We start from the raw sequence: 113,659 nt of genomic DNA, 5'->3' as shown, positions 1-113,659 counted from the left end.
TGTAGCAGAGAAAAAGTAGCCTAAAACATTATACTTTAAAAATTTAAAAATACTCTAGGTTTATAGGGGTCAAAACACCTAACGTGGTCAGTAATATTCAAAAAGTTATAGAATTAGAAGAATGTATTTTATGTAATGAGAAAAATTTTAAAAATATTTTACAGAAAGCTTTAAGGGAAATTAAAATATCAGATAAGTTAAATGTTGACAAATGGAATGAAAGTAGATATAAACCAACACCAACTATTATAGAAGCTGCCCAAGCTTTATATAAAGGGCATAATGTTAAAGATATTTCTCGAAGTGATGCAGGAGCAATTAATTTATATCAAACTAGCTTGGTTATAAATAAAATTATAGATGATGCCAAGATTAAAAAACAAAAGTCTATATGTTTTTTAACTGGTGTGCCTGGCGCAGGTAAAACATTGGCAGGATTAAATATAGCAAATGAGAGATTAAAATCTGATGAGTCAGAACATGCGGTGTTTTTATCAGGTAATGGTCCTTTGGTTGACGTATTAAGGGAAGCATTAATAAGAGATTCGATTAAAGTAGCAAAATTCAGTAGTAAAAAATTGACACGCACAGATGCTACTAGAGAAGCAAAAGCATTTATTCAAAATATACATCATTTTAGAGATGATAATTTAGAAACATATAAAGCACCTATTGAAAAAGTTGTCATTTTCGACGAAGCTCAAAGAGCTTGGAAGAAAGAACAAGTTTCAAAATTTATGAAAACAAAAAAAGGTATAGAGAATTTTGAAATGTCAGAACCAGAGTATTTAATTAGTGTAATGAATAGACACGAGGATTGGTGTACAATAATCTGTTTAATAGGAGGAGGACAGGAGATTAATACTGGAGAAGCTGGAATATCAGAATGGTTATACTCTTTGAAAAATAGCTTTAATGATTGGAATATCTATTACTCTAATAAGATTTTAAGTGACAGTAGTACTTATTTAGATAATATAGAATTAATAAATTGGTTAAAAGGAAAAGGAAAAATGGAAGTAGGTCTTCATTTAGAAGTATCACTCCGATCATTTAGAAGTGAACAGGTTTCTTTATTTGTACAATATGTTTTGGCTAATCAAAGTAAAAAAGCAATAGAGGTTTATACTCTATTAAAAGACAATTATCCTATTGTTCTTACTCGTAATTTGTCATTAGCAAAAGACTGGTTAAAAAAGAAGTCAAAGGGATCAGAGAGAATAGGTTTAATAGCTAGTTCAGGAGCAAGGAGATTAAAAAACGAAGGCATAAATGTCAAAAATGAGATAAAACCTGCAGATTGGTTTCTAAATGATATGAATGATGTACGTTCATCTTATTATTTAGAAGATATTGCGACAGAGTTTGATATTCAAGGTTTAGAAATAGATTATACTTGTGTGGCATGGGATATTAATCTGTATTATACTGGCAATAGCTGGAATTATCAAAGTTTTAAGGGGGCGAAATGGCAGAAGATTAATAAGGAAGATAATAAAGATTATTTATTAAATTCTTATCGAGTACTTTTAACCAGAGCAAGACAAGGAATGGTGATATTTGTCCCAAATGTTGATGATACTGACCATACACGACCTAAAGTGTATTATGATCAGACTTTTGAATATTTAAAGGAGTGTGGAATAAAAATTCTTTAAAAGTAAGTGAAGGAGTAAGTGTACTGGTTTACCGTTAAGAATTTAAAGCTTATTTTTCTCAGAATATTATCTAAATAGTATACTACATGATTTTTTAGGATGAGGGATAATTCTTACCTTCGCCTGCCGAAAAGGAGCAGTTTATAAGAAGGTTGTTTTTGTAGTAAACAATAGGACTTAGAGGGCTGTTTAGCTATTTGTATTTTGTGCTAAATAACGAGTGTGAGATTAGAAATAGCGAGGTTATATACATTGTTTTTATAAGGATAATAGAATGAGGTATATAGATTTAAATTAATCAGTGAAGATGACTTATACAGAAGTAAAAATAAAGATAGATAACTTACAACAGGAGGTAGAAGCTCAAGGTGGATTAAATAGTGAACAGTTCTCGGTATTGTCTAAAAAGTATCGTTTGGAGTGTAATTATTATTCTACAAGTGCTGAGGGAAATACATTGACAAAGGAAGAGATACGCAGTATGCTAGATGGGATAGTTAAGGTAGATAATAAACCTTTAAGTGATTTGATGGAAGTCAAGAAGCACGATGAGGTTTTAAAAGATATCTTAGGAGGTAGTGTAGTAGAGGTACATCTGTCAGAAAAGTATATTAAAGAGCTTCATTCAAAATTGATGTATGAAGAGAATAGTGAGAAGAGAGTAGCATTAGGGCAGTGGAAACAAGAGCCAAATGAAATGCTGACTTATAAGGGGGATAGGTATGCGTATGTAGGTGTAGCTGATGTTAAATCAGAAATGAAAGAACTAATCAATCGTACAAATGAAGCTATTGATTATATACTGAAAGGAAAGAAATATGCACCTCACCCTATTGATGTGGCATTAAACTTTCATATTGATTTCTTGAAGATTAGTCCTTTTGAGAAAGGAAATGGGCTTATTGCTCGTATGCTGAGTAATCAGATTTTGATTGCGTTTGTCTATATGCCATTTTGGATTACCGATAAAGAACTTGATGCTTATCATCAGTATATCGCTGATGTACTGTGTTATGAAGGAGCAAAAGACGATTTGTTTGGATTGATAGGTCAGCAAATTCTTCGATCACAACAGATGGTTGTAGATATACAAGAGGGTAAATCTATTGAAGAGTCTGAAAAGTTCTACAATCAAATAGAAATGCTTAAGCGCCAACTAAAAGCAAAAGAGGAGGAGCAGAGTAAAGTAAGATCAGTGGCATGGCTAGACTCTATATTTACTCATTCGATACGCCCTTTATTTACAGAAGTCGAGAATAAGGTAACAGAGAGTTTTGGAGACCTATTTGAAGAGATTATAGGACAGTATACTTTAGATGTTTCAGAACAGGAGATAGAAGAGTTAACTGAAGAAGAACTACTTTCTGAAACAATAGAGCACCAAGAAGAGGAGTCTATTGCTGGTGAAGAGGAAGTAGTAGTAGAAGAGCCTATGACTATTGAGGAGGAAGAGGCAGTAGAGGAAGAAAGTGTTGTAGCTGAAGATGAGAGTGGTGAGGACGAGATAGTTATAGAAGAGGATGTGGTATTAGAAGAGATTTCTAATGAAATAGATTTAAGTAATCCAAGTATTGTATGGGATAGAGTAGAAGGTATACAATCTGTTATCCGTTTAGTTGGATTCAAACTAATAGAAGGAGCAGAAGCTATAGAAGTAGGTTTAACTTGTGTGTTTACTGAAGTGACTTATGTGATAGACTTAGGCAATGGTACTGTATTCGAGAAAGAATATGATCAGCAATTAGAAGCTCAGGATATAAAAGCTATTAGTGATTATACTTGCGAATTGATTGTCAAAAAAATTAATGAGATATAAGTATATTTAGAAGATATACCCATAAAAAAAGCACTGTCATAAACAGTGCTTTTTTTATGGGTATAGGATGATAATTCTTCTATTACTCATTAATTTGGAATGTTATTTGATGTTGATTAAGTGTTTAATTATAAAATACTTAGTTATGGATATAGAAGCTTATTTACATCCTAATTATAGGATTTGTGGTATGTCTCCAGTAGAGATTAATGAGGAGTTATCTACTTGGACACGAGATGAAATGATAGCATGGCTGTGTTGGAGCAATCCTACAGGGATTTTTATAGATAGTGAAGCTATTGTAGAGTATGGGGATATTATTTGGAGAAATGAAGCAATAGATTTAATTATGTATAAGATAGAACTAATGCAGAAAAATGAATAAGTAGTTTAACGTAAGATACGTATTAGTCCAATGTTACAAAGCAACTTTATTTCATAGCTCTTTTATTAGTTGTACTACAATATATTTTTGTTACTAATTCAGGCTTGTTTTGTATAGTTACTGTCTATTGTTGATTCTGGGTTTAGAGAAAGTATTCAAATTAGTTGTTTTTAGGGGTACTGTTTAGTTGTAATAATATCTACATTTGCTGAAAATATAGAAGGTATGAAAAGAGCATTAATGCTGATATGTATAGTAGCTATAACGATGAGCTGCAAGGAGAATAATACAACTGAGAAGAAAGCTGTAGAACAGACTGGTATGGAGACGACAGTGTCTGTTTCTGAGAGTGAGCAAGTAAAGCAGTTACAAAGTGAGTTATTGGTTCCAATGGAGATTAGTGATAAAGAGGCTAAAGAAGTGACTAAGAAGTATGGATTAGAGTTTGGAGGAAGTTGCTACGCTTGTGATGTTGCTAATATTATTATAGATGGAGAGATGATAAACTTAATGAATGCATGTGATATTCAAACACAAATCTCTTATAAGATTACTAAAATAGAGGAGAAGGATAAGACGATAACCATACATACACCATTAAATGAGTTCGTTTTTGAAAGAGTAGATGATTATCCTGTGTATCAATTAACTGTAAAAGGACAAGTAATCGATCAAGAACTGTATAGACCTGCAGCCTTTTATACTTTAAAGAGCTTATTAGAGTCTTTTGATGTTCACGATTGTGGTGATTTTGAGGGATAGGAGTTGGTTTACGGTTAACAGAGGATTATTTAAATAATATATAGAAGTCGAAGCATATGCTTTGACTTTTTTGTTTTTGTTCGTAACGAATAGATTATTTTTAATACCTATCTTGTGGTATAAATTAAAAGATATGCTAACTCTCTTGAAGTATTTAATAGAAATACGATTTAGGAAATATGTGTCTAAAGGAGATTACGTAGCGATGATGCTAATCTGTGGACTCTATATAGGTACTGCTGTATTAGCCTATTTTAATTACAGCATAGTAAAAGGTATGTTTTATTTTGTATTTATAGATGCTATTCTATATCACTTGGGTAGATTAGATATAGAGTTATTAAAAGTATATAAACATTATCGTGTAGTGCTATGGCTAGAGTATTTGGTTTATGGTTTACCTTTTCTACTCGTGTTGGTAGTAAAACAAGAGTATGTAGGATTAGGGAGTGTAGTTGTGTTATACTACCTCTTATCTTTTATCCCAAAGAAACAATCAGCAGTGGTTAAGTATCCTTTTTCTTTAGTAGATCTCTTTTGGAGGATTAGTTTTAGGAAGTTTAAATTGTTGTGGATATTGCCTATAGTGATTTTGTTTAGTGTAATGGGAGTGAAACACAGTAATGAAAACTTGGTTATAGGGAGTTTTATCTTAGCAGGAATCTTAACAATGGTGCCAACTTTTGAAAGAGAAAGGGAAATAGAGATTATGACAAGTGTACTAAGTGGGGGAGAGTATTTAGAGCAACAGGTAAAAGTTCAGATGTTTAATTCTTTACTAGTTATAATGCCCATTTTACTATTGGTTTTAGTATTGTCATTTGATTGGAATTATGTGTTTTGGGGAGTACTAGTTCTAGTTTTACCAATGTGCAATACGGTATTAAAGTATAGTTTTTATAAAAGTGAATTAAAACATCAATTGTTTATAGCAAGTTGCTTTATAGGAATAGGTTTACCGCTATTAGCAATGCCTTTTTTATATAAACGAGCAATTCGTCAATTAAATCAGATAAAGAATGTTGAAAGTAAATATTAAAGAAAAGAGCTATGGTAATCATCTTGTTCTAAAAGACATTCAATTTACTATAGATAAACCTGGTATCTATGGGGTAATGGGGAAAAATGGAGAGGGAAAGACTACGCTGTTTAAATGTATGCTTGGTTTAGAAAAATATAAAGGAACTGCTGAATTAAATGACAAGATTCTTTTTCTGCAAGAAGTAGGGTGGTGTGGTGCCGAACCTGCTGTATATGATGAGTTAACAGCAGAGGAGTTTTATACTTTTTACCAACATTTAACAAGACAAAAGGGAGAGGACAAGAAGTTATTATTTGATTTGCCTTCAGATAAGTTAATCAAGGAATTCTCTACAGGAATGAAGAAAAAAGTCTATCTCAATGCTGTACTTCAGAAAGAGTATAAGATGTATATACTAGACGAACCTTTTAATGGGCTAGATATAGAGGCGAATTATTATTTGATAAAGTATTTAGAACATTTGTCTCAAGATAGTATCGTATTTATCTCTTCACATATAGCGGATGTTTTATACAAATATTGTGAAGCTATTTTTATGATAAAGGATCAAAGTATTAAATGCTACCAACAAGAGGATTTTAAAGAAATAGAAGAAGAATTTTTTAAATAGAAAGAAATGATAAAATATAGTTATACCATCATGTATGTGGTAGATGTGGAGACTACTGTAAGGTTTTATGAAGAGGCATTTGGATTTGTACGTAAGTTCGTTACTCCGGAGGCTGATTATGGAGAGTTGGTATCAGGAGATACTACGATTGCTTTTGCACAAGTAGAGTTGGCAAGTAGTAATTTGAGTAGAGGATATCAACAGGTGAATCTAGAGAAACCTTTTGGGATAGAGTTGGGCTTTGTAGTAGAAGATGTAGCTAAAGCAATGCAGCAAGTAGAGCAGGCTGGTGGTGTAATGTACGAGTCGATTAAAGTTAAACCTTGGGGACAAACGGTAGGGTATGTATTGGATAATAATGGCTTCTTAATAGAATTGTGTACTGCTATGTAAAGTATCCAAAAGAGATAAACCTAATTTAAGAAATTGATTTAATTTTGTTTTAATTAGTTGGTATTTTAAGTAATACGTATTATAGATGTTAGTATGGTCAGGTAGAGGGATAGTTGGAATAGTTATTTTTGGTATTTCTATAGTGATAGGGGAAAGTGTTTTTCCTAGAGATATGGGGAATGAATATCGGTTTGTACTTGCTTTAAGTATTGCTGGTATAGTAAACTGGCTTCTTGGTTCTATCTGGAATAAAGAGAAGTTCATTTTTAATGAAGAGGAACAACAGTACTATATTCAAAAGAATAACCATACTCTTTTTTGGATACCTATGCAGTATATGGGAATGATTATGTTAGGTGGTTCCGTATATGTTATGGGAAAAAGCTCTATCCTGTGGGCTATAGTTCTAGCAATAGGTTTTTTACTGTTATTTTTTCTTAGATTTTGTTGGAATGAAGGTGTTTTTGTGAGAGAAAAACAATATGAGGAAGAACCACAAAGAAAGCCTTTAGATCATATCAAGCCTAAAACTAAAAAATCTGGTGGTTGGGAAAGCCGTCATAGTAAATAGTAGGATTAGACTGTTACAAGTATTGGTTTGCCTTTTTAGTTTTTTTTTATTGTTCGAATTTTAAATTGCTATGATTTATAAGGGTATTTATACACATAAGAATAAGAGTATTCCTATAGAAATACATAATGATGGAGAATATCTCTCTGTAGAAATAGAAGGATTACTTTTTAAAGGAAGAGAGTTTACTGATTTGGGTTATCAAGGGGATTTAGGAGAGGAAACTATTGATAGTACATGGATAACTATCGCCTCAGATTTAGATAATTGTTTGACAGATTGTCAATTTGAATTTACGGTATCTCAATACTTATTGTCAGCAAATGGGCCTACAGAACCTGTAGAGTTAATGATGTGCTTTAGTCATGGTAGCAATATAGAATCCAATACTACAAGTTTTCATGAAGAAGTTAGGATTGAATTGACGTGGAAGGAAGAGATTTTTGTAGGGAAGAGTGGATCAGTTGAGATAGCGTTTGATCAATTAAAGAAACAATTGCCTCAGGGATATTCATTAATGAATTGTTATGGTTGCTTATATGGAGATTATAGTATTTATGGAAATAGTTCTTTTGGGACAATGATGTGCTTTAAACATATGAAGCAAAAGTATACTGAAGTAGGTAATAAGGAAGATTATGGTGATTTATGTGTAGATGAAAGCGATCTTATTGAATGGGTACAAGAGATAAATTGTTGTGAAGAGTTTGAGGTAAGAGGAAATGGTGGAGCTTATAGATAGATGAGGTGATTTGAATAGAAATGATTATTACAATAGATACTACAGAATGAAAAAAAAGTAGGAGTAAATAGGTGATAGTTTTTTATTGTTATATGTTAAGTTAGAGGAACAAGTTTAAGTTTTGGGTAATGATGTATCTGTTGTTGATTATTTTAATTATAGGAGGTGTAGTTTTTTATAAGAAAAACGCAGATAAGAAGCGTAGACCTATCAATGAGTATACTTTAGTTGCGGAAGAATTAATTACTGCTTCTTTAAATGATGCAGAAGTAAGACAACATCGTTATCATTATGACTCTGCTAAAGATAAAATTGCTTTTTTAAATAAAGACTTTAGATATAGTCTTGATGAACAACGTGCTGGAATCGATAATTTTTGGTTTCAAAAGAAACATACTACGAAGTATGACTTGAGTCAAAATAGAATAAACTATATTGAAAGTTTAGAATTAAATGAAGTACGTATACCGCTGTTGTTTGATGGTAAAGAGATGCAAGCTGTTGCTGCAATGGATATAGATCGATCTACTCTAGAGATACATTTATTTAATGAGAAAGAAGTAACAGTTTTGGCTCAGAAATATGAAGCAAAATCAGGAGAAGTTAAGTATGATTGTATTTTTGGTTTTGATTTTTTGCTAAGTGATAGTAAGTACGGAGAGATGTACTATAATACATATATGCTTTATAGTAATATAAGGTAAGTAAGAGATTAATAATCTTTATCTATCTAGAAATAAATAAATGTTGAGGAATTAATATGTAAGTATGAGTCTATTTAAGGATATTTGTTTATAAAAAAGAATAGAAGATGTATATAGTAAATTTAGATATAGAAACAAATCAATTAAAAGAAACAAGAGCGTTTTATACAGAAGTATTAGGCTTTGATATTATTGAAGAGGAGGAAGGGAGCTTCGCTGTACAAGCAGGAGAAACTATTCTTACGTTTAAAGAGGTGGATACTCCTGTCAATGTATATCACTTTGCTTTTAATATTCCTTCTAATCAGATAGAAGAAGCATTAATCTGGTCAAGAGAGCATGTTGATTTAATAGAGAACATAGAAGGGAATTTGGTTACTAATTTTGAAACATGGAAGGCGAAGTCTATTTATTTTACAGATAATAACGGGAATATCTTAGAGTTTATAGCGAGAGAGGATATTTTGCTTTCATTGAATGGGCCTTTTGATCCTGTACAGATTACGTGTATTAGCGAGATAGGTGTAGTGGTAGAGAAGCCAATGGAGTCGGCAGAGAAGTTAATTCAAGAATACAATTTAAGTTATTTCAAAAAAGCAGAACCTACAGAACAGTTCTTGGCACTGGGAGATGATCAAGGTTTGATTATTATGGTGACACCTGATCGCAACTGGTATCCTACGAACATCCCTGCTAAGTTTACTAACACTGAGATGATCGTAGAGGATAATGAAATGATGATTGCTTTAAAGAGTAAAGAGCTATATTAATAAAAAATATAAAAGAGACTATTCAGTAGTCTCTTTTTCTTTTAATAAGGTCTCTCCCCAGGCATTTAATTTCCATAAGACTTCTACTAATTGTTCTCCTAGTGGAGTAAGGAGGTACTCTACTCTTGGAGGAAGTTCATTATAGCTTATTTTATACAGAACTCCATCTTGTTCTAATTCTTTTAGTTGTTGATTAAGCACGCGGCGGTCTACTTTCATAATTCCTTTAAGCATTTCGCTTGGGCGTTTATGCCCTTGGTTAATCTGCCAAACGATGGGGATTTTCCACTTCCCACTGATGGCATTCACTGCAAATTCAAGTGGACAAATTTTTTCTTCTATTGCTCGTGCCTTTGTATTCATAAAAGTGACTTTTTTATCCCTATGGGGTGAATATATGCGGTATTGTATGATAATAAAGTGATTATCATCTTTGCAAAAATAAGACTTTAATATGAAAGAAATAAAACAAGCTTTAGATACAATAACTCAAGGTATGCAGTCTCAAGTGCCTGTAGAAACTATGAATGCTTTTGGTAATTCTATTATGGATTTACAAACAAAAAGTTTTGGAACAACATCAGAAGTAGGAATGATGTTTCCTTCAGTAGAGGTAGTGACAGAAAGTAATCAGCAGACTCCTATTGTTGATTTGTTTAAAGGTAAGAAGACCTTAGTTAGTTTTGTAAGAGGAAATTGGTGTCCTTTTTGTAATATAGAGATAGCTCATTTAATGAGTTATTATCCAACGTTACAAAATAAAGGAGTTGAGGTGATCGTAGTGTCTCCAATGAGTATAGAGCTACTTAAAGATTGGAAGAGCGAGGTTAAGATGTCTTTTCCAATTGTTCAAGATAAAAACTTAGTATTAGGTAATGCCTTAGATATCAAATTTGAACTACAAGATTTTGTACAGTCTCATTATGAGATGCTTGGAATAGATCTAAAACATTTGAATCAAACAGAAAAGACAGAATTAAATATACCAGCTGTTTATTTAATAGATAATGAGGGAAGAATTAGTTTTAGATATATGGATGTAAATTATGGTAATCGTTTAGATTTGAGTGAAATAGTGAGTAGTTTATAATACTTAGTTAGTATATTTATCTTAGGATAGTTTATTAGTAAATTTAAAAAGTACATTATATAAAGAATAAAGCTCTTCTGAGCTTTATTTTGTTTTAAGAATCATTCATTATGGAAAATAGAAAAGGAGCAAGATTAATCAAAGACATTCCTGAAGATGTCTTAGTATTGTTAAATAAAGGAGAGTTATCAAGTGTGAATTTGACAGAGTGGTTAGCAATTGATCAGAGGCAACTCGTCCAATATGTATTGTTAGATTTAAAAAAAGATGTGTACATAAGCATCGTATTAGATGCAATAGAAAGCATAAAAAAGCCAACAGTAAATTCTATTAATCAGTGTATAGGTTATACTTTGTACTGTTTAGCAAAGGAAAATGATGATAGAGAATTGTTTGAATTATTAAAAAAGCATAAAAGTGATTTAGTACGATGTTGGGCGACTTATTTTATAGGTTATAATGATACATTAAATATAAATGAGAAACTAGAAGAAATTAAATACTTTGCTGCGGATGGACATTTTGGGGTTAGAGAGATCTGTTGGATGGCTGTGCGTGCTGATATTATAGATAAGTTAGAAGAGAGTATAACAATATTACTTACCTGGACTAAGGATGAGAATGAATATATAAGAAGATTTGTAACTGAGTCTACACGTCCTAGAGGAGTATGGTGTAAGCATATTGATAAATTAAAAGAAAATCCAGAAATAGGCCTTCCTTTATTAGAAGCCTTAAAAGAGGATTCGTCTAAGTATGTGATGGATAGTGTAGGTAATTGGCTAAATGATGCTGCTAAAACGCAACCTGTTTTTGTGTTAGAAGTCTGTGATAAATGGGAAACTCACTATAATTCTAAGAGTATTCAATACATAATAAAGAAGGCTAAGCGAAGTCTGTAGATTACAAATAAATATATTTTTTAAATAAAAATTCATGGTCTTGCTCTTTTATAAGATTTCTTTAATGTCAATAATTGACGTTATGTGAATTGTTAATGTTGTTTTTTACTTTTTTGTTATTGTATTTTAATACTTTTTATTCAGATATAAATTTAAAAATGAAATTATACTGACTTATTAATTTTGTTATTGTTTGAAAATAAATTATTGTTTACGATTTATGTTTAATTTTTATGTTTTTGATAAAAATAAGGGTTTGACTTTTTTAAACTATGTTGTTGAGTATTAATAAAATGTATATAATTACGTTTATTTAAGATATAATTGATTTTAATGTTATTATTTATCTAAATAAATAACTTATAAAGTCTCAAACTTTCTTAAAAGTAAAAAGTAATTTAAAAATAATATATAATGTTGTGATAACTAATGTTTTACTATCTTTATCAGTGAAAAGAAAATTAAATTTTGTTGTTTTATGAAAGCAGAAGTACAATTCAATGACTTCACAGGAAGTATCGCGGCTGATATATCAGATATCATCGCAGCAAAAAAAGGGAATTACATCAGTAGTATTGGGGAGTACTTTGATGTAGATCAAGAGAGATTTAAAGTTGTAGGATTATCTTTAACAGGTATCAGTGACTTTAAAGTAACTCTAATCTGTGTAGATAAAGAAAAAAGCACAGAGAGTAAAGAGCATATTGTAAAATTGACCTTAGAGTTGGACGAAGAAGGGCAAAAAGAAATGTTGCATTTATTGTTTAAACGTTTAAATCTAGTTTTGTTTGATGCTGGTGAAAAGCATTATTCAACTTTAGAATGTGATGAAGAAGTTGCATTCAATGAATATCATGTATATGACTATTATGATGTAAACTAACTCTTTTAGTCTATTAAAAACTTAATGAACCTCTAGTTTATACTAGAGGTTTTTTTATTAATATTGTTTCGTGATAATTAATTGTTTAGCTATAGTGAGATATTTAAAAGCGCTAGTATTCTTTCTTTTTTCAATCTCTGTGTTTGCACAAGTTGATTCTACTTATGTGAAAGATCATATAAAGCCTTATGGTGTTAAGTTCGCAATTGGTAAAGATGTATTGGCACTAGATTATACTCTAGAAGATAAAAAGAGTACACAGACATTTGAGTCTAATAAACCGGTGAGCATTGGTGTAGGCTTTTTATGGGGAAGTTCTTCTTTTAGTTTTAGTCATGGTTTTTCTTTTATGAGAGAGAAGGAAAAGGGAAAGACAAAAGCAACAGATTTTCAATACCATCATTATGGAGATAAATTTCTGATAGACTTATATTATAAACGAAATAAGGGATTTTATAGATATAAAGAAAATAATAAGGATGATACTCCTACAGCAGAAGATATTTTTCCGGATTTTAAGATTCATATGTATGGGGCTTTATTTCAATATGTATGGAATAATGAGAAGTACTCATTAGGTGCAGCCTACGATTTAAGCAAAGTACAAATGAAGTCGGCTGGTTCTCTATTATTAGGGGGTGGAATGTTTTATTCATCGCTTCGAAATATTCCGGTTCTTTCAGAAAAGTTAAATGATTATGACAAGCGTACTTATCATTTTGGTCCTAATATAGGGTATGGGTATAACTGGGTGCCTTATAAAAAAGTATTGGTAGCAGGCGCATTTACATTTGGTGTGAATGGAGCCATAGAAGAGAATTTATTAACGAACAAGACTATTTTTACAGTTAACCCTTCTGTGGTAGGCCGATTCTCTCTTGGTTATATAGGGGAAGAGTGGATTGTTAGTGCATCTGCAGTAGCCAATGGATTGTTCTTAAACATGAAGAAGGATTATCAAACAGGGTTGTTAACAAGTACATTTAACTTTACTGTTATCAAGAGATTTAATTTAAAAAGAGAAATTAAATTTCTTCAGAAAGATTACAATTGGAAAGAAGCAATATTTGGAAATAAAATAAAAGATGTGAACAATACTTTAAATGAAGAATAACATCAATACACTTCTGAAAAAAAACTTTCTGGGAGAAGTTTAGATATTCTGAAGAAAGTAGACTATGGTTTAAGATGTTTTTTATATCTTGAATCTCTAACTTTAGATGAGTAAATATGGATTTTAATAGTAATGATTTTAGGTTTTTTCATCCTTTAGAGATTAGATGGAGTGATATGGATGCATTAGGACATGTTAATAATGTGATGTATATCGACTATTTTCAGATCGGTAGAGGGTATTATATGAATGCAGCCAGTAAGACATGGGATTGGTTTAAACACATGTTTGTGATAGCTAATATCTCTTGTAACTATATTAAGGAGATTAAGCTAAATGTAAAACATCCTAGAGTAGGCGTGAGAATATCAAAAATGGGAGGAAAGAGTTTTGAGATTGAATATGCTATTGTGAGTGAAGGAGAGAATAGAGATTTAATCTTACATGCTATAGGTAGAAGCACGCAGGTGATGATAGATATCAAAGAGAAAAAAACAATAGAGATTCCGACTTGGTTAAGAGAAGAAATAGAAAATTATGAACCAGGACTATAAGAAAAAAGCAACTATATATGGAACTATAGTTGCTTTTTTATAAATAAATATCATTAGTATCTGTCATTTCTCCATAAAGCGATATCCGCTAGTATTCGTTGCGTATCAGCATTAACTTCTTTTAGATGCTCCGATGTATAGAGTGTGTATCTGGCTTTGTCTAGTTGTAGCCTCACTTCATAATCGCTAATTATTTTAACTGTGATTTGTTTAGTCTTATCTGTGAACTCTTGAAACCTCGTATTTTCTTTATTTTCTCTTAGGGTCAAGTATACAGGCTCTGTTTTTTCATTTAGTTTAGCATCTTGTTGATATACTAAAGTAGCTTCACCGTTCTCATAGGTGAAAAAGTAATTTTTAAACATAAAGGTTTTAGCGGAATAGACTACTGTTTTTTCATTTTTTAGTTTGTAAGGTGTAGATACTATTGTTTCTGTGGTGTGACAACTCGTGCAAATTATCGCTAAAGAGAAAGGGATAAGAAGAGAATAAATTGTTTTCATAGTATTTTATCGTTGTTGGTTATAGCCAAAATAAAGTAAATATTTAATAAAACAAAATGTTAATTGGTTAATATTTGTTTTTTGAAGCTGTTTTATAGGTTTATGATTGTTATTAAGGAGGAAAGTTGATAAAATGCTAAAACGGGAAGTGGTGATGTAAGGTGATATATGTCATTCTTCTTGCTCTTTATACTAAGTAACTTGATATCATAAATCAAAGAAGTGTAAAATATGAAAAAACATCTAGTTTTATTGACTGTTTTGTTGGCATTGGTAAGTTGTAAAAAAGACCAAACAAGTAGTTCTGAAGATAAAGGAGAAGTAAAATCAGAACTGTTGACAAAAGCCTCAGCTTACTTTCAACCAATCTCTTCTGTAGAGAATGCAAATTTGGATCCAGAGAAAGTAGAGTTAGGAAAATATTTATATTTTGATACGAATTTATCTAAAGATGGAAATATCAGTTGTAACTCATGTCATAATCTAAATACGTATGGGGTAGATAATTTAGCATTTTCACCAGGAGATGACGGATCTTTAGGAGGGCGTAATTCACCTACAGTATTTCACGCAGCTTTACACAGTATGCAATTTTGGGATGGTAGAGCAAAAGATGTAGAGGAACAAGCTGGCGGGCCAATTCTAAATCCTGTAGAACACAATATTAAAGATGAAAAGGAATTAGAAGACAGGTTACGCAAAATCGATATGTATAAGGAGAAATTTGCTATAGTATATAAATCGGATAAAGAACCTATTACATTTAAGAATATTACGAATGCGATTGGTGCATTTGAGCGTACATTAATGCCTGAAAGTAGGTTTGACAAATTCTTAGATGGGGATGTAACGGCTTTAACAGCACAAGAGCAAAAGGGATTAGAGACTTTTATTTCTGTAGGATGTATTACTTGTCATAATGGAGTAGCATTAGGAGGGCAAATGTTTCAGAAATTTGGAGTGTATGGTGATTATTGGCAAGAAACTAAATCAGATAAGATAGATAATGGATTAGCTGATTTAAGTAAAAAAGATACAGAGAAGTATTTGTTTAAAGTACCTGGATTAAGAAATATAGAGCATACATGGCCATACTTTCACGATGGCTCTGTCAAAGATTTAAAAGAAGCTGTTCGCATTATGGCTAGTTTGCAGACTAATGTAAAGTTGAGTCAAGAACAAATAGATGATATTACAATTTTCTTAGGAAGTTTGTCTAGTGATATAAAAGATGAGGTAAAAAAATCACCTTTCGAATCATAGGTTTGGTTAGATAAGTTATTTTTAATGTTTGGATAAAGGCTATTCTATTTAGGAATAGCCTTTATTATTTGTGATAAGTATTGTAAAATTATAATTATACTAAAAAGTAAATATATCAATAGTAGTTATTAATGTTAAAAAAGTTAGCATTGGTTTTTAATTTGCTAAAGTTTACATTTATTATATTTGTAATTAAATAAAAATAGAATAATGGAGTTGAAATTACATAGACCAATTTGTTTCTTTGATTTAGAAACAACTGGTATAGACGTAGCGAGAGACAGAGTTGTAGAGATATCGATATTAAAAGTGTTTCCTAACGGAAATAAAGAGAGTAAAACATGGTTAGTTAATCCAGAGAGAGCTATACCTGCACAATCTACAGCTATACATGGTATTACAGATGAGAAGGTAGCAAACGAGCCAACGTTCAAAGAATTAGCTCCGCTAGTATATAATATGATTAAAGACTCTGATTTGGCTGGGTTTAATTCAGATCGTTTTGATATTCCGTTATTAGCAGAAGAATTGTTGAGAGCAGGAGTAGATTTTGAAACGGGAAATAGAGTATCTGTAGATATCCAAACAATTTTCCACAAAAAAGAAGAGCGTACTTTAAGTGCTGCTTATCGTTTCTATTGTAATAAGAGTTTAGATAACGCTCACTCTGCAGCTGCTGATACGAATGCTACTTATGAAATATTAAAAGCACAATTAGATAGATATGAAGATTTAGAGAACGATATGAAGTCATTATCTGAGTTTACTACTCGTAAGAAAAGTGTTGATTTCGCTGGATTCATAGCATTAAATGAAGAAGGTAAAGAAATTTTCACTTTTGGAAAGCACAAAGGGGCTTTAGTAGAGGATGTTTTAGAAAATGAACCAGGGTATTATGGTTGGATTCAGAATGCTGATTTTCCATTGTATACTAAGAAAGTATTGACTGGTCTAAAATTGCGAAAATTAAATAATAAGTTGTAATAACATCTTTATGAAGATAGTTTGTATAGGAAGAAATTATGTAGAGCATATTGAGGAGCTTAATAATGAAAGACCTTCAGAGCCTGTATTATTTATTAAACCTGATTCTGCATTATTGGGTAGAGAGTGTCCATTTTCTATTCCTGAGTTTTCAGATGATATTCATTATGAAATAGAAGTAGTTGTTAAGATTACTAAAGTAGGTAAATATATAGAGCCCAAATTTGCTCATAAGTATTATGACGAGGTGACTGTAGGAATTGATTTTACCGCTAGAGATATGCAGAGTAAATTAAAAGAAAAAGGGTTGCCTTGGGAGAAGGCAAAAGCTTTTGATGGATCTGCAATGTTAGGCGAGTTTATTGACAAGCGAGAATTAGAAAATCTTTATGACACTACATTCTCATTAATACAAAACGGTGATACAGTTCAGGAAGCTAGTACTGCACAGATGATCTGGAATATAGATGAAACTATAGCAGAAGTATCTAAATATTTTACTTTGAAGAAAGGAGACTTAATCTTCACAGGTACTCCAAAAGGAGTGGGTAAAGTAAATGAGGGGGATGTGTTAGAAGGAACTCTAGCAGGTAAAAAGTTGTTTCGTTTAAATGTAAAATAAGCGTATGGCACTTCATTATGATTTAGGACCTATATTACAGACTTATAATGATGATCAAGAGCTAGTGAAGGCTGGCTTAATCGTTTTTGTTGAAGAGTCTAAAGAATTGGTCAAAAAAATAAAGACAGGAATCAATGAAAAGAACTATGGTGATGTAGCAGAAAGTATGAATATACTAATGCCTTCATTAGAGTTTTTAGGAATGGAACAGGCTATTGAAGAAGCTTCTTTAATAGAAGAATGGACCCAGGAAAAAGGTAAGACTAAGGCTGTGAAGGAGACTTTTAAAATATTTAAAGAAAGAGTAAAGAAAGCTCGCAAAGAAATACAGAAAGACTTTAGTTTGTAAAAAAAGAGTATGAAAGCAAGTATAATCACTATAGGAGATGAGATTCTCATCGGCCAGATTGTAGATACTAATTCTACGTATTTAGCTAAAGAACTTGATTTATTAGGGTTTGAAGTGACGGAAATTATAACTATTTCTGATAAAAGAGAATCAATAGAGCAAGCTATGTCTTCTCAAATGGGACAGGTAGACTTAGTTTTAATGACAGGAGGATTAGGACCAACTAAGGACGATGTGACTAAAAAAGTGTTTTGTGACTTTTTTGAGGATCATTTAATTGTGGATGAGAAAGTTTTAGCTCATGTTACGATACTTATAGAAGATTATTATAAAAGGCCTATTTCAGAGGTTAATAAGCAACAAGCTTTAGTACCTTCTACTTCTACTGTTTTATTTAATGCAGTAGGTACGGCTCCAGGTATGTTAATGCAAAAAGATAATACGGCTTTTGTTTCTTTTCCAGGAGTTCCTTTTGAGATGAAAACAATATTTAGTGAGCAACTAGTTCCCTATATTAAGGATCACTTTAAAGGGATATTTAATATCCATAAAACGATAATTACATATGGTATTGGAGAAAGTTTGTTAGCAGAATATCTTGAAGATTGGGAGAATAACTTACCGTCAGATATAAAGTTAGCTTATTTGCCGAGCCCTGGAAAAGTTAGATTACGTCTGTCGAGTAGAGGTGCTAATCAAGATTTTTTGTTTCAAAGTATTGAAATGCAGATTGATAGGATGCCTGAGTCTGTGAAGGCGTATATTAGAGCTTATGAGGATATTGACTTTCCTGAAATTATCACAAAAGAGTTGCAAATTAGAAATAAAACTATTTCTTTTGCAGAAAGTTGTACAGGTGGACAGTTAGCTGTTATGTTTAATGCTAAACCTGGCTCTTCTGCTTACTTTAAAGGAGGAATGGTATGTTATGCGACCGAGAGTAAAGTGAATATACTAGGAGTTAATCAAGATACAATAAATAAATATACGGTAGTAAGTGAAGAAGTGGCTATGGAAATGGCTGAGCAAGCACGATTAAAATTTAATAGTGACTATGCAATCGCTACTACTGGAAATGCTGGACCATCTAAGGGAGATTCTGATGTTGAGGTAGGAACTGTATGTGTGGGAATCGCGACGCCGACAAGAGTGTTTGCAAAAAAATACGAATTAGGCCAACCGAGAGAAAAGGTTATAAATAGCACTATAGCAAAGGGTTTAGAATTGATATATAATGAAATATTAAAAAAATAACCTAAAAGAATTTGTAAGATAATTTTCTTTTTCGTTACTTTGCACCCTGATTTTGAATATTGAAATAAAAGATAAGAAATAATGTCAAGAGTTTGTGAAATTACTGGTAAAAGAGCAATGGTTGGAAACAACGTTTCTCACGCGATGAATAAAACTAAGAGAAAGTTTTCTGTGAACTTAGTTAAAAAACGTTTCTACATTGCTGAAGAAGACAGATGGGTAACATTGAAATTATCAACGTCTGCATTAAAAACAATTAACAAAAAAGGTATTACTGCTGTATTGAAAGATGCAAAAGCAAAAGGATTAGTAAAATAATTCATACCATTAAAAAATAGAATACGATGGCAAAGAAAGGGAACAGAATTCAAGTAATCTTAGAATGTACTGAACACAAAGCATCTGGTTTACCAGGAACTTCAAGATACATCACGACTAAGAATAAGAAAAACACACCTGATAGATTAGAGATTAAAAAATTTAATCCTATCATGAAGAAAGTAACAGTTCACAAAGAAATTAAATAATTATTAGTCATGGCAAAGAAAACCGTAGCGACTTTAAGAACATCTTCTAAAAAGTTGACGAAAGCAATTAAAATGGTTAAATCTCCTAAAACTGGAGCTTACACATTCGTTGAAGCTGTTATGGCTCCTGACTTTGTGGATGATTTCTTAAACAAGAAGTAATTTTACCATTATAAAGATCTTGAAAAGCTGTCTATTATAGACAGCTTTTTTTGTATATATTTACAATACCGAAGTTTTATTAAAAGCACCTTTTATGGATGCTTTTTTTATTTATAATAAAAAGAGTAAAAGTTGTTTATTTATTTATCCTGTAATTTGGGTAAATTGATTCACTTTTTATTCTTTATATTTGCAGTAGTTAATAAAAGTAATATGAGTTTTTTTAAGAAGTTATTTTCTTCAGAAAAGAAGGAAACTTTAGATAAAGGTTTAGAAAAGTCTAAATCTTCTTTTTTCTCCAAACTGACTAAAGCAGTTGCTGGTAAGTCAAAAGTAGATGATGATGTACTTGATAATCTAGAAGAAATACTTGTGTCATCTGATGTAGGTGTTAATACTACATTGAAAATTATTGAGCGTATAGAGAAACGTGTTTCAAGAGATAAATATGTAGGAACAGATGAGTTAAATCAGATTCTAAGAGATGAGATAGCAGGGTTGTTATCAGAGACTCAATCTGGTGAAGCTACTGAGTTTGAAATTCCGAAAGATAAAAAACCTTATGTGTTGATGGTGGTAGGTGTAAATGGTGCTGGAAAAACAACAACGATAGGTAAATTAGCTTATCAATTTAAAAAAGCAGGATTAAATGTTGTGTTAGGAGCAGCTGATACATTTAGAGCAGCAGCTATTGACCAGTTACAAGTTTGGGCAGATAGAGTAGGAGTGCCTATTGTAAGACAACAAATGGGAAGTGATCCAGCTTCTGTTGCTTTTGATACTTTGCAATCAGCAGTAACTCAGAATGCAGATGTTGTGATTATTGATACAGCAGGTCGTTTGCATAATAAAGTGAATTTGATGAATGAGCTTACTAAAGTTAAACGTGTTATGCAGAAAGTTATCCCAGATGCTCCTCATGATGTAATGTTGGTGTTAGATGGTTCTACAGGACAAAATGCCTTTGAACAAGCTAAGCAATTCACAGCTGCAACAGAAGTAAACTGTTTGGCTGTAACTAAATTAGACGGAACTGCTAAAGGTGGGGTTGTTATAGGTATATCTGATCAATTCCAAATACCAGTTAAATATATTGGTGTAGGAGAGGGTATAGAAGATCTACAGGTATTTAATAAATATGAGTTCGTTGATTCTTTTTTTAAATAGAAGTAATAGTTATGTATAGATTATATAAAGTGCTTTTCATTAGTGTACTCTTTTTAATGGCAAGTTGTGGAAAAGAATTTACATCTGAAGATTTAAAAGAAATTAATGGTTATTGGGAAATAGAGAAAGCAAAATTGCCAGATGGCGAAGAGAAAGATTACACCATTAACTCTTCTATTGATTTCTTCGAAATCAATGATAAAGGAGTTGGTTTTCGCCAGAAAGTAATGCCACAGGTAAATGGTGAATATTTAACTAATGAGGTGCAAGAAAATCTTACTATAGTTAAGGAGTCTGGAAAAACTTGGTTAATGTATAAGACTGAGTTCTCTGAGTGGAAGGAAGAATTGATAAAATTAGATGAAGATGAATTCGTTGTAAAAAATGAAAATGATATCATCTATTATTATAAAAAGGCAGTACCTTTTACCTTAAAATAGTATAAGCATTGAAAAAGTATGATGTAAATAAACGATTAAGAGAAGAGAGCAGTATTCAGGATCTTTTAAAGATTTTTATAAAGGAGAATAACTTAGATAAAGGAATTGATAATCTTGATGTTCGCGCCGCTTGGAAGAATCTGTTAGGACCAGGAATAGCTAATTATACATTAGATATACTCTTAAAACGTGATGTACTTTATGTAGCTTTGTCTTCTCCTATTGTACGCGAGGAATTAACTTATGGAAAGAGTAAGATAATTAGAATGATAAATGAAGAGTTAGGGAGAGAGGTAATAAAAGAAATAATTTTTAGATAAGTAATAACGTATAGTTATCTATATAAGAAGCAATATTAGTCTATTGGATTAATATTGCTTTTTTTATTTCATATATAAAGGACTTTATTGTCTTTTATATGTAGAATTGTTTTATATTTGTACTATTAAAATAAATGATATGTTTTCTAAAGCTTGTGAATACGCTATTCGTTCAGTTGTTTTTATCTCAGTATCTTCACTGAAAGGGGAGCGTGTAGGCTTTAAAGAAATAGCAAAAGAAATAGATGCTCCAGAAGCTTTTACAGCTAAGATACTTCAAAAGCTTTCTAAAAGCGGAGTGATTGAATCGGTTAAGGGAGTAGGAGGAGGATTTGAAATTCCGATAGCAAGCTTAGATAATATTAAGTTATGTGAGGTAGTGAATGTGATCGATGGTGATTCTATCTACAAGGGATGTGGATTAGGGTTGGCTCAGTGTTCTGAAACACACCCTTGTCCTGTTCACTTTAAATTTAAAGCAATCCGAGAAGGATTGAGAAATATGTTAGAAACTACTACTTTGCGAGAGTTAGCCAATGGTACCAAGTCTGGTGATACTTTTTTGAAGTTGTAATTATACGCGGGGAGTAACTTCCCTTTTTTTACAAAGCAATAAAGGATAAAAAAGTCTTCTATTTAAAAGGTATGAAAAATAAACAAAGAAAGTTATGGATAGCATTTGCGATAGTGATGTTATTCTCGTTTGGGGTACTGGGTTATTATGGTATAGAAATTTACCAAGAAGCTCCTCCTGTACCAACTGAAGTCAAGACGACTACTGGTGAAGTAATCTTATCTGATAAAGATATCAAAGACGGTCAAAATGTTTGGCAGAGTATCGGTGGTCAGGAGGTTGGATCTGTATGGGGACATGGTGCTTACGTTGCCCCTGATTGGACTGCAGACTATTTACATCGCGAAGCTTTGTATTTATTAGATTATTACGCAAAGGAAAAGTATCATAAAACTTATGCTGAAAGTTCTTTAGAAGAACAAGCTTATTTAAAAGCACACTTACAAGCTAATATCAGACCTAATACGTATGATAAAGCAACAGGGATATTAACGATAACACCTGAACGCAATATGGCAAGGCTGTATTTACAGGAGTATTATAGCAAGTTATTTACTGATGACCCTGAATTTGCACAATTGCGCAAAGACTATGCTATTCCCAATAATTCAATTACTGACCCAGTGAGATTACAGCAAATGAATGCTTTCTTCTTTTGGGCAACATGGGCTACGGTAACGAATAGACCTGATAGCGATATCAGTTACACGCACAACTGGCCTGCAGAGGACTTGGTTGGAAATGTTGCTACTACACCTCTGTTAGCCTGGTCAGGTGTGAGTATTATCTTATTGATTTTTGCTGTTGGGGTATTGGTGTATTATCACGTAGCCTCTAAACAGGAAGAAGAAGAAATGGTACCAGTCAAAGACCCAGTATCAAATGGAACAGTGACTAAAAGTATGACAATTCTGAAGAAGTATTTCTGGGTTGTTTGCTTATTGATGTTGTTACAGGTGGGATTAGGTATTATTACGGCTCACTATGGTGTAGAAGGGCAAGGGTTATACGGTATTCCATTAGATAAGATTTTACCTTATTCTGTTACTCGTACATGGCATACTCAATTAGCTATTTTTTGGATTGCAACTGCTTGGTTAGGAACAGGACTTTATATTTCTCCGGCTGTCGGTGGAAAAGATCCAAAGTTTCAGGTATTCGGAGTAAACTTCCTATTTGTTGCTTTGCTAATTATTGTATTGGGATCAATGATAGGACAGTGGTTTGGGATTATGCAAAAGCTCGACTTGGTACAAAACTTTTGGTTTGGACATCAAGGATATGAGTACGTAGACTTAGGTCGCTTTTGGCAAATATTCTTATTCGTGGGATTATTTGTTTGGTTAGCTTTAATGATAAGACCTCTTATCCCCGTATTGAAAGAAAAGGGCAGTCAACACCGCAATTTGATAATCTTATTCTTAATTTCTTGTGGAGCCATTGCCTTATTTTATGGTGCTGGATTAATGTGGGGAAGACAAACAAACTTAGCCATTGCAGAATATTGGAGATGGTGGGTAGTGCATTTATGGGTTGAAGGTTTCTTTGAAGTATTTGCAACTGTAGTATTGGCGTTTTTATTTGTTCGAATGGGATTGATTAAAACGAAAACAGCGACTAATGGAGCCTTATTCTCAACCATTGTATTTATGTCAGGTGGTATTATCGGTACTTTCCATCACTTGTATTTTTCTGGTACGCCTACGGCAGTAATGGCTTTAGGAGCAACATTTAGTGCATTAGAAGTTGTGCCATTAACTTTAATAGGGTACGAGGCTTATGAGAACTATAAAATATCTACACATAAAGGTTGGTTACAAGACTATAAATGGCCGATATACTTTATGGTTGCTGTCGCTTTTTGGAACTTCTTAGGAGCTGGTGTATTTGGTTTTATTATTAATCCACCCATAGCACTGTATTATGTACAAGGGTTAAATACAACCCCTCTTCACGGTCATACTGCTTTGTTTGGTGTGTATGGAATGTTGGGGATTGGACTAATGCTTTTCGTATTAAGAAGTATCTACAGGAATGTACAATGGAATGAGAAGTTATTAAAAATAGGCTTTTGGGGATTGAACTTAGGTTTGCTACTAATGGCACTTTTAAGTTTGTTGCCAATCGGTATATGGCAAGCTATTGAAAGTATTCAACATGGTATGTGGTACGCTCGCTCAAGTGAGTTAATGCAATTACCGGCAATGAATACGCTGAAATGGCTACGTACAATAGGGGATGTAATCTTTACAGTCGGAATATTTGCAATCGTATTATTTGTATTCAAATTAACATTAAAAAAAGACAATCATGAAAAATAGAACAGTGGGCTCATTTGTAGCAGAAGATTTTAGAACAGCAGCAGTATTTAATAAATATGGAATTGATTTCTGCTGTAAAGGAGGACGTACTATTGATGAAGTATGTGAGAGAAAATCAGTAGATCAAGAGGAACTTATTAACGAGTTAGAAAAGTTGTTAATGCATCAAGCTGAAAACAATATTGACTTTAGACACTGGCCTTTGGATTTGTTAGCTGATTATATTGAGAAGACTCACCATCGCTATGTGGAGGAGAAGATACCAGTATTGTTACAGTTCTTGAATAAGCTTAGTCGCGTACATGGAGATAGACATCCTGAATTAATAGAAATTAATGAACTGTTTATCGGATGTGCTGGTGAATTAAGTCAACACTTGAAGAAAGAAGAATTAGTACTTTTCCCATTTATTCGCAAAATGGTATCTGCTACTATTTCTGGACAACCTTTAGAAACACCTCATTTTGGTACAGTACAAAATCCAGTTGCCATGATGATGCATGAACATGATGGGGAAGGTGAGCGTTTCCGAAAAATAGCAGAGTTGTCTAATAATTATACACCACCAGCAGATGGATGTAATACATATAAGGTTACTTACGCTATGCTAAAAGAGTTCGAAGATGACCTACATAAACACATTCACTTAGAAAATAATATTTTGTTTCCAAGTGCAATAGTATTAGAACAAAAATTCGAGTAATCTTTTTCAAATTTCATAGAAGTGCCTTACCTTTAAGTTTAAGGCACTTCTTGTATAACAGTTTATGAAACCAGTCTATTACATCATTCCTTTGGTCAACTTTCTTGCAGCAGCCCTATTAGGACTTTTGTTGAGAAGTATTTTCGTTTATCCGATAGAAGGAGTGACGTTTTTATATGTTTTACATACGCACTCTCATATTGCTTTATTAGGTTGGTTGTATTTACTGGTTTACGTATTGTTTGTGCAACAGTTTGGATTAAAAAACGATAAGGAAAATACATTTTACACGCGACTATTTTGGGTAACCCAATTGGCTGTGCTTGGAATGGGGGTGACTTTTCCCTTTATGGGATATGCCGCTGCTTCTATTAGCTTTTCTACATTGCACATTATCTGTTCTTATGTATTTGTCGTGCATCTGTGGAAGAACAACACTGTCTCAGGAACGCAGCAAGGTGTTTTATTAAAAACGTCCTTGTTCTTTATGGCATCTTCTACTTTAGGTGTTTGGTGTTTGGGACCAGCAGTTGGCATGATGGGTAAAGCAAGTGCTTTTTATCAAATTTGCATACAGTTCTTTTTGCACTTCCAGTTTGACGGTTGGTTCTTAACTGCTTTTTTGACGTTGTTGTTTGCTATTGTATTTAAAGGATACTCTTTATCTAAGTTTAAGCCTTTTTATTACACTTGGATAGTATCTGTAATACTCACTTATGCTCTACCCGTGAGTTGGTATGTAGAATTACCTATACTTCATTACTTAAATACAGTAGGCGTTTTATTGCAATTTTATTCTGTGGGGTATTTATTAAATCCCGTTTATAAGATGTTTAAGCAACGAGATAATAACGAAGCTAACTTTGCGTGGCTTTTATTAATATTAGCAGGAATATGCTTTACAATGCGTATAGGGACACAGTTGTTAGTAATATCAGAATCTATAGCCAACGAATTGCAAGCATTGCGCAGTTGGATTGTGGGGTTTATCCATTTGAATATGTTAGGAGTCTTGAGTGGGTTTGGCTTATGGTTGATGATACAACAGAAAAAAATGTATGTTAATATTTTTACTAAAATAGGGATACTCAGCTTACTATTTGGGTTTGTCCTTACTGAATTTCTATTGTTTGTTCAGGGCTTACAAGGTTTTATGCATATTGTTTGGATAGAGAATACTCCTTTATCCTTGTTTTGGGCTTCAGTACTTTTGCCTATTAGTGTCTTGAGCTTTCTTATATCATATTTAAAAAAATAGCATGTTATGAATGAATTACACCTTTTATTAATACTTCACTTATTAGGCGCGACTATTTGGGTAGGAGGGCATATTTTATTAAGTGTTGTGATACTACCTCAAGTTTGGAAAGAGAAGTCAGTTGCGAAGTTGTTTAACTTTGAGAGTAGATATGAGTGGTTTGGTACGCCTGCGTTATTTGTAATGTTGTTGACAGGTGTACGCATGGCCTATATCTACAATGTAAAGTTGGCAAACTGGTTTACTTTTGAAACACCCATAGAACGTGTAGTATCACTAAAATTAGCTTGCCTGATCACGATTGCTTTATTTGCATTAAGTGCTCAGTTTTATGTATTACCACGCCTAAAGACTGATATTCAAAAGTTGCCTTTAATGACTTTTCACATCTTGTCTGTGACGACCATTAGCATTGTGATGTTGATACTTGGTAGTTTTGTCAGATATGGCGGTATATAACGTTATATTTCCCTCAAGGCTATTTTAATCTTCTTGTTTTACAGCACTTAAAGCACGGTGTTTTGCTCCCCAATCTTCTAATGCTGGCCAAATAGGCAAAAGGTCTTTAGCTATATTCGTTAAGGAGTACTCTACTCGTGGAGGGACTTCCGCATATACTTGTCTTGTAACTAAGTTGTCGGCTTCTAACTCCTTTAATTGTAGCGAAAACATGCGATCAGTAATCCCAACAGTTTTCTCTTTTAGTTCGTTAAAGCGCAGTGTGCCATATTCCTCAAGGTAAAATAAGATCATCATCTTCCATCTTCCACCTATTTTGCAGATTGTATAGATTGCATCACAATTAGTTGTGATGTACTCCCTATTGATATTATTGGTTGAATTTTCTTTTCTTTTTGCCATTACTTACAAAATTGTTAGTTACTCACAAAAATCGCTTGTATAGTTTACTCTAAACTCGCTCTTTACTTTTGCCTTAGTATTTACAGAATACAATGAGATGTATAACTGCTTTTGATTAAGCAAAAGTATGGATTAAATTTTTATGAAGAAATATGCCTACGTAGGAGCCTTAGGACTGCTGAGTATTATTACAACAGAGTTTGGTGTTATTGGAGTACTGCCACAGATAGCTTCACATTATAGAATTTCAATAGATCAAGCAAGTTGGCTTTTAAGTGGATTTGCTTTAGTGATTGCCTTCTTAGATCCTTTGATGACTGTTTTAACGGTTCGAATGGACAAAAAGAAAGTAATGCTATTAGTCTTAGCTTTATTTGTAATTTCAAGTTTTATCTCAGTGAGTTTACCTCCTTTTTGGTTGTTGTTTACTCTGAGGCTTATCTCTGCTTTACTACAGCCAGTCTATATTGCCAATGCGCTTTCTATAGCGGTTCGCTTTTCACCAAAAGATAAGCACAGTCAGATGATGAGTATTGTATTTAGCGGTATTACTATTGCGTCTTTTACTACTATTCCCTTGGCTACATACTTGACAAATGGCTATGGGTTAGAAGCCATTTTTTTAATTCAAGGAATTGTGAGTAGTATTGCCTTTATGGCTATTTATATCTTTTTACCTTGTGTTCCAGGTGACACAAAAGTGTTTAACACTAAAGAACTAGTAGTTTTTAGAGATCTCTCTTTTATAAGAAGTGCATTAGTTAATTTATTTATTTTAGCGATGTGGTTTAGCGTTTACAGCTATTTTGCAGACTATTTGAGTAAAGAGAAGAATATGTCTGGTCTGATGGTTGGGAATATGGTGCTTTTATTTGGATTGATAGGTGTTGTAGCCATGTACATAGGAGGGAAGGTATTGTCTAAAGGTGTGGTTTACAGCAATGTGTTTTACATTATGGGAGCAGCTCTAATAGCTTTACTTCTTTATATTTCGGGAAGTGAATCTATCTTGACGGTTTTAGTTGTATCCATGTGGAGCCTATTTTATACTCCTGTATATTTGAATGCAACAGCATTCTTACAGAAGACAACCAAGCTGCCTTTTGAATTAGGCAGTAGTCTTTCTACTTCTTTTGGTAACTTGGGAATTGCTGTTGGAACTTTTGTTGGAGGAAAGGTAATAGCTTATTATGGCTTACAATTTTTGCCCTTAGCGATGTTGATTTTTGCCTTGCTAAGCTTGGTGTTGATTTATTTTGTTGTCAAGTTTAACAAGGTGGATTAAAACAAAAATACTGCTCAACTTCAGTACAGAAGCAGAGCAGTATATTATCAAACTAATAACTAACTTTCTTATTTAATTAAAGCGAGTTGTTGCTCTATTTCTTTTACAGTAGGAGCATAGTCTATACCAAGTCCCTCTTGTTGATAATCTAATTCTCCTTTGGTATTAAATACACTAATGATATTAGAGTGAGAGAAGTCTATTGGAGAGATCTTTTTATAATTCACAGCTAGAGTAGCAGCAAACTCTCTTGTGTCTTCTTCAGTAGAACGCAAGAATATCCATTGTGGACCATCCATTAAGTTCTCTTTAGCAAATGCTTTTAGACGTTCAGGAGTATCTACTTGTGGATCAATGCTGACTAACACATATTTTACCTTATCTGCGTTTTTACCTTTTACTCTTTCCTCGATATTACGCATATCAGCTACTAATCGAGGACATGCAGCTTTACAAGAGGTATAAATCATCACCATGACTAGTACATTACCCTGTAAGTCTTTTAGCTCAATGTCTTTGCCGTCTTGTGTAGTCCAGGTAGAAGGTAGATTGTAAATAGACAAATCAGAAATCTCTTGTGACTCTGTAGTTTGTTCTGTAGCTTGAGATTGCTCTTCTGTAGCTTTAGTCTCTTTACAACTAGTTAGTAGTAAAGTAGAGCAGCTTAGTAATGCTATCAATGTCTTTTTCATAATGATGTTCTTTTTTTTAAGGGTTTTGTGCGCATCTAAAACCTAAGTTTTTTGTTGTAAAGTTAGCTCTAAGACTACCTCTAAAACCGTATCTCATAAAGGCAGCATAGTCCATCAGGTCAGAAGCATTAATAGAAGCACTTCCACAGAATAAGTTCTCGTCGTTGCCCTTGTCTTTGCGGCTTTCTCCAGACAAGAAGATTGAATTATAGTCTGCTACCCACTCCCATATTAAGCCATGCATATCATATACACCCCAGTAATTTTTAAAGGTGCTCCCTACAGGATTGACATAAGTCTTAGGAGTCTCGTACCAAGCGAGGATATACTTATTGTATTCTTCTTTTTGGCGAGCATCCATATTCTTTGCGTCTGCCATAGCTACATACTCCCATTCATCCATAGTAGGCAATCTTTTGTCTTGTAACTCACAGTATTTTTTAGCTGCAAACCAAGATACATTGGTTACAGGAGCATCAGGTTTTAAATCGCCATAGTCTAAATCACTTTTCCAATGAGATAAGTAACTTTTATTAGCGAATAACGCTTTGATTTGTGAGCGTTGGTAATTTGGGTTTTTCTTTAAGAACTCTACATACTGTTCATTGGTCACAGCGTATTGATCCATTTTGAAAGAAGCTACTTTTACATAGCCTTCTTCTGTACTACCGTAAAGTGGAACAAAAGTTCCACTTTTGATAGTGACCATCGGTGTCGCTTTCTGAGCATATATTCCTGTTAAGGATACTATGCTCAGAAGACACACAATGAAGTTTGATTTATCAAGAAAAAACATTTTATCTATTTTTTTGAACCATTTGAGGGCTCACTACAGTTTTATTATTTCCCCAACTATTGTACACATAAGTCAATACGTCAGCAATCTCTTGGTCACTTAAGTTCTGACTCGTCATGATAGAGTTATATTTTACTTTATTAACTGTAATCTCTCCTTGTAGTCCGTTTATAACTGTTTTTATAGCTCTATTCACATCTGCATTTAAGTAATCAGATTTTGCTAGAGGAGGGAATATCTTCTCTATACCTTGTCCTTCAGATTGGTGACAAGCAAAACATGTTCTAGTAAATACGCTCTTACCATCTGCTATTTGTTGCGCTAGAGTTTTGTTTTCTATTACTTCTTTTTTAGCAGGTTCTTTAGGCATATTTTGTATAGTACCTCCTTCAGGTAGGTATATTCCTTCTTTTATCTTACCTGCAAATACTTTCTGGTTTTCGTCTCCTTCTACTTTTAGCATTCCTAGTGCTCCTTTATTAAAGGCTCTGAAGATAGAGTGGTCTACTAATACAAATGTACCAGGTGTATTTACTTTAAATTCTACTATTGCAGCACCTCCTGCTGGTATAAGTGTAGTCTGTACGTTTTCGTTGATTAGATCAGCTCCTTCTACATGTACTCTATCGAAAATCTCTCCGATTACGTGGAAAGAACTCACTAAGTTTGGTCCACCATTACCTACGTATAACCTTACTGTTTCTCCTACTTTAGCAGTGATTGCATTTTCATTGACTAATCCGTTTACATGCCCATTGAATACTACATAATCAGGTTGTTCTTTTAATGCTTTATTCATGTCGAATGGTTGTAGTCCTTTCTCTCCATAGTTTCCTTTCGTATAAAAGTCCCCTTGCATCACATAGTATTCTTTGTCTACAGGAGGTAGTCCACCTTCAGGCTCTACTAAGATCAGACCATACATTCCATTAGCGATATGCATCCCTACAGGAGCAGTAGCACAGTGGTATACATATAGACCAGGATGTAGTGTTTTAAAAGAGAACGTTACCTCATGTCCTGGTGCTACTAGTGATGATGCAGCTCCACCTCCAGGACCTGTCACAGCGTGAAGGTCAATATTGTGAGGAAGTTTATTGTCAGGGTGATTTTTAAGTGTGAACTCTACTTCATCACCAACACGGGTACGGATAAAGCTACCTGGTACAGTACCACCGAAGGTCCAATACATATATTTTACCCCATCTACCATTTCGCCTTCTTGTTCTAAAATCTCTAGATTAACAATTAGTTTCGTTGCATCCCTTTTGCCTACAGGTTTAGGTACTAGGGGAGGTGCAGTTAGTTCAGCTTCAGCTTCTCCTTTGACTACTATTTGTTCAGCCATCTCTGGAGTCATCTTTGTAGGAGTTTTGTCTTTCTGTTGACAGCCTCCGATTGTTAGTAAACCTAGAGATAATAGTAGTACTCCAAGTTTAGTTTTTAGTGTTTGTACCTTTGTATTCATAACTGTGTTCTTTTGTTCATTTTTGTATATCAAAGATAAAAGACCTTATTGTCTTTTATTGTGATAAATATCAGTTTTTAAAAATTGAATGAACTTTTTTTACTCGTTATGAAATAATTATAGGATTCTAATTATTTTAGCTAAATAGCTGGTTGTTATATGGGTGTGTTGCTAATCTTGCGTGTAAAATAAAGGAATATAAATAAAAACAATATGAATTCTTTTGAGGCGACATCACAATATGTGAATATAAGAAGTCGTATTTAATACCAAATTATAGGGTATTATAGTTTGTGAAGACTAGATAGAGAAATTTTGATCTATTTGTTTCAGAATGATTTCTGCTAATAGTTTTTTAGCACGCATAATCTTGACCTTGACATTGTTTAAAGGCTCATTTAAGGCTTCGGCAATTTCGTTATAAGACATTTCTTGGAAGAAACGCATATCTATTACCTCTTGGTAGTGCGGTTTAAGTAAGTTGATATAACTTTTAAAGATCACTAGATTTTGTTCTTGTATCAGTTCATCCTCTTTGTTCATCGTATCATCTATGATATCGTGATACTGTTGATTCTCCTCGTCATTGATATCTAAGAAAGACATATTTTTGCGCTTTCTGATCATATCGATATGCACATTCTTAGCAATGCTAATCAGCCAAGTATTAAAGGCGTAAGTAGGGTCATACTTACTAATATTAGTAAACGCCTTCGAAAAAGTTTCAATAGTAATATCTTCAGCATCCACTTCATTAGCTGTTCTTTTTAGCATAAAGTTATATACTTCAGACCAATAATGGTTTAGCAAGAAGGTAAATGCTATCTGATCTCCCTTTTGAGCTGCTAGGATATTTTCTTGAACTAAGTTTTTCAAATTTTTTTACGTGTAATAAAATGTAGTATTGAGTAATACGTAGTGATAAAAATATGAATAATTTCTAAGAATGGCAGTGTCCACAACAAATCTTTATCATCAAATACTTTAAATAACTTGTAGTTATAAATGTATATAATCAAATAACGGAATACAAATAGACCTAATACAATCTCCCAGTTAAATAGAAAGCTGATCAGTGTAGTAAATAATCCGAAGAACAGAAGGTGAGATAGACTAAAGAATCTAAGCTTAAACTGATTGAAGATAGATGAAGTCCTAAGGAGTAAGTCATACTTCTTTATATTATCTGTCCATGTAGCTGTCTTGCTCTCCACTTGTAAGCATACGAAGCTGTCGCGGTCATGTGCAGTCGTTGTATTACTGCTTGTCCCTATTTGATTGATGAAGGCATATTCATCACCATAAGGAGTCTTCATATGATCGATAAAGCCGTTTACCTTAAAGAACAACTCTTTATTATATCCTTGGTTATAAGCATTTCCATGGATAGGTCTACCATAAGATACCCATGAGAATAGGTTTATTGTCTTATACGTATTTTGGAAACGGATCAATTGATTGATAAAAGACCTTTTCTTTTTTTCGATTTTAGTATGGCCCAGTATCACTTTCTTAGTAGAAGAGAATCCTTTGCTTATGGCTAGTAACCATTTATCAGATATAGGAGTAACTGCAGGTTCTGTAAAGATAAAGCGCTCATACTTAGCTACCTTCATACCTAGAGTCAAGGCATACTTCTTATTGCCCCAGAAAGCCTCTATATTTTCTACATTAACTAATCTAGTATTAGGATAAGTCAAACAGAATTTCTCTAATATTTCTAAGCTTTCGTCATCAGATGCACTATAGACTAGTATGACTTCATATTCGGGATAATCTTGTTGTATAAGAACAGAAAGGAAGTTCTCTAACTTCTCTTGTTGATCTTTTACATAAGCAATGACAGAAATAGGTTCTAGATCAGCGTATCGTTTAGTCGGTAGACTACTAGACATAGCTAGTGGTCCATAGATGATAATATACTGTAATATTTCTATAACTATAACAGCAATGAAAATGTAAAATAAAAGTGTTAGCATAGTGAATATCTATTCCCGTAAGGTCTGCAAATGTACGATTAATCTGTTAAAAGAATATAGATGCCTGTTTAAAAATAGTTTATATATTTTGAATATACTACTTTTTAGGTTATCATTATATTGTGTTTTTTTAGATAGATATATTTATCCAAAAGAAATTCTACATCAATTCACTTAAAAGTAGTATATATCTTTAAACATACAGGTATTTTAAACAAGCTAAATATATTTTTTAAAAGATATTAACTTCTGCATGAATAGAAATACCAAATAGATTAAAAACTTCTCGTTGAACAGTTTCTGCTAATTTCTTGATTTGCTCACCTTCTGCTTTTCCATAATTGACTAGCACTAGAGCTTGTTTCTCATGTACACCAGCATCACCTAGTCTGTATCCCTTAAAGCCACTAGTCTCTATCAGCCACCCTGCAGGTATTTTTACCTCTTGTTCATTGATGGTATAGTGAGGCATGCTAGGATATACTCTATACAGTCTCTCAAAGGTGTCTCTGTCTACGATAGGATTTTTAAAGAAGCTACCACTATTGCCGATTTCTTTAGGATCAGGCAACTTACTCTGTCTGATAGAGATCACAGCATTACTAATATCTCTGATAGTAGGAGAGGTAATATTATCAGCGTCTAATTGACTTTTTATAGCGCCGTATTCCACCTTTAGATTGTGATTTTGTTTAGTTAATTTATATGTTGCAGATAGAATGATATATTGATTCTTTAGTGCATTTTTAAACACACTTTCTCTATAGTCAAACTCACATTCAGCATTCTTGAAATCTCTTATTTCTAATGTCTCCATGTTAAGAGCCTTGCAGCTGTATAGCACATCTTTAATCTCTACTCCATAAGCGCCAATGTTCTGGATAGGTGTAGTGCCTACATTACCTGGTATAAGAGATAAGTTCTCTATGCCTCCATAGTTGTGCTCGATACACCATAAGACGAACTCATGCCAATTCTCTCCAGCTTCAGCCTCTACATATACATAGTCGTCATCTTCATTGATGATATTGATTCCTTTTAGATCTAGCTTGATGACGATCTTATTGATGTCTTGTGTTAGTAGCATATTACTACCTCCTCCTAAGATGAACAGTTTGTCACTTTTATTAGCTTTGACTATTTCTTTTAGATCATTTATCTGTTTTATTTCAATAAAATATTTAGCCTTTACATCTAATCCAAACGTATTATATGGTTTTAGCGATACATTCTCGTGAATATTCATTGTCTTAGGGGTATTATTAGTTTATTCTTCGTTTTGTTGAATTTTAAAAATCTCGTAACCTTGGTTTACGCTATTTAGTAAGCTTTCTGTACGATCAGCGTGTGTGTCCGAAATAAAGAGCTGACCAAAGGTATCTAAATTAACTAACTCTAAAATCTTGCGGACTCTATTCTCGTCTAATTTGTCAAATATATCGTCAAATAAGAGGATAGGAGCCACGCCTCGTTGAGTTTTTAAAAACTCAAATTGAGCTAATTTTAGTGCGATTAAGAATGACTTTTGCTGTCCTTGTGAACCAAATTTTTTAATAGGGTGTCCTGTCAGTTCGAACGCCAAGTCATCTTTATGTATCCCGACAGAAGTGTACTGTAGCATACGGTCTTTGGCTAGATTCTCTGCGAATAGATCTAACATAGATTTCTCATCTAGCTGCGTCTCATATTTTAGAGATACATCATCTTTATTCTCTGTGATCAGACTGTGATAATGAGAGAATATAGGAGTGAATTCTTTGATGAAATCTCTTCTTTTTTCGTGAATAGGGTGTGCCAATTCTGCAATCTGCTCATTATAGACTGCCAACGTCTCTCCGTCGAAATAGTGATTTTGAGCGAAGCTCTTAAGAAGGGCATTACGCTGGCTGATTAGCTTCTGGTATTGTATAAGTAGCTGTAGATAGTTGCTGTCCATCTGAGAGATCACACTATCGATAAACTTACGTCTAGTCTCACTTCCTTCTGTAATTAAGTCGCTGTCAGAAGGAGAGATAATCACTAGGGGAATAAAGCCAAAGTGATCAGAGAATCGTTCGTAATTTTTATTGTTTCTCTTCAGGATTTTTTTCTGTCCTTTTTTTAGGCTACATACGATGTGTTCTTCTTTTTCATCTCTAATGAATGTACCATCGATTACAAAAAAATCTTCGTTGTGTTTGATATTTTGCACAGCTATAGGGTTGAAGTAACTCTTCCCATAAGCCATGTAATATATAGCGTCTAAGATATTAGTTTTACCAACTCCATTTAACCCAATAAAACAGTTTATTTTCTGGTCAAAAGAGAAAGTATTATCGCTAATATTCTTGAAATTTAATATGTTTAATTTTTTTAAATACACGTGGTTACTAGTTATTTTAACGTTTTAGAGAGTGCTTTATCAAATTTTGGTGCAAATTATCAAAAATATAGATAGAAAGCACTTTTATATTACAATAAAAATCCTATTTTTGCGACTCATTAAACTTTGTATAAATGGCAACTTATAATAAAAGAGGTTATAAAGCCCCTAAACCTGAACAAGAAAAAGAAGATAATGAGTTTGAACAATATAACAATATTGATTCATCTAACAGTAAGACAGCTGAGGTATTTAACTCTTTAGATCAAGGAGCAAATAGAATGGAAAGCTGGGTAGTGCGCAACCAAAAAGTAATCTTTGGTATCGTAGGTGCTGTTGCTTTGGCTACTTTGGGGTATGTTGGTTATGACAAATTTGTTGTTGAGCCAAAAAATGATGACGCTGCGAACGAAATGTTTCAGGCACAGAGTTATTATAACGATGCTTTAATGAATGGTACTGCTAAAGACTCTTTATTTAACTTAGCACTTAATGGTGGAGAAGGTAAACTAGGATTCTTAGGAATTATAGAAAATTACGGTGGTACACAGTCTGCAGATTTAGCAAACTACTACGCAGGTACAGCATATTTACATAAAGGTGATTTCCCTAAAGCAATCGAGCATTTAGAGAAATTCAAAGGAAATGATGCAGTATTAGCACCATTAGCTTTAGGAGCTATTGGAGATGCTTTCTCTGAATTAGGGCAACCAGAACAAGCTTTAGAATATTATCAAAAAGCGGCTGCTAAACAGAAGAACGATTTTACTACACCGAGATATTTAAATAAAGCAGGTTTAGTTGCTTTAGAATTAGGTAAAAAAGATGAAGCGCTTAAGAACTTCAACGAGATTAAAAATAACTATCAAGGGTCTGTAGAATACAGAGGAGTAGATGCCTTGATAGGTTTAGCACAATAAGTATGGCAACAGCAAATAAAAACTTATCTGAGTACGATAAAACTACACTTCCTGACGGGAAGGATTTTAGAGTAGGTATCGTAGTATCAGAGTGGAATGACCAAATCACTAATGGACTGTATTCTGGTGCAGAAGCAGCCTTATTAGACTGTGGTCTATTAGCTGAAAACATAGTTCGCTGGAATGTACCAGGTAGCTTTGAATTAATCTTCGGAGCAAAAAAAATGATAGAAGTAGATGATACCTTAGATGCAGTTATTGTAGTAGGGTGTGTGATTAAGGGAGAGACGATGCATTTTGACTTCGTATGCGAAGGAGTGACACATGGTATTAAAGACCTTAACTTAATCTCTGATATCCCTGTGATCTTCTGTCTACTGACAGATAACCATATCGAACAATCTATTGCTCGTAGTGGTGGAGAACACGGAAACAAAGGTACAGAAGCAGCTATTGCAGCTTTAAAAATGATAGATTTAAATAGAAAAGCGTAAGCACAATCTATTTATAGTATATAAGATAGAGGATTTCTAAAAATAGAAATCCTCTTTTTTTGTTTTATGTTTTTCAAGAAGAGGGAATGTCATGTTTTCAATACTGTTTAGTCAGTACTGCTTTCCTCTATATTTTTTCTTTTCTAAAATAATCCTTCTTGTTTTTTTAATAAGTAGCTGTATTTTGATTCTATTTTTAGGGATTTAAGGAGAACTTCTTCCTCTTTTTTACTCAATATCCTCTGTTTTCCTTGTTTTTGGGCTTTAAATTAAAAAAAGTATATACTTTTTTTTAGTCTTGATTTTTAATTAAATGACTGATTTTTAGTTGATTATTTAGTTTTTGGTCAGAATTGTATTTTACTTATATGGACTTTAAACCCGTGTAAATAGGGGATTCAATTAAAGCTCTTCGACAATAGATGGACAATACTCCGTATTTAGTCAAGCAGAGAGCGTGTTAGTCCAAGAATGCTCCTTTTATTCATACAGTATTCTCCTCTAAGGATAAGGTAGGAATGTTATAACTATGAATTTAAAATGAATAATAAAGAATGTGTACCTAAGGTATAGTAGAGTTGGGGCAATTACATCAGTTTAAGGTTAGATTCTTAGCGTGTGTAGAATGATAAAGATAGTGAATGTGTTATCATTGTAATCGTTTTTAGAACTTATCTTCTGATGTTATTTATTAGGTGATTTTTTTTAAAAGGGTATTAGAGGGTGAGATGTGTAGTGTTTAATTCTATGATTCAGAAAGTGTCCTCTATATTTTAGAAATAAATTACAATACAGAAATAGTAAAGGAATTTTTAATTCTTTAAATTTGTCCTTTAAGTGGAATTTATCTAAACAATTAGATTAATAATAGAGGAGCAAATAGATGTCAGATATTATTCGTTTACTACCAGATCACGTAGCGAATCAGATAGCAGCAGGGGAAGTAGTACAACGCCCTTCGTCTGTGGTTAAGGAATTGATAGAGAACTCTGTCGATGCTGGAGCTACAGAGATTAAGTTGATTCTAAAAGAAGCTGGTAAAACTTTAATACAGGTTATTGATAATGGAAAGGGTATGACTGATGTCGATGCACGTATGTCATTCGAGCGTCATGCTACTTCTAAGATTTCCAAAGCAGAAGATTTATTTGCGCTAAGTACTAAAGGATTTAGAGGAGAGGCTTTGGCTTCTATCGCGGCTATTGCCCATGTGGAGTTAAAGACTCGTACACATGAGGCAGAGCTAGGTACCCATATCATCATAGAAGGGACTAAACTAGTGAGTCAGGAAGTAGCTGTTACTCCTGCGGGGACTTCATTTTCAGTGAAGAATTTGTTTTTTAATATACCTGCACGACGCAATTTTTTAAAGTCAGATAATGTAGAGTTTAGAAATATTATTGACGAATTTGAGAGAATCGTGTTAGTGCATCACAATATACACTTTTCTTTAATTCACAATGGGAGTGAAGTGTTTAACCTATTGCCTACAAATGCTCGTCAGCGTATAGTCAATGTATTCGGTACAAGAACAAACGAAAAGTTAGTACCTATTAAAGAGAATACAGAGATCGTAGAGGTGACAGGATTTGTAGGGAAACCTGAGTTTGCTAAAAAGAGTAGAGGAGAACAATTCTTCTTTGTGAATGATCGCTTTGTTAAAAGTGGTTATTTACACCATGCTATTATGGCGGCCTATGAAGGACTTTTAAAAGAGGGAACACATCCTAGTTATTTCATTTACTTTAATGTACCACCGGATAGTATAGATATAAATATACATCCGACAAAAACAGAGGTAAAGTTTGACGATGAACAAGCTTTATACAGTATTCTTCGTTCTATCATTAAGCATAGTCTAGGACAGTTTAATGTAGCGCCAGTATTAGATTTTCAGAGAGATGCTAGTCTAGACACTCCGTATGATTTTGAGGGAAAAGAAGCATCGACTCCTACTATAGAAGTGGATAGAAACTTTAATCCTTTTCACAGAGAGTTACTTACAGAGTCTGATAAGTTTGAATATAATCCATTTGACAATAATGCGGCTATGTTTATCGGAGCTACGGATAGTAGTATAGAGAATAACCGCTTTATAGATGATCTGGAGAATAACGAGACGTATGTATCCATGAATCCCTTTGGAGATAAGGTGACGAATAAGGGTAATGATATAGAGAATAACCGCTTTATAGATATACTAGAAAGTAAAAGTAATACAGAAGAAAATATTTCTTTAGGTGAGACGTTAGAGAGTAAAAGTAATCATAACTTTTTAGATGATAGTGATACTCTAGGTGAAGTGCTAGAGAGCAAAGGCAATAGCTCAATAGAGAATGAATATAAAGAAGAAATCACATTAGGGTCTAAAGTAAATAGAGAGTCTGATGTTATAGAATCTAAGTTTAATAAGCCTTCTGTGAAGAAGAGTTCATCATCTTCATTTGCTAAAGGAGCGTTGTCTTCTAAGAGTAATATAGAAGGGTGGGAGAATCTCTATGAAGGACTTCGTTCGTCAGGAGAAGATTTAGATGTTTCTGGCATAAAATTAGAGAGTGATTTTGTGACAGGTAATCTGTTTGAAAATAAACAGGAGGAAATCACAGGAGTGAAACGCTTCCAGATTAATAGAAAGTACATTGTAAGCCCGATAAAATCAGGAATGGTAATCATCGATCAAGGAAGAGCACATCAGCGTATACTGTACGAGAAGTTTATGGAAAGTATACAGAACCATACCGCTTCTTCTCAGCAATTATTGTTTCCATTGACATTGTATTACTCTCCTTATGAGGTAGAAATATTGAGGGAGTTATATCCAATGTTACAACAGACTGGTTTTGGATTTGAACACATGACACAAGATTATGTGGTTATCTCGGGACTACCTGTAAATATATCAGAGAGTGAGGCTTCTATCGTATTAGAAGATTTGATTAGTGATTTCCAAGATGGAGTACCTAAGACGGCAATGGGACAAAGTGACCGCATTGCCAAATCATTAGCACATAGCTTATCTGTGAAGACAGGAACTGTGCTAAATGATGAAGAACAAGAGAATATTGTGAACTCATTATTCGCTTGTCAAGAACCAAGTGTATCACCTTTTATGAAACCTACTTTTGTGACTATGAAAGTAGAAGATATAGAAAAAAAATTCGCATTATAATGAGAATATCAGAGACCGTAAAGCATTTAATTATAGTGAATATAATCTTTTTTGGGGCTAGTATGTTTATACCAGCTATCAAAGAATTATTTGCTATGTATTATTTTGAAAGCCCATCATTCTATGTATGGCAACCTTTAACTCATATGTTTATGCATGGGAGTTTAATGCATATTCTGTTTAATATGTTTGCTCTGTTCTCTTTTGGTAGTACGTTAGAGATGATGTGGGGAGGTAAGAAGTTTCTTACTTTTTACTTGCTATGTGGATTTGGAGCAGCGCTATTACATACAGGAGTGAATTACTTTAGCGTTCACTCTGCTGTGTCTACACTTACAGATAATGGGTATAATGCTAGCGATGTAATGGCGTTATTAAAAGAAGGAAAGTACGATCTAAGATGGGGAGGTATATTAGGTGATGGTCAGTTACATAATTTTCTCTCTGCATATAATACGCCTGTAGTAGGAGCTTCAGGAGCTGTGTATGGGTTGTTAGTAGCCTTTGCATTTATGTTCCCTAATGCAGAATTAATGATGATGTTTATTCCCGTGCCTATTAAAGCTAAATATTTTGTACCTGGTATTTTATTGATAGATTTATACGGAGGTGTAGCAGGTAGCTTCAGTCTATTCGGTGGAGGTGGCGGTATCGCTCACTTCGCTCATATAGGAGGAGCATTGATGGGGTATTTATTAATGATGTATTATAAGAAGACACAGTTTAACAATAACCGTTGGGATAGATAATGAGTAAGCTATTAGATGATTTGAAGTACCAGTATAGAGCTGGTGGTATTGTGCAAAAGTTGATTTACTGGAATGTAGGTATTTCAGTAATCATTATGTTGTTGCAAGTATTCTTTTCTTCCTTTAGCGCTAGTTTATTATCATGGTTAGCTCTTGGGAGCAATCCTATGTCACTATTGTATAAACCATGGACGTTGTTGACGTACTCATTCGTACATGCAGGGGTGATTCACCTTCTTTTTAATATGATTGTCTTGTTTTTTGTAGGAAAGTTATTTTCAACTTTTTTTACAGACAAGCAGTTCTTAACCTTATATCTATTAGGGGCTTTATTAGGTGGTGTGCTCTTCTTGCTAGGAGGGACGTTTATATCGACAGGATCTATACTAGTAGGCGCTTCGGCAGCTACTATAGCACCATTAGTAGGTGTGGCAGTACATGCCCCTATGATGCAGGTGCGATTAGCTTTAATCGGAAATGTGAAGATGTGGCATATTGCTACTTTTATTATCGTTTTAGATATTATCCAGTTGAACACAAGTAATGTAGGAGGACATTTGGCTCACTTAGGAGGTGCTCTAATGGGGTTGATCTATATTAAAATGTTAGAAGCAGGAACCGATTTAAGCATTATCTTTGATAAAATAAGTAATCTATTTAAACGAAATCAAGGAACTCGTTTTAAGAAGGTCTATGTAAATAATAAGGAGAATCGCCAAGAAAAAACAGTAGGTGATAATAAGGATGATAGACAACATAAAATAGATAAAATATTAGATAAAATCAGTAAATCTGGATATGAAAGCCTTACCAAAGAGGAGAAAAACTTTCTGTTTAGAGCTGGAAAAGAGTAAAATATGAAGAACCTATCTTGGTTTAACAAATTTGTATTTGGTATCAATATACTAATGGCGATTATGTCATTAGTAGGGTATTTCTTGCCTTTTTTAGCACCTAAGTTATTTCCGTTATTATCTGTGTTTACGTTAGTATTACCTTTCTTTTTGATTATTAATCTAGCTTTCTTTATCTATTGGTTAATTCAATTAAAAAGGCAAATATGGCTGTCTTCTTTAATTCTAGTACTTGGTATTACTTTTGCTAATAAGTTCTATAAGTTCTCAGGTAGAAATGAAGAGGTAGGAGGAAAAGAGTTCACTCTAATGAGCTATAATGTTCGTCTTTTTAACTTGTTTAATTGGATACCAGATGAGCATGTCCCTGATAAGATAAAAGAGTTCGTAGATCTACATGATCCTGATGTATTGTGCTTTCAAGAATACTCTAAGAATACAAATATAAAGTTCAGTCAATATCCTTATAAGTTCATTACTTCACATGGTAATAAGATAAAAACAGGACAGGCTATCTATTCTAAGTTTAGAATTATTGACAAAGGGGAGATTAACTTACCTAGCTCTAACAATAATGTGATTTTTGCGGATATTCTAAAAGATCAAGATACGATAAGAGTGTATAGTATTCACTTGCAGTCTATCAGTATTAGTCCTGATATCCATGAGAGTATAGATGAGGCTAAGTCTAAGCTAATCGTTAATCGTATAGCCAAGGCGTTTAAAGAACAGCAGATGCAATCTGAGTTAATAGAATCTCATATGAATGATGTGTCTATTCCTAAGATTATCTGTGGAGATATGAATAATAGTGCATTCTCGTATGTGTATAGAAATATTAAAGGAAACCTGAATGATGCATTCGTAGAAGGGGGAACAGGATTTGGGAAGACGTATGACTTCGCTTATCCGATGCGTATCGACTATGTGTTCGTAGATCCTCGTATTCATGTAAAGTCATTTAAGACTTATCCAGAGTTTAAAAATTCGGATCACTTCCCGTTAATTACTAGGTTGGAAGTCGATAGCCAAGAAGATAAATAAAAAGAGCTTAAATCATGATTTAAGCTCTTTTTCGTTATATTAAGTCTAAGGTTCTCTCTAGCGCTATTCCTCTTGATCCTTTAATCAAGATTAGTTTATTCTTAAACACTTCGTTAGAATGGTCAAGAATATGTTGTTTAAACAAGTCAAACGTTTCGAAGAAGTGTATGTCTTCTTGTGTGACATTAATAGAGGCTTTAAAGAATTCTCTTCCTATAAAGTAGGCTGTTTTGTTTTTGACCTCACTTAACCTAGTCACGATATCTTTGTGCTCTTTATAGCCTTCTTTACCTAACTCTAACATATCTCCTAAGACGAACACTTTATCACGTTGATCATTTAGTTGATCAAAGTTAGTTAATACAGCGTCCATACTGCTAGGGTTAGCATTATAAGCATCTAATAGAATCATAGAATCTTCTTTAGTAATCCATTGCGATCTATTATTAGTAGGAACATAGTGTTCTATAGCTTCTTTAATCTCACTTAAATCTACATTGAAGAAATGACCTATAGTCAGTGCTGCAGCTATATTAGTCGCATTATAAATTCCTGTAAGGTTAGAGTTAATTACTTCTCCTTTATAATATACTGTAGCGTTAGGCTGAGCTTCTAATTGTTCAATAACAATATCAGCAGAAGAATCTGTACCAAAAGTATAACGGCTAAAGGTCATTGTTTTAGCATCTTGTCTAGGATCATCTAAATTGACAAAAGCTGTTTTATAGTTGTCTTCTAAATAGTCGTATAATTCGCTTTTAGCCTTAATAACTCCTTCAAAACCGCCAAAGCCATCTAAGTGTGCTTTTCCAAAGTTAGTAATATACCCAAAGTCAGGATCAGCTAATTCACATAAGAAAGCTATTTCTTGTTTGTGGTTAGCCCCCATTTCTATAATACCTAAGTCTGTCTCTTCTGTAAGTGAAAGTAATGTAAGCGGTACACCGATATGGTTATTTAGGTTTCCTTTAGTAGCCGTTACTTTATATTTTTTGCTTAGTACTGTAGCGATAAGTTCTTTAGAAGTAGTCTTTCCATTACTACCTGTTAGCGCTATAATAGGCAAGCCAAGTTGTTGTCTATGGTGTTTAGCTAACTGTTGTAAAGCACCTAAGGCATCTGGTACATAAAGCATTTTAGCTGGATCAGTTATCAGCTTTTTATTGTCCATAATCACAAAGGCAGCACCTTTATTAAGTGCGTCTTGAGCAAACTCGTTAGCGTCAAAGTTATCTCCTTTTAATGCGAAAAAAAGGGAGTTAGGATGTATGTTTCTAGTATCAGTAGATACACCATCACACTGTAAAAAACATTGGTAAATTTCAGTAATATCCATGAATCAAAAGTATAAAAAAAAGCCCTAATACAATTAGGGCTTTTGAAAAAAGAATATTTTAAAATATGTTAATTCTTCGTTTTGCGTTTATCAGATTTAGGACCTACTTTAGTCATTACTAATCTGAATCCGATATAATCTGTAGCTTGATCTTCTGGGAAGAATCTTCTAGTAGCAGGGTCTAACCAATATGCTCTATCTTTCCAAGAACCTCCTTTAATAACACGAGATTTCTCATCATAAAGAGTAACCTTTTTAAGTGGCTTAGGTCCTTCACCTTTTATTTTACCACCTAAACCTGTCTGGATATTGTCATCAAATATAGAAGGATCTAATTCTTCTTGAGCAATTTGTCCAGGTAGATTGCGAACTCTTAATTTACCAGTGCTTAATGTATCGAACTTCACAGTTTCATTTGTTGTAATTTCAATCTTACCATCAGCACCTATTTTGTTTTTATAATATACATTTCCTTTATAGAAGTTGAAGTCGGTGTCATTCAGATCAATATTTGGATCATAAACATCAGCTACCCATTCAGCAACGTTACCAGACATATCATATAAACCGAAATCATTAGGAGGGTATGATTTAACTGCATTAGTGATATCACCATTGTCAGTAGCCCAACCTGCTATACCACCATAGTCACCACGACCTTGTTTATAGTTAGCATACTTAGTGTTCTGAACGATTGGTCTTCCTTTTTTGCGTTTGCTACTTTTATCCCAAGGGTATTTTTTACGCCCTTTATAGTTGTTGTACTCTCTGTTACCTACTAATCCTATAGCAGCATATTCCCATTCAGCTTCTGTAGGAAGTCTAAACTGTGAAGTGAATAAACCGGAGTTTTGTGTAGCATATAAGTTGCGATCACCTTCTTGTGCTTTGTTTCCTTTTCCTTTATAAGCAATATCGCTATTCCCTCCATAAACAGACTCTGGAGAGATAAGGTACGTATCTGTGCTAAAGTGAGCATCAGATCCTGCTTCAAGAATTTTAGCATCTTTCTTTAAATAACCTGCTTTTTCTAGAGCTAATTCGTTAACACGGTCAGTTCTCCATTTAGCATAGTCATTTGCTTGCACCCAAGTAACTCCTACTACAGGATAGTTAGCATAAGCAGGGTGTCTTAAGTAGCTAGTGATAAGTGATTCGTTGAACCCAGAAGGACCTCTCCATACTGTCGTATCAGGAATAGCACTTTTATAAATCTCTTGATATAATTCATTGTTTTGAGGATATACAGTACGCAACCAGTATAAGTATTCGTTATACATGATATTGGTAGTTTCTGTTTCATCCATATAAAACGATTGTACGTACATTTCTTTAGGATTGTTATTCCAATCAGCAAGGATATCCTCTTGTATACGTCCCATTGTAAATGTACCTCCTTCTACAGCAACCATTCCTTTAGGAGTGCGTTGTTCGTATTTGGTGTTGTATTGAAAACCACCTTTACTATCATTGATTTTCCAACCAGTAGCCGTTGATACGTTGCTGTTTGAATTTCCACAACTCGTAATACTAGCAGCAACTAATATACCTGCCAGTAATCGAAAGTTTAAAAGTTCTTTAATCTTCATCTCGTTATAAATGGATATAAAATTGTACGCAATTTAATAATTAACGTTTAATTAGCAATGTGAATACTTTCATTTAATCGAAAAAGTATCAATAATTTTTATTTTTTAATAAGCAATTACACTTATAACGTCTAAAAGTATTTTGTATTGCTTAATGAAAAAATAATTGTTTTGTATAATGTACGAATTTATGCGCTATGCAAATGTAGTTCGAATTACTTAAATGCCATACAAAATAATTGACAATATAGGGATGGGGGAGGCTGTTTCTCTCTTAGTGAACTTGACTTTCTTTGTGTTTTATTAAATAAGTATAATATGAATAAGCTATGTTGTAGTAAGCTTATTAATTAGGAATTAGAGATAGAATCTTTTAATAGTATAAAAATGAGGTAAATATCTTTGAATTATAAAGTAAATAGACTCATGAATAATTTAAAATAGTATTAAGTTTACTCTACACAAGAGAATAAAAATAGGATTAAATGTACATAGTATAAGTTTCTTATCAAGTAAGAAGTTATATTTCTTTTTATAAAGAAGTATAAAATAATAATTGTTGTTTTTGTAAGTTATAATAATAGTTGGAGTGAGATTTTAGTAATGTTAAAAAGATTATATTTGTGAATCTTAAAAAAATAAAGATGAAAAAAGTTACAGCCTTATTTCTTACTGTTTTAGCGGGGCAGTTTATATACGCTCAGAAAGTAGTAAGACCTATAACTACTGGAGTACCTTTCTTATTAATATCTGGCGATGCAAGATCATCAGGAATGGGAGACATTGGGGTTGCAACTTCTAGTGACGTGTTTTCTCAACAACATAATGCTGCGAAGTACGCATTTGCTACACAAGCTCAAGGTTTTTCTGTAAACTATAGCCCTTATATGTCTAAAGTGAGTAGCGATATGGCTTTAGGTCAATTAACCTATTTTAACAAGTTCAATGAACGTAGTGCAATCGGTGCAAGTTTGCGTTATTTTGGAATGGGAGAAATGGAGTTTAGAGATAGTTATCAATCAAGTTCAATTATAAAAAAACCAAATGAATTTGCTGTTGATATCTCTTATTCGTTGAAATTAAGTGATCGTTTTGGTATGGCTGTTGTAGGGCGTTTTATCAATTCTAACCTTAGAATGCCAGAGCTAGATGGTTCTAACTCTATGGCTAGTCAAGTAGCTGTAGATATTGCAGGTTTCTATGAATCAGATATAGTTCGTTTTAGTACTTTCGATGGTAGATGGCGAGCAGGATTTAATATTCAAAACCTGGGACCTAAGATAAAGTATGAAGATGAACAATTTGGTTCTTTTCTTCCTGCAAATTTAAAGTTGGGAGGTAGTTTTGATTTTATTATTGATCAGCAGAATACCTTGACTATTTCAGGAGAGCTTAATAAGCTATTAGTTCCAACACCACCAGAGCATAGAAATGATGCAGAAGCACTTATAGAGTATAATGATACGGGATGGCTTAAAGGAGTGATAAAATCATTTGGGGATGCGCCTAATGGATTTAGCGAAGAGTTGAAAGAGGTAGCATGGTCTTTAGGAGCAGAATACTGGTATGATAATAAGTTTGCTTTTAGGACTGGGTACTTTCACGAGAGTCCAGAAAAAGGAGCGAGACAGTATGCAACTTTAGGTGCAGGTTTTAAATATAATATGATGGCTATAGACCTATCGTATTTATTTTCAACATCAAAAATAAATAACCCAATGGAGAATACATTGAGATTCTCACTAACATTCGATTTAGGTAGAAAAACTTATCGAAGAGGTTAAAAAAAATAGTATATTTGTATTGAATCCAAACCATCCCCAACAAGATGAGTTTGGATTTTTTATCTCTAATAGTCAAGGATTATGAAAAAAATTGAAATCGTAACAACGTTCTTAGAATATGATTCAATAGCAGAATTAGAACAAAAAGATCAAGAGTTAATGAATAGGGCTGTAGAAGTGAGAAAGAAGGCTTATGCTCCTTATTCTAAGTTTAGAGTAGGTGCAGCTATCTTATTAGAAGACGGAACTATTGTAGTGGGGTCTAATCAAGAGAATGCCGCATTTCCATCAGGACTATGTGCAGAACGTACAGCTATATTCTATGTAGGGGCTAATTATCCTGATAAAAGAATTTTGAAGATAGCTATTTCAGCATCATCAGATTTAAAAGTTACGAATACTCCTATTCCTCCATGTGGAGCATGTAGACAGAGTATATTAGAATACGAAACAAAACAAGACTCTGCTATAGAGATGTTTTTTATGGGAGCAGAAGGTAAAGTATGTTATTCTCCTTCGTTAGTAAATATATTACCTTTTCATTTTGATAAAGACTCTATGTAAAGGATATAAAAAGAGCTAATCGTATTTATTTTGTTAAGCGAGTTCCGATTTGTACTATAATAATAGTACAAAGTTGACTATATTTATAAGCATTGTGATATTTTTTAAAAATTAGTAAATATTGATGGATATTGTGTCAATTAAATTATTAATTTTGATACGAGATTTATATCACAATGGTATAAACCTTAAGCCATTAAAAAATATTTAACCTTTGGCTTTTTTTAATTCTTAAAATGGATACATACGCCCAGATCATTACAATGTTGGCTGGTTCTAACATTGTACACGAAGAGATTTCAGTAGGTAAATTATTACTTACTTTATTTTTAGTTTTCTTAAACGGTTTTTTCGTTGCAGCAGAGTTTGCAATTGTGAAAGTTCGTACTTCTCAAATTGAAGTTCATCAAGAACTAAATTCTAAAGTAGCAGGTATTGCTAAGAATATTGTTTCTAATCTTGATGCATATTTAGCAGCAACACAATTAGGTATTACCCTTGCTTCACTAGGGTTAGGATGGGTAGGAGAAAGCTCATTGACACCTGTAATTATGTATTTGTTTGAAGCTTTTGGATTCACTGGACCTGAGTGGTACGGTATAGCTAAAAGTGTTTCTTTTCCAGTAGCTTTTGCTATTATTACAATTTTACATATCGTTTTTGGTGAATTAGCACCAAAATCTTTAGCTATTCACTTCCCGACCAAAACTACATTTACAGTAGCTTTGCCCTTACGTATTTTCTATTTCGTTTTTAGACCGATTATTTGGTTGATGAATGGTTTAGCTAATGGGATATTACGTATCGTTGGTATTAGCCCAATTCACGGAGCTGATATTCATACTGAAGAGGAGCTAAAGATGATTATTACAGAGAGTCAAGAAGGAGGAGCTATTGAAGAAACAGAACGTGTTTTGATTCAGAATGTATTCGACTTTGATGACAGACGTGTAAATAATATTCAAAGCTTGCGCAAGAATGTGTCTGCTATTGAAATTAATACAAGTGTAATGGAGGCTATTGATTATGCTATTAATGAGGGATATTCTCGTTTTCCAGTATATGAAGATAATTTAGATAATATTAAAGGTGTTATTTATACAAAAGATTTGATGAAAGCAATGATTCAAGACAAGAGTAATACCGACTTAGCTTCATTGCTTCGTGAACCTATCTATATCTCTGAAAATGCACTTATTAAAAATGTATTGAAACAATTCCAAGCGAAGCATTTACAGATGGCTATTGCTACGAATGAAGTAGGAGAGTTTACAGGTATTGTGACTATGGAAGATATTTTAGAGGAATTGGTAGGAGAGATTCAAGATGAATATGACAATGAAGAGCCTGTAGTACAGAGTATGGGAGAAGGTAGATACGTAGTTAGTGCACACTATAACCTATCAGATATTAATAGACTAGTACCTGTTAAGTTTGAAGAAAGTGAACACTATGATACACTAGCAGGATTAATCAGCGAAGAGTGTCCTGATGACGAGTTTAAAGTAGGAGATATTATAAGACTTGATGACTACGAAGGAAAGATACTTAAGATGTATCGTAACTCAGTAGAACAAGTTGAGTTAAGTCTTTTAACTAAAGAACAGAAAGAAGAACAATCAGAAGATAAATAATTATAAAGGACAGTATTCGTACTGTCCTTTTTTTGTAGGTTATCTTTTGAGTAATTCATTTAGTCATCGTATTGCTACAATTTATCACATTCTAATCAAACGATTAGGAAGAGAATAATAGCAATTATATATTTGTTTATCTAAAAGATTAAAGAAGATATGAGATATAAGATTTGTTATGATATAATAGAACCAGAGGACTATATAAATATGCGTGTAACCTGTGGTTTGTCTGAAAAGAGAATTATGGCAGCAGTTATTGGTCTTGCCAACTCTCTATGCTGTGTGTCGATACTAGATACAGAGAATAATGATAAGTTCGTAGGGATGGGAAGGTTAGTAGGTGATGGTGGATGTCATTGTCAGATTGTTGATATTTGTGTATTACCAGAGTACCAAGGACAAGGATTAGGTAAGTTAGTAATGACTACATTGACAGAATTTATTAACGATAATTTGCCAGAGTCATGTTATGTGAACCTAATAGCAGATGGAGAAGCTTATAAGCTATACGAGCATTATGGTTTTAAAGAAGTATGGCCTGTCTCTAGAGGAATGGGGTATGTCAAGAAGAACTAAGAAAGAGAAAGACGACTTTACAGCAAGGCTATAAAGTCGTCTTTTTGTTTTTAATTAGTAGTGAAACTAAAGTCGCTATAGTTGCGAAAGTAATCATTACGACTGCGATATTTGGCATAGTACTACTAATGTATAAGCCTGTTCCAATCAAGATATAGTATAATAATCCGAATAATGCACTAGCTGTACCTATTGACGATTTGTACTGTAGTAGGGCTTGACTAAGGATATTTGGAATCGCTATCCCGAATGCAGTTACAATAAATACCATTGGGATTAGAAAATAAAGCGTATTTCCTATTAGAATTAACACTAAAGCATTTACAATAGCTATAGCTGCTGCAATCTTCATTAATGTAATTGGTAAATAACCTCTCTCTAGTAATTTCTTGTTTAGAGAGCTTCCTATAAAAGAACCTGCAGCTAGTACAATACCACTATATCCATATACTGTTGGGCTTAAACCTTCTTGTTCAAATATAAATGGAGCAAATGAGTAATAACTAAATAGAAGCACATTGTACGCCATGACTAATAAAGCATATTTCCACAATAGAGAGTCAGTGTACATCGTCTTAGCTAAGGTTATTATTTTATCAAAGGTGATTTTGTCACTATGTTGTTTAGTTTCTTTTAAGGAGAAAAAGGATGTGCTAAATAATAGTATTGATAATGTCGCTAATACAGTGAATATTCCCCAATATCCAAATTGATTAGATAGAATTCCGCCCATTAGCAATCCTATAACAGGACTTACTGATAAGGCTATACCCATTATTGAAAATACTTTAGCTAGTTCTACTCCGGTATAACTATCTCTCATCATAGTTTGTGTAATTACAGATCCTACAGCTATACCAAATGCAGCAATAAATCTAGCGATAAGTATTGTTTCAAAATTAGTAGCCAATAAGGCTAGTACTGAAGCGAGTGTATAGGTTACCAATCCGCTTAACATCGCCTTTCTTCTACCAATGTAGTCACTTAGTATTCCCCAAAAGATAACCCCAAGTGCAAAGGCTATAAAGTATATACTTATCGTTAGTAATGTAGTCTCTTTTGTTACATCAAATGCTTTAGCTAAATGCGTTAAGGCAGGACTATAGATGGTCTCAACGAATTGTGGGAACATCATCAGTACAACCATTAGAGCTAAACTGTTTTTTGTTTTCATTGTTTTTAATTTTGGACAAAGGTCTCTAGAATTTGTTGTATCTTTATAATACTATAAACTCATTAAGTAACAGTTTACGGACAAATGGCATATCTGCATTCAGAACAAGAATTTCATCCAGAACTAATAGATTTACCTGTTATAGGTCTAGCTTCTGATTTAGTTCAGCATGATTCTGGTTTTCATCAGCATGATGAACACCAGCAACTTCTCTATGCTCCTAGTGGATGTATGACACTATTGACTAATGATATGCAAGTGATTTTACCACCTACACGTATGCTGATTATACCTGCAGGGCTATCGCATCGTGTATTCTTTAGAAATGTAGTTGCTTATCGCTCTATTTACTTTATGGCAAAAGAGAAATTGTGGATAGCAGATACAATTAAGGTATTAGAAGTCAATCCTCTATTAGAACAGTTAATAGAGAGAATATGTTTTTGGGAATGGAAGGCTTATACTGATGAGCAGCTCGCTATAGCAAAAGTGTTTAGCAATGAATTAAACGCAGCACATATAGAAGATTATCATCTGAAGATACCTAAAGATGGCAGATTAAAAGATATTATCCGACAGTTTATCATAGATAAAAGAGTCCCTCCATTTCTCAAGGAGCTAACCCAAGAGGTAGGGGCAAGCGAGAAGACAATCTCTCGTATCTTTAAGAAAGAAACAGGGATGGTCTATCAAGATTGGCGATTGCAATGGAAGTATTATCGCTCTTTAGAGTTGTTGGCTGAGGATATGTCTATCTCAGTAGTAGCTGATGTATTGGAGTTTTCGTCTGATAGTGCGTTTATAGAATTCTTTAAAAAACACGCTGGTATTACCCCACATCGCTATTTAATAAAACAATAAATAGAATGAGATATGGATCGTTTTGATGAATTATTAAGTGATATTAGGGCTTGTAAGATATGTGAAGAAGAGCTACCTCTAGGAGCTAATCCTGTGGTATTATCTAGCGTGCAGTCTAAAATCATTATTATAGGTCAAGCACCTGGACTAAAAGTACATTTATCAGGTATTCCCTTTAAAGATAAAAGTGGAGAACAACTGCGCCAATGGCTAGGAGTGACAGAAGAGGAGTTCTATGATACGGCTAACTTCTCTATTATCCCTATGGGGTTTTGTTATCCAGGTAAAGGGAAGAGTGGAGACTTACCTCCTAAGAAAATATGTGCACCTACATGGCATGCTCAGTTGTTAGAACAATTAACTGCTGCCAAACTTATCTTACTAATAGGGAAATATGCACAAGATTATTATTTAAAGACTAATGATTCACTGACAGAGAATGTAAATAACTTCCATGAGTATTTACCTACTTATTTTCCATTACCTCATCCTTCTCCGAGAAATAATATTTGGAAAGCGAAGAACAAATGGTTTGAACAAGAGGTTGTACCAGTACTACAACACCAAGTCAAATCAATCTTGAGAAAATAATACTACCCTATGCTTTTCTTGTAAAGGAAAGTTGTTTTCTAAACATCATATAGACTAAACTCAAGATAATAACTACTGCACTAGCATACATAATGGTAGGGATATTAGTGATATTGTCTTTATAATACCACCCTGCTAAGAAAGCACCTCCACCTACACCTGCTTCTAGAGCGATATACATAGTAGATACAGCACGCCCTCGCTGATCTGGTTGGCTGAAGTCTATCGTCCAGGCATTTAATGCAGGAGATAAGATACCTAAGGAAATACCATATATGAATGCCCCTAGATATAACCCATTAGTAGATTCGTAGAATGCTATTATAGCTAATGAGATAATCAGAAGTACTAATCCTATATTGATGATTAAGACACGTCCATATTTGTCAGATACTTTACCTGCGACAAATCTTACTAGTAAGGAAGAAATAGTAAAGATCATAAAGAAGATCCCTTTATTTTCTAAGCCTAAGTGTCCTGTCCAGTCAGGGATTAGCGTAAGAATAACTCCATAAGCGATGTAAGACATAAAAGTCACGAAGGCTGCAGGGAATACCCCTAAGTCAAAGATGTCCTTGCCTGATATTTTTAGTAATTTAAAAGAGAACTTTTCTTTTACTTGTAAGGTCTCTTTCATATTCATTAAGATAACAATAGAAAGTAGAGCAAAAGCAGATGAAGTATAAAATAGGAAGTCTATGGAGGTGTACATCTTTATAGTACTACCGATGGCTGGACCTATGGCCATACCTGTACTAAAGCTTATCCCATGAAGGCCTAATGCTTCACCCCATCGCTCTCTAGGTACGATATCAGCTACATAAGCTGCTGTAGCTGTTGGCTTGAACCCTGTAGAGAATCCGTGTAATAATCGCAAGAATAGAAAGCCTGATACTGTGGTAAGTATAGGGTATAATAAACTACACACAAAACATACTATCGACCCAATAGCCATAATAGGCACACGTCCTATCTTATCTGTCAGTTTACCACTAAAGGGTCTAGAGATACCAGCAGTGATTGTAAATAGTCCAATAATGAGTCCTTTGTATTCAGCACCTCCTAGTCCTGATAGATAATCAGGTAGCTCAGGTATAAGCATATTAAAACTAGCTGAGAATAGTAAAGAGCTTAAACATACTAGTATAAACTGAGTATTGTATATAGGATGTGAATTAAATCTAGACACGTATCATCGTTTTTATGAGGTGCAAAGTTATTGGTTTACATTTTCTTGTACAATGTTAATCTTAGGTTGTTCATATAAACCCAGAATCAACATTAGCCAAATACTACAAAGCAATTTTACTTCATAGCTCTTTCATTAGCTCAACCATACTATAGTATGCTGAAATCGCTAATTCAGACCTATCTTGTATAATTACTTTTTGTTTATCTACCTATTGCTGATTCTGGGATAAACAAAAAACTCTAGGTATATAACACTTTTATCATTGTTATATACCTAGAGTTTAGGGTATAATAAATAGACTTTATCTAATTATTTCTCTTTGTGATATAAAGCATCAGCAGTGTCAAACTTCTCTATCATCTCTGTAGACGCTTGTTTTCCATAGTTAGATACTAAGTAGATCGCAATCGAACTAAATAAGAATCCTGGAATGATTTCGTATACCGTATCTCCGAATAGAATAGGCCATATAATTACTGTTACCGCTCCTACTAATACTCCTGCGAAAGCTCCCATACCTGTAGTTTTTCTCCAGAATAGAGTGAATAAAATAGCAGGACCAAAGGCAGCTCCAAAACCAGCCCAAGCATGTGCTACTAAAGCAAGAATTTTACTATCTGGATCGTATGCGATTATGATTGCGATTAAAGCGATTAGTAGTACAGCAAATCTTCCTGTCCATACTAGCTCTTTTTGGCTAGCACTTCTTCTGAAGTAAGCTTTGTAGAAGTCTTGGGTAAGGGTACTAGATGACATTAATAGCTGTGCACTTAATGTACTCATCACAGCAGCTAGAATAGCAGAAAGTAAGATACCTACTACCCAAGGGTTAAATAGTTGTTTGATTAGCTCGATGAATATCATCTCATTGTCTTTGTTTACTACACCAGCTATTTCTGGATGTTTATAGTAGTAGCTGATTCCTAAATAACCGATTGTTACAGCTCCTCCTAGACATAGTGTCATCCATGACATTCCTATACGTCTAGCGTTCTTCATTGTCTTTACACTATCAGCAGCCATAAAGCGTGCTAAGATATGTGGTTGTCCGAAGTATCCAAGTCCCCATGCAGCAGCACTAATAATGGCGATAAAGCTTACATTATGTGTCAGACTTGAATACGAAATATTAGTAGCAATAGCTGCTTCATTTGTATAAGTAGTGATAGCATCCCATCCTCCCATATATAGGATAATCATCACAGGAGTCAAGATTAACGCGAATAACATTAAAGTAGCCTGAATCGTATCACTCCAACTTACTGCTAAGAATCCGCCGATGAACGTATACGCTATCGTAGCTAAAGCCCCTAGATATAGTGCATTGATATACTCCATGTGGAATAGTGTTTCGAATAATCTAGCTCCAGCTACCATACCAGACGCACAGTATATCGTGAAGAAGATTAGGATAGTTACAGCAGATACTGTTTTTACTAACTGACCATCTTTTCCAAATCTGTTGTGAAAGAAGTCTGGTAATGTCAATGCATTATTATTAATTTCTGTGTGTACACGCAGACGACCTGCTACTAACTTCCAGTTATAGTATGCTCCGATAATTAAACCGATCGCAATCCAGCTCTGAGATAAACCTTTGCCAAAAATAGCACCTGGTAATCCCATTAGTAACCATCCAGACATATCTGAAGCTCCTGCTGATAAAGCGGTTACTACTGGACCAAAACTACGTCCTCCTAAGATGTAGTCAGAAAAATCTTTTGTGCGCAAATACGCAATTACACCTATTCCTAACACAACCACTAAATAAATGGAAAATGTTATAATAGTTGGATCTATATTTTCAAACATATTGTTGTTATTTTTTTGCTAAATTTATTTAATTATTTTAAATAATACAATGAACGACCGGATTATTTAGTTTAATTACGAATAGTGTATTTTAATATTCCTCTTTTTTGAATGAATTTTATAAATATAAGTAAACTGAAAATGAAACTATTATACTTTTTAGATACTTATATATATTGTAGTATTCTTTTTTTAAAGAATAAAAGTTACAAGAAGTCATTATGGCTTGTCCATTAATAGTAATAATGTAAGTCGTTATATCTTTTTGTTGATGTATTCTGAGAGAATAGGCTTTTATATGCGTAGTGTTATCTAAAAGTTAGTTATAGGACAGCCTGTCATATTCTGTAGTTGTCACTCTGCACATAGTGTCTCTATAGAGGTATTATTTGATAACAATTGTTATCGTCTCCTTATTCGTAGAGTTCTACTTTCGTATTTCTAATTTAAAATATGAAATATGACAAATAAAGAGTTAATCAAGAGCTGCTTTGTAAACTTATTAGAAAGCCCTCAGTATTGTCCAGAGGTGATAGCGACATATTTTTCTACTGATTACATCCAATGTGTTGATGGAAAGAGATTAGACTACACCATTTTTAGTAATCATATTAAAAAATTAAAAGAAGTGACTGAAAAACTGTCTATTACATTTAACTATATGGCTGAAGAAGGAAATTTAGTGTTTACTAACCACAGTGTATTAGTACATAGAAATGATGGATCTGTAAGTAAGGTGAAAGTGATTGCAACATTTGTAGTAGAAAAGGAGAAGATAGTTTTTTGTGATGAGTTAACTCTTCATGAAGAGGGAAATCATGATGATTCTAACCTTGGTTCTATTGTGTAAAAAGGTCAATAAAAAAAGCCCTATACGAAGGGGTAAGGTGTATAGGGCAAAAAAAGTAGTATGAAAAAAAAGTTTGTAATAAATATTTCAACAAGTATGCCAATAACTGGTTTTTTATAATGAAAATAGCTGTTTTATAGCAAATTACTCTTATTGAGAATATAAAGTTTAAGATTAATTAAAAAGTGAGAATAGTTAATGTTTAATATAGAAGGTCATAAAAAAAAGTGCCATATAATCATGATGATGAGATATGGCACTTTTTAGATATAGATCAAATGAAAAACGCTATCTTGAGAGATAGCGTTTCTTATTTTTAGTTAGCAGTTTGTTTTTTTGTTATATTCATCATGATAGATAGTAAGATATATACTAGTATAATAATAGGTATAGCTAGATATAATAAAGTAACTAGTAGTACTAATGACAGTAACATAAATCCTATCTGAAGTTTATAAGCTCCTAGGTTATTAGGTTTTATTTTTAATGAGAACAATGGTAGTTCTGCATTCATGATGATAGCACTTAAGATACTAATGACTACTAATAAATAAGGATTACTTAATAATGAGATAATCTCTTCAGACTTGGTTGTAGAGATAATCATCGGAATACTTAAGATAAATAATGCATTACCAGGGGTAGGTAATCCAATAAACGAATCAGTTTGTCTAGTATCAATGTTGAATTTAGCTAATCTATACGCCGCTCCTAATGTGATGATAAATCCTAAGTATGGAACTACTCCCATATAGTAGGTCTCTGGTGTAAGGTTATAGATCTCTTGGTTTTCTTGAATATTAGCAAGCATCTTATAAACCACTAATCCTGGAACTACTCCACTAGTCACCATATCAGCTAGCGAGTCTAACTGTAATCCCATCTCACTTTTTACATTTAAGATACGCGCTACGAAGCCATCCCAATAGTCAAAAAAGATTCCAATACATACCCATAAGAAAGCCATGTGTATATTATCATCAAATGCATACACTAACGCAATTAATCCTGAAAGTAAGTTTAATAAAGTGATAGCATTAGGAATGTGTTTTTTCATAACTGAAATTTATTTGTTTATATAAACTCTATAAAGTTTACTTGTATTTATTGATACAAATGTATCATAAAGTTACTAAATTTTATAGTGTTTATAAGGATTACTTTAGATAATGCCGTTTATCTTTACAGATGTTTTTATTATTCTGTGTACTCTATTTAGGTAACTATACGTTTATTAGATATTTATTATCTTTGGTATATAGAGAATAAGGATACATTAGATAAATATAATTACAGGATAAAAGTAGTTATGATTAGTACTATACTTATAGTAGTACGAGACAGGTTTTAGTTGTGTTGAGTCCGTCATGAGTCCATCATGAGTCCATAGTGAGTCCGTTTTATAGACAGTTTTAACGGAGGCACCATGGTCATATCGTGTTGATATAATTTAGTTCTTGCGAAGAAGATAGAAAGAAGAGGAGAACATCTGTTGAAGAGATGTTCTTTTTTCGATAGTGCAGAGAGAGGTTATTTATAAATAGCATAGGATATATGTTTTTATTGTAAATCAGAGATTAGTAAAGTATTTTTGTAAGAGTCAAATAGAACGCTTAGTTATAAATCAAGAAGAATACATGATAAAAAAAATGACATATCTGCTTTTCTGCCTTTTTATGGTGCAGATGGCTTTCTCTAAAGAACGACCACTCTCTGATAGAGCAGAGATAAGTGTACTTACTTGTGGTACAGGAGATGAGTTGTATTCTCTATTTGGTCATACAGCGATACGTGTGAATGACCCTTTTGAAGGAATAGATAGAGTGTATAATTATGGTATGTTTGATTTTAGAACACCTAATTTTTATGGCAAGTTTGTGAAGGGAGACCTTTTATACTATGCAGATTATTCTACGTATAGAAACTTCATTGGGAGTTATGTATATGATAATAGAGCGGTGTATGAACAAGCATTAGACTTGACTCCAACTCAGAAAGAAGAGATATGGCAAAAACTGAACGAATCATTAGAAGAAGAGAATAAGTTTTATATCTATAAGTTTATAGATCAGAACTGTACTACTAAGGTGGTGGATATTATTAATAGTAGTATCTCTACACCTGTAAAAGTAGATGTGGAAGGAAACACTGCTACTTATAGAACTATCTTAAACTCGTATCTGAATAAGAGATATTTCGAGATGCTTGGGATTAATTTAATATTTGGTTCTAAGGTAGATGCTCATTCTACTTTATTGTTTCTACCAGATAAGTTTATGCAAGGATTAGCAGAAACTAAAGTCAACGGAAAACCTTTGGTTCCTGAGACAGTCACTGTTTTTAAGCCAGAAGTACCTGTAGAAAAATCAGGTATAAGCGTAAACTCTATGTGGTTCTTTAGTCTTGTCGTTTTAGTACTAGCAGGGCTAATGACTCAGAGAGGCGCTAGAAGTGTGTATTTTGTCATCTTGGGGCTTTTAGGTATTTTCTTTTTTGCAGTTGGTTTTTACTCTCTACATGGCGAACTGTTAAGTAATAATACAGTGCTACTGTGTAGTCCTATATTCTTAATCTTACCTTTTATAAGAAAGAATGTCAAGATAGCTAAGTTACTTCAGTTGTTAACTTTAGTTTGCGTAGTTTTGTATATCGTATTGAATATTACTAGCGATAAGCTATTAGTGACCTTGCCATTAGTATTGTTGACCCTTGTGAGTTTGGCTATAGAGATGCGTATCGCTAAGAAGTATAACAAGTAGACCTAATCAGAAAAAATAATATAAAGATATGTTCGGATTATTTAAATCTAAACCAGAGCTTAAAACATTAATTCCAAATAATTATGTAGATATTCACTCTCATTTAATGTTTGGTATTGATGATGGAGCACAGACTAAAGAGGATACAAAGACTATTATAGAGTCTATGAAAGCGATGGGCTTTGACCAAGCGATTACCACTCCACATACTACACCGCTAGTATGGGATAATACAAAAGAAAGAATATTATCTAAATATGATGAGGTATTAGAGGTACTACCTACAGAGGCGGAGTCTCTTCAGCTGAGAGTAGCATCTGAGTATATGATGGATGAGAGCTTCTTGCAACGCATTCATTCAGAGAAGCTATTGACATTAAAAGATAACTATGTATTAGTAGAAATGTCTTATATCAACCCACCTATACAGTTAATGGATATTCTATTTCATTTAAAATCGAATGGGTATGAGATTATCTTAGCGCATCCAGAGCGTTATAACTTCTATCACAAGAATACAGAGATGTATAAGAAGCTTAAAAAATCTGGGTGTAAGTTTCAGATGAACTTATTGTCTACTACAGGATATTATGGAGGACATGTATTAGAGGCTGCAAACTATCTGTTGAACAATGATATGATAGACTTCGTAGGATCTGATATCCACCATACAAAACATATCAAAGGCTTTGATGCTAAAATACAGATTAAAGAAGTGAAGAACTTCCAGAAAGCAATAGCTAATAATATCTTCTTTAAGAAATAAAGAATTGCTGATTGTATAAAATAAGAAAGGGATCGCGTGAGCAATCCCTTTTGTTTTTCTGTCTATTTTCTGATTAGTTGTTTACAACTTCACCTTTAATGCGTAGTGCTACTACACCGTTAGTATAGTTCACAGCATTAGATTCTACAGTGATCGTTCTACTGATTTTACCAGGAGCCATATTATACTGTACGTCTATTTTACTTTTTTGACCTGGTAAAATTGGTTCTTCAGGTTTAGAAGGCACTGTACATCCACATGTAGATCTTACAGCTGTAATGATTAATGGCTCATCACCAACGTTAGTAAACTCAAAAGTTCTAACTCCATTATCTTTCCCTCTTACAACAGTACCGTAATCGATAGTATTGTTCTCTTCTTTAAACTCGATTTTTGGTCCCTTTTGTGCGAATGTTACTGCACTTGTCAAAACCAAAACTAATAATGCTAAAATGTTTTTCATTATTTTTCTATTTGTTGTTTTGTAAAATTAAAAACTTTAGGAATACTCGCAAATAAAAATAAACATTTAAAGTAATGTGTTATCTTTTGTAATTACATAGTAATCCATATTTTTGCATAATACAAAGGTACGTAAAAAGAAACAGTGCTTAGATTAAAATTTGATTAAAGTATTGTTATCTTTGGATGTGTCTTTAAAAAATGTTAAAAACAAGTAAAATTAATAAGTAAATGACAATTCCTGCACAATTTGACGCGAAGCAAGTAGAGCAAAAATGGTATCAGTACTGGATGGAGAACAATTTTTTCCACTCAACTCCTGACCACAGAGAGCCTTACACGATTGTAATCCCTCCACCGAACGTGACTGGGGTATTACACATGGGACATATGTTGAACAATACGATTCAAGATGTATTAATACGTCGTGCTCGTTTAAAAGGACTTAACGCTTGTTGGGTACCTGGAACGGATCACGCCTCTATCGCTACTGAAGCTAAAGTCGTCGCAAAATTGAGAGAGCAGGGTATCAATAAAAACGATTTAACACGCGAAGAGTTTATGGCACATGCGTGGGAGTGGAAAGAAGAGTACGGAGGAGTGATCCTTGAGCAACTTAAGAAATTAGGATGTTCTTGTGATTGGGATCGTACGAAGTTTACTATGGATCCAGAGATGTCTGAACAAGTGATAAAAGTATTTGTTGACCTATACAACAAAGGATTAATATACAGAGGATACCGTATGGTAAACTGGGATCCTGAAGCGAAGACTACTTTATCTGATGAGGAGGTAATCTATGAAGAGCGCCAAGGGAAATTATACCACTTAAAATACCAAATAGAAGGTTCTAATGAGCATTTAGTTATCGCGACTACACGTCCTGAGACTATCTTAGGAGACTCAGCTATTTGTATTAATCCTAATGATGAGCGTTATGCGCACTTAAAAGGAAAGAAGGCTATTGTACCTATCTGTAATAGAGTAGTGCCTATCATCTTTGATGAGTATGTGGATATGGAATTCGGAACAGGATGTCTTAAAGTGACTCCTGCTCACGATGTAAACGATAAAGACTTAGGCGAGAGACATAACTTAGAGATTATCGATATCTTTAATGCTGATGCGACACTTAACGAATTAGGTATGCACTATGCTGGTAAAGACCGCTTCGTAGTGCGTAAAGAGATAGAAGTGGAGTTAGAATCTATCGGAGCTTTAGATAAAGTAGAAAACTATGTAAATAATGTAGGTACTTCTGAGCGTACAAAAGCTGTTATCGAGCCAAGACTTTCTGACCAATGGTTCCTTAAGATGGAGCAATTGGCTAAGCCTGCACTTGATGCTGTTATGGAGACTGAAGATGTGAAGTTATATCCGAGTAGATATAATAATACTTACAAGAGCTGGTTAGAGAATATCCGCGATTGGAATATTTCTCGTCAGTTATGGTGGGGACAACAGATACCTGCTTATTACTATGGAGCTGGTAAAGAGGATTTCGTAGTAGCAGAGACTATTGAAGCAGCTGTTGAATTAGCAAAAGTAAAGTCTGGTAATGCAGCTTTAACCGCAGCTGATTTAAAACAAGATGAAGATGCTTTAGATACTTGGTTCTCTTCTTGGTTATGGCCAATGTCTGTATTTAATGGAATCACAGATCCAGAGAATGAAGAGTACAACTATTACTATCCAACAAATGACTTAGTGACTGGACCAGATATTATCTTCTTCTGGGTGGCACGTATGATTATGGCAGGATATGAGTATACTGGTAAGAAACCGTTTACGAATGTATATTTTACTGGTATTGTAAGAGATAAATTACGCCGTAAGATGTCTAAATCATTAGGTAATTCTCCTGATGCATTAGGATTAATAGACAAATTCGGTGCTGATGGTGTACGTGTTGGATTATTATTATCAGCCTCTGCGGGTAATGATATTATGTTTGATGAAGAATTATGTGCTCAAGGGAAAGCCTTTACTAATAAAGTGTGGAACGCATTCCGTCTAATCAAAGGATGGGAAGTATCTGAGACATTAGTACAACCTGAGTCTGCAAAAGTATCATTAGCATGGTATGAAGCGAAGTTACAAAGTGCTTTAGTAGAGATAGAAGATCACTTCTCTAAATACAGAATTTCGGATGCATTAATGGCAATCTATAAATTAGTATGGGATGACTTCTGTTCTTGGTTCTTAGAAATGATTAAACCTGGATACCAACAACCAATTGACAAAGCTACTTTTGACAAGACTATCGAGTTGTTAGAAGCTAATCTTAAGTTGTTACATCCATTTATGCCATTCTTATCAGAAGAGATTTGGCAGCATATTAATGAGCGTACAGCTGCTGATGCATTAGTAGTATCTGCATGGCCAGAGATGAAGTCATTCGATGAGAACTTGATTAAAGAGTTTGAATTCGCTACTGAAGTAATCGCTGGTATCCGTACTATCAGAAAAGATAAGAATATTTCGTTCAAAGAAACGATAGATTTAAAAGTAATCAACAACGAGAAAACATCTACATACTTCGACAGTATCATCTCTAAATTAGGTAACATAGTTGCTATAGAGTATGTAACAGAGCAAGTAAGTGGTGCACTATCTTACCGTGTGAAATCTAATGAGTACTTCATTCCTGTAACAGGAAGTGTGAACTTAGAGGAAGAAATCGCTAAGTTAGAAGAAGAGTTGAAATACTTAAAAGGATTCTTAAAATCTGTACAAGGTAAGCTATCGAACGAGAAGTTCGTAGGTGGTGCACCTGCTCAGGTTATCGAGAACGAAAGAAAGAAAGAAGCAGATGCTTTAGCTAAAATAGCAACTATCGAACACAGCTTAGCTGGATTAAAATAGTCTAGTATCTCTTAGATATAGAAGCCTCTAGTTAGTTCACTAATTAGAGGCTTTTTTTTATCTTCGTATGTATGAAAATAAATGTACACACTCATCATATTACAGGGCAGCAGGGGATAGTAGAAATCATCAATCAGTATCCTCTAACAGTGGATAATACTCTTCCTACTTATACTGTTGGGATACATCCATGGTATATCCATGAAGAACGTCTAGAGGAAGAGTTTGCCTTGTTAGAAGAGCAGTTACAACAGCCAAATTGTTTAGCGATAGGAGAGTGTGGATTAGATAAGAAGATCAATATTTCGTTAAATCTACAGATAGAAGTATTTAAGAGGCAATTACTACTTGCAGAAAAGTATAAAAAAGCAGTAATTTTGCACGTCGTTTCAGCTTATCAAGAAGTTATACAGATCAAGAAGGAGATGAGGATGACGGTTCCTCTTATAATACATGGTTTTAATAAAAAAGAACAGGTAGCAGAGAGTTTGTGGAAGAATGGGGTCTATTTGTCTTTTGGTAAACATCTTATTTATAACGAGACATTGAGGAATACCTTTTTGAAAGTACCAAGAGAGCAGTTGTTTTTAGAAACAGATGATGCTAAGGAGATAACCATAGAGGATGTATATACTGTAGCAAGTGCATTAGATACTAATATAGAAGCGATCATAGAACAGAATTATAAAACAGTTTTTAATAGATAACATCAGTCTTAGATTGATATAATAAGTAGAATAAATGGCAATTTGGCAAGAAAGAGCAGAATTACTTTTTAAGGAAGAAGGATTGCAAAAACTAAAAAATGCAAAAGTATTAGTCGTTGGATTAGGAGGAGTTGGATCATTTGCAGCAGAGTTTTTAGCTAGAGCAGGAGTAGGAAATATGACTATCGTAGATGGAGATACTGTGGATATTACGAATATCAATAGACAGTTGCCAGCTTTACATTCTACTATAGGTATGCCAAAAGTGAAAGTTGTAGGAGATAGACTGATGGATATCAATCCAGAGCTTAACTTGATTCGTATAGAAGAGTTTATTTCTCCTGAGCGTGCTCATGAGATTGTGACAGAGGACTTCGATTATGTATTAGATTGTATAGATAGCATTACACCTAAGATTAACCTTATTTTGGCAGCTAAGCGCAAGAAGGTAAAGGTAATCAGTGCGATGGGAGCAGGAGGAAAGATGATGGCAAATAAGATCGTTATTAAAGATATCAGTAAAACTGATGTATGTCCATTGGCAAAACAAATTAGAAAGCGCTTAAAGAAAGAAGGGATATCTTCTGGGGTAAAAGCAATATTCTCTACAGAGAAACCTGATGAGAGTAGCTTAAAGATGACAGATGGTAGTAACTTTAAAAAGTCATTCTTTGGGACGAATAGTTGGATGCCAGCCTTGTTTGGTTTGAACTCAGCAGAACATGTAGTAAGATATATCTTATCGAAATAATAAAGTAAAAAGGCTGTAAATCAATTAGATTTACAGCCTTTTTTAGTAAGGGAAGAATTGCTAGTATTTTGTTGTTGAACTGTTGTTTCCCTTATGGGGACTTATTATGAAATTTAGTAACCTATTGTGAACTGTGTGTTTTTAAACTGTTCATTCTCTACCTCATCCACTATAGCGACAGCTACATCCTCTACAGATATTCTGCTTCTACATTCGCTATCATAGACAGGTGTATTGCTACTTAGTCTAAAGTGTCCTGTTCGCTTTCCAGGATTTTGGGGATTCATTTCTATCGCAGGGCTAAAGTATGTCCAAATAAAACTATTTTCTTTACTTAATGTGTGTTCAAAATAGTCTCTTACAGCTGTAGCACCTGGTTTAATAAAATCTGGAAAATCTGCTGAGTCTACTAATTGTAATCCAGGTTTGATATACAGTGTACCTGCTCCACCAATGACAATTAAGCGCTTTACTTTAGCTTCTTTTACAGCATTGTGTATAGTCTGTATTCCTGTTGTGAAGTCCTCATATAGGTTGGGATTTGACCATCCTGCATTGAAAGCACTGATGACTACATCTGCACCTGTTATTATCTTTACGAGTTCTTTTTGATCTGTTATATCTAACGCTACTTTTTTTACTAAAGCGCTATTAGATATTGTTGAGGTATTTCTAGCGATTGCTGTAACGTTGTATTGACGTTGTATCAATTCGTTTAATATAGCACTACCTACATAACCAGACGCTCCTATCAAAACTATATTTTTCATACATTGTTATTTTTATAAGACAAAGGTACAGAGGAGTAATGGTTTAAAAATAGAAAGCCGACTTAATCTAGAAATTTCTTAATCTAGGTTAAGTCGGCTAATATTGTATAAAGGCTGTTTCTTGCTTAATAAGCAGGTATAACCTCAGCAACCATAAGACCTTGTAGTATAAATATCAAAAGTGATAGTCCCCATAAAAATACAAAAGCTAGTTTCTGTAAAATGGGCTGTTTAACTCCTGCTTGCTTTTGTGCTTTTTGTAGCATTAGCATCGGCATGATTAAAGCAAGAACTACTAAAGGGATAGACGCGTATCCTAGTGCTATTACGAATCCGTCAGGATAAAATACTGCAAATACTAATGGAGGAATAAATGTCAATAGCATTGCAGACATTGTATTCTTGATTAGTGGTTTGTTTTTCCCTAAATCTTGGATATAATCCTTTAAAGCCATAGCTACTCCCCAGAAAGAAGTAAGTAATGCCGCAGAAGCAAATAGTGTAAAAGAAATACCGATCATTTTTGAGTTGTGTACTTGTTTTACTGCTTTTAGTAATCCTTCCATTTTAGAGTTCTCTTGTAGGATAGTGGTAAAGGTATTACTATCTAAGTTTCCTAAGAATGTAAGTTCCCATACTAAGTATAATATAAGAGGAGTGATACTTCCGATTAAAAATACGAGCTTTAGTTGTTTGATATTTCCGTCTAAGTATTTTACCAATGTTGGAATGACTACATAGAACCCAAAGCTAGTAAAGATTACTGGAATAGTGGCTAATACAGGAATACTAGAAGTAGGTAAATGTTGTAAGTGAATCATTTCTACTTTAGGTAATAATAATGCCATTACAATACACAAGAAAATTAGCTTAGTTGTGAATACTATCTTATTACTGAAGTCAACGACACGTGTACCAAATGCTATGATACTACCAAATATTGCTGTAAATAGAAAAGCAGAAGTATGAGATGATATTTTTACTTGTAGCCAATTCTCTAAGTTAGTTCTAAATATTTCACCTCCTCCTGTGATATAGGCACTTACTAAGGCATACATCAGTATCAGCATACTTAGCGCTGTAGCAACAGCTCCTGAGTTACCTAGGTATTTTACTGTTAAGGTATTTAATCCATCTGTAGGAGGGTTGTATTTATATACATCCACCAGAAGTATAGCAGTATAATACATAGCAAACCAAATGCAGAACAAGATAAAGGCCATAAAGGTAAAGCCTACACTTGCTGATATAATGGGCATTGCTAACATTCCTGCTCCGATTGTCGTTCCTGCGACAATAAGAATACTTCCGATAATTTTTTGCATTTCTATTTATTTAAATTTATTTAATTCGTCGAATTTATTTTTTGTTTCATTAGTCTAAAATAGGGAGTACTCCCGCTGTCATTAAAACTTGTATTACTAAGATGCTTGTTCCAAAAGCAAAAATCAGGCTAAAAGCTATCTTTTGTAAAAAAGATATAGTCTCTTGTCTTTCTTTCTTGACTTTGATATACATCAGTACTGGAATAAACAAAGAGGTTATCACTACAGAGATAGCTGCATAGCTTAGTGCTATCACAAAACCTTTAGGATAGTAAAGTGCGAATAATAATGGAGGTATAAAAGTAATTAAGTAAATAATTACTTTATTTTTTCCAAAAGCCTTCTTTTTACTTAAATCTTTTACATAATCAAATAGTGCTAATGCTACTCCTAAGAAAGAAGTAAGGATAGCTGCTGCAAAGAAAATGTTTAGAGGAATATTCATCCACTTAGATTCAGATATACCATTTACAGCTATGATGACAGCTTCTAAGCCTTGTGTTTCTTTTATAATTGTGAAGAAGGTATTAGAGTCTATACTTCCTAAGATAGATAGTTGCCAAATGATATACACGATTAGAGGTAATAGACTACCATAGATAAACGCTTTTTTAAGTAGCTTAATATCACCGTCTAAATATTTTACCATACTCGGTACCACAATATGAAAACCAAATGAAGTAAAAATAACAGGAATAGAGGAGAAGAATAGCTTACTCTCTATAGGCAGCTGTAGAAGGTTATCTATTCTGACATAACCAACCATTACAATAATAACAATCAAGAGAAAGATTAGTTTGATAATAAATATCCACCTTGTAGCAATATCTACTATTCGAGCACCTAGACCAACTATACCACCAAATAATATTGTAAAGATAAAAGCAGTAACCTGTGGACTGATATCAGTCTCTAACCAGTTACTTAAGTTTAGTCTTAGAATATCACTTCCTCCTGCTATATAAGCACTAACTAAGGCATACATCAGTGTTAGCATACTTATCCCTGTAATGATAGAGCCTGCTTTACCTAAGTATTTATAAGTCATCGTACTCAACCCATCTTCAGGGTTATTGTCTTTATATGTTTCTACTAATAGAATAGCGGTATAACACATCGTTAACCATATCAAGATCATTACTATCGTAATGCCTGTAAATCCTACTCCAGACGAAATAATCGGCATGGCTAACATTCCACCTCCGATTGCTGTACCCGCTATAATAAGGGAACTACCTATAAGTTTACTATTCACTTTGAGTTTATGTTTTTAGTTTGATTGTTGTAAAAAAAATAAATATATGTTTTTATTATTTACTACAACACTCAAATATGTTTATTTGTATTAAAATATTTTGATTTTTTTTAAGCTAAAAAGTTGTTAAATAGAATCTGATTACGTAAAAACGACTTGATAACCAAACATTGTTTATCTTTGTTTATACACAAAATAAGAGAGTATGAGTACCCTAAATTTAGAGCAAGAATTAAAAGCTAAAAAGATTAATCCTACTGCAATGCGCTTATTGGTTCTAAAATTTTTGAAGCAACAAAAAGGTGCAGTATCACTTGCTGATATAGAGGCAAGCTTTGAACAATCTGATCGTGTAACGTTATATAGAACCGTAAAGACATTTGAGAGCAAAGGTTTGCTTCATAGTATTACGACTAATAATATTACACAGTATGCATTATGTGCTCAGGGGTGTGATGAAAAGAATCATCACGATACTCATCTACATTTTGTGTGTAATAATTGTAAAAAGACAATCTGTTTAACACAAGTATCTATACCTAAGATAGAAGTACCGGCTGGTTTTCAGCTAGATGATATAGACGTAGTAGCTAAAGGGGTGTGTAAGGAGTGCAAGCCCTAAAATCGACAATATCGATACTTAGAGATGATATGTGTAAGAATGGTAACAGCGTGAATTCTAGAGTTCTCAATAAACCAAGTGTGCGTGTTTAAACCACCGCATACTACACCTGCTAAATATAAGTTCGTCACATTTGTTTCCATAGTTTCTGTATTGTAAGTAGGAGTCTGATTAGCATCATTAGATATTGTAACTCCTAATTGTTTTAAAAAAGCAAAGTTAGGACGATATCCTGTAAGTGCAAGGACAAAGTCGTTTTTTATTATTATTTCTTTGTTATTTGTGTTGATTATAACCGTATTATCAGTTATTTCTTTAATATTGCTGTTGAACAGAGCAGTGATACTTCCTTCTTTAATTCTATTTTCAATATCAGGTTTTACCCAGTATTTCACATGAGAGCTAATTTCTTTATCTCTTACAACCATAGTGACATTTGCTCCTTTGCGATAGCATTCTAAGGCTGCATCTACTGAAGAGTTACTTGCACCGACCACCACTACATCCATACCGGCATAATAATGTGGATCTGTGTAGTAATGAGAAACTTTAGATAAGTCTTCACCTGGTACATTCAATGGATTAGGAATATCATAAAATCCAGTCGCTACGATAATGTCTTTAGCTGTATAATTATCTTTAGAAGTTTTGACATCGAATAATCCTTCAGAGTTTTTAGTCGTCTCTAAGACAGTTTCGAATAAGTTTATCGTTAGTTCATTCGTTGTTACTACTCTGCGGTAGTATTCTAAAGCCTCACTTCTACGAGGTTTATTCTCTTTACTAATAAAAGGGATCTTGTCTAGCTCTAATAGTTCTGACGAAGAGAAGAACTGCATATTGACAGGATAGTGATATAAAGAATTAACTAGACATCCTTTCTCTATGATTAGATAAGAAAGTCCGTTCTTCTTAGCTTCTAGTCCACAGGCGATACCTATAGGACCACCTCCTATAATTATAATGTCAAAATGCTTCATTGTATCTATTTTCTATTCGCAAAAACCAAAGTTACGGCTTTATTCTTATTCCTCTTTTGAAAAGGAGGTAAAAAAATAAGAGCTACTCGTAAGAGTAGCCCTTATAGGATATATTGTGAATGAAATTATTCAGTTACTTTATCAGCTACTAAATGAATTCCTATTTCCATATCTTTACTAATAGCCCAGTCAGCAGGGTTAAGAGCAGCACCTGAATCTTTATCAGTAGTACCGAATACTAATCCCCATTCTGTACGGTCAGCTACGAATGCGGCATCCATAACTGCTTTACCATTCTCTACAGTTACTTTAGCAGGGAAAGTGATGTTTACAGTTTTTCCTAAGATAGTTAAGTTTCCACTTACTACTTTATTAGCTCCTTCTATTTTGCTAGTGTGTTTAGCTGCGTCGAAATCTTCTACATTAGTGATTTTGAAATCAACAGTAGGGTTAGCCTCTACGTTAAAGAAGTCAGCACTTTTTAAGTGTCCTTCTAAATCACCTTTTTTAGTAGCGTCATTGTCAACAGAAGCAACATCTGCATTGATTGATGCCATATCGATAGTATAAGAACCTGCATTTAACCCACTTGCATCGATAGCGATATCACCTGCTTTTAAAGTTAAAGTTCCATAACGAGGATTAACTCCACCTTTATGTCCTACTTTCCAAGTAACGTTACTTTCAGTTAAGTTTACTGAATATTTGTCTCCTTGTTCTACAGCTACTTCTTGTTCTGTTGTAGTTGTTGCTTTATCCGCATTTTTGTTTCCACAAGATGCTAGAGTTAATGTAGCGATTACAGCTAACGATAATACAATTTTTTTCATTTTATATGCTAATTTGTTAATACAAATATACATGCTTAAATAAGAATAAGCAATCAGTCAGAAAAAAATGACTACTGATTTTGAGCTAAAAAGCTTTAAAAGTATAATAATTAACATTTTTTTGTACTTTTTGATGAAATTAAATGGCAAAATCTTCTTTTAAGTGGATAGATTACAAGATGAGTTACTTCTTTAAAATAGAGTAATAAAAAAATGGGGTGTTTATTAATAAACACCCCATTTAAAGATTTGCATTAAAATATATTACTATTCAGCAATTAATTTACCTTGCATTAAAGCGAAGTGAGCTGGGAATGTACATAAGAAATCGTATGTACCAGCTTCAGTGATAGTAAAAGTAATTGTTTCTGATTGACCTCCACCTAAAGTTTTAGTATGAACTAGTACTTTATCAGCATCTTTAGCTGAGATATAATCTGTATCAGCAGCTTGAGAAGAAGCTTCTGCAAAAGCAGCCATATCAGTACCTTGTTTTAATAGTACCCAGTTATGTCCCATAACAGCTTTGTCCATTTTTCCAGTATGTTTGAAAGTTAAAGTTACTTGTTCTCCTACAGGAACTTTAATTTCATTTTGGTCAAACTTCATATCATCTCCAGCGTTAAGAGAAATTTGTATCCCTGTTACTTCTTCTGGAGCAGCTGGTGTCTCAGCAGGAGTTTCTGTTGGAGTAGTTGTTGTATCTGCTTTTTTCTCACCACATGAGAATAACATTGTACTTGTTGCTAAAACAGCTAAAGCTAAGTTTAATTTTTTCATAATTATTTTATATAATATTATTTATTTATTGAGCGATTAAAAGCGCTCATTTTGAGTACTATAAAGGTACGATAAATAATATTATTGAAGTTTTTTTAATGTTTAAAATTTGTTAAAACTATTGCTGTTCTTTAAAAGATGCCAAAGTATTTAAGAAATTGTCTTTTTGCGCTTCTTTATTTTGTCCTGTAGTCCATGTAATGTATTGATAATTAGCTTTTTTACCATCTAATATTACTTGGATCATATACATCATATCTTTATCTTGAGACATCAGTAGTTCATATTTCTTTCCAGGTATTCCATTTATTCGGACATCCTCTTGTACTATTATCTCATAGTTTTCTCTTTTGTTATAACTAGCTAAAGATTGTGTAACGTATTCTTCGAAGTTCGCCGTCTTATTTTTGTCTTGATGTGTAGTGATTAAATACATTTGTTTAAACGTATTTCCATATTGGATATCAGCATCAGGATATAATTCTTGCATAGGTGCGAATGTACCAGGTACTTCTATTGTATAAAGGTCTAAGACTTTTACATCTTGTGTTGGGGCTACTTTTTGGTTACAGCTGATTAGTGTAAAGAATGCAGCGGCTACTAATGCGATTTTTGTTCTCATAGTCAAAATAAATAAGATTAATTAGATTTTTAAAGTTACTAAAAAGTATTCGTAGCGGATGTTATTATATGGTTATTTTTTAAGTTATTGTTTTAGGGCTACTCATAATTGTGTACCTTAGAAGGGTATTAACTTAAATATAAACAATATGGCAAAATCAGTTTTAATGTTAGCAGGGGACTTCGTAGAAGATTATGAAGTAATGGTTCCTTATCAAGCACTATTATCAGTTGGAGTACAAGTAGATGTGGTATGTCCTGGAAAGAAGAAGAATGAAGTGATTGCAACTGCTATACACGACTTTGTAGGATATCAAACTTATGCAGAATTAAGAGGTCATAATTTTGTGATTAATAAATCTTTTGATGAAGTGAATATAGCAGATTATGATGGACTGTATATCTGTGGTGGGCGTTCTTCAGAGTATATCCGTTTGAATAGTAAGGTGATTGATTTCGTGAAATACTTCTTTGAAAAGAATTTACCAGTAGCTGCTATCTGTCACGGTATTCAAGTATTAACTCCTGCAGGTGTATTAAATGGGAGAACACTAACTGCCTATCCAGCAGTAGGACCAGATATCACTTTAGCAGGTGGTCATTATAAAGAAGTAGGAGTAGATAAAGCTGTCGTAGACGGTAATTTAGTTACTTCTCCTGCATGGCCTGGGCACCCTGATATCCTTAGAGAATTCTATAAAATGTTAGGTGTAGTGATAGGGTAAGCTTGTCATTATAACTCATAGTTTGCGATGTTCTATAATAAGATTTGCTAAAACATTTCTTATTTTAGCATCGCAAATTTTTTTTAAATATGATTTCAGAAGCACAATTTCAAGCAGAATTAGATATAATTATTAAGAACGCTATACGTGAAGATGTAGGAGATGGAGACCATAGCTCATTAGCTTGTATTCCACCTACAGCTACAGGTAAGGCAAAACTATTAGTAAAGGAAGCAGGGTATATAGCAGGAGTAGAGTTTGCCCAAAGGGTATTGAAGTATGTAGACTCTACTCTAGAAGTAGAAGTGTGCATTCAGGATGGTGCTAAAGTAGAAGTAGGAGATATAGTATTATATATCTCAGGGGCTTCTCAGTCTATTTTAAAGGCTGAGCGATTAATGCTTAATGCGATGCAACGCATGAGTGCTATAGCTACCAAGACCCGCGTATTCGTAAACTTATTAGAAGGAACGGGAACTAAGATACTAGATACGCGTAAGACTACACCGGGTATACGTGCGATAGAGAAGTGGGCAGTAAAGATAGCAGGAGGAGAGAACCACCGTTTTGCTCTTTATGATATGATTATGTTGAAGGATAATCATATTGACTTCGCAGGTGGTATCAAAGAAGCGATTGAAAAGACAAATCAATATCTAAAAGACAATAATAAAGACCTAAAGATCATTGTAGAAGCTAGAAGTATCGATGAGGTGAAGCAAATTTTAGCTTGTGATAATGTTCACCGTATCTTATTGGATAATTTTGACTATGAGATGACGCGTGAGGCTGTAGCACTGATAGGTGACCAATGCCAAACAGAGTCATCAGGTAATATCGATGAGAGCACAGTTAGAGAGTATGCATTATGTGGCGTTAACTATGTTTCTTCAGGAGCATTAACACACTCAGTGTACAATATGGACTTAAGCCTTAAAGCAGTATTGTAGTAAAAGAGAAACATGGCAAAAACAATCAAGAAAATAGTATGTCCTCAGTGTGGGAGTAATCAGGTTGATGAGACTAAGAAAGACCACTATATCTGTAGAAGCTGTAATACACAGTTCTTTCTAGATAATGATGATATTACTATTAATCACAATTATAATACTGGTAAACTGAGTAATGAACAAGGAGTACAAATTGCCAAAAAAGCCATTATAGGCTTCTCTGTTGTTATCTTTATCTATTTCGGTTATCAGATCAGTAGGTTTGTATTTGCAGATTCTACACCACCTCCTGTTACTACAGTAGAGTCTAGTACTACCCCACCTCCTAAGCGAGATGTGAGATATGTCAATGCTAGTTATTCAGATGTTGCCTTAATGATCAACCCCAAAGGGAAGAATACTATCGTGTTTACAGGGTGGTTTAATGATATCTTTGCAGAGAAGGGCAAGGAAAATGAGGTGTACACGATCTTACTAGATGCGACTACAGGAGAGGAAATTAGTCGTACACTTCTAGAAGTCGATTTATCTATAAAAGGAGCAGGTACACATAGCAGTAGATTAGAGTATTATAGAGGAGCTAATGACGAGCTATTCCTTATTGTGAATAGCTACTATTTGTTTTTGTATAATCCTTCTCAGAAAGTATTTGAGAATGTGACAGAATCTTTCTTTGTTAAGTACCCTGAGTTTGCAGGTGGTGTAGCAGCGATAGAGTCTAGAACTTTTGATCAGTGTCTGACGGTTACGAATAATAAAGGAAAACAATATGCCTTATTTGCAGATATAGATGTTGTACTACCTATAGATAAAATCTCTGCTATATACGATAAGAAATTAACGGATCCAGTTAAGACTACATCCTATAAATTTACACGAATTGGTTTTGATTTTCCAGAAGAAGAAATACAACTGATACAATATGAACATTGGACTCAAAAAGGTTTTCCACAATACAATGTAAATTTTAGCTGGCGTAAAGATTACGGTAGATCAGGTATATTCACAGAAAAGTCTCCTTATAAGAAAGTTTTAGTGATGCCGTATACTAAATCTAAGGCGAAAATAGTTTCGATTAAAGACCTCACTCCTAATCATACTTATGTAGAGGGAGCACGTGTGCTAATTGGAGATGCAGAGTCTGTTATCATCGCTGTGAAAATGTCTGTATTGGAGAACGAGACCATAACACTACAGAAGATAAGCGGGGTAGATGGGAGTGTGTTATGGGCTAAAAAAACGGACTGGAAAGATATCCGCAGTATTGACGTAGAAGGAGATTATATATTAGTAAGGTTAGACAGTACTAATATTGTTTTAATAAATAAGGATGGAGAGATTATAATGACTTCAGACCTTTATGAACTAAAGACAGTAGGAAAAGAGATATAACTATGGGATTATTCAATATTTTTAAAAAACAGTTAGCTTCTGTTATAGAATGGAAGGATCAACCACAAGATGTCGTTTGGTATCAATTTCCGTCGCCGACAGATGAGATCAAGAATGCATCTAAGTTAATCGTAGCACCGAGTCAGGGATGCGTATTAGTATACGATGGAAAAGTAGAGGATATACTCCTAGAAGAAGGAACCTTTAGTCTGAGTACAGCTAATCATCCTTTTATTACGACATTGATTAATATTCGTCAGAATTTTGAAAGTGAGCATAAGTTAAAAGTGTTCTTCTTTAGACAATCTCAGATTATTAATCAGTCTTGGGGTACCCCTAGCGCGATTAAGTATGTAGATAAGCATTATGATATTCCGATAGAATTAGGAGTGAATGGGACATTCTCGTTTAAGATACAGGATATTAACTTTCTTTATAGAGAGGTTATTAGCAATGCGAATGTGTATACAGCGATGGACTTAAAAGATATCCTTATTCAACGCATTCCTCAGGCTATCACTACTTATCTATCAGGAGCCTCATTTGGCTATACTGAGATAGATGCACAGCTAGAAGTAATCTCTACCGAAATCAAGAATAAACTAAATGAAGAGTTTGCTGCTTTAGGGCTTGCATTGACCGATTTTAAAGTACTAGGAACAGTATTCGATACTAAGACCCAACAGCGTATTGCCACTGTGTCTAATATAACTTCTGATGTAAAAGCAGCAGAGGCAGCAGGCATGACGTATGCAGAGTTAGAGAAGCTAAAGGCTCTGAGAGATGCTGCTCGTAATGAAGGTGGGCTAGCAGGGGCAGGAGTACAGATGGGAGCAGGGCTAGAGTTAGGGAAGCAGCTAGGTATAGCCTCTAATCAAGTGCTGGAGCAGTCTGGAGATGATGAACTTCAAGTTTTAAAGAAATTAAATTTATTATTACAAGAAGGAATCATTACACAAGAAGATTACGATCAAAAAAAGAAAGAAATATTATCAAAACTATAGTGTATGAAGTATATTATCGGTTTTATAGTTTGTATCTTAGTACTAATAACAGCATTATATGTTATTTTAGGTTTTTGGGGAATTGAGATGTTTGATTCAGAACATTTAGTCAATACCTATAAGACCATTGGAATAGTAATAGTAGTAGCTTTATTTTTGATTCTGACGGTGAGCTTTTTCTTTAAGCGTGACCATAAAGGTTATGATACAACTAAGGGGAATATAGCACATCCTAAAAAATAGCATGATAAAAAGAAAAGAGATTAAATGTCGCAGGAAATAGAAGAAAGATTAGACAGAATACCTGTCATACGCACGATAGTCCGGACTTTAAAATGTATTCGTTTTAAGGTGTTAGAGGGGTATTCACTTTATGATTTAATAGAATTGTATGTCTTAGGGATTATAAAAGGAGCATTCTCTTATAGGGCAGGGTCTATTGCCTTCAGTTTCTTTATGGCTTTATTTCCGTTTGCACTTTTTATACTGAACTTGATTCCCTATATCCCGATAGATAATTTTCAGGTAGACTTTATGCACTTTATCGAGAGCTCTGTTCCTCCGAATACCTTTGGTGCGATAGAATCTATTCTAAGCGATATTATGAATAACAGTTATCGCTCTTTACTATCATCCGGATTCTTGTTATCTATATTCTTAATGACGAATGGGGTCTTTGCGATCATAGGTGGATTCGAGTCTTCGTATCACATTATTGTCTCTCGCAATCTGATTAGACAGTATCTTGTCGCATTAGTCTTATCTGTATGTCTAGCTGTACTAGTCATTTTCTCTGTTGCATTCTTTGTGACATTAGAGGTTGTGATGTATAAGTTTAACCTAGATTCTATGTTGATACAGTGGTCTAGAAGTATATTCTTATTGTTAGTAGTACTGATGACTACCTCTATATTATACAAGTTTGGAGCGAAACAAACGAAGCAGGTGTCGTTCATCTCTATAGGGTCTGTATTTACGACCATTCTCTACATTCTTACCTCTTACCTCTTTGGAGTATATGTATTGAGATTTGCCCGATATAATGAGTTGTATGGCTCTATTGGGACGTTGTTAGTAGTAATGTTCTACTTGTGGATTAACTGTATGATTCTATTGTTAGGTTTTGAATTAAATTTAGCTATAAGTAAATTAAAGTCAAAAAAATAGCTATATTTGGGTTATAACCTTAAAATTAAACGCTGAACTATGAGAAATTTTTTAACGACAATTGTGTTGGTATTAGCTGTGTCTTTATCAGCACATGCACAAAGTATAGTAGGTAAGTGGAAAACGATAGATGATAGTACAGGAAAAGAGAAGTCTATTGTTGAAATCTACGAGAAAGACGGTAAATATTACGGACAGGTAAAGAAACTTTTAAACCCATCTAAACCTAACCCAAAATGTGATAACTGTGAAGGAGATGAGAAGGGAAAACCTATCGAAGGGCTTGTTATCATTAAAGACCTACAGAAAAAAGGAAGTGAATATACAGGTGGTAAAATCACTGACCCAGAGAGTGGTAAACAGTATAAATGTACTGTAAAACTAAATGGAAAGGATAAGCTAGATGTAAGAGGATATATCGGATTATCTCTGATAGGTAGAACCCAGACATGGAAAAAAGCAGATTAAAGATAAGTGAAGTATTTCTAAAAGCTATTTTGTTATACTGAGACAGATTATTTAAAATATTTTTAAAAGATATAAAGGTCATTAACACTCGCTAATGACCTTTTCTTTTGGATAGAAGTCTTGTATGGTATATAATCGGGGAGAGGCGAGGGAGTGAAGCGTGTTATTATAGCTGTCTAATCAGGAGTAAGGATATTGTTATTCATAAACTCTATTTCTTCAACACCCCTACAACACTTCTTCAACATTGCTTCAACAAACAAGCCTTCTAGTAGAGCAATCTTGGGGTATTGTTGAAGAAGTATTGAAGGAAATCAGGTCATCGCTTATATACACTGCTGTTAGGAACTGTTGGGCAATTAGGATAGAAATGCTTGTTTTTTTATTTATATTATTGATTATTAGTGTTTTATATTGATTGTGCGATGTGAAAAGTTATGCCGTTTTTTATGAGGTATTTAGATGTTGTACCTTACAGATTAGAAATCTGAGAGAGTATATAACCTTGCGATAAATAAGAGCGAATATAGTACTGATAGGATAAGATAAAAATAAAGCGATTATCTTTGTAACTATTGATTTCTAAAAAATAGTACTATTAGTATGAATTACTTTGTTGAGGTTATTGTTCCATTAGCTTTAGATCCTACGTTTACTTATGCTGTAAGTGAGGCAGAATATGAGTTTATCCAAGTGGGGATGCGCGTAGCTGTTCCTTTTGGTCGTTCTAAAGTATATACGGCTGTGGTAATCGAAAAACACAATAGAGTACCTCAGTATTATGAGGCAAAAGAGATCAATGAAATTATAGATCTGACTCCTGTTGTCACTGAGAAACAGATCAGCTTATGGAAGTGGATAGCAGACTACTATATGTGTACGATAGGGGATGTGTATAAGAGTGCCATGCCATCACAGCTACTTTTAGAAAGTGAGACACTTATACAGTATAATCCAGATAGTACTATTAAAGCAGAAGAACTAGATGATGCAGAATATTTAATATATGAGGCACTTCAAGTACAGTCTATTCTTAAAGTAGAAGAGATTATAGCAGTACTGAATCGAAAGAAAGTCTTCCCTGTGATTAACTCTCTTCTAGAAAAGAAGATGATATTCTTACAAGAAGAGATGGTAGAGAAGTATAAGCCGAAACAGATTAGGTATGTCAAACTAGCGGAGCAATACTTGGCTGAGAATGGTTTGGCAGATTTGATGGAAATAGTCTCTCGTGCTGAAAAGCAAAGAGAGATGATCTTAAAATATTTTCAATTGCAGGCTGTACACAAAAAGCCGATTACAGTCAAACAGTTAGTAGAAGAATCAGAATCTACATCTGGAGTAGTCAAAGCGCTTATTGATAAAGGGATATTTGAAGATTATTACTTAAACCAAGATCGCATAATTTTCGGTGATGCAGTACAAGATACTATCGAGTTAAGTGATGAGCAGAGTAAGGCTCTTTGGGAGATCGGGCAGTCATTAGAGACGAAGGATGTAGTCTTACTACACGGTGTAACTGCTTCTGGTAAAACAGAAGTATATATCAAACTTATAGAGAAATATTTGGCAAATGAAGGTCAGGTATTATTTCTGTTGCCAGAGATTGGGCTTACAACACAGCTAGTGATGAGATTGACTAGTTATTTTGGAAACGAAGTAGCAGTGTATAATTCAAAGTATTCTCACAATGAACGATTAGAAGTCTGGGATCAGGTATTGAATAAGTCTGAAAAAGCAAAAGTGGTTATCGGTACAAGGTTATCTGTCTTCTTGCCTTTTCAGGATTTACAATTAATAGTCGTGGATGAAGAGCAAGAAGGGAATTATAAACAGCACGATCCAGCTCCTCGATATCACGGAAGGGATGCTGCTATCGTATTGGCAAAACAACACAATGCTAAAGTAGTCTTAGGATCTGCGACACCGAGCTTAGAAACGTATTACAACGCTACACAGGGCAAGTATGGTCTAGTGGAGTTAAAGAAGCGCTATACAAATGTAGTCTTGCCAGAGATTGTTTTGGTAGATGTAAAAGATAAATATAAACGAAAACAGATGACAGGGCATTTCTCAGATCAGTTGATTGATGAGATAAATATGGCGTTGTCGTTAGAGGAGCAGGTTATTCTGTTTCAGAACCGAAGAGGTTTTTCTCCTGTCGTAGAGTGTATGACTTGTGGCGCTGTACCAGAATGCCCTCACTGTGATGTGAGTTTGACCTATCACAAGTATAAAAATGAGTTGAGGTGTCACTATTGTGGTTTTACGCTACCGATGCCAAAACAGTGTTTTAGATGCCACAGTGTGGATCTGAATACAAAAGGATTTGGTACAGAACAAGTAGAGGAGGAATTAAAAGAGTTGTTTCCGAATAAGCGTATTGCGCGTATGGATCAAGATACAACTAGAGGGAAGTATGGCTTTGAGAAATTAGTAGAGTCCTTTCAAGCGAGACAAATAGATATTCTAGTAGGAACGCAAATGTTGGCGAAGGGATTTGATTTTGACAATGTGAATTTGGTCGGAATAATGAATGCGGACAACAGTCTGTATCACCCGGACTTTAGAGCGCATGAGCGAGCATATCAGATGATGACGCAGGTAGCAGGTAGGGCAGGAAGAAAGGATAAAAAGGGTAAAGTGATCATTCAGACGTTTAATCCGTATCACAATATCATACAGCAAGTGACTCATTATGATTATATGGGAATGTATAAAGAGCAGATGTATGAGCGATATAACTTTAAGTATCCTCCTTTCTATAGATTAGTTAAGCTGACACTAAGACATAAAGAATTCGAGAAGTTAAAGGAGGCTTCATTTTGGTTGTATAACAACCTGAAGGAACAGCTAGGTGTACCTGTTTTAGGGCCAGAAGAGCCTGCGATTAATAGGATACGCAATCAATATATACGAGTGATTTTAATTAAAATTCCTCAGAATGTACCTCTGATAAAGACAAAAGAGAATGTTCGAAAAATATTGAAGAGTTTTGAAGCGATAGGACAATATCGCTCTGTAAAGGTAGTTGCTAATGTAGACTTTTACTAATCATCTCTCTGTTAGATAGAATAAAAAAAATGTTATAAACAAGAAACATAGTATGGAATTAAAAATTGTAGTATCACAAGATTCATTTAATAGTCAAGAGGCTTATGATATCGTTTATTCAAATATCACGTTTATTAATTTGGTAAGAGAAGAAGGAGGGTTAATGGAAGAGACAATTCATCCTGATGCAATCCTAAGTTATTATCTAGATTATTATTTGGCTCAATATAAGAATGGAAACTTCTCTCAGATTGTTTGGAATACTCAGGCTGATTATGAGTTTTTTGCTATTATAGCTGATGGGTTAGAGAAAATAGGAGCTACACAAAACTTAGCTCTTTTAAAGAAGCAACTAGAAGTTTTAAATAATATTGACGAAACTGTATTAGAGGCATTCTGTGAGTCTGACTACTTCGGTACAAATCCTACAAGAGATCTGTTGAAGAATGATGACTTCTATAATCTAGAAGAAGATATCGTAGAGTTAAATGCGAAGTGGTTGAGAAATCATCCTGATTTAGAGGTGTTGTCTATAGAGGGAATGTATCAGAGAGCAGAGGCATTATTAGACAAGAAAATAGAAAGATAAATAAGAGGGAGTGAAAAAAACTTTATTAAAGATCGAATTAGTTTTGGATAGTATGTATAAAGTTGTATTTTTGCACCCAATTTTGTAACAAATAAAATTTAGTATTTATGAATCATTATGAAACTGTTTTCATCTTGAATCCCGTTTTATCTGAAACTCAGATAAAGGAAACAGTAGTGAAATTCGAAGAATTTCTTACTTCTAGAGGAGCTGAGATGGTAGCTAAAGAGGACTGGGGCTTAAAAAAATTAGCTTATGAAATCCAACACAAGAAAAGTGGTTTTTATCACTTATTCCAATTCACAGCACCTGCTGATATCATCATCAACTTAGAGACTGAATTCAGACGTGACGAAAGAGTTATGCGTTTCTTAACTGTAGCTTTAGACAAACACGCTGTATCTTGGGCTGAGAGAAGAAGAGAGAAATTAAAATCTAAAAAAGCTTAATTGTTATGTCAAGTATAGAGCAATCTGCAAAAGGAAAAAAAGACGGAGATATCAGATATTTAACGCCTTTAAACATTGAAACAAACAAAACTAAAAAGTATTGTCGTTTCAAAAAATCAGGAATCAAATACATCGACTATAAAGATGCTGATTTCTTATTAAAATTCGTTAACGAGCAAGGTAAAATTTTACCACGTCGTTTAACAGGAACTTCTTTAAAATACCAAAGAAAAGTATCTGTAGCGATCAAAAGAGCACGTCACTTAGCTTTAATGCCATACGTAGCTGACTTATTAAAATAATAACAAATCATAAAGTTGTTGGTTTTCATTCGTGAAACCTAACTTCTTATAAAAAGGACATCAACAATGGAAATTATCTTAAAACAAGACGTTCAAAAGTTAGGATTTAAAGATGACGTAGTAACTGTAAAACCAGGATACGGACGTAACTATTTAATCCCTCAAGGAATGGCTGTATTGGCTACTCCATCTGCTAAAAAAGTATTAGCTGAGAACTTAAGACAAAGAGCGCACAAAGAAGCTAAATTAATCGCTGATGCACAAGTTGTTGCAGAAGCTTTAAAAGCTTTAGAAATCAAGATTGCTGTTAAAGCTGGTGGTGAGAAATTATTCGGATCTGTAACTAATGCAGATATCGCTGAAGTTTTCGCTAAAAACGGTCAAACAGTTGATAAAAAATTCATCACTTCTGGAGTTATCAAACGTTTAGGTAAATATACTGCTAACGTTCGTTTACACCGTGATGTAATCGTTGAAGTTGATTACGAAGTAATCGCTGAGCAAGAATAGTCTTAAAAGATTATATATAGAAAAGGCCTTCCATTTGGGAGGCCTTTTTTTTTGCTATATAATTTAGCTAAATTATGTGTGAGAGGTTGGTTGATTACTAGTGTTTTTTTGTATCTTGGAAGTGTATAAAACTAAGCTGTAAAAAACAGCTTAATACTTCATTTATAGGGAGTAAGTAGTCGATTTAGTAGTGTTTAAAAAGAAAAAATAGTTATGAATAGATTAGTAAGAGTTTTAGGTATAGTTGTTATTGGGGTGTCTTTATTTGCTTGTAAGAATGATAAAGATACTTCTGGTAAAGAAGGAGAGGTGATAGAAACAGTTGTCGTGGATGAGAGTGCTGGTGAGCAGAAGGTGACAGAAGAAGAGGATATAACTACGCCATGGCAGAACTTATACGAGCAAGAGCCTGCTATTCTAAAGAGTACTGAAAAGATATTCAAGATCGACAATAAAAAAGCTGTTGCGCTAATGGATGAGTCGAATAAGATATCTGTTAGTAAAGATGGACTAGAGATAGTATTAGCTGCATTAAAGACTACTGCGGCTAAAGATTATTTAAGTGAAGACTTTAATAAGGCTGTAATCGCTAATGGAGGTAAGGGAGTAGTGGTGAGAGTAGATGTATCTCCAAACGCAAAGAATGATGGTTCTGACAAAAGAGGAAATTACTATCAATTCACTATTTATGAGAATTATGAAGATAGAATAGTGACAGTGGGTACATTCATTTTTGATGTAAGAACGTTGTCATTTTATGAAATGGATATTGTGGAGGCTGATTACGTGCCATTAAAGTATGCAGTGTCTATGAAGAAGTCATTAGCAGAGATAGTACAGAATTAATTTATCACATTATACGAATTGAAATGAAGGTATTATCTTTGTTTCAAATGCAATTTATATTATGAAATACAGTAGGCTTACGAAAGAGCAGTTTGAAGAATTACACCCAGAGTTTATTAATTTCTTGTCTGCACAGCAGATAGATAAGAATGAATGGGATAAGATAAAAGAAGAAAAGCCAGAAGTAGCAGAACAAGAGTTAGATGTTTTCTCAGATTTGATTTGGGAAGGGGTATTAACGAATGCTAAATACTTAGAACATTATTCTAAGAGCCATATATTTTTGTTTGGTTTCGACGATAAGGAAATCAAGACTATCGTAATTAAGAGTAAACAATCTGATATAGATCTTTTAAGTAAAGAAGGATTGCAGTGGTTGTCAGATGCAGTATTTACAGAAGATGTAGAGGTGAGACATGGAGGTAAGAGTTTTGGAGAGAATAGGAATGAAGAGATCTTCAGTTTAATCCAACAAGGAGCTATTCTGAGTGATGGTCATTTATATGGTCAATTTAAAGAAATGTTGAAACTGTAATCGTTTTAAAGAATGGATATTAAAGCACAATTAGATTTACTTCGCAAAGAATTAAATGAACATAATTATAATTATTATGTGTTGGATAATCCAACGATTTCAGATTTCGATTTTGACCAGAAGTTAAAAGAATTAGAAAAGTTAGAATTAGCTCACCCAGAGTATTTTGATATTAACTCACCAACTCAAAGAGTAGGAGGTACGGTGACTAAGAACTTTGATACGATAGTACACCGCTATAGAATGTATTCTTTAGACAACTCTTATTCTAAGGAAGATTTATTAGACTGGGAGCAGCGTGTACAGAAAGTATTAGGAGATGTACCAGTAGAGTTTACTTGTGAATTAAAGTACGATGGAGCTTCTATTACGATTACGTATGAAGATGGAGTACTAGTAAGAGCGGTGACACGTGGTGATGGAGTGCAAGGGGATGATGTGACAAATAATATTAGAACAATTAGATCAGTTCCTATTCGATTAAACGGAGATTATCCAAAGAGTTTTGATATTCGAGGAGAGATAGTGTTGCCTTTAGCTGGGTTTGAAAAGATGAATCAAGATTTGATTGAAATTGGAGAGACACCTTATTCTAATCCAAGAAATACTGCTTCTGGTAGTTTAAAATTACAAGATAGTGCTGAGGTGGCAAAGCGTCCTTTGGATTGTCTATTATATAATATAGTAGGAAGTGACCTAGGGGTGACAACACAATATGAAAGTTTAGATAAAGCTAGAGCATGGGGATTTAAAGTTCCTACTATCTCTAAGTTAGCTAAGAATATAGAAGAAGTATTAGAGTTTATAAATTATTGGGATATTCATAGACATGAACTTCCTTATGAGACAGATGGTGTGGTGGTTAAGGTCAATTCATTACATTATCAAGATGAATTAGGATATACTTCTAAAGCACCGAGATGGGCTATAGCATATAAGTTTAAAGCAGAACAAGTAGAGACAGTATTAAACTCTATATCTTATCAAGTAGGTAGAACAGGGGCTATAACTCCTGTGGCAAATTTAGAGCCTGTGCAGTTAGCAGGTACAATAGTGAAGCGTGCTTCTTTGCACAATGCAGATCAGATAGCGAAGTTAGATATTCGTGTAAATGACTCTGTATATGTGGAAAAAGGAGGTGAGATTATTCCTAAAATAGTTGGAGTGAATTTAGAGGCTAGACCAGCTGATTCTGAACGTACAGTATATATTAAGGAGTGTCCAGAATGTGGTACTAAGTTAAAGAGAAATGAAGGGGAGGCACAGCACTATTGTTCAAATGTGTATGGATGTCCACCTCAAATAGCAGGTAGAATACAACACTTCATCTCTCGTAAAGCAATGGATATAGATGGCTTAGGAGAAGAAACGGTGGTACTGTTATATAAGAATGAACTAGTAGAAAACTACGCTGACTTATACGAGTTGAAGAAAGAGGATGTTCTAGGTCTAGAACGTATGGGAGAGAAGTCTGCGGATAATCTAATAAAAGGGATAGAGGCCTCTAAGCAAGTTCCTTTTGAGCGTGTATTATACGCATTAGGGATTCGTTATGTAGGAGAGACGGTGGCTAAAAAATTAGCTAATCATTACAAGACAATAGATGCTCTGGCAGAAGCTCCGTTAATGGAGTTAATTACCGTAGATGAAATTGGTGAAAGAATAGCACAAAGTGTAATAGACTTCTTTAGTAGTGATATTAATAAAGAAATAATTGCTAGATTAAAAGAGTATGGTCTACAATTTGTGTTAGAAGAAAAAGAGTCTACGGTAGTATCAGATGTACTATTAGGACAGACACTAGTAGTGTCGGGCGTGTTTGCACAGATGTCTCGTGACGAGATTAAACAAGTTATAGAGGATCATGGAGGAAAGGTGGGGAGCTCTATTACGTCTAAGACTAATTATGTTGTGGCGGGAGATAATATGGGGCCATCTAAGTTAGAAAAAGCAAATAAATTAGGTATTAAAATATTAACAGAAGCGGAGTTTATCGAGTTAATTCAATAATTCGATGTTAAATGTAGTATTACCTAATTAGCTATTTGTTTATCTTTACAAAAACAGTAACTTATATGTGGTTTAATACTTTAAAGAAAAGATCACTTCAAAAAGTAGTAGAAAAGTCAATACTAAAAGCAGTACCAGTAGATTTTAAATATGATTTTAGAGAAATTGGTATTGTCGTAGATAAAGCAGAAGCTAAGGTTATTCCAGATTTGATTAGAAACTTAGAAAAAAGAGGGATACCAAGTGCAAAAATACATTTCTTGGTTTATGCAAAAGATAGCAAGAAGAATAATGAAGAACACCTGTTTGGGATGAATGAATTCACATTAACAGGGAGTACAGAGAACAAAGAAGTACTTGAATTTATTGAAAAGAAATGTGATTTATTGATTAGCTATTATACGAATCAAACTTTGCCCTTATTGTGGGTGACGTCAAAGTCAAATGCTATTTTTAAAGTGGGGGTTTCCTCAGAAAATACACAATTGAATCATTTTAGTTTAGCTTTAGAGCGATTAGATGTAGATAATTTTGTAGACAATTTGTTTAAATATATTAACGTTTTTAAAAATTAATAATTAGAAGAACTATGCAATCACTTATTGGTACGGGAGTGGCATTAGTAACGCCATTTAACAGCGATTTTTCTGTAGATGTAGAAGCATTACAGAATTTGGTAGAATATACAATAGCAGGAGGGGTAGAATACCTTGTAGTCTTAGGAACTACAGGAGAGTCAGCAACTCTTAGCAAGGAAGAAAAACAGTTAGTCAAACGTACCGTAATAAAGGCTAATAAGAAAAGATTGCCATTAGTATTAGGAGTGGGAGGAAATAATACACATGCTGTATTAGAAGAATTAACACAGGAGAACTTAGAGGGATTTGATGCTATATTATCAGTGTCACCATATTATAATAAACCAACACAAGAGGGAATTTATCAGCACTTCAAAATGATTGCAGAGAAAAGTCCATTGCCTATTATTTTATACAATGTGCCTGGTAGAACAGGAAGTAATATGGCAGTAGGCACTGTAGTTCGCTTAGCAAATGAGTTTAAGAATATCATTGGTATAAAAGAGGCAGCAGGAAGTATGGTACAAGGGATGGAGTTAATCCGTCAAAGTACTCGTAAAGACTTTTTAGTAATATCAGGGGATGATGCAATAGCACTACCTTTAGTATTAGCTGGTGGAGCAGGAGTTATTTCGGTGATAGGTCAAGGTGTTCCTAAGAAATTTACAGAGATGATTCGTCTAGGGTTAAAAGGAGAGATCAAGGAGGCATTTAAATTGCAATATGAATTAATGCCAATTATTGATATGATCTTTGAACAAGGGAATCCTGCAGGAATTAAGGAGATTTTAAAATTAGAGGGAGTGATGCAAAATACGCTTCGCTTGCCATTAGTTAATGTAGATACAGACTTAGCTTCAAGAATAGAAAAAGAAAATAAAATACTTAATTAAAAAAAGAAAGTTATGTTATCAGAAAAATTAGAAAAAGCACTTAATGAACAGATAAAAATAGAAGGAGACTCATCTCAAATTTATTTGGAGATGGCTTCTTGGGCAGAGATTCAAGGATTTGAAGGGATTGCTACTTTTATGTTTGCACAGTCAGATGAAGAGCGTCAACATATGCTTAAGTTGGTTAAATATGTGAACCAAAGAGGAGGACAAGCTGTTATTCCTGCAGTCACAAAACCAGAGTTAGATCACACATCATTTAAAGCGTTGTTTAAACAACTATTTGAACATGAGGTTTTTGTGTCAAAAAGTATTAATGAGTTAGTACATATTGCTTTAGAAGAGAGAGATTATGCAACTCATAATTTCTTACAATGGTATGTGTCAGAACAAATAGAAGAAGAAGCTACTGCTCGTACAATTCTTGATAAGATAAACCTTATTGGTGATGATAAAGGAGGTTTATACTTATTTGATAATGATATTAAAAATTTTAACCAACAAGCGAATAATAACCCGACAGTTTAATCGTTTAAGGAATAATGATTTATATGAAAAGATGTCATTTTAGACATCTTTTCTTTTTAATATAAAAAGCTTTTTGTATAATGCAATTATTAATTTAAATTTGCATTTGCTTTTACAGGACTATCTTGGAAATGCTTTTGTCAAAAACAACGAAAAACATTTATGAAAAAATATATAGGATTATCTATTCTTGTGCTTTCAATAGCGAGTTGCGGTCCAATGCAAAAGGCTTTGAAATCAGAGGATTATGAATATAAAAAGGAGGTAGCAAATCAGTTTTTTGAGAAGAAAAAGTATAGAAATGCTATTCGTCTTTATGAACAATTAGAAACAGTTTATAGAGCGAATCCTAAAGCAGAAGATATGTTTTTTAACTTTGCTGAGGCGACTTATTTGACAAAAGACTATGAATTATCAGGGTTTCGTTTTAAAAACTTTGCGGCTACATACCCAAGAAGTGAGAAACGAGAAGAGGCTCTTTTAAAAGAGATTAAGTCTGGTGTTGCATTATCACCTGTGTACTCTTTGGATCAACGAGTGACGTATGATGTAATAGACAAATTACAAAGGTTTATTGATCAATATCCTGGTTCTAATTTTGTTTTTGAAGCTAATTCAATTATGCAAGAGATGAATGAGAAGATTGAGAGAAAGACTTATGAGAATGCAAAGCAATTAAATACTATTGGAGATTGGACTAGAAATTACAATGCTGCTATCGTAGCACTTGATAATTTTATCTATGATTATCCAGGTACAAAATATAAGGAGGATGCCTTATTTTATAAGTTCGATTCAGCTTATAAATTAGCAATGAACAGTGTACATTATAAAATGGAAGAACGTCTGAATACAGCAAAGTCAATGTACGATGTATTGATTCGTTTTAATGCTGAAACAAAATACAAAAAGCAAGCAGATGGTATGCTTGAAAATATACAAGAAGAATTAGCAAAATTTTCAAAATAACTTAAGCGAAAGAGATGGATTTAAAGAAAACAAATGCTCCAGTAAACACAATTACTTATAATAAAAGTAAGATTGAAGAGCCTACAGGAAATATTTATGAGGCTATTACTATAATTGCTAAGAGAGCAAACCAAATCAACACAGAAATCAAAAATGAGTTGGTTGACAAGTTGGAAGAGTTCGCTACTTACAATGATAGTTTAGATGAAGTGTTTGAAAATAAAGAACAAATAGAAGTGTCTAAATTCTATGAAAAATTGCCTAAAGCTCAAGCGTTAGCTGTAGAAGAGTGGTTAGAAGGTAAAGTTTCATATAAAGTACAATAGAACATAAATAATACTTAGTGATGTCAAGTTTAGGCGGTAAAAAAATAATACTAGGTGTAACTGGTGGAATTGCCGCGTATAAGACGGCACACTTAGTGCGTTTACTTATAAAAGCAGGTGCCGAGGTCCAAGTGATCATGACACCTGCTTCTCATCAATTTGTAACTCCTTATACTTTATCTACTTTATCAAAGAATCCAGCATATACAAATTTCTTCAATGATGCTGGTGAAGGAGGGACATGGAATAATCATGTTGATTTAGCACTTTGGGCAGATCTAATGGTCATTGCTCCTGCTACTGCAAATACATTAGCGAAGATGGCTAATGGATATTGTGATAATCTATTAATGGCAATATATCTATCTGCAAAATGCCCTGTAATGGTTGCACCTGCTATGGATTTAGATATGTATGTGCATCCTACGACAGATCGTAATTTAGCTTTGTTAGAAGGTTATGGTAATCTTATCATTCCTGCTGAGGAAGGTGAACTAGCAAGTGGTTTAGTTGGGAAAGGCCGTATGGCTGAACCTGAGACAATCTTGCAGGCTGTAAAAGATGTGTTGTTAAATAATTTGCCTCTAAAAGGAAGAAAATTATTAATAACTGCTGGACCTACATACGAACCTATAGATCCTGTGCGTTTTATAGGTAATCATTCTTCTGGAAAAATGGGATATGATATAGCTCTAGAGGCTGCTAAGCAAGGTGCTGATGTAGTATTAGTATCTGGTCCTAGTAATCAGAAAATAGTACACGATAGGGTAAAGCTGGTCTCAGTTATGTCTGCTATAGAGATGTATGAGGCGTGTCATCAGTATTACTCTGATGTGGATGCTGTGGTTGCCGCAGCAGCAGTAGCGGATTATCGACCTAAAGAAGTAGCTACTGAAAAGATTAAAAAGAACAGTGAGGAATTTATTATCGAAATGGATAAGAATCCTGATATATTAGCTTCACTAGGTGCTATAAAGGAAAAACAGTTCTTAATAGGTTTTGCATTAGAAACTCAAAATGAGATAGAACATGCTAAAGCCAAGATCAAAAAAAAGAATTTAGATTTAATCGTTTTAAATTCTTTGAAAGATGAAGGAGCAGGTTTTGGAAAACCAACGAATAAGGTTACCTTTATAGATAAAGATTTTAATATAGAACCTAAAGAATTAAAATCTAAAGAAGAAGTAGCTCAGGATATTATATATAAGATAATTAAACATTATGAATAAACTTATTTGGCTTTTTGGTTCATTTTTTTTAGTTTTAAGTAGTTATGCTCAAGAACTTAATGCAACAGTAACGGTTAACCATAGCCAAGTAGGGAATAGTAATCAAGCTTATTTCAAATCTCTAGAGAAATCACTCAAAGATTTTATAAACAATACGAGTTGGACGTCTAAAAAGTTTTCTTCTGTGGAGAAAATAGATTGTATGTTCTTTCTGAATGTAACTACTTATGGTAATAATACTATATCGGGGACACTTCAGGTAAAGTCATCTAGGCCAGTGTATGGCTCTGGGTATTCTACACAAGTATTATTGTTCAACGATAAGGATATTGTTTTTAATTATATTGAGTTTGAATCTCTTTATTACAATCCTAATTCATACGATTCTAATTTGACTTCTTTGATTGGATTTTACGCTAATTTAATTATTGGATTAGATGCAGAAACATTTAGTAGAGGTGGTGGAAGTACCTATTTACAGACGGCAAATGGTATAGCTTCTATTGCTCAACAAGGAAATTATAGAGGATGGAAGCAAGGGGATGGTAATAATACGAGATACTCTTTTATTAGTGATCTAGCTTCGGGAGTAGGAGAGGCTTATAAGGAGGCTTTATATAAATATCACCGTTTAGGATTAGACCGAATGAGTGATAATGTTGTAGATGGAAGAGATGGTATCCTACAGGCTTTAACAGCTTTGGAAAACTTTAATTCTACTCGGCCAAATTCTTTTTTGACACGTGTTTTCTTTGATTCTAAGACAGATGAGCTAATCGGTGTATATGGTGGTGTGACAGATAAAAATAAGAAACGTGTCGTAGAATTGTTGAATAAATTAGCGCCATTAAATGGATTAAAATGGAATAGTCTTTAGTTCTAAAATTAAGTAGTATGCTTATATCATTAACAATCAAAAACTTTGCACTTATAGATACATTAGAAATAGATTTTTCTAATGGTTTTTCTATTATTACGGGTGAAACTGGAGCGGGTAAATCTATTGTATTAGGTGCTTTAGGTCTGTTACAAGGAAAACGTGCTGATTTATCTTCTCTAAAAGATAAAGAGGTGAAGTGTGTTATAGAAGGTCATTTTAGCATTGGTAAATATGGATTGAAAGACTTGTTTAATGAGTTAGAATTAGAATATGAGGATGTGACCATTATCAGAAGAGAAATATCTCCTTCTGGAAAATCTAGAGCCTTTGTAAATGATAGCCCTGTTAATTTATCTGATTTGCAACGATTAAGTGAACATTTAATTGATATACATTCTCAACATCAAACAATGGAATTGTCTGATGAAAATTACCAAATGCAAATTGTTGATGCAGTTGCAAGTAATAGTGCTATTCTGGAAGAGTATAAAGGGCATTTAGTATTATATAAGAAAGCTCAAGCACAATTACGTAATTTGCAACAGCAACAGGCTGATTTAATTAAAGAACAAGACTATAATGCTTTTCTTTTAGAAGAGTTAATACAGGGAAATCTTGATGGGTTAAATCAACAAGAATTAGAGCAAGAATACGAGAAACTGAATAATGTTGAGTTTGTAAGAGAAAGCTTTGGGCAATCAATTAATCTTTTGACAGACGATGAAGTAGGAGCAGTTTATAGATTAAAGGAGGTAAAGCAATTATTACAGAAAACAGGTACTATCTCTAAAGAGTATGAAGAGTTATATACTCGTATTACTAGTGTAGAAATAGAGTTGAAAGACCTGTCTGATGAGATAGAACGTCAACTAGATAATGTGTCTGCAGATCCTGAACAATTAGATTTAATTAATGATCGCTTACAATTACTATATAATCTACAGAGAAAACATCAAGTAGCTACCGTAGAAGAATTATTAGTCATTAGAAATGAACTGGAAGAGAAAGTAGATCTAGCTAGTGGGATAGATGATAAAATAAGTTCATTAGAAAGAGAAATTGACAAGTTGAGTATTGTTTTACATGAAGTAGGAGATAAGCTCTCAGAATCGAGAATAAAGGCTGTTCCTGTTTTAGTAAAACAACTATTAGAGATATTGTCATTAGTAGGAATACCTAATGCTAACTTTAAGTTTGACTTCACTATAGCCAAGAACTTTTTAGCTAATGGAAAAGATGAGTTACAATTGTTATTCTCTGCTAATAAAGGAATGGACTTTGGTGTGTTAAAGAAAGTTGCATCAGGAGGGGAGTTGTCTAGGATAATGTTAGCGATAAAGGCTATTTTGGCTAGATATTCTAATTTGCCTACTATTATTTTTGATGAGATAGATACAGGTGTTTCTGGTGAAGTAGCAGATAAGATGGGGGTAATCATGAAAGATATGAGTAATCATATGCAAGTGTTTGCAATTACCCATTTACCTCAAATAGCAGCAAAGGGGAAACAGCATTATAAAGTATACAAAACATCTGATGAAGAGACAACGACTTCTCAATTAATACTACTCGATTACGATAGTAGAGTAAATGAAATAGCGCAAATGTTATCAGGTAAAGACATTAGTGATTCTGCCTTAGTACATGCTAAAGAGTTATTGTCAAAATAGAAAAAAGCCATCACAAGATGGCTTTTATTATTTACGGTTTAGGTTGTTCAAATATCATGTGATGTATAGATTGCTTTTCAGTTACTCTAAAGTATCCTAGTGCTTCTTTATCAGGTGTAGTAAGGTTTTTGACATTTCCTTTTATTTTAGAAATAGGTGTCTGAAAAGGACCGCCTCCATTGTTTAAAGCATCAGTTATGAGCCACATATAATCATAATAGTTTCTAGATATTTGATGTAAGTCTATTTGTATTTTGTCACCAGGCTTATAGTCTTTATCCGTAGAAATGTCTTCTATTAGTTGGCCTTTAGAAAACTCGTTAGAACGAATACTTAAGGTAGGCCTTTTATTTTCCCAAAGTAAATTAGTGTAATAATAGTTTAATTTGTTATCACCTTTATCAGTATCTTGAAAGTATATTCTAATTGTATAATAGTAATCATTAAAGAATTTTTCTCTTCTTTGTTCTAACCTTTCTATTTTAGGAGTTTCAACTAAACTTTCGGTTGCTTCATAAATATCATTGTCATACTCTATATGTAATTTATACTTGTTTTTCACAAAGTCTTTTTTAATAGAGGTAGAGATATATCTTCCAGTATTATTAAGTTCTTTAAACTGGTGTTTATTTCCATTTCCATCTTCTACCCATACTGTTGCATTATGGACTTTAGGTGCTTGTGGATTATAAAAATCTGTAGTCAAAGAGAGATTGATGCTTAGAGTATCTTGTTTGTTTTCGGCATCAAAATCTAGATTACCTTCAACAACTAATCTTGGAGGAGCTGTAGGTAAATCTATATCTACTACGTGTTCACAAGAAGTAAGGTATATTAGAATAGAGAGTATACTTATATATTTGAAAATATTCATCTGATTAGAATTTAAAGTTATAGGTTACACTTGGAACCATTCCGAAAATAGACATTTTAACAGCTTCATTCTGTCCTCTGTGATCTTTGTACTCACGGAATGAAATGGAAGCGGCATTAGCTCGACCATAAAGATTGTATATGCCGAATACCCATTCACTTTGCCACTTTCTAGTTGTGTTTTTTGTAGGAGTATAAGTTGCTGATACATCTAGGTGGTGATAAGCAGGTAGGCTATAAGCTCCTCTTTTTCCAAAATTAGGAACACTCTGACCTAAATAGTCATATCTTCCTTCTGGATAAGATGTAGGGCGTCCTGATTGTAAGGTAAAGCTAGCGCTAAGATCCCATTTTTTATTTAATTGGTACATAGCCGTAACAGAAAAGTCATGTGTTTTATCATAAGCAGTTCTATACCATTGACCATTATTTATTCCTGGCTCATCTGGCGTTCTACCAGGTGTTCTTTGTTCTGATTTTGCCAAGGTATAGGATACCCATCCTGTAAGTCTACCTAAATTCTTACGTACCAATAGTTCTAATCCGTATGCTCTAGATTCACCAGTCAGAATTACGCGTTCTAAAGCATCATTACCTATTAGTTGAGCTCCCTCTATATAATCTACTCTGTTATCTCCTTTTTTATAGTAAACCTCTGTTTCTAAACTATATTTTCCTTCTTTAAAGTTTCTGAAGTATCCTAATGCAACTTGATCAACGAGTTCTGGTTTGATATATTTACCACTAGGTGTCCAGATATCTAATGGAGTAGGTGCAGCTGTATTAGACATTAAATGAAGGTACTGAGCCATTCTATTATAGCTGGCCTTAATAGATTGATCATCATTAATAATGTAGGCAATACCGAATCGTGGTTCAAAATTATTATAACTTTGAATACTCTTTCCCTTGCTATAGGATTCAGTACCTATAATATCTGCCATTTTGTAAACGCCTAGTTCTTTATCATATCTTACAGGTTGATTGTTTTGATATAGATTAATATTCTCTTTTCCTAGATTAGTAAATGTGGAAAACCTAGCGCCATAGTTTAAATTAAAGTGTTGACCAATACTTTGTTCTGCTTCTAAGTATACGCCCCCTTCAAAAGCGTATTTAGAATCTATTTTCTTATAAATAATAGAAGAATCTGGTTTTGTTGGTTTAATTACTCCTGGTGAAAAATCATAGTAAAGACCACTTATTCCATATTTTAGTTGAAGATTAGTATTGATATCATGGGTAAGATCATATTTCAATTGATAACTTTTAATATCAGAATCCCATTTAAAGCTGGTTAATTCCATATCTAAATCATATACATAGTCACTGTATGAAGTGGTAAGTTTACTACTTAGATTATCTGAGAATAAATGATGCCATTGAAGGTTTAAAATAGAGTTTCCAAAGGTGTTCTTTAATAGCTGACTAAAACTAAATACGTCTCGTCCAAAATAACCAGATAAAGTCAACTTATTATTTTCGTTTAAATCAAAGTTTAACTTAGTGTTTAGATCATAAAAATAAGCTGAGTTCTTATTGTCTGTTAACTTTAAGAATAAATGTGCATATGAAGCTCTTCCTGCTACTAAGAATGAAGATTTTCCTTTCTGCATAGGGCCTTCAGCCATTAATCTACTAGATATTACACCAATACCTCCTGTACCATGAAATTCCTCAGTATTACCGTTTTTTTGAAATACTTCTAATACAGAAGAAGCTCTTCCTCCAAATCTAGCAGGTATTCCTCCTTTGTAAAGTTTAATGTCTTGTAGTGCATCTGAGTTAAATACTGAGAAGAAACCAAATAGGTGAGAAGAACTAAATACATTCGCATCATCTAAAAGTACTAAGTTTTGTCCTGCACTACCTCCTCTAACATTAAATCCTGATGCTCCTTCACCAGCATTTGTTACACCAGGGAGTTGTAAGATAGACTTTAAAACATCTGTTTCACCTAGTACGACAGGCATTTTCTTAACTTCTTCTATAGATAACTTATTAACACTCATCTCAGGTGTTCTAATATCTGCTTTAGTAGTGTTCTTTACTATCACTACTTCGTCTAATTGCGCTGTATCAGGTTTTAGAATAATCTTTAATGTATTATCTTTAGCTGTATCTATCTTAGAATGGTGAGTGGTATAACCTAAATAAGATACTTGAACGGTATATTGTCCAGATGGAATAGAGATTGTGAATTCTCCTTGTTCATTGGTAATAGTTGCTTGGTCTAGTTCTTTTATATAAACAGTAGCTCCTATAAGCGGAGAGTTGTTATCTAATACCCTTCCTATTAATGTAGTTTGTACTTGTTCATTAATGACATTAGCCATTGTATGTTGTACATGAAGGGGGATAGTAGACACATATAAACTCAGTCCCAATAAATAATTGGTCAACTTTTTGTGATTAATCATTCGTTTATCTTATTATGTTTCAATGCAAAAATAAGTAAGTAATTATTGCTATTTGTTTAATTAAACGCTGATAGAGTAACTATTATTTTAATGGTTTTCAAATAAATAGTATTGAAAGGATAATGAAATTATTTATGATTCTTTACATTTGTTTTTATGAAGTCATTATGGAAATTTTATTCTAACTTTTGGTTGAGGAATGTATCTGTTATCATTCTACTTCTTAGTGTGTTCACATTCGTCGCTTCTGTAGATAAAAGTGATCGCTCATTAATTGAAATATGGAAAGAATTAGTTCCTTCCTTTTTTATTGTATATGGCTGTATTTTAATTAGTAATATATTACTAATTAAGAAATATATGATTACCAAGCGATACAATATTTTCTTACCATTGTTTATTATTTATTGGATTGTTGTTTTAATTGGTACGGGGCTGTTAAATATGTTTATTGATGGATTTGATTCATGGTTAAGTGAAATACTCAATACTATATTTTTAATGTTTCTAGGTTCTGGGACTTATTTTATTCACTTATGGGTATTCAATGATATTACAGTTCGTGAGAAGCGTCTAGTAAATACTGTGGCAGAATTAGACTTTCTCAAGATGCAACTAAATCCTCATTTCCTTTTAAATGCAATGAATAATCTATACGGTGAGGCTTTAACTAATCCAAGCGAAACACCTGAGCGAATTCTACAATTATCACATTTATTAAGATACCAGTTAGAAGCAACCAAAAGAGAGTTTGTTTCTTTAGACCATGAAATAGGATTTCTAAAGGAATATTTTAATTACTATAAGTTTAGAACAAATGATTTAGTAGTTGATATTAAATATGAAGGTGATATTGAGAGGTTTCAAGTCCCTCCTCTTTTGTATTTTAGTTTAGTTGAAAATGCTATTAAATTTGCCTTACAGACAGATTTTCCTTTTATAAAGTTAAGAGGATATGCTAGAGAAAATCATTTGTTATTCGAATTAGAAAATAGCTGTTTACCTGACGAAATGTTACAGAGTGGAACAGGAGTAGGTCTTTTAAACCTTGAACGAAGGTTAGAAGTATCTCAGTTGAGATATAAGTTTACAAAAAGCAAATCAAAAAATTATTATAAAACCACTTTAGAATTATGGGAATTACCTACCAATGTTTAATAGTAGATGATGAGAAGCCTGCACATCAGGTACTTTTAAGTCATATTAAACAATGTGATGATTTAGAATGTATAGGACATGCTTATAGTGGAAAAGAAGCTTTAACTTTTTTACAAAGTAATGAAGTCGATATATTATTCTTAGATATTAATATGCCTTTAGTATCAGGTTTAGAATTGTTACAAATGTTACCTATTAAACCAACCACGATAGTAACAACTGCTTATTCAGACTTTGCATTAGAATCTTATCAGAATGATGCAGTAGATTATTTATTAAAACCTATCGCTTTTAGTAAGTTTTTAAAAGCAGTTGAAAAAGCAAAGGTATTTTGTAAAGATAGAAAAGAAAATAATCGCAAGAGTGAACTTCAAAAAGTGTTAATTAAAGAAGATGGCTTTGATTATTTTATTGAAATGTCTGACATTATTTATGTTGAAAGTGCAGGTAACTATATAAAGATATTTACTAAAAGTAGACGTAAGAGTTATTTTGTTTATGGGTCTCTTGTGGGGTTTAAGACAGAATTAATAGGGGATAACTTTGTTCAGGTACACCGTTCTTTTATTATTAATAAAGAATGTATAAAAGAGCGATTCATGAGTAAAGTTATTCTAGAAAATGGAGACGAAGTACCTATAGGACGCAAGTATCAGATTTTATTAGATGTAAAATAAGTATAAAAAAAAAGCTCCTCAGTTAACTGAGGAGCTTTTTTTAGTATATTCCGCTATATTAGATAGTGTCGATAATTTGGTTTAAGGTAGCACTTGGACGCATAGCTTTTGCTGTGTCAGCTACATTTGATTGGTAATAACCACCAATACTTTGAGCTTTACCTTGTGAAGCAATTAATTCCTCGTTAATTTTAGCCTCACCGTCAATCATTGCTTTTGCGATAGGAGCAAATTTAGCTTGTAACTCAGTATCTTTAGATTGGTTAGCTAATGCTTCAGCCCAATACATTGCTAAGTAGAAGTGAGACCCACGGTTATCAATTGACCCAACTCTACGAGCAGGAGATTTATCGTTGTCTAAGAACTTAGCAGTAGCTTCGTCTAATGTCTCAGCTAATACCATCGCTTTAGGGTTGTTTTGAGTTTGGCTTAAGTGTTCGAATGAAGCACCTAGAGCTAAGAACTCTCCTAAAGAATCCCAACGTAAATATCCTTCTTCAATGAATTGTTCGATATGTTTAGGTGCAGAACCTCCAGCTCCTGTTTCGAATAATCCACCACCATTCATTAATGGAACGATAGATAACATCTTTGCTGATGTACCTACTTCTAAGATTGGGAACAAATCTGTTAAGTAATCACGTAATACGTTTCCTGTTACAGAGATTGTATCTAGTCCTTGACGGATTCTTTCTACAGATACTTTAGTCGCCTCTACTGGGTTTAAGATTCTGATATCTAATCCAGCTGTATCGTGATCTTTTAAGTATGTATTTACTTTAGCGATGATTTCTCTATCGTGAGCTCTATTCTCATCTAACCAGAAGATAGCAGGAGTATCAGATAAACGAGAGCGATTTACTGCTAATTTAACCCAATCTTGGATAGGAGCATCTTTAGTTTGACACATTCTGAATATATCTCCAGACTCTACATTTTGCTCAAAGAAGATATTTCCTTTATCATCAGATACGCGGATTACTCCATTTGTATCAGCTTGGAATGTTTTGTCATGAGATCCATATTCTTCAGCTTTTTGAGCCATAAGACCTACGTTAGGAACAGATCCCATAGTAGTAGGGTTATAAGCACCATTTGCTTTACAGTCTTCGATTACAGTTTGGTATACACCTGCGTAGCAACGGTCTGGGATGATAGCTAAAGTGTCTTGTGATTTTCCTTCAGCATTCCACATTTGTCCCGAAGTACGGATCATAGCTGGCATAGAAGCATCTACGATAACGTCAGAAGGAACGTGCAAGTTAGTGATACCTTTATCAGAGTTCACCATTGCAATAGCAGGTCCATTAGCAATAGCTGTGTCGATAGCAGCTTTTACTTCAGCTTCTTGAGCATGTCCAGCTAATTTAGCGTATAAATCACCTAATCCATTATTTGGGATAATACCTAATTCTGCAAATAAAGTAGCATATTTAGTATATACTTCTTTGAAGTAAACTTCTACTACAGCACCAAAGATGATAGGGTCAGACACCTTCATCATTGTAGCTTTTAAGTGAGTAGAGAATAAGATACCTTTTGCCTTAGCTTCTTCTTTACATTCAGAAACAAAAGCTTTTAATTTATTTACGTTTAGTACTGATGAATCAATGATTTCACCTTTTAATAAAGGCGCATAATCTTTTAATAATTTAATTGCACCATCAGTACCTACAAATTCAATTTTGTATTTACAGTTATCAGCTATAGTAACTGATTTCTCACTACCATAAAAATCTCCTTCAGACATCGAAGCAACTCTTGTTTTAGAATCAGCTGACCATGCTCCCATTGAGTGCGGGTGTTTTTTAGCATAGTTTTTAACTGCTTTAGGAGCTCTACGATCTGAATTCCCTTCACGTAACACAGGGTTTACAGCAGAACCTAAAATTTTAGCATATTTAGCTTTTATCTCTTTTTCTTCTTCAGTCTTAGCATCTGCAGTGTAGTTAGGTACAGCATAGCCATGTGCTTGTAATTCTTTAATAGCAGCATTCAACTGAGGTATTGAAGCAGAGATGTTTGGAAGTTTAATGATATTAGCTTCTGGAGTCTTAGCTAATTCTCCTAATTCAGCTAATGCATCACCGATTCTTTGCTCTTCTTTTAAGAACTCAGGAAAAGTTGCAAGAATACGTCCTGCTAAAGATATATCTCTTGTTTCAACATCTATACTTGCTGTTTTAGCAAATGCTTGTACAATAGGTAAGAACGAATACGTAGCTAACATTGGAGCTTCGTCTGTAAACGTGTAAAGGATTTTAGATTTTTGTGTCATTTTGTATTTACTTTAAATGAAAACAATATTATCGTTAAATATATTTTGTTTAAAACTTGAAATTTATATAGCAAATATACTAAATATGTAGGTTATTGTTGATGCTTAATACCCTTTTTAGAGTTGAATTACGAATTTGATAATTCATACTTTTTATATTTCTGTTTTAGTACATTTTGATATAATATTTTATCATATTAATGAAAAAGGTCACCCTATAAAAGAGTGACCTTTGTTTTTATTTTAGATTTAATAGTTTTTTCCACCATGGGCGCTTATCTACTTCTAGATCTTGGCCATAACCATATCCGTATCCATAACCATATCCTTTGTTTGTTTCAGTATCATTTAAGATAATTGACATATTTGGAAGTTTACCTTCTTTATGTAAGTCATTTGGTAATTTAAGCATACGTTTGTCTAGGTAGTTTGCTCTTGCTACGTAGATAAATGTATCTGCGTATTTCGCTATTAACAAGGTATCCGTAACTAAACTCACTGGAGCTGTATCTACGATAATATAGTCATATTGCTTTTTAAGAGTCTCAAACATATCGCCTATTCTATCTCCCATTAGTAATTCTGCTGGGTTAGGTGGAATAGTACCTGCTGGTAACGCATACATGTTTTCGTAACCATCTATTTTTACAACATACTGGTTGATATCATCTTCTTTTCTTAATAGGTAGTCAGATACCCCTTTAGTAGGAAGCATGATATAATCATCTAATCTAGGGTTACGAATATCTAATCCGATAAGAAGTGTTCGTTTACCTGATAGTGCAATTGTAGCTGCAATATTTACAGATGTAAATGTTTTACCTTCTTTAGGGAATGTAGAAGTTAAGAATATCATCTTAGCATTACCTTCCTGTACACCACTTAACATAAACTCAAGGTTCGTTCTGATAATACGAAGAGCTTCAGCTGTACTTGTTCTGCTTGCAATATTAACGATTTTAGAATTATCGTTAGAGTGTGGTATATCTCCTAAGAATGGTACTTGAGTATTCTCTTCAATGTCTAATCTAGTTTTAACCTTAGTATCTAATAAGTTGCGTAAGTAGATTAGAGCAAATGGAATTAGTCCTCCCATAATAAGAGCAGCTAATAAGATAATTGCTTTTTTAGGAGCTACTGGTTTATCACTACTCTTAGCTACATCGATTATTTTAGCATTTTGTTCTGTTGCTGCTAAAGCGATTGCAGTTTCCTCTCTTTTTTGGAATAGGTATAAGTAGATAGCTTCTTTTACCTTTTGCTGTCTATCGATGATTCTGAACTCTCTCTCTTGTTTTGGTACAAGAGATAGTTTAGATTTTAACTCAGATTCTTTAGATGCTAACTCTCTACGTGTAATTTTTAGATTGCTCTCAGCTCTTAAAAGGCTTTCTAATACAGAAGCTTTCATAGAGTTGATTTGATCATCTAATTTTACGATAGCTGGGTTGAGCTTAGTTGTACTAGTGCTTAGTTTATTTCTTTCTAATACTAGCTGGTTGTATTGATTAATTAAGCTATTTGAGCTTACATCTGTCGATACTATATTACCTGGTAGTAATTCGTTTGGTTTGCTGTTTTTTAAGAATTCAATTAATGAAGAGATAACTTTTAATTCAGTTTCATTTTCAATAATTTGCTTTTCATAAACATTAGCATTCTCTAAGTGAATTTTTAATTCAGTAGGAATATCAGTAATACTATTTCTAGCTTTATATCCTTCTACATTTTTCTCTACATCACCTAATTCATCTGTAATTAGAACTAGACGTGAATCAATAAACTCTGAAGTTTTCTCTGAGATAAAACGTTTATCAGCGATAGCACCATCATTGTATAGAGTAATCATGGTGTTTAAGTAATCTTTTGCTTTAGCAGGTGTAGCGTTTAGCAATGATAATTCAAGTACTGTAGAGAATTTATCAGTAGGAGCTATTTTTACTTCTTTTACGTAGTAATCAACAACTTTTTGTACAGGTTTTATCTGTACCAATATTTCATTTACAGTTTCTTCAGCACCTTCTTTTTTAAGAGCATCTAATGTACCTTCTTTTTTAGGAGCGTTTTTAGTTACGATAAGTTTACCAAGTATAGTAGTAATAGGTTCATCGTATTTAAAAGTACCTATTTCTTCTTCCTCTTCATCTAATAATAGAAAAGAGGATTCAGTTCTATCTTTAATAATAAAAAAATACTCAATATCATCAAAGTCAAAAACACGCTCCACAAAGTTGATAGAAACAGGACTATTACCATATAAATCCTTTTTTACAAATCTATCGTTATTGATTAAAGCTATATTTAATTGTAATCTTCTAACTGTTCTCTCTGCAAGACTTCTTGATTGTAGTACTTGTGTTTCGTTTTCTACATTACTTTTACCACCAGAGAACATTCCTAAGTCAGCGAATGCTGCCATTTCAGAAGCTATTCCACCACCTCTTTTCTCATCTTTTACAATGATAGAAGTACTGATAGAATATATTTTCTGGCTATAACGTAAATAAACGAAAGCTAAAGCTACAGTAATAAAAACACTTAATACAAACCATCTCCAGTGAACTAAATATTTCTCTAGTTCTTCTCTTATGTTAATATTAGAATTTTCTTGATTGTCAAATTTGTTTTCCATTGTATTATTTTACGGCTAGTGCTATTACAGTTACTAAAAGTGATAATGCAGAGATTCCTAAACTTAAGTTAGGTCCTACTACAGAAGAGTTAACTCTTGTTTTGTTAGGCTCTACATATACAATATCGTTTTGATTTAAATAATAGTAAGGAGATACCATAAAGTCGGCTTTAGTCATATCTACACGAATTGGTACTCTTCTACCATCTATTTCTCTTATCAATAATATATTGTCTCTTTTTCCATATACTGTTAAGTCACCAGATAGCGCTATCGCTTCAGCTAATGTAAGTCTTTCACTATTGATAGTGTGTACTCCTGGCTTATTTACCTCCCCTTGTACTGTCACTTTGTAGTTCATGATTCTCATGTTGACAATAGGGTTGTTGATATATTGGCTTATTTGTTTTGTAAGTATTTCTACAGCTTCTTTTTTGCTTTTACCACCTATTTTAATCGTTCCTAATACAGGGAACTCTATATTTCCATCACTATCTACTAAGTATAAGTGTTGAGTCATTGTACCGCTTCCAGCTGGGTTATTAGGATTTGTGGTCATTGTATTCATCAAGTTGAAAGGTGCTGCTGCTTCAGGATCTTCAGCAGATACAATGATCATTAGCAAATCATCAGATCTTAAACGAGTCTCGAATTTATTGTCATTAGACTCTTTTAATAATACATCCTCAACGTTTTGGTAGTATACAATGCTCTCTTTAGATGCACATGAACCTAGCAATAGCATAGTGCAGAAGAAAAGAGATAGTTTTAGCGCAATTATATTTTTCATTGTTATTTTTTTGCAAATATATAGTTTCTAAATAGTCAAAAAAAAGAGTTTTACCATTTAAAGTGTCAAATATAGTTTTTTCTTAGTAGAGATAGAATGCTGCTTTCGCAAAAAGCACATTGTTTTTAGGATAATTCGCTTTTTTTCTAATTATAAAAAACACAATAATCTCAGAAATTAAAAGAACTATAAATAATAGTTGTTAAATATGTAAAAGTAGCTTCTGATTTTTTATTTAAAACGTTAGTTTCTTTTTACGTAGTTCAAAGTTCTGACCTAAGTACACTTTTCGTACCATTTCGTCTTCTGCTAATTCTTCTGGAACACCTGCTTTTAAGATACCTCCCTCGAACATCAGGTAGGTTTTGTCTGTAATAGCTAGTGTCTCCTGAACATTGTGATCTGTAATAAGGATACCAATGTTTTTGTTTTTTAAGTTAGCAACGATCTTTTGGATATCTTCTACTGCTACTGGGTCAACTCCTGCAAACGGCTCATCTAGAAGAATGAATTTTGGATCTGTAGCTAAGGCTCTAGCGATCTCTGTACGTCTTCTTTCTCCACCAGATAATACATCTCCACGATTAGTACGTACATGGTTTAGGTTAAACTCATCTATTAGAGATTCCATTTTAGCTTCTTGTTCTTTTTTAGAGAGTTTTGTTAATTGAAGTACGCTTAGTATGTTATCCTCTATACTTAGTTTTCTAAAGATAGAGGCTTCTTGTGCTAAGTACCCTATACCGTGTTGAGCACGTTTGTACATCGGAAAATCGGTTATATCCGTGTTGTCTAAGTATATATGCCCACTATTGGGTTTTACTAATCCTACGATCATATAGAAAGAAGTAGTTTTACCGGCACCATTAGGTCCTAATAGCCCTACAATCTCTCCTTGATTAACCTCTACTGATATACCTTTAACGACTTTGCGTTTTTTGTACATCTTGATTAAATTATCAGCTCTTAATTTCATGATTTTAAAATATGAGATTAGTCAATTTGTTTTGTTTTACTCGCTTCTATTTTCTTGTTCTTTTTGTGTACGAAGAGAGAGATATAAATACTCACTTCATATAGTATAAGTAAAGGAATAGATACTATAATTTGGCTCACTACATCTGGTGGTGTAATTACAGCTGCGATGATTAATATCAATACAATAGCGTATTTTCTATAGTCTCTTAAGAACTGTGGAGTAACTAAATCTAACACAGATAAGAAGTAAATAATAATCGGCAATTCGAATACTAAACCACATGCTATAGATGTCGTTTTTACAAGACCAATATAAGAGTTGATATCTATTTGGTTTTTAACGATATCACTCACCTGTAAGTTCGCAAGGAAATTAATAGATAGAGGAGTGATAACATAGTATCCAAATACTACTCCCATAAAGAATAATAAAGAAGATACAACGATAAAAAGTTTAGCGTATTTTTTTTCCTTTGTATAAAGTGCGGGGCTGATGAACTTCCATATTTCCCAAAGAATGAAAGGAACTGCAATAATAAAACCTGCGGAAATACAAGTCCAAATTAATACAGAGAACTGCCCATCCATCGTTCTATTCTGAATTTCGAAGGGTAAGTCTTGTAGACAAAAGCTTCTATCAAAATCAAAACGTTGTGCTATTTTACAAAAGAATTGATAGGTAACAAAATCACTTCTTTTAGGTGCAAAAATGATTTTGTCAAAAATAAAATCACTAAAAATAAAAGCGACTGCCCCTCCTCCTAGTATAAATGCTGAAGATCTAACTAATAACCATCTTAATTCTTCTAAGTGGTCTAGGAAAGACATTTCCTTTTTTGATTTATCTGAGTTTGCCATATTTATACGATCCCTTCTTTTAATATATCATGTAGGTGGATTACGCCTACGTACTTGTTGTTTTGTGTCACTAATAACTGCGTGATAGAGTTGTCCTCTAATATTGACAAAGCCTTAGATACATGTTCAGAGCTTTCTATTGACTTAGGGTTGATAGACATTATATCTTTAGCCTTATAATCGTTTAGATTACTACTTTTTTGTAGCATGCGGCGCAAGTCTCCATCTGTTATGATTCCCACGATTTGCTCATTATCTACTACAGCAGTCACTCCTAGGCGTTTCTCTGATATCTCTACGATCACTTCTTGGATAGAAGAGTCTGGAGAGACAGCAGGTTTGTTTTCGCTTTTTAGTATGTTTTGCACCAAAAGTAACAATTTTTTACCTAATGCTCCACCTGGATGGTACATTGCGAAGTCTTCTGCTGTGAAGTTTCTTAATTCTATAAGACAAGCGGCTAATGCATCTCCTAAAACTAGCTGAGCAGTAGTACTGTTCATAGGAGCTAGATTATTCTGTTCTGCTTCTCTATCTATTTTAGATAGTAGAATATAGTCTGCGCTTTTTGCTAAAAAAGAATTTTCATTAGCTGTGATAGCGATAAGCGTATTGTTATGTCTTTTTAGGATAGGAGCTAGTACTTTTATTTCTGGGCTATTACCGCTATTAGATATACAGATGATACAGTCTCCTGGTTGGATTAGACCTAGATCTCCATGCATTGCCTCAGCAGCATGCATATAGATAGACGGAGTTCCTGTAGAATTTAATGTAGCTACTATTTTCGCTCCAATTAGTGCACTTTTGCCTATCCCTGTCACAATTATTCGCCCTTTGCAGTTGAAAATCGCTTTAACAGTTTTTTCAAAATCATCCGTTAGATAATCGATTAGTTTTTTAATGCTTTCACTCTCAGAAAGTAAAGTGTTTTTGGCGGTGTTTAATATGTTAATTGATGTATTCAAAATCAGCGAATGTTAAATATTATGATTGAACTAAAGAAATTTTGTACCTTTATGTACTGCAAATTTATGTAAAATACCATACAAAAATAATGAAATCAACTGAAATTGACTTGCACAAAGAGTTAAAGAGATTTTTTGGATTTTCTCAATTCAAAGGTCTTCAGGAAGATGTGGTCAAAAGTATTATTTCTGGACACAATACTTTTGTGATTATGCCGACTGGAGGAGGGAAGTCTCTTTGTTATCAATTACCTGCATTGGTGTTAGAGGGAACAGCTATTGTTGTTTCACCGTTAATTGCTTTGATGAAAAATCAAGTAGATGCTATTAGAAGTTTATCTTCAGAGCATGGTGTAGCGCATGTGCTTAATTCATCTCTTACGAAAACTGAGATAGCTCAGGTAAAGGAAGACATTAAAAGTGGGATTACAAAGTTGCTATACGTAGCACCTGAATCTTTAACTAAGGAAGAGTATGTTAGCTTTTTACAAGGGGAGAAATTATCTTTTGTAGCTATTGACGAGGCCCATTGTATTTCTGAATGGGGACATGACTTTAGACCAGAGTATAGAAATCTGCGCAATATTATTAGAAGTCTTGGAGATATACCTATTATAGGATTGACTGCTACAGCCACTCCTAAAGTTCAAGAGGATATTCTAAAAAACTTAGAAATTCCAAACGCGAATACGTTTAAAGCATCGTTTAACAGACCTAACTTATTCTATGAGATACGTCCTAAAACGAAAAATGTAGAGACGGATATCATTCGCTTTATTAAACAACACCAAGGGAAATCTGGAGTGATCTACTGTCTAAGTAGAAAGAAAGTAGAAGAAATCGCAAATGTACTTCAGGTAAATGGAATCAGTGCTGTGCCTTATCACGCAGGACTAGATGCTAAGACTCGTGCTAAACATCAAGATATGTTCTTAATGGAAGATGTAGATGTAGTAGTAGCTACTATCGCATTCGGTATGGGGATAGATAAGCCAGATGTACGCTATGTAATACATCATGATATTCCTAAGTCATTAGAGAGCTATTACCAAGAGACGGGTAGAGCTGGACGTGATGGAGGTGAAGGACATTGTCTAGCTTATTATTCATATAAAGATATAGAAAAGCTTGAGAAGTTTATGGCTGGTAAGCCTGTAGCTGAGCAAGAGATAGGATATGCCTTATTACAGGAAGTGGTAGCATATGCTGAAACATCGATGTCTAGAAGAAAATTTATCTTGCATTATTTTGGAGAAGAATTTGACGAAGTCAATGGTGAAGGAGCAGATATGGATGATAACGTTCGTAACCCTAAAACTAAAGTAGAGGCTAAAGATGGGGTGGTTCAATTATTAAAAGTAATTAGAGATACCAAACAATCTTATAAAACCAAAGAAATAGTCTTCACTCTATTAGGTAAAGTCAACGCATTGCTAAAAGTAAATAAGACAGATACATTAGAATTCTTCGGTTGTGGTAAAGATCATGATGAGAAGTATTGGATAGCTCTTATTAGACAAGTGTTAGTAGCAGATTTATTGCGCAAAGATATTGAAGCTTATGGGGTGTTAAAACTGACAGAAGCTGGGCTAAAGTTTATAGATAATCCTAAGTCATTTATGATGACTGAAGATCACGAATATTCTGATGCTGAAAACGATTTGGATGTAATTGCTAGTAAAGCTAGTCTAGTGATAGACGAGGCTCTGATCGGTATCCTAAAGGACTTGCGTAAGAAAGTAGCGAAGAAATATGGCGTACCTCCATTTGTAGTATTCCAAGACCCTTCGTTAGAGGAGATGGGACTTAAGTATCCGGTGACACTTGAAGAGATGTCTAATATTATAGGTGTAAGTGAAGGTAAGGCTAAGAAATATGGTAAGGAGTTCGTAGATGTGATCAGTAAGTATGTGGAGGATAACGATATCATTAGACCTGATGACTTAGTGGTTAAATCTACCGGAGCTAACTCTGCATTAAAACTTTATATTATTCAGAACGTAGACAGAAAGTTATCTCTATCGGATATTGCGAGCGCTAAAGGATTAGATATGGATGGTCTGCTAAAAGAGATGGAGCAAATCGTATATTCTGGTACGAAGTTGAATATATCATATTGGATAGATGATGTCTTAGACGAAGATCAGCAAGAAGAAATCTATGACTACTTTATGGAGTCAGAGACAGATAATATTAAGGCTGCGATGACTGAGTTTGACGGAGATTATGATACTGAAGAATTGAGATTAATGCGTATTCAGTTTATTAGTAAAGAAGCAAACTAGTTTATAGTAGAGATATAATAATAAAAATCTTCAGTAGACGACTACTGAAGATTTTTTTACATGCTTTTTTTAAAAATATGGAAAAAATTTTAAAATCGTGTTTTAGAAGATCTTCGTTAGTCAAGATTAGTATCGCTACTATGGTGCTTTTACTAATAAATATTTTATTTATAATCTTAATATTAAAAGCAAAGAGAGGCGATATCGGGGTGAGTAATATCGAGAGTGCTATAGCAGGTGGAGCTGTGGTGATTACTATATTAGTCTATTCTGTAGTTAAAATATATCCTTATCTCAACAAAATAACGATTGATAGCGAGAAGATATATTATAAGAAAATATTGGGACAGGAGAAAGTCATAGATATCGCTGTAGAGGATGTGCAGATACATATAGACACATTATATGTCCGCTGGACTAATCAAGATGGTTATATAGAAGTGAGTAGTGGAAAGAAAAAAATCAAGATTATAGAAAGTTATTATAAAAACTATGAAGCACTAAAAGAAGCTTTGATTGCTTTAGCTTAACGAAAGATATATAGATAAAAGGTGTTCTTATGGAGCACCTTTTTTTACGGATATAAGGTAGAGTATTTAGGTCAGTGTTTATTTGCTGTAAATTTTCAGTAGTTCAAGAATACATGATTAGTAAATGGAGAATTGCTCGACAAAAGTACCTCTAGCTCCACTAATCTCGAGTAATTGTCCATAGATTGTCGAGGAGGTCGACTTTAATATTAGTATTATATGGGGATGAGCTATTAGGTGAGTTTGTATTTGTAAAATAGTTTTTTGTTTAATGTGTTGTTTATTAGTGTTTTGTGTGATTTTGGGTACTAAAAAAAAGTATATCTTTTTTTCATATAGAACAGGGTTTCGTTCCTATTTAGGAGGGATAATAGATAAAAAGACCTTTTAGAATATGAAAAAGCACTTATAAAAGTGAAATTTAGACTCTAAAATAAAAAAAAGGACAACTTTTTTTTAAAATAATTAAAAAACGTCTAGAAAGAAGAGTCGTGTTGTAAAAAAGAAAGAGGTAACTCATTATATAGGTTACCTCTTGATATATGCATTTACAGATGCAGTCTATTCGTATAATTCTCCTCGATGTGGCTTTAGGATGTCTCTTAGTTGTCTCATTTGCTCATCATTGACTACCATATACGCGATAGTGTGTTCAGGTGCTAATACTGTGTAGTCTATGATAGAGATGGGTAGTTGTTCTATAGCGACATACTCTTTAAGGTGTATTACGTGATGCTCAGCTGTTTTTTCTCCAGCAGGACCTTTAAAATCCCAAATAAGTTTGATTTGTCTTTCCATTTTCTAATTGTCATTTGTACAAAAGTAGTCAAAAAATAGGAAGAAATAATTGAAGAATTAGTAGAAGACGCTAGGTGGAGAAGTACTGCGGATGAATAGTATTGCAAGATAAAATGGAAGAGCAGATAACAAAAGGGGGAGTGTAGTCGTTTATAAATGAATATTATAACAGAAAGACAGGTTTATAACGATGCTATCTGATAAAGAGATTAGTTTAACCGTATCTTTTTTGTATTTTTGAGGTTGATATAAATTATTAGGTATGAAAGAAGAGTTAGTGGTATTAGTAAATGAACAAGATGAACAAGTAGGAGTAATGGAAAAGATAGAAGCTCATGAAAAAGCTTTGTTACATCGTGCATTTTCTGTTTTTATTTTGAATAAAAATAATGAAGTAATGTTACAACAACGCGCTTCAGAAAAGTATCACTCGCCTTTATTGTGGACTAATACTTGTTGTAGTCATCAACGTGTAGGCGAAACAAATATAGAGGCTGGTAGACGTAGATTAATGGAAGAAATGGGATTCGAAGTGCCCCTAAAAGATGTTTTTAGTTTTATCTATAAAGCCCCATTTGACAATGGTCTGACAGAGCATGAGTTTGATCATGTGATGATTGGATATTACGATGATGAGCCAAATATCAATTTAGAAGAAGTAGAGGCATGGAAGTGGATGTCTATAGAGGGTATAAAGGAAGATATGGAGGCTAATCCTAATATATATACAGCTTGGTTTAAAATCATTTTTTCTAAGTTTTATCATTTTATAGAAGCTCAAAAGAAATAATAGTATGAGATTAACTGTTAGTAGAAAAGCTCACTTTAATGCAGCACATCGCTTGCATAGAAAAGAATGGTCAGAGGAGAAGAATCAACTTGTTTTTGGTAAATGTAATAATCCTAACTATCACGGACATAATTATGAATTAATTGTTCAGGTGACAGGAGAGCTTGATCCAGAGACAGGATTTGTTATGGATTTAAAAGAGCTGTCGGATTTAATAAAATCAGAGATAGAAGAGAACTTTGATCATAAAAACTTAAATTTAGATGTACCAGAGTTTTTAGAGCTAATCCCTACAGCAGAAAATATCGCAGTAGTGATATGGCAAAAATTAAGACCTTTTATTAATGATGATAAAGAGCTAGAAGTGATATTGTATGAAACTGCTAGAAACTTTGTTTCTTTTAAAGGAGATTATTAATTATAGGGGATGCTAATGGGAAAAGTTGTAACTTGCACCCTCGTTTTTTATAGCGATTGGGAAAGATAGGTAAGCAATAGCTTATTTTTAATAGAAGTGATTAATATATGGGTTTTAAACAATATCCGATACTATTTCAACCGATTCTGAAAGACAGAATTTGGGGAGGAACGAAGTTAAAGTCAATACTTGGTAAAGATATTGATTCAAATGAGGTAGGGGAGAGCTGGGAGATTTCTGGTGTATCTTCTGATGTAAGCGTTGTCGCAAATGGGGTATATGAAGGATTAAGTTTAAATGATTTAATTCAGAAGTTTCCTGAAGAAATATTAGGTGATTATATTATAAGCCGTTTTGATAAGAAGTTTCCTCTTTTGTTTAAGTTTCTAGACGCAAAAGAAGATTTATCTATACAGTTACATCCAAATGATGATTTAGCTCAGAAGCGCCATGGGTCTTTTGGAAAGACTGAGATGTGGTATGTGATGCAAACGGATGAGAATGCAAGAATAGTAGTGGACTTTAAAGATGGAGTGACTCAGCAGGATTATCTACATCATTTAGAAGCTAAGACACTGCCATCTATATTAAAAGAGATACCTGTAAAGAAAGGAGATGTATTCTTCATCGAGACAGGTACTATCCATGCCATCGGAGCGGGTGTACTATTAGCTGAGATTCAGCAGACTTCAGATATTACTTATAGAGTGTATGACTGGGATAGACGAGATGCTTCTGGTAACTCTAGAGAACTGCATATCGATTTGGCACTAGATGCTATAAACTATGATAAGAAAGAAGTAGAACTGACTTATACTAAAGATATTAATGTATCTAATGAAATAGTAGAATGTCCGTTCTTCTCTGTAAATTATATTCCTTTAAAAGGGAAGTATCACAAGGAGAAAGATATTTCTAGGTTCTATCTATATGTATGTACAGAAGGACAAGGTGAGATTATATTAGGAGCAGAGGTATATCCTATACGATGTGGACAGACTGTGCTAATACCAGCAGCAGTATCACAAATATGTTTAAGTGGTGAGGCTACAATCTTAGAGATATTTGTTTCTTAAAACAGTAGTATACCCCATTTTTATATTGTAGATTTGCGTAAAATTAATAATAAATAAAGGAAATTATGGCAAGCGTAAAGAACCTAAAAAAAGATATTCACTATGTATTAGGTGATATCATCCAAGCAATTTATATTCAAGAAATGACAACTGGAGGACCAACTGCAGAGACTAATGCATTACTTGAAGAAGCGTTTGTTTCTTTCGATGAATTAATCGGAGCAGTGAATGCAAAAAATGTTGAAAATAAAAAGGCACATTTTAAAGGAGTTTATAAAAAACTAGAAGATGTTGCTGGTCAATTAGTTGAGAAAATCAACGCAATGTAATCGAAAAAAAGATTTAAAAAAGATACATTTTGTGTTGCAAGATTGAAAAACCATGCTATCTTTGCACTCGCAAAATGAGTCGCCGGTGTAGCTCAGCTGGCTAGAGCAGCTGATTTGTAATCAGCAGGTCGTGGGTTCGAGTCCCTCCATCG

At 33.6% G+C, this 113,659-nt stretch carries 116 protein-coding genes; 83 read left to right on the top strand and 33 right to left on the bottom strand.

Translation table 11 applies throughout. The annotated features are described in order from the left end of the window. Positions 1 to 83: 83 nt before the first annotated feature. The 11 genes from HX049_RS10175 (at position 84) to HX049_RS10125 (ending at position 9,453) form a co-directional block, all read left to right on the top strand. Positions 84 to 1,658, top strand: coding sequence for a DUF2075 domain-containing protein (locus HX049_RS10175; protein ID WP_286415698.1), 1,575 nt, complete (start codon positions 84 to 86; stop codon positions 1,656 to 1,658). 307 nt (positions 1,659 to 1,965) lie between these two features. Next, positions 1,966 to 3,474: a Fic family protein gene (locus HX049_RS10170; RefSeq protein WP_286415697.1), complete on the top strand. Its 1,509-nt coding sequence runs from the start codon at positions 1,966 to 1,968 to the stop codon at positions 3,472 to 3,474. 145 nt (positions 3,475 to 3,619) lie between these two features. Beyond that, positions 3,620 to 3,859: a hypothetical protein gene (locus HX049_RS10165; protein WP_286415696.1), complete on the top strand. Its 240-nt coding sequence runs from the start codon at positions 3,620 to 3,622 to the stop codon at positions 3,857 to 3,859. A gap of 225 nt (positions 3,860 to 4,084) precedes the next feature. Then, positions 4,085 to 4,621: a hypothetical protein gene (locus tag HX049_RS10160; protein WP_286415695.1), complete on the top strand. Its 537-nt coding sequence runs from the start codon at positions 4,085 to 4,087 to the stop codon at positions 4,619 to 4,621. A gap of 133 nt (positions 4,622 to 4,754) precedes the next feature. Beyond that, positions 4,755 to 5,660, top strand: coding sequence for a hypothetical protein (locus HX049_RS10155; RefSeq protein ID WP_286415694.1), 906 nt, complete (start codon positions 4,755 to 4,757; stop codon positions 5,658 to 5,660). Further along, on the top strand, positions 5,641 to 6,273 hold the full coding sequence (locus HX049_RS10150) for an ATP-binding cassette domain-containing protein (RefSeq protein WP_286415693.1): 633 nt from the start codon (positions 5,641 to 5,643) through the stop codon (positions 6,271 to 6,273). Before HX049_RS10155 ends, HX049_RS10150 begins: the two co-directional genes overlap by 20 nt. Before the next feature lie 6 nt (positions 6,274 to 6,279). Next, positions 6,280 to 6,666, top strand: a complete 387-nt coding sequence (locus tag HX049_RS10145) for a VOC family protein (RefSeq protein WP_286415692.1) — start codon at positions 6,280 to 6,282, stop codon at positions 6,664 to 6,666. Positions 6,667 to 6,751: 85 nt separating this feature from the next. Further along, positions 6,752 to 7,237 (top strand): hypothetical protein, encoded by a 486-nt coding sequence (locus HX049_RS10140; protein ID WP_286415691.1) that lies wholly within the window; start codon positions 6,752 to 6,754, stop codon positions 7,235 to 7,237. Positions 7,238 to 7,307: 70 nt separating this feature from the next. Further along, positions 7,308 to 7,979 carry a DUF6304 family protein gene (locus tag HX049_RS10135; RefSeq protein ID WP_286415690.1) on the top strand — a complete coding sequence of 224 codons (672 nt, stop codon included), beginning with the start codon at positions 7,308 to 7,310 and terminating at the stop codon, positions 7,977 to 7,979. Positions 7,980 to 8,107: 128 nt separating this feature from the next. Then, positions 8,108 to 8,683 carry a hypothetical protein gene (locus HX049_RS10130; protein WP_286415689.1) on the top strand — a complete coding sequence of 192 codons (576 nt, stop codon included), beginning with the start codon at positions 8,108 to 8,110 and terminating at the stop codon, positions 8,681 to 8,683. 107 nt (positions 8,684 to 8,790) lie between these two features. Continuing rightward, complete coding sequence (locus tag HX049_RS10125; RefSeq protein WP_286415688.1) at positions 8,791 to 9,453, top strand: VOC family protein; 663 nt, start codon at positions 8,791 to 8,793, stop codon at positions 9,451 to 9,453. An 18-nt stretch (positions 9,454 to 9,471) separates the two neighbouring features. Here the strand turns inward: HX049_RS10125 and HX049_RS10120 are convergent, their stop codons facing one another. Continuing rightward, positions 9,472 to 9,816, bottom strand: coding sequence for a winged helix-turn-helix transcriptional regulator (locus HX049_RS10120; RefSeq protein ID WP_041893900.1), 345 nt, complete (start codon positions 9,814 to 9,816; stop codon positions 9,472 to 9,474). 91 nt (positions 9,817 to 9,907) lie between these two features. On the opposite strand from HX049_RS10120, the gene HX049_RS10115 reads away from it, so the two are divergent. The 5 genes from HX049_RS10115 (at position 9,908) to HX049_RS10095 (ending at position 13,996) form a co-directional block, all read left to right on the top strand. Then, a complete protein-coding gene (locus HX049_RS10115) occupies positions 9,908 to 10,543 on the top strand; it encodes a peroxiredoxin-like family protein (RefSeq protein ID WP_286415687.1) in 636 nt (211 codons plus the stop codon). Between the two features lie 110 nt (positions 10,544 to 10,653). Further along, positions 10,654 to 11,445: a DNA alkylation repair protein gene (locus HX049_RS10110; protein ID WP_286415686.1), complete on the top strand. Its 792-nt coding sequence runs from the start codon at positions 10,654 to 10,656 to the stop codon at positions 11,443 to 11,445. 478 nt (positions 11,446 to 11,923) lie between these two features. Then, positions 11,924 to 12,328, top strand: a complete 405-nt coding sequence (locus tag HX049_RS10105) for a hypothetical protein (protein ID WP_041893892.1) — start codon at positions 11,924 to 11,926, stop codon at positions 12,326 to 12,328. Between the two features lie 94 nt (positions 12,329 to 12,422). Further along, positions 12,423 to 13,442 (top strand): DUF4421 family protein, encoded by a 1,020-nt coding sequence (locus HX049_RS10100; RefSeq protein WP_286415685.1) that lies wholly within the window; start codon positions 12,423 to 12,425, stop codon positions 13,440 to 13,442. A gap of 116 nt (positions 13,443 to 13,558) precedes the next feature. Beyond that, a complete protein-coding gene (locus HX049_RS10095; RefSeq protein WP_286415684.1) occupies positions 13,559 to 13,996 on the top strand; it encodes an acyl-CoA thioesterase in 438 nt (145 codons plus the stop codon). 53 nt (positions 13,997 to 14,049) lie between these two features. Here the strand turns inward: HX049_RS10095 and HX049_RS10090 are convergent, their stop codons facing one another. Beyond that, complete coding sequence (locus HX049_RS10090; RefSeq protein WP_286415683.1) at positions 14,050 to 14,499, bottom strand: hypothetical protein; 450 nt, start codon at positions 14,497 to 14,499, stop codon at positions 14,050 to 14,052. Positions 14,500 to 14,730: 231 nt separating this feature from the next. Here HX049_RS10090 and HX049_RS10085 point away from each other — a divergent pair, with 231 nt between their 5' ends. The 16 genes from HX049_RS10085 (at position 14,731) to HX049_RS10010 (ending at position 26,902) form a co-directional block, all read left to right on the top strand. Continuing rightward, positions 14,731 to 15,762: a cytochrome-c peroxidase gene (locus HX049_RS10085; protein ID WP_286415682.1), complete on the top strand. Its 1,032-nt coding sequence runs from the start codon at positions 14,731 to 14,733 to the stop codon at positions 15,760 to 15,762. Between the two features lie 210 nt (positions 15,763 to 15,972). Continuing rightward, a complete protein-coding gene (locus tag HX049_RS10080; RefSeq protein ID WP_286415681.1) occupies positions 15,973 to 16,746 on the top strand; it encodes a 3'-5' exonuclease in 774 nt (257 codons plus the stop codon). A 10-nt stretch (positions 16,747 to 16,756) separates the two neighbouring features. After that, positions 16,757 to 17,368, top strand: coding sequence for a fumarylacetoacetate hydrolase family protein (locus HX049_RS10075; RefSeq protein ID WP_286415679.1), 612 nt, complete (start codon positions 16,757 to 16,759; stop codon positions 17,366 to 17,368). A 4-nt stretch (positions 17,369 to 17,372) separates the two neighbouring features. Then, positions 17,373 to 17,717, top strand: coding sequence for a histidine kinase (locus tag HX049_RS10070; RefSeq protein ID WP_286415678.1), 345 nt, complete (start codon positions 17,373 to 17,375; stop codon positions 17,715 to 17,717). Between the two features lie 9 nt (positions 17,718 to 17,726). After that, entirely contained in the window at positions 17,727 to 18,971 is a 1,245-nt protein-coding gene (locus HX049_RS10065; protein WP_286415677.1) for a CinA family nicotinamide mononucleotide deamidase-related protein, read from the top strand. A gap of 81 nt (positions 18,972 to 19,052) precedes the next feature. Further along, on the top strand, positions 19,053 to 19,289 hold the full coding sequence (gene rpmB, locus HX049_RS10060; RefSeq protein WP_006260304.1) for a 50S ribosomal protein L28: 237 nt from the start codon (positions 19,053 to 19,055) through the stop codon (positions 19,287 to 19,289). 26 nt (positions 19,290 to 19,315) lie between these two features. Continuing rightward, positions 19,316 to 19,498, top strand: a complete 183-nt coding sequence (gene rpmG / locus HX049_RS10055; protein ID WP_006260303.1) for a 50S ribosomal protein L33 — start codon at positions 19,316 to 19,318, stop codon at positions 19,496 to 19,498. 9 nt (positions 19,499 to 19,507) lie between these two features. Next, a complete protein-coding gene (locus tag HX049_RS10050) occupies positions 19,508 to 19,660 on the top strand; it encodes a DUF4295 domain-containing protein (RefSeq protein ID WP_006260302.1) in 153 nt (50 codons plus the stop codon). Positions 19,661 to 19,873: 213 nt separating this feature from the next. Beyond that, complete coding sequence (gene ftsY / locus HX049_RS10045; RefSeq protein WP_286415676.1) at positions 19,874 to 20,827, top strand: signal recognition particle-docking protein FtsY; 954 nt, start codon at positions 19,874 to 19,876, stop codon at positions 20,825 to 20,827. Between the two features lie 11 nt (positions 20,828 to 20,838). Continuing rightward, the gene (locus HX049_RS10040) at positions 20,839 to 21,267 is read left to right on the top strand and encodes a hypothetical protein (protein ID WP_286415675.1); all 429 of its coding nucleotides are present in this window, start codon (positions 20,839 to 20,841) and stop codon (positions 21,265 to 21,267) included. A gap of 8 nt (positions 21,268 to 21,275) precedes the next feature. Beyond that, complete coding sequence (locus HX049_RS10035) at positions 21,276 to 21,587, top strand: DUF721 domain-containing protein (protein ID WP_006260299.1); 312 nt, start codon at positions 21,276 to 21,278, stop codon at positions 21,585 to 21,587. Between the two features lie 139 nt (positions 21,588 to 21,726). Further along, positions 21,727 to 22,161, top strand: a complete 435-nt coding sequence (locus HX049_RS10030) for an RrF2 family transcriptional regulator (RefSeq protein ID WP_006262011.1) — start codon at positions 21,727 to 21,729, stop codon at positions 22,159 to 22,161. Positions 22,162 to 22,232: 71 nt separating this feature from the next. Beyond that, positions 22,233 to 24,482 carry a nitric-oxide reductase large subunit gene (locus HX049_RS10025; RefSeq protein WP_286415674.1) on the top strand — a complete coding sequence of 750 codons (2,250 nt, stop codon included), beginning with the start codon at positions 22,233 to 22,235 and terminating at the stop codon, positions 24,480 to 24,482. Further along, the gene (ric, locus tag HX049_RS10020; protein ID WP_286415673.1) at positions 24,472 to 25,185 is read left to right on the top strand and encodes an iron-sulfur cluster repair di-iron protein; all 714 of its coding nucleotides are present in this window, start codon (positions 24,472 to 24,474) and stop codon (positions 25,183 to 25,185) included. Before HX049_RS10025 ends, ric begins: the two co-directional genes overlap by 11 nt. A gap of 64 nt (positions 25,186 to 25,249) precedes the next feature. Further along, positions 25,250 to 26,443, top strand: coding sequence for a hypothetical protein (locus HX049_RS10015; RefSeq protein ID WP_286415672.1), 1,194 nt, complete (start codon positions 25,250 to 25,252; stop codon positions 26,441 to 26,443). Between the two features lie 6 nt (positions 26,444 to 26,449). Then, entirely contained in the window at positions 26,450 to 26,902 is a 453-nt protein-coding gene (locus tag HX049_RS10010) for a CopD family protein (protein WP_286415671.1), read from the top strand. 24 nt (positions 26,903 to 26,926) lie between these two features. Here HX049_RS10010 and HX049_RS10005 read toward each other — a convergent pair whose 3' ends face one another. Then, the gene (locus HX049_RS10005; RefSeq protein ID WP_286415670.1) at positions 26,927 to 27,304 is read right to left on the bottom strand and encodes a winged helix-turn-helix transcriptional regulator; all 378 of its coding nucleotides are present in this window, start codon (positions 27,302 to 27,304) and stop codon (positions 26,927 to 26,929) included. Positions 27,305 to 27,446: 142 nt separating this feature from the next. Between HX049_RS10005 and HX049_RS10000 the strand changes: the two genes are divergently transcribed. Next, positions 27,447 to 28,589: an MFS transporter gene (locus HX049_RS10000; protein ID WP_286415669.1), complete on the top strand. Its 1,143-nt coding sequence runs from the start codon at positions 27,447 to 27,449 to the stop codon at positions 28,587 to 28,589. Positions 28,590 to 28,657: 68 nt separating this feature from the next. Here HX049_RS10000 and HX049_RS09995 read toward each other — a convergent pair whose 3' ends face one another. The 7 genes from HX049_RS09995 to recF form a co-directional block, all read right to left on the bottom strand. Then, a complete protein-coding gene (locus HX049_RS09995) occupies positions 28,658 to 29,281 on the bottom strand; it encodes an SCO family protein (RefSeq protein ID WP_286415668.1) in 624 nt (207 codons plus the stop codon). A 16-nt stretch (positions 29,282 to 29,297) separates the two neighbouring features. Beyond that, on the bottom strand, positions 29,298 to 30,077 hold the full coding sequence (locus HX049_RS09990) for a formylglycine-generating enzyme family protein (RefSeq protein ID WP_286415666.1): 780 nt from the start codon (positions 30,075 to 30,077) through the stop codon (positions 29,298 to 29,300). A gap of 1 nt (position 30,078) precedes the next feature. Continuing rightward, the gene (gene nirK / locus HX049_RS09985; RefSeq protein ID WP_006260290.1) at positions 30,079 to 31,578 is read right to left on the bottom strand and encodes a copper-containing nitrite reductase; all 1,500 of its coding nucleotides are present in this window, start codon (positions 31,576 to 31,578) and stop codon (positions 30,079 to 30,081) included. Between the two features lie 267 nt (positions 31,579 to 31,845). Continuing rightward, complete coding sequence (locus HX049_RS09980) at positions 31,846 to 32,421, bottom strand: RNA polymerase sigma factor (RefSeq protein WP_006262003.1); 576 nt, start codon at positions 32,419 to 32,421, stop codon at positions 31,846 to 31,848. Continuing rightward, a complete protein-coding gene (locus tag HX049_RS09975) occupies positions 32,418 to 33,524 on the bottom strand; it encodes a glycosyltransferase family 2 protein (protein ID WP_286415665.1) in 1,107 nt (368 codons plus the stop codon). Before HX049_RS09975 ends, HX049_RS09980 begins: the two co-directional genes overlap by 4 nt. A gap of 232 nt (positions 33,525 to 33,756) precedes the next feature. Then, positions 33,757 to 34,770 carry a UDP-N-acetylmuramate dehydrogenase gene (gene murB, locus HX049_RS09970; RefSeq protein ID WP_286415664.1) on the bottom strand — a complete coding sequence of 338 codons (1,014 nt, stop codon included), beginning with the start codon at positions 34,768 to 34,770 and terminating at the stop codon, positions 33,757 to 33,759. 21 nt (positions 34,771 to 34,791) lie between these two features. Next, the gene (gene recF, locus HX049_RS09965) at positions 34,792 to 35,886 is read right to left on the bottom strand and encodes a DNA replication/repair protein RecF (protein WP_286415663.1); all 1,095 of its coding nucleotides are present in this window, start codon (positions 35,884 to 35,886) and stop codon (positions 34,792 to 34,794) included. A 134-nt stretch (positions 35,887 to 36,020) separates the two neighbouring features. On the opposite strand from recF, the gene HX049_RS09960 reads away from it, so the two are divergent. The 6 genes from HX049_RS09960 (at position 36,021) to HX049_RS09935 (ending at position 43,116) form a co-directional block, all read left to right on the top strand. Further along, positions 36,021 to 36,806, top strand: coding sequence for a YfgM family protein (locus tag HX049_RS09960; RefSeq protein ID WP_286415662.1), 786 nt, complete (start codon positions 36,021 to 36,023; stop codon positions 36,804 to 36,806). 2 nt (positions 36,807 to 36,808) lie between these two features. After that, positions 36,809 to 37,300: a 6,7-dimethyl-8-ribityllumazine synthase gene (gene ribH / locus HX049_RS09955; protein ID WP_286415661.1), complete on the top strand. Its 492-nt coding sequence runs from the start codon at positions 36,809 to 36,811 to the stop codon at positions 37,298 to 37,300. 883 nt (positions 37,301 to 38,183) lie between these two features. Beyond that, entirely contained in the window at positions 38,184 to 40,469 is a 2,286-nt protein-coding gene (mutL, locus tag HX049_RS09950) for a DNA mismatch repair endonuclease MutL (protein ID WP_286415659.1), read from the top strand. Next, positions 40,469 to 41,218, top strand: coding sequence for a rhomboid family intramembrane serine protease (locus tag HX049_RS09945; RefSeq protein WP_286415657.1), 750 nt, complete (start codon positions 40,469 to 40,471; stop codon positions 41,216 to 41,218). The genes mutL and HX049_RS09945 overlap by 1 nt, the downstream gene beginning before the upstream one ends. After that, positions 41,218 to 42,072, top strand: a complete 855-nt coding sequence (locus tag HX049_RS09940) for a rhomboid family intramembrane serine protease (protein ID WP_286415656.1) — start codon at positions 41,218 to 41,220, stop codon at positions 42,070 to 42,072. Before HX049_RS09945 ends, HX049_RS09940 begins: the two co-directional genes overlap by 1 nt. Before the next feature lie 3 nt (positions 42,073 to 42,075). After that, positions 42,076 to 43,116, top strand: coding sequence for an endonuclease/exonuclease/phosphatase family protein (locus HX049_RS09935; RefSeq protein WP_286415654.1), 1,041 nt, complete (start codon positions 42,076 to 42,078; stop codon positions 43,114 to 43,116). 34 nt (positions 43,117 to 43,150) lie between these two features. Here HX049_RS09935 and HX049_RS09930 read toward each other — a convergent pair whose 3' ends face one another. Together HX049_RS09930 and gldJ are read right to left on the bottom strand one after the other, a co-directional pair. Continuing rightward, the gene (locus HX049_RS09930) at positions 43,151 to 44,452 is read right to left on the bottom strand and encodes a UDP-N-acetylmuramoyl-tripeptide--D-alanyl-D-alanine ligase (RefSeq protein WP_286415653.1); all 1,302 of its coding nucleotides are present in this window, start codon (positions 44,450 to 44,452) and stop codon (positions 43,151 to 43,153) included. A 68-nt stretch (positions 44,453 to 44,520) separates the two neighbouring features. After that, positions 44,521 to 46,041 (bottom strand): gliding motility lipoprotein GldJ, encoded by a 1,521-nt coding sequence (gene gldJ, locus HX049_RS09925; protein WP_286415652.1) that lies wholly within the window; start codon positions 46,039 to 46,041, stop codon positions 44,521 to 44,523. Positions 46,042 to 46,685: 644 nt separating this feature from the next. Between gldJ and porV the strand changes: the two genes are divergently transcribed. The 4 genes from porV to HX049_RS09905 all read left to right on the top strand — a co-directional run bounded on the left by porV (position 46,686) and on the right by HX049_RS09905 (position 50,602). Further along, complete coding sequence (gene porV, locus HX049_RS09920) at positions 46,686 to 47,825, top strand: type IX secretion system outer membrane channel protein PorV (protein ID WP_286415650.1); 1,140 nt, start codon at positions 46,686 to 46,688, stop codon at positions 47,823 to 47,825. An 81-nt stretch (positions 47,826 to 47,906) separates the two neighbouring features. Then, entirely contained in the window at positions 47,907 to 48,389 is a 483-nt protein-coding gene (locus HX049_RS09915; RefSeq protein ID WP_286415649.1) for a cytidine deaminase, read from the top strand. A gap of 236 nt (positions 48,390 to 48,625) precedes the next feature. Continuing rightward, positions 48,626 to 50,023, top strand: a complete 1,398-nt coding sequence (locus HX049_RS09910; protein ID WP_286415648.1) for a hemolysin family protein — start codon at positions 48,626 to 48,628, stop codon at positions 50,021 to 50,023. 159 nt (positions 50,024 to 50,182) lie between these two features. After that, positions 50,183 to 50,602 carry a GNAT family N-acetyltransferase gene (locus HX049_RS09905; RefSeq protein WP_286415647.1) on the top strand — a complete coding sequence of 140 codons (420 nt, stop codon included), beginning with the start codon at positions 50,183 to 50,185 and terminating at the stop codon, positions 50,600 to 50,602. 28 nt (positions 50,603 to 50,630) lie between these two features. Here HX049_RS09905 and HX049_RS09900 read toward each other — a convergent pair whose 3' ends face one another. After that, positions 50,631 to 51,776, bottom strand: coding sequence for a multidrug effflux MFS transporter (locus tag HX049_RS09900; protein ID WP_286415646.1), 1,146 nt, complete (start codon positions 51,774 to 51,776; stop codon positions 50,631 to 50,633). A gap of 84 nt (positions 51,777 to 51,860) precedes the next feature. Here HX049_RS09900 and HX049_RS09895 point away from each other — a divergent pair, with 84 nt between their 5' ends. Further along, complete coding sequence (locus HX049_RS09895; protein ID WP_286415645.1) at positions 51,861 to 52,637, top strand: AraC family transcriptional regulator; 777 nt, start codon at positions 51,861 to 51,863, stop codon at positions 52,635 to 52,637. A 12-nt stretch (positions 52,638 to 52,649) separates the two neighbouring features. Then, on the top strand, positions 52,650 to 53,228 hold the full coding sequence (locus HX049_RS09890; protein WP_286415644.1) for a uracil-DNA glycosylase family protein: 579 nt from the start codon (positions 52,650 to 52,652) through the stop codon (positions 53,226 to 53,228). 7 nt (positions 53,229 to 53,235) lie between these two features. On the opposite strand, the gene HX049_RS09885 is transcribed toward HX049_RS09890, so the two are convergent. Beyond that, positions 53,236 to 54,417: an MFS transporter gene (locus HX049_RS09885; RefSeq protein WP_286415643.1), complete on the bottom strand. Its 1,182-nt coding sequence runs from the start codon at positions 54,415 to 54,417 to the stop codon at positions 53,236 to 53,238. A gap of 312 nt (positions 54,418 to 54,729) precedes the next feature. After that, complete coding sequence (putP, locus tag HX049_RS09880; protein WP_286415642.1) at positions 54,730 to 56,232, bottom strand: sodium/proline symporter PutP; 1,503 nt, start codon at positions 56,230 to 56,232, stop codon at positions 54,730 to 54,732. A 460-nt stretch (positions 56,233 to 56,692) separates the two neighbouring features. On the opposite strand from putP, the gene HX049_RS09875 reads away from it, so the two are divergent. Beyond that, complete coding sequence (locus HX049_RS09875; RefSeq protein WP_286415641.1) at positions 56,693 to 57,082, top strand: hypothetical protein; 390 nt, start codon at positions 56,693 to 56,695, stop codon at positions 57,080 to 57,082. Positions 57,083 to 57,398: 316 nt separating this feature from the next. Here the strand turns inward: HX049_RS09875 and HX049_RS09870 are convergent, their stop codons facing one another. Next, complete coding sequence (locus HX049_RS09870) at positions 57,399 to 58,139, bottom strand: CDP-alcohol phosphatidyltransferase family protein (RefSeq protein ID WP_286415640.1); 741 nt, start codon at positions 58,137 to 58,139, stop codon at positions 57,399 to 57,401. 592 nt (positions 58,140 to 58,731) lie between these two features. Here HX049_RS09870 and HX049_RS09865 point away from each other — a divergent pair. Both HX049_RS09865 and HX049_RS09860 read left to right on the top strand, forming a co-directional pair. Further along, positions 58,732 to 59,841 (top strand): Lnb N-terminal periplasmic domain-containing protein, encoded by a 1,110-nt coding sequence (locus HX049_RS09865; RefSeq protein ID WP_286415639.1) that lies wholly within the window; start codon positions 58,732 to 58,734, stop codon positions 59,839 to 59,841. 28 nt (positions 59,842 to 59,869) lie between these two features. Then, complete coding sequence (locus HX049_RS09860; protein WP_286415638.1) at positions 59,870 to 60,607, top strand: tyrosine-protein phosphatase; 738 nt, start codon at positions 59,870 to 59,872, stop codon at positions 60,605 to 60,607. Positions 60,608 to 60,680: 73 nt separating this feature from the next. Here the strand turns inward: HX049_RS09860 and HX049_RS09855 are convergent, their stop codons facing one another. Then, complete coding sequence (locus HX049_RS09855) at positions 60,681 to 61,070, bottom strand: DUF1573 domain-containing protein (protein ID WP_286415637.1); 390 nt, start codon at positions 61,068 to 61,070, stop codon at positions 60,681 to 60,683. Between the two features lie 230 nt (positions 61,071 to 61,300). Here HX049_RS09855 and HX049_RS09850 point away from each other — a divergent pair, with 230 nt between their 5' ends. The 3 genes from HX049_RS09850 to HX049_RS09840 all read left to right on the top strand — a co-directional run bounded on the left by HX049_RS09850 (position 61,301) and on the right by HX049_RS09840 (position 65,392). Further along, positions 61,301 to 63,934 carry a valine--tRNA ligase gene (locus HX049_RS09850; RefSeq protein ID WP_286415636.1) on the top strand — a complete coding sequence of 878 codons (2,634 nt, stop codon included), beginning with the start codon at positions 61,301 to 61,303 and terminating at the stop codon, positions 63,932 to 63,934. A 71-nt stretch (positions 63,935 to 64,005) separates the two neighbouring features. Further along, positions 64,006 to 64,641, top strand: a complete 636-nt coding sequence (locus HX049_RS09845; protein WP_286415635.1) for a TatD family hydrolase — start codon at positions 64,006 to 64,008, stop codon at positions 64,639 to 64,641. 34 nt (positions 64,642 to 64,675) lie between these two features. After that, positions 64,676 to 65,392 carry a tRNA threonylcarbamoyladenosine dehydratase gene (locus HX049_RS09840; RefSeq protein WP_286415634.1) on the top strand — a complete coding sequence of 239 codons (717 nt, stop codon included), beginning with the start codon at positions 64,676 to 64,678 and terminating at the stop codon, positions 65,390 to 65,392. Positions 65,393 to 65,505: 113 nt separating this feature from the next. Here HX049_RS09840 and HX049_RS09835 read toward each other — a convergent pair whose 3' ends face one another. The 3 genes from HX049_RS09835 to HX049_RS09825 all read right to left on the bottom strand — a co-directional run bounded on the left by HX049_RS09835 (position 65,506) and on the right by HX049_RS09825 (position 68,742). Beyond that, entirely contained in the window at positions 65,506 to 66,162 is a 657-nt protein-coding gene (locus HX049_RS09835; protein WP_286415633.1) for an NAD(P)-dependent oxidoreductase, read from the bottom strand. Positions 66,163 to 66,287: 125 nt separating this feature from the next. Beyond that, a complete protein-coding gene (locus HX049_RS09830) occupies positions 66,288 to 67,487 on the bottom strand; it encodes an aromatic amino acid transport family protein (protein ID WP_286415632.1) in 1,200 nt (399 codons plus the stop codon). A 49-nt stretch (positions 67,488 to 67,536) separates the two neighbouring features. Continuing rightward, entirely contained in the window at positions 67,537 to 68,742 is a 1,206-nt protein-coding gene (locus HX049_RS09825) for an aromatic amino acid transport family protein (RefSeq protein WP_286415631.1), read from the bottom strand. Positions 68,743 to 68,947: 205 nt separating this feature from the next. On the opposite strand from HX049_RS09825, the gene HX049_RS09820 reads away from it, so the two are divergent. Continuing rightward, positions 68,948 to 69,364, top strand: coding sequence for a Fur family transcriptional regulator (locus HX049_RS09820; protein ID WP_286415630.1), 417 nt, complete (start codon positions 68,948 to 68,950; stop codon positions 69,362 to 69,364). On the opposite strand, the gene HX049_RS09815 is transcribed toward HX049_RS09820, so the two are convergent. The 4 genes from HX049_RS09815 to HX049_RS09800 all read right to left on the bottom strand — a co-directional run bounded on the left by HX049_RS09815 (position 69,361) and on the right by HX049_RS09800 (position 72,576). Then, positions 69,361 to 70,344 (bottom strand): YpdA family putative bacillithiol disulfide reductase, encoded by a 984-nt coding sequence (locus tag HX049_RS09815; protein WP_286415629.1) that lies wholly within the window; start codon positions 70,342 to 70,344, stop codon positions 69,361 to 69,363. The genes HX049_RS09820 and HX049_RS09815 overlap by 4 nt on opposite strands. 125 nt (positions 70,345 to 70,469) lie before the next feature. Beyond that, the gene (locus tag HX049_RS09810) at positions 70,470 to 71,174 is read right to left on the bottom strand and encodes a YceI family protein (protein ID WP_041893772.1); all 705 of its coding nucleotides are present in this window, start codon (positions 71,172 to 71,174) and stop codon (positions 70,470 to 70,472) included. A 267-nt stretch (positions 71,175 to 71,441) separates the two neighbouring features. Beyond that, positions 71,442 to 71,954, bottom strand: a complete 513-nt coding sequence (gene azu / locus HX049_RS09805; protein WP_286415628.1) for an azurin — start codon at positions 71,952 to 71,954, stop codon at positions 71,442 to 71,444. A 118-nt stretch (positions 71,955 to 72,072) separates the two neighbouring features. Next, positions 72,073 to 72,576, bottom strand: a complete 504-nt coding sequence (locus HX049_RS09800; protein ID WP_286415627.1) for a hypothetical protein — start codon at positions 72,574 to 72,576, stop codon at positions 72,073 to 72,075. A gap of 148 nt (positions 72,577 to 72,724) precedes the next feature. Here HX049_RS09800 and HX049_RS09795 point away from each other — a divergent pair, with 148 nt between their 5' ends. The 23 genes from HX049_RS09795 to recN all read left to right on the top strand — a co-directional run bounded on the left by HX049_RS09795 (position 72,725) and on the right by recN (position 93,649). Continuing rightward, the gene (locus tag HX049_RS09795) at positions 72,725 to 73,300 is read left to right on the top strand and encodes a DJ-1/PfpI family protein (RefSeq protein WP_286415626.1); all 576 of its coding nucleotides are present in this window, start codon (positions 72,725 to 72,727) and stop codon (positions 73,298 to 73,300) included. 89 nt (positions 73,301 to 73,389) lie between these two features. Beyond that, positions 73,390 to 74,250: a carboxylating nicotinate-nucleotide diphosphorylase gene (gene nadC, locus HX049_RS09790; protein ID WP_286415625.1), complete on the top strand. Its 861-nt coding sequence runs from the start codon at positions 73,390 to 73,392 to the stop codon at positions 74,248 to 74,250. Positions 74,251 to 74,262: 12 nt separating this feature from the next. Continuing rightward, complete coding sequence (locus HX049_RS09785) at positions 74,263 to 75,642, top strand: hypothetical protein (protein WP_286415624.1); 1,380 nt, start codon at positions 74,263 to 74,265, stop codon at positions 75,640 to 75,642. A 2-nt stretch (positions 75,643 to 75,644) separates the two neighbouring features. Then, complete coding sequence (locus tag HX049_RS09780) at positions 75,645 to 76,646, top strand: SPFH domain-containing protein (protein ID WP_286415623.1); 1,002 nt, start codon at positions 75,645 to 75,647, stop codon at positions 76,644 to 76,646. 3 nt (positions 76,647 to 76,649) lie between these two features. Beyond that, complete coding sequence (locus HX049_RS09775) at positions 76,650 to 76,889, top strand: hypothetical protein (RefSeq protein WP_286415622.1); 240 nt, start codon at positions 76,650 to 76,652, stop codon at positions 76,887 to 76,889. A 24-nt stretch (positions 76,890 to 76,913) separates the two neighbouring features. Then, positions 76,914 to 77,813, top strand: a complete 900-nt coding sequence (locus HX049_RS09770; RefSeq protein WP_286415621.1) for a YihY/virulence factor BrkB family protein — start codon at positions 76,914 to 76,916, stop codon at positions 77,811 to 77,813. A 39-nt stretch (positions 77,814 to 77,852) separates the two neighbouring features. Then, positions 77,853 to 78,281, top strand: coding sequence for a DUF2147 domain-containing protein (locus HX049_RS09765; protein WP_006267052.1), 429 nt, complete (start codon positions 77,853 to 77,855; stop codon positions 78,279 to 78,281). Positions 78,282 to 78,884: 603 nt separating this feature from the next. Then, positions 78,885 to 81,335: a replication restart helicase PriA gene (priA, locus tag HX049_RS09760; RefSeq protein ID WP_286415620.1), complete on the top strand. Its 2,451-nt coding sequence runs from the start codon at positions 78,885 to 78,887 to the stop codon at positions 81,333 to 81,335. A 52-nt stretch (positions 81,336 to 81,387) separates the two neighbouring features. Then, the gene (locus HX049_RS09755) at positions 81,388 to 81,924 is read left to right on the top strand and encodes a DMP19 family protein (RefSeq protein ID WP_286415619.1); all 537 of its coding nucleotides are present in this window, start codon (positions 81,388 to 81,390) and stop codon (positions 81,922 to 81,924) included. Between the two features lie 107 nt (positions 81,925 to 82,031). After that, positions 82,032 to 82,373, top strand: coding sequence for a 30S ribosomal protein S6 (gene rpsF / locus HX049_RS09750; RefSeq protein WP_006260234.1), 342 nt, complete (start codon positions 82,032 to 82,034; stop codon positions 82,371 to 82,373). Between the two features lie 5 nt (positions 82,374 to 82,378). Then, positions 82,379 to 82,675, top strand: a complete 297-nt coding sequence (gene rpsR, locus HX049_RS09745; protein ID WP_006260233.1) for a 30S ribosomal protein S18 — start codon at positions 82,379 to 82,381, stop codon at positions 82,673 to 82,675. 66 nt (positions 82,676 to 82,741) lie between these two features. Next, on the top strand, positions 82,742 to 83,185 hold the full coding sequence (gene rplI, locus HX049_RS09740) for a 50S ribosomal protein L9 (RefSeq protein ID WP_286415618.1): 444 nt from the start codon (positions 82,742 to 82,744) through the stop codon (positions 83,183 to 83,185). A gap of 213 nt (positions 83,186 to 83,398) precedes the next feature. Further along, positions 83,399 to 84,031 carry a hypothetical protein gene (locus HX049_RS09735; protein WP_286415617.1) on the top strand — a complete coding sequence of 211 codons (633 nt, stop codon included), beginning with the start codon at positions 83,399 to 83,401 and terminating at the stop codon, positions 84,029 to 84,031. Positions 84,032 to 84,092: 61 nt separating this feature from the next. Then, on the top strand, positions 84,093 to 84,566 hold the full coding sequence (locus HX049_RS09730; RefSeq protein WP_286415616.1) for a DUF6495 family protein: 474 nt from the start codon (positions 84,093 to 84,095) through the stop codon (positions 84,564 to 84,566). Between the two features lie 12 nt (positions 84,567 to 84,578). Further along, positions 84,579 to 86,576, top strand: coding sequence for an NAD-dependent DNA ligase LigA (gene ligA / locus HX049_RS09725; protein WP_286415615.1), 1,998 nt, complete (start codon positions 84,579 to 84,581; stop codon positions 86,574 to 86,576). A 65-nt stretch (positions 86,577 to 86,641) separates the two neighbouring features. Beyond that, positions 86,642 to 87,151 carry a DUF6913 domain-containing protein gene (locus tag HX049_RS09720; protein WP_286415614.1) on the top strand — a complete coding sequence of 170 codons (510 nt, stop codon included), beginning with the start codon at positions 86,642 to 86,644 and terminating at the stop codon, positions 87,149 to 87,151. Between the two features lie 14 nt (positions 87,152 to 87,165). Further along, entirely contained in the window at positions 87,166 to 88,047 is an 882-nt protein-coding gene (gene dapA, locus HX049_RS09715; protein ID WP_286415613.1) for a 4-hydroxy-tetrahydrodipicolinate synthase, read from the top strand. Positions 88,048 to 88,059: 12 nt separating this feature from the next. Then, on the top strand, positions 88,060 to 88,575 hold the full coding sequence (locus HX049_RS09710; RefSeq protein WP_286415612.1) for a ferritin: 516 nt from the start codon (positions 88,060 to 88,062) through the stop codon (positions 88,573 to 88,575). A 162-nt stretch (positions 88,576 to 88,737) separates the two neighbouring features. After that, positions 88,738 to 89,544, top strand: coding sequence for an outer membrane protein assembly factor BamD (locus HX049_RS09705; protein ID WP_286415611.1), 807 nt, complete (start codon positions 88,738 to 88,740; stop codon positions 89,542 to 89,544). A gap of 14 nt (positions 89,545 to 89,558) precedes the next feature. Next, positions 89,559 to 89,870: a DNA-directed RNA polymerase subunit omega gene (locus tag HX049_RS09700; protein ID WP_286415610.1), complete on the top strand. Its 312-nt coding sequence runs from the start codon at positions 89,559 to 89,561 to the stop codon at positions 89,868 to 89,870. A gap of 20 nt (positions 89,871 to 89,890) precedes the next feature. After that, positions 89,891 to 91,099 (top strand): bifunctional phosphopantothenoylcysteine decarboxylase/phosphopantothenate--cysteine ligase CoaBC, encoded by a 1,209-nt coding sequence (gene coaBC / locus HX049_RS09695; RefSeq protein WP_286415609.1) that lies wholly within the window; start codon positions 89,891 to 89,893, stop codon positions 91,097 to 91,099. Further along, positions 91,092 to 91,976 (top strand): DUF4835 family protein, encoded by an 885-nt coding sequence (locus tag HX049_RS09690; protein WP_286415608.1) that lies wholly within the window; start codon positions 91,092 to 91,094, stop codon positions 91,974 to 91,976. Before coaBC ends, HX049_RS09690 begins: the two co-directional genes overlap by 8 nt. Positions 91,977 to 91,993: 17 nt before the next feature. Next, a complete protein-coding gene (gene recN, locus HX049_RS09685; RefSeq protein WP_286415607.1) occupies positions 91,994 to 93,649 on the top strand; it encodes a DNA repair protein RecN in 1,656 nt (551 codons plus the stop codon). A 31-nt stretch (positions 93,650 to 93,680) separates the two neighbouring features. Here recN and HX049_RS09680 read toward each other — a convergent pair whose 3' ends face one another. Continuing rightward, entirely contained in the window at positions 93,681 to 94,523 is an 843-nt protein-coding gene (locus HX049_RS09680; protein WP_286415606.1) for a DUF4249 domain-containing protein, read from the bottom strand. A gap of 4 nt (positions 94,524 to 94,527) precedes the next feature. After that, positions 94,528 to 96,942, bottom strand: a complete 2,415-nt coding sequence (locus HX049_RS09675) for a TonB-dependent receptor (protein WP_286415605.1) — start codon at positions 96,940 to 96,942, stop codon at positions 94,528 to 94,530. A gap of 156 nt (positions 96,943 to 97,098) precedes the next feature. Here HX049_RS09675 and HX049_RS09670 point away from each other — a divergent pair, with 156 nt between their 5' ends. Both HX049_RS09670 and HX049_RS09665 read left to right on the top strand, forming a co-directional pair. Next, positions 97,099 to 98,100, top strand: coding sequence for a sensor histidine kinase (locus HX049_RS09670; RefSeq protein WP_286415604.1), 1,002 nt, complete (start codon positions 97,099 to 97,101; stop codon positions 98,098 to 98,100). Further along, the gene (locus HX049_RS09665) at positions 98,076 to 98,777 is read left to right on the top strand and encodes a LytR/AlgR family response regulator transcription factor (protein WP_286415603.1); all 702 of its coding nucleotides are present in this window, start codon (positions 98,076 to 98,078) and stop codon (positions 98,775 to 98,777) included. Before HX049_RS09670 ends, HX049_RS09665 begins: the two co-directional genes overlap by 25 nt. A gap of 58 nt (positions 98,778 to 98,835) precedes the next feature. On the opposite strand, the gene HX049_RS09660 is transcribed toward HX049_RS09665, so the two are convergent. The 6 genes from HX049_RS09660 to HX049_RS09635 form a co-directional block, all read right to left on the bottom strand. Further along, entirely contained in the window at positions 98,836 to 101,055 is a 2,220-nt protein-coding gene (locus HX049_RS09660) for an NADP-dependent isocitrate dehydrogenase (protein ID WP_286415602.1), read from the bottom strand. 238 nt (positions 101,056 to 101,293) lie between these two features. Further along, positions 101,294 to 103,687, bottom strand: a complete 2,394-nt coding sequence (locus HX049_RS09655) for a GumC family protein (RefSeq protein WP_286415601.1) — start codon at positions 103,685 to 103,687, stop codon at positions 101,294 to 101,296. Between the two features lie 4 nt (positions 103,688 to 103,691). Then, positions 103,692 to 104,477: a polysaccharide biosynthesis/export family protein gene (locus HX049_RS09650; RefSeq protein ID WP_286415600.1), complete on the bottom strand. Its 786-nt coding sequence runs from the start codon at positions 104,475 to 104,477 to the stop codon at positions 103,692 to 103,694. A 235-nt stretch (positions 104,478 to 104,712) separates the two neighbouring features. Further along, entirely contained in the window at positions 104,713 to 105,453 is a 741-nt protein-coding gene (gene lptB, locus HX049_RS09645; protein ID WP_286395607.1) for an LPS export ABC transporter ATP-binding protein, read from the bottom strand. 17 nt (positions 105,454 to 105,470) lie between these two features. Beyond that, positions 105,471 to 106,283 (bottom strand): twin-arginine translocase subunit TatC, encoded by an 813-nt coding sequence (gene tatC / locus HX049_RS09640; protein WP_006260211.1) that lies wholly within the window; start codon positions 106,281 to 106,283, stop codon positions 105,471 to 105,473. Positions 106,284 to 106,315: 32 nt separating this feature from the next. Beyond that, positions 106,316 to 107,281, bottom strand: a complete 966-nt coding sequence (locus tag HX049_RS09635; protein ID WP_286415599.1) for a KpsF/GutQ family sugar-phosphate isomerase — start codon at positions 107,279 to 107,281, stop codon at positions 106,316 to 106,318. An 89-nt stretch (positions 107,282 to 107,370) separates the two neighbouring features. Between HX049_RS09635 and HX049_RS09630 the strand changes: the two genes are divergently transcribed. Then, positions 107,371 to 109,566, top strand: coding sequence for an ATP-dependent DNA helicase RecQ (locus tag HX049_RS09630; RefSeq protein ID WP_286415598.1), 2,196 nt, complete (start codon positions 107,371 to 107,373; stop codon positions 109,564 to 109,566). 77 nt (positions 109,567 to 109,643) lie between these two features. Continuing rightward, on the top strand, positions 109,644 to 110,096 hold the full coding sequence (locus tag HX049_RS09625) for a hypothetical protein (protein WP_286415597.1): 453 nt from the start codon (positions 109,644 to 109,646) through the stop codon (positions 110,094 to 110,096). Positions 110,097 to 110,657: 561 nt separating this feature from the next. Here HX049_RS09625 and HX049_RS09620 read toward each other — a convergent pair. Continuing rightward, positions 110,658 to 110,894 carry a hypothetical protein gene (locus HX049_RS09620; RefSeq protein ID WP_006261952.1) on the bottom strand — a complete coding sequence of 79 codons (237 nt, stop codon included), beginning with the start codon at positions 110,892 to 110,894 and terminating at the stop codon, positions 110,658 to 110,660. A 262-nt stretch (positions 110,895 to 111,156) separates the two neighbouring features. On the opposite strand from HX049_RS09620, the gene idi reads away from it, so the two are divergent. From idi to HX049_RS09600, 4 genes are all read left to right on the top strand, one after another. Further along, entirely contained in the window at positions 111,157 to 111,684 is a 528-nt protein-coding gene (idi, locus tag HX049_RS09615; protein WP_006264407.1) for an isopentenyl-diphosphate Delta-isomerase, read from the top strand. Positions 111,685 to 111,688: 4 nt separating this feature from the next. Further along, positions 111,689 to 112,102, top strand: coding sequence for a 6-pyruvoyl trahydropterin synthase family protein (locus HX049_RS09610; protein WP_006264406.1), 414 nt, complete (start codon positions 111,689 to 111,691; stop codon positions 112,100 to 112,102). Positions 112,103 to 112,209: 107 nt separating this feature from the next. Continuing rightward, positions 112,210 to 113,178: a type I phosphomannose isomerase catalytic subunit gene (locus HX049_RS09605; protein WP_286415596.1), complete on the top strand. Its 969-nt coding sequence runs from the start codon at positions 112,210 to 112,212 to the stop codon at positions 113,176 to 113,178. A 65-nt stretch (positions 113,179 to 113,243) separates the two neighbouring features. After that, positions 113,244 to 113,507: a hypothetical protein gene (locus HX049_RS09600; RefSeq protein ID WP_286396487.1), complete on the top strand. Its 264-nt coding sequence runs from the start codon at positions 113,244 to 113,246 to the stop codon at positions 113,505 to 113,507. Positions 113,508 to 113,659: the final 152 nt, after the last annotated feature.

It is taken from the genome of Myroides odoratimimus (assembly GCF_030326305.1).
Classification (GTDB): domain Bacteria; phylum Bacteroidota; class Bacteroidia; order Flavobacteriales; family Flavobacteriaceae; genus Flavobacterium; species Flavobacterium odoratimimum_A.
Note: the sequence above shows the minus strand (reverse complement) of the source record. Positions and strands in the feature narration are given on the sequence as shown.

Coding starts and splice junctions, on each gene's coding strand:
- coaBC (WP_286415609.1), top strand. CDS start 89,891: ATGTCAAGTTTAGGCGGTAAAAAAATAATACTAGGTGTAACTGGTGGA.
- HX049_RS09735 (WP_286415617.1), top strand. CDS start 83,399: ATGAATAGATTAGTAAGAGTTTTAGGTATAGTTGTTATTGGGGTGTCT.
- HX049_RS09660 (WP_286415602.1), bottom strand. CDS start 101,055: ATGACACAAAAATCTAAAATCCTTTACACGTTTACAGACGAAGCTCCA.
- HX049_RS09845 (WP_286415635.1), top strand. CDS start 64,006: ATGAAAATAAATGTACACACTCATCATATTACAGGGCAGCAGGGGATA.
- HX049_RS09990 (WP_286415666.1), bottom strand. CDS start 30,077: ATGTTTTTTCTTGATAAATCAAACTTCATTGTGTGTCTTCTGAGCATA.
- HX049_RS10160 (WP_286415695.1), top strand. CDS start 4,085: ATGAAAAGAGCATTAATGCTGATATGTATAGTAGCTATAACGATGAGC.
- HX049_RS09905 (WP_286415647.1), top strand. CDS start 50,183: ATGAGATATAAGATTTGTTATGATATAATAGAACCAGAGGACTATATA.
- HX049_RS10120 (WP_041893900.1), bottom strand. CDS start 9,816: ATGAATACAAAGGCACGAGCAATAGAAGAAAAAATTTGTCCACTTGAA.
- HX049_RS10085 (WP_286415682.1), top strand. CDS start 14,731: ATGAAAAAACATCTAGTTTTATTGACTGTTTTGTTGGCATTGGTAAGT.
- HX049_RS09910 (WP_286415648.1), top strand. CDS start 48,626: ATGGATACATACGCCCAGATCATTACAATGTTGGCTGGTTCTAACATT.
- HX049_RS09690 (WP_286415608.1), top strand. CDS start 91,092: ATGAATAAACTTATTTGGCTTTTTGGTTCATTTTTTTTAGTTTTAAGT.
- HX049_RS10170 (WP_286415697.1), top strand. CDS start 1,966: ATGACTTATACAGAAGTAAAAATAAAGATAGATAACTTACAACAGGAG.
- HX049_RS10125 (WP_286415688.1), top strand. CDS start 8,791: ATGTATATAGTAAATTTAGATATAGAAACAAATCAATTAAAAGAAACA.
- HX049_RS09655 (WP_286415601.1), bottom strand. CDS start 103,687: ATGGAAAACAAATTTGACAATCAAGAAAATTCTAATATTAACATAAGA.
- rpmB (WP_006260304.1), top strand. CDS start 19,053: ATGTCAAGAGTTTGTGAAATTACTGGTAAAAGAGCAATGGTTGGAAAC.
- HX049_RS09800 (WP_286415627.1), bottom strand. CDS start 72,576: ATGAGAACAAAAATCGCATTAGTAGCCGCTGCATTCTTTACACTAATC.
- HX049_RS09765 (WP_006267052.1), top strand. CDS start 77,853: ATGAGAAATTTTTTAACGACAATTGTGTTGGTATTAGCTGTGTCTTTA.
- HX049_RS10140 (WP_286415691.1), top strand. CDS start 6,752: ATGTTAGTATGGTCAGGTAGAGGGATAGTTGGAATAGTTATTTTTGGT.
- HX049_RS10145 (WP_286415692.1), top strand. CDS start 6,280: ATGATAAAATATAGTTATACCATCATGTATGTGGTAGATGTGGAGACT.
- HX049_RS09895 (WP_286415645.1), top strand. CDS start 51,861: ATGGCATATCTGCATTCAGAACAAGAATTTCATCCAGAACTAATAGAT.
- HX049_RS10030 (WP_006262011.1), top strand. CDS start 21,727: ATGTTTTCTAAAGCTTGTGAATACGCTATTCGTTCAGTTGTTTTTATC.
- HX049_RS09605 (WP_286415596.1), top strand. CDS start 112,210: ATGGGTTTTAAACAATATCCGATACTATTTCAACCGATTCTGAAAGAC.
- rpsR (WP_006260233.1), top strand. CDS start 82,379: ATGTCAAGTATAGAGCAATCTGCAAAAGGAAAAAAAGACGGAGATATC.
- HX049_RS09730 (WP_286415616.1), top strand. CDS start 84,093: ATGAAATACAGTAGGCTTACGAAAGAGCAGTTTGAAGAATTACACCCA.
- HX049_RS09815 (WP_286415629.1), bottom strand. CDS start 70,344: ATGAAGCATTTTGACATTATAATTATAGGAGGTGGTCCTATAGGTATC.
- HX049_RS09870 (WP_286415640.1), bottom strand. CDS start 58,139: ATGAAAAAACACATTCCTAATGCTATCACTTTATTAAACTTACTTTCA.
- HX049_RS09755 (WP_286415619.1), top strand. CDS start 81,388: ATGGAATTAAAAATTGTAGTATCACAAGATTCATTTAATAGTCAAGAG.
- HX049_RS10075 (WP_286415679.1), top strand. CDS start 16,757: ATGAAGATAGTTTGTATAGGAAGAAATTATGTAGAGCATATTGAGGAG.
- HX049_RS10050 (WP_006260302.1), top strand. CDS start 19,508: ATGGCAAAGAAAACCGTAGCGACTTTAAGAACATCTTCTAAAAAGTTG.
- HX049_RS10105 (WP_041893892.1), top strand. CDS start 11,924: ATGAAAGCAGAAGTACAATTCAATGACTTCACAGGAAGTATCGCGGCT.
- HX049_RS09705 (WP_286415611.1), top strand. CDS start 88,738: ATGAAAAAATATATAGGATTATCTATTCTTGTGCTTTCAATAGCGAGT.
- HX049_RS09600 (WP_286396487.1), top strand. CDS start 113,244: ATGGCAAGCGTAAAGAACCTAAAAAAAGATATTCACTATGTATTAGGT.
- rpmG (WP_006260303.1), top strand. CDS start 19,316: ATGGCAAAGAAAGGGAACAGAATTCAAGTAATCTTAGAATGTACTGAA.
- HX049_RS09900 (WP_286415646.1), bottom strand. CDS start 51,776: ATGAAAACAAAAAACAGTTTAGCTCTAATGGTTGTACTGATGATGTTC.
- HX049_RS10015 (WP_286415672.1), top strand. CDS start 25,250: ATGAAACCAGTCTATTACATCATTCCTTTGGTCAACTTTCTTGCAGCA.
- mutL (WP_286415659.1), top strand. CDS start 38,184: ATGTCAGATATTATTCGTTTACTACCAGATCACGTAGCGAATCAGATA.
- rplI (WP_286415618.1), top strand. CDS start 82,742: ATGGAAATTATCTTAAAACAAGACGTTCAAAAGTTAGGATTTAAAGAT.
- HX049_RS09860 (WP_286415638.1), top strand. CDS start 59,870: ATGTTCGGATTATTTAAATCTAAACCAGAGCTTAAAACATTAATTCCA.
- HX049_RS09680 (WP_286415606.1), bottom strand. CDS start 94,523: ATGAATATTTTCAAATATATAAGTATACTCTCTATTCTAATATACCTT.
- azu (WP_286415628.1), bottom strand. CDS start 71,954: ATGAAAAAATTAAACTTAGCTTTAGCTGTTTTAGCAACAAGTACAATG.
- priA (WP_286415620.1), top strand. CDS start 78,885: ATGAATTACTTTGTTGAGGTTATTGTTCCATTAGCTTTAGATCCTACG.
- rpsF (WP_006260234.1), top strand. CDS start 82,032: ATGAATCATTATGAAACTGTTTTCATCTTGAATCCCGTTTTATCTGAA.
- HX049_RS09720 (WP_286415614.1), top strand. CDS start 86,642: ATGTGGTTTAATACTTTAAAGAAAAGATCACTTCAAAAAGTAGTAGAA.
- HX049_RS09775 (WP_286415622.1), top strand. CDS start 76,650: ATGAAGTATATTATCGGTTTTATAGTTTGTATCTTAGTACTAATAACA.
- nadC (WP_286415625.1), top strand. CDS start 73,390: ATGATTTCAGAAGCACAATTTCAAGCAGAATTAGATATAATTATTAAG.
- ribH (WP_286415661.1), top strand. CDS start 36,809: ATGGCAACAGCAAATAAAAACTTATCTGAGTACGATAAAACTACACTT.
- HX049_RS10000 (WP_286415669.1), top strand. CDS start 27,447: ATGAAGAAATATGCCTACGTAGGAGCCTTAGGACTGCTGAGTATTATT.
- HX049_RS10155 (WP_286415694.1), top strand. CDS start 4,755: ATGCTAACTCTCTTGAAGTATTTAATAGAAATACGATTTAGGAAATAT.
- murB (WP_286415664.1), bottom strand. CDS start 34,770: ATGAATATTCACGAGAATGTATCGCTAAAACCATATAATACGTTTGGA.
- HX049_RS09975 (WP_286415665.1), bottom strand. CDS start 33,524: ATGCTAACACTTTTATTTTACATTTTCATTGCTGTTATAGTTATAGAA.
- tatC (WP_006260211.1), bottom strand. CDS start 106,283: ATGTCTTTCCTAGACCACTTAGAAGAATTAAGATGGTTATTAGTTAGA.
- HX049_RS10095 (WP_286415684.1), top strand. CDS start 13,559: ATGGATTTTAATAGTAATGATTTTAGGTTTTTTCATCCTTTAGAGATT.
- ric (WP_286415673.1), top strand. CDS start 24,472: ATGAAAAATAGAACAGTGGGCTCATTTGTAGCAGAAGATTTTAGAACA.
- HX049_RS09625 (WP_286415597.1), top strand. CDS start 109,644: ATGGAAAAAATTTTAAAATCGTGTTTTAGAAGATCTTCGTTAGTCAAG.
- HX049_RS09830 (WP_286415632.1), bottom strand. CDS start 67,487: ATGCAAAAAATTATCGGAAGTATTCTTATTGTCGCAGGAACGACAATC.
- HX049_RS10025 (WP_286415674.1), top strand. CDS start 22,233: ATGAAAAATAAACAAAGAAAGTTATGGATAGCATTTGCGATAGTGATG.
- recN (WP_286415607.1), top strand. CDS start 91,994: ATGCTTATATCATTAACAATCAAAAACTTTGCACTTATAGATACATTA.
- HX049_RS09835 (WP_286415633.1), bottom strand. CDS start 66,162: ATGAAAAATATAGTTTTGATAGGAGCGTCTGGTTATGTAGGTAGTGCT.
- HX049_RS09855 (WP_286415637.1), bottom strand. CDS start 61,070: ATGAAAAACATTTTAGCATTATTAGTTTTGGTTTTGACAAGTGCAGTA.
- HX049_RS09960 (WP_286415662.1), top strand. CDS start 36,021: ATGGCAACTTATAATAAAAGAGGTTATAAAGCCCCTAAACCTGAACAA.
- HX049_RS09675 (WP_286415605.1), bottom strand. CDS start 96,942: ATGATTAATCACAAAAAGTTGACCAATTATTTATTGGGACTGAGTTTA.
- HX049_RS10115 (WP_286415687.1), top strand. CDS start 9,908: ATGAAAGAAATAAAACAAGCTTTAGATACAATAACTCAAGGTATGCAG.
- HX049_RS09935 (WP_286415654.1), top strand. CDS start 42,076: ATGAAGAACCTATCTTGGTTTAACAAATTTGTATTTGGTATCAATATA.
- HX049_RS09945 (WP_286415657.1), top strand. CDS start 40,469: ATGAGAATATCAGAGACCGTAAAGCATTTAATTATAGTGAATATAATC.
- HX049_RS09810 (WP_041893772.1), bottom strand. CDS start 71,174: ATGAAAAAAATTGTATTATCGTTAGCTGTAATCGCTACATTAACTCTA.
- HX049_RS09840 (WP_286415634.1), top strand. CDS start 64,676: ATGGCAATTTGGCAAGAAAGAGCAGAATTACTTTTTAAGGAAGAAGGA.
- HX049_RS09995 (WP_286415668.1), bottom strand. CDS start 29,281: ATGAAAAAGACATTGATAGCATTACTAAGCTGCTCTACTTTACTACTA.
- HX049_RS10130 (WP_286415689.1), top strand. CDS start 8,108: ATGATGTATCTGTTGTTGATTATTTTAATTATAGGAGGTGTAGTTTTT.
- ligA (WP_286415615.1), top strand. CDS start 84,579: ATGGATATTAAAGCACAATTAGATTTACTTCGCAAAGAATTAAATGAA.
- lptB (WP_286395607.1), bottom strand. CDS start 105,453: ATGAAATTAAGAGCTGATAATTTAATCAAGATGTACAAAAAACGCAAA.
- HX049_RS09665 (WP_286415603.1), top strand. CDS start 98,076: ATGGGAATTACCTACCAATGTTTAATAGTAGATGATGAGAAGCCTGCA.
- HX049_RS09875 (WP_286415641.1), top strand. CDS start 56,693: ATGACAAATAAAGAGTTAATCAAGAGCTGCTTTGTAAACTTATTAGAA.
- ftsY (WP_286415676.1), top strand. CDS start 19,874: ATGAGTTTTTTTAAGAAGTTATTTTCTTCAGAAAAGAAGGAAACTTTA.
- gldJ (WP_286415652.1), bottom strand. CDS start 46,041: ATGAAGATTAAAGAACTTTTAAACTTTCGATTACTGGCAGGTATATTA.
- putP (WP_286415642.1), bottom strand. CDS start 56,232: ATGTTTGAAAATATAGATCCAACTATTATAACATTTTCCATTTATTTA.
- idi (WP_006264407.1), top strand. CDS start 111,157: ATGAAAGAAGAGTTAGTGGTATTAGTAAATGAACAAGATGAACAAGTA.
- HX049_RS09650 (WP_286415600.1), bottom strand. CDS start 104,477: ATGAAAAATATAATTGCGCTAAAACTATCTCTTTTCTTCTGCACTATG.
- HX049_RS09890 (WP_286415644.1), top strand. CDS start 52,650: ATGGATCGTTTTGATGAATTATTAAGTGATATTAGGGCTTGTAAGATA.
- HX049_RS09780 (WP_286415623.1), top strand. CDS start 75,645: ATGGGATTATTCAATATTTTTAAAAAACAGTTAGCTTCTGTTATAGAA.
- HX049_RS09915 (WP_286415649.1), top strand. CDS start 47,907: ATGAAAAAAATTGAAATCGTAACAACGTTCTTAGAATATGATTCAATA.
- HX049_RS09670 (WP_286415604.1), top strand. CDS start 97,099: ATGAAGTCATTATGGAAATTTTATTCTAACTTTTGGTTGAGGAATGTA.
- HX049_RS09850 (WP_286415636.1), top strand. CDS start 61,301: ATGACAATTCCTGCACAATTTGACGCGAAGCAAGTAGAGCAAAAATGG.
- HX049_RS10070 (WP_286415678.1), top strand. CDS start 17,373: ATGGCACTTCATTATGATTTAGGACCTATATTACAGACTTATAATGAT.
- HX049_RS09930 (WP_286415653.1), bottom strand. CDS start 44,452: ATGGATATTACTGAAATTTACCAATGTTTTTTACAGTGTGATGGTGTA.
- HX049_RS09770 (WP_286415621.1), top strand. CDS start 76,914: ATGTCGCAGGAAATAGAAGAAAGATTAGACAGAATACCTGTCATACGC.
- HX049_RS10135 (WP_286415690.1), top strand. CDS start 7,308: ATGATTTATAAGGGTATTTATACACATAAGAATAAGAGTATTCCTATA.
- HX049_RS10080 (WP_286415681.1), top strand. CDS start 15,973: ATGGAGTTGAAATTACATAGACCAATTTGTTTCTTTGATTTAGAAACA.
- HX049_RS09620 (WP_006261952.1), bottom strand. CDS start 110,894: ATGGAAAGACAAATCAAACTTATTTGGGATTTTAAAGGTCCTGCTGGA.
- HX049_RS09940 (WP_286415656.1), top strand. CDS start 41,218: ATGAGTAAGCTATTAGATGATTTGAAGTACCAGTATAGAGCTGGTGGT.
- HX049_RS09710 (WP_286415612.1), top strand. CDS start 88,060: ATGTTATCAGAAAAATTAGAAAAAGCACTTAATGAACAGATAAAAATA.
- HX049_RS10165 (WP_286415696.1), top strand. CDS start 3,620: ATGGATATAGAAGCTTATTTACATCCTAATTATAGGATTTGTGGTATG.
- HX049_RS10090 (WP_286415683.1), bottom strand. CDS start 14,499: ATGAAAACAATTTATTCTCTTCTTATCCCTTTCTCTTTAGCGATAATT.
- HX049_RS10110 (WP_286415686.1), top strand. CDS start 10,654: ATGGAAAATAGAAAAGGAGCAAGATTAATCAAAGACATTCCTGAAGAT.
- HX049_RS09700 (WP_286415610.1), top strand. CDS start 89,559: ATGGATTTAAAGAAAACAAATGCTCCAGTAAACACAATTACTTATAAT.
- HX049_RS09785 (WP_286415624.1), top strand. CDS start 74,263: ATGGCAAAAACAATCAAGAAAATAGTATGTCCTCAGTGTGGGAGTAAT.
- HX049_RS10150 (WP_286415693.1), top strand. CDS start 5,641: ATGTTGAAAGTAAATATTAAAGAAAAGAGCTATGGTAATCATCTTGTT.
- HX049_RS10010 (WP_286415671.1), top strand. CDS start 26,450: ATGAATGAATTACACCTTTTATTAATACTTCACTTATTAGGCGCGACT.
- dapA (WP_286415613.1), top strand. CDS start 87,166: ATGCAATCACTTATTGGTACGGGAGTGGCATTAGTAACGCCATTTAAC.
- HX049_RS09610 (WP_006264406.1), top strand. CDS start 111,689: ATGAGATTAACTGTTAGTAGAAAAGCTCACTTTAATGCAGCACATCGC.
- HX049_RS09630 (WP_286415598.1), top strand. CDS start 107,371: ATGAAATCAACTGAAATTGACTTGCACAAAGAGTTAAAGAGATTTTTT.
- HX049_RS09865 (WP_286415639.1), top strand. CDS start 58,732: ATGACATATCTGCTTTTCTGCCTTTTTATGGTGCAGATGGCTTTCTCT.
- HX049_RS10040 (WP_286415675.1), top strand. CDS start 20,839: ATGTATAGATTATATAAAGTGCTTTTCATTAGTGTACTCTTTTTAATG.
- HX049_RS09795 (WP_286415626.1), top strand. CDS start 72,725: ATGGCAAAATCAGTTTTAATGTTAGCAGGGGACTTCGTAGAAGATTAT.
- HX049_RS09820 (WP_286415630.1), top strand. CDS start 68,948: ATGAGTACCCTAAATTTAGAGCAAGAATTAAAAGCTAAAAAGATTAAT.
- HX049_RS10065 (WP_286415677.1), top strand. CDS start 17,727: ATGAAAGCAAGTATAATCACTATAGGAGATGAGATTCTCATCGGCCAG.
- HX049_RS10005 (WP_286415670.1), bottom strand. CDS start 27,304: ATGGCAAAAAGAAAAGAAAATTCAACCAATAATATCAATAGGGAGTAC.
- porV (WP_286415650.1), top strand. CDS start 46,686: ATGAAAAAAGTTACAGCCTTATTTCTTACTGTTTTAGCGGGGCAGTTT.